The 93,182-nt window shown below is 59.2% G+C and carries 84 protein-coding genes (1 of these 84 cut by a window edge); 33 read left to right on the forward strand and 51 right to left on the reverse strand.

The features are described 5' to 3' along the window. Positions 1-62: the beginning of a DODA-type extradiol aromatic ring-opening family dioxygenase gene (locus KGB21_RS13690; protein ID WP_034151306.1), read on the reverse strand. Its footprint begins 706 nt before the window's first position; 62 of the gene's 768 nt are visible here — the first part of the coding sequence; it begins with the start codon at positions 60-62; its stop codon lies off the left edge, out of view. A 103-nt stretch (positions 63-165) separates the two neighbouring features. On the opposite strand from KGB21_RS13690, the gene KGB21_RS13695 reads away from it, so the two are divergent. Then, positions 166-822: a thiopurine S-methyltransferase gene (locus tag KGB21_RS13695; RefSeq protein WP_034151307.1), complete on the forward strand. Its 657-nt coding sequence runs from the start codon at positions 166-168 to the stop codon at positions 820-822. Between the two features lie 105 nt (positions 823-927). Here the strand turns inward: KGB21_RS13695 and htpX are convergent, their stop codons facing one another. Both htpX and KGB21_RS13705 read right to left on the reverse strand, forming a co-directional pair. Beyond that, on the reverse strand, positions 928-1,818 hold the full coding sequence (htpX, locus tag KGB21_RS13700; protein WP_034151308.1) for a protease HtpX: 891 nt from the start codon (positions 1,816-1,818) through the stop codon (positions 928-930). Between the two features lie 317 nt (positions 1,819-2,135). After that, positions 2,136-3,347 (reverse strand): pyridoxal phosphate-dependent aminotransferase, encoded by a 1,212-nt coding sequence (locus tag KGB21_RS13705; RefSeq protein ID WP_008030363.1) that lies wholly within the window; start codon positions 3,345-3,347, stop codon positions 2,136-2,138. 226 nt (positions 3,348-3,573) lie between these two features. On the opposite strand from KGB21_RS13705, the gene msrB reads away from it, so the two are divergent. The 3 genes from msrB to KGB21_RS13720 all read left to right on the forward strand — a co-directional run bounded on the left by msrB (position 3,574) and on the right by KGB21_RS13720 (position 5,109). Further along, positions 3,574-3,969 (forward strand): peptide-methionine (R)-S-oxide reductase MsrB, encoded by a 396-nt coding sequence (gene msrB / locus KGB21_RS13710; protein ID WP_223505415.1) that lies wholly within the window; start codon positions 3,574-3,576, stop codon positions 3,967-3,969. A gap of 196 nt (positions 3,970-4,165) precedes the next feature. Further along, positions 4,166-4,651 carry a glutathione peroxidase gene (locus KGB21_RS13715; RefSeq protein ID WP_008009392.1) on the forward strand — a complete coding sequence of 162 codons (486 nt, stop codon included), beginning with the start codon at positions 4,166-4,168 and terminating at the stop codon, positions 4,649-4,651. After that, entirely contained in the window at positions 4,648-5,109 is a 462-nt protein-coding gene (locus KGB21_RS13720; protein WP_034151311.1) for a MarR family winged helix-turn-helix transcriptional regulator, read from the forward strand. Before KGB21_RS13715 ends, KGB21_RS13720 begins: the two co-directional genes overlap by 4 nt. Here the strand turns inward: KGB21_RS13720 and KGB21_RS13725 are convergent. Continuing rightward, positions 5,093-7,414: a response regulator gene (locus KGB21_RS13725; protein WP_223505447.1), complete on the reverse strand. Its 2,322-nt coding sequence runs from the start codon at positions 7,412-7,414 to the stop codon at positions 5,093-5,095. The two genes, KGB21_RS13720 and KGB21_RS13725, sit on opposite strands and share 17 nt — an antisense overlap. A 165-nt stretch (positions 7,415-7,579) precedes the next feature. Between KGB21_RS13725 and KGB21_RS13730 the strand changes: the two genes are divergently transcribed. After that, positions 7,580-8,470 (forward strand): ATP-binding protein, encoded by an 891-nt coding sequence (locus KGB21_RS13730; protein WP_034151313.1) that lies wholly within the window; start codon positions 7,580-7,582, stop codon positions 8,468-8,470. Then, positions 8,467-8,949, forward strand: coding sequence for a GAF domain-containing protein (locus tag KGB21_RS13735; RefSeq protein ID WP_034151314.1), 483 nt, complete (start codon positions 8,467-8,469; stop codon positions 8,947-8,949). Before KGB21_RS13730 ends, KGB21_RS13735 begins: the two co-directional genes overlap by 4 nt. On the opposite strand, the gene KGB21_RS13740 is transcribed toward KGB21_RS13735, so the two are convergent. The 9 genes from KGB21_RS13740 to KGB21_RS13780 form a co-directional block, all read right to left on the reverse strand. Further along, entirely contained in the window at positions 8,950-11,895 is a 2,946-nt protein-coding gene (locus KGB21_RS13740) for an HD domain-containing phosphohydrolase (RefSeq protein ID WP_223505416.1), read from the reverse strand. Positions 11,896-11,943: 48 nt separating this feature from the next. Next, complete coding sequence (locus KGB21_RS13745) at positions 11,944-15,585, reverse strand: transporter substrate-binding domain-containing protein (protein WP_223505417.1); 3,642 nt, start codon at positions 15,583-15,585, stop codon at positions 11,944-11,946. A gap of 8 nt (positions 15,586-15,593) precedes the next feature. Further along, positions 15,594-16,220: a response regulator transcription factor gene (locus KGB21_RS13750; RefSeq protein WP_223505418.1), complete on the reverse strand. Its 627-nt coding sequence runs from the start codon at positions 16,218-16,220 to the stop codon at positions 15,594-15,596. 200 nt (positions 16,221-16,420) lie between these two features. Next, positions 16,421-16,810, reverse strand: coding sequence for a response regulator (locus tag KGB21_RS13755; protein WP_034151318.1), 390 nt, complete (start codon positions 16,808-16,810; stop codon positions 16,421-16,423). A 179-nt stretch (positions 16,811-16,989) separates the two neighbouring features. After that, positions 16,990-18,318, reverse strand: coding sequence for a deoxyguanosinetriphosphate triphosphohydrolase (locus KGB21_RS13760; RefSeq protein ID WP_034151319.1), 1,329 nt, complete (start codon positions 18,316-18,318; stop codon positions 16,990-16,992). A gap of 68 nt (positions 18,319-18,386) precedes the next feature. Then, entirely contained in the window at positions 18,387-19,550 is a 1,164-nt protein-coding gene (locus tag KGB21_RS13765; RefSeq protein ID WP_034151320.1) for an EAL domain-containing protein, read from the reverse strand. A 126-nt stretch (positions 19,551-19,676) separates the two neighbouring features. Beyond that, positions 19,677-20,021 carry a hypothetical protein gene (locus KGB21_RS13770; protein ID WP_034151321.1) on the reverse strand — a complete coding sequence of 115 codons (345 nt, stop codon included), beginning with the start codon at positions 20,019-20,021 and terminating at the stop codon, positions 19,677-19,679. Further along, on the reverse strand, positions 20,018-20,407 hold the full coding sequence (locus KGB21_RS13775; protein ID WP_034151322.1) for a phage holin family protein: 390 nt from the start codon (positions 20,405-20,407) through the stop codon (positions 20,018-20,020). Before KGB21_RS13775 ends, KGB21_RS13770 begins: the two co-directional genes overlap by 4 nt. Before the next feature lie 2 nt (positions 20,408-20,409). Continuing rightward, a complete protein-coding gene (locus tag KGB21_RS13780; RefSeq protein ID WP_034151323.1) occupies positions 20,410-20,724 on the reverse strand; it encodes a YqjD family protein in 315 nt (104 codons plus the stop codon). Positions 20,725-21,050: 326 nt separating this feature from the next. Between KGB21_RS13780 and KGB21_RS13785 the strand changes: the two genes are divergently transcribed. The 5 genes from KGB21_RS13785 (at position 21,051) to KGB21_RS13805 (ending at position 24,459) form a co-directional block, all read left to right on the forward strand. Further along, positions 21,051-22,259: an ammonium transporter gene (locus KGB21_RS13785; protein ID WP_223505419.1), complete on the forward strand. Its 1,209-nt coding sequence runs from the start codon at positions 21,051-21,053 to the stop codon at positions 22,257-22,259. A gap of 75 nt (positions 22,260-22,334) precedes the next feature. Further along, entirely contained in the window at positions 22,335-22,571 is a 237-nt protein-coding gene (locus tag KGB21_RS13790) for a glutaredoxin family protein (RefSeq protein WP_034151325.1), read from the forward strand. Positions 22,572-22,739: 168 nt separating this feature from the next. Then, entirely contained in the window at positions 22,740-23,057 is a 318-nt protein-coding gene (locus tag KGB21_RS13795; protein ID WP_034151326.1) for a hypothetical protein, read from the forward strand. A gap of 71 nt (positions 23,058-23,128) precedes the next feature. Further along, positions 23,129-24,019, forward strand: coding sequence for a pseudouridine synthase (locus KGB21_RS13800; RefSeq protein WP_223505420.1), 891 nt, complete (start codon positions 23,129-23,131; stop codon positions 24,017-24,019). A 158-nt stretch (positions 24,020-24,177) separates the two neighbouring features. Beyond that, a complete protein-coding gene (locus KGB21_RS13805; protein WP_034151328.1) occupies positions 24,178-24,459 on the forward strand; it encodes a hypothetical protein in 282 nt (93 codons plus the stop codon). An 81-nt stretch (positions 24,460-24,540) separates the two neighbouring features. Here the strand turns inward: KGB21_RS13805 and KGB21_RS13810 are convergent, their stop codons facing one another. Together KGB21_RS13810 and mobA are read right to left on the reverse strand one after the other, a co-directional pair. Then, positions 24,541-24,762 (reverse strand): YgdI/YgdR family lipoprotein, encoded by a 222-nt coding sequence (locus KGB21_RS13810; RefSeq protein WP_034151329.1) that lies wholly within the window; start codon positions 24,760-24,762, stop codon positions 24,541-24,543. Between the two features lie 83 nt (positions 24,763-24,845). After that, positions 24,846-25,442, reverse strand: a complete 597-nt coding sequence (gene mobA, locus KGB21_RS13815) for a molybdenum cofactor guanylyltransferase MobA (RefSeq protein ID WP_223505421.1) — start codon at positions 25,440-25,442, stop codon at positions 24,846-24,848. Positions 25,443-25,523: 81 nt separating this feature from the next. On the opposite strand from mobA, the gene moaB reads away from it, so the two are divergent. Together moaB and glp are read left to right on the forward strand one after the other, a co-directional pair. Further along, on the forward strand, positions 25,524-26,063 hold the full coding sequence (moaB, locus tag KGB21_RS13820; RefSeq protein ID WP_034151331.1) for a molybdenum cofactor biosynthesis protein B: 540 nt from the start codon (positions 25,524-25,526) through the stop codon (positions 26,061-26,063). Then, a complete protein-coding gene (glp, locus tag KGB21_RS13825; RefSeq protein WP_223505422.1) occupies positions 26,047-27,273 on the forward strand; it encodes a gephyrin-like molybdotransferase Glp in 1,227 nt (408 codons plus the stop codon). The genes moaB and glp overlap by 17 nt, the downstream gene beginning before the upstream one ends. Positions 27,274-27,333: 60 nt before the next feature. Here glp and KGB21_RS13830 read toward each other — a convergent pair whose 3' ends face one another. Continuing rightward, positions 27,334-27,645: a hypothetical protein gene (locus KGB21_RS13830; protein ID WP_034151333.1), complete on the reverse strand. Its 312-nt coding sequence runs from the start codon at positions 27,643-27,645 to the stop codon at positions 27,334-27,336. A 227-nt stretch (positions 27,646-27,872) separates the two neighbouring features. Here KGB21_RS13830 and yegS point away from each other — a divergent pair, with 227 nt between their 5' ends. Then, positions 27,873-28,790, forward strand: a complete 918-nt coding sequence (gene yegS, locus KGB21_RS13835; protein WP_223505423.1) for a lipid kinase YegS — start codon at positions 27,873-27,875, stop codon at positions 28,788-28,790. Here the strand turns inward: yegS and KGB21_RS13840 are convergent. The 3 genes from KGB21_RS13840 to KGB21_RS13850 form a co-directional block, all read right to left on the reverse strand. Continuing rightward, complete coding sequence (locus KGB21_RS13840; protein ID WP_034151335.1) at positions 28,774-29,430, reverse strand: response regulator transcription factor; 657 nt, start codon at positions 29,428-29,430, stop codon at positions 28,774-28,776. The genes yegS and KGB21_RS13840 overlap by 17 nt on opposite strands. Continuing rightward, the gene (locus KGB21_RS13845; RefSeq protein ID WP_223505448.1) at positions 29,427-30,320 is read right to left on the reverse strand and encodes a sensor histidine kinase; all 894 of its coding nucleotides are present in this window, start codon (positions 30,318-30,320) and stop codon (positions 29,427-29,429) included. The genes KGB21_RS13840 and KGB21_RS13845 overlap by 4 nt, the downstream gene beginning before the upstream one ends. 508 nt (positions 30,321-30,828) lie before the next feature. Further along, the gene (locus KGB21_RS13850) at positions 30,829-31,299 is read right to left on the reverse strand and encodes a hypothetical protein (RefSeq protein ID WP_034151337.1); all 471 of its coding nucleotides are present in this window, start codon (positions 31,297-31,299) and stop codon (positions 30,829-30,831) included. Positions 31,300-31,761: 462 nt separating this feature from the next. Between KGB21_RS13850 and KGB21_RS13855 the strand changes: the two genes are divergently transcribed. Beyond that, positions 31,762-32,697, forward strand: a complete 936-nt coding sequence (locus KGB21_RS13855) for a chemotaxis protein CheV (protein ID WP_034151338.1) — start codon at positions 31,762-31,764, stop codon at positions 32,695-32,697. A 196-nt stretch (positions 32,698-32,893) separates the two neighbouring features. Then, entirely contained in the window at positions 32,894-33,700 is an 807-nt protein-coding gene (locus KGB21_RS13860; protein WP_223505424.1) for an MOSC domain-containing protein, read from the forward strand. Between the two features lie 72 nt (positions 33,701-33,772). Here KGB21_RS13860 and KGB21_RS13865 read toward each other — a convergent pair whose 3' ends face one another. The 8 genes from KGB21_RS13865 to KGB21_RS13900 form a co-directional block, all read right to left on the reverse strand. After that, entirely contained in the window at positions 33,773-34,057 is a 285-nt protein-coding gene (locus KGB21_RS13865; protein ID WP_034151340.1) for a pyrimidine/purine nucleoside phosphorylase, read from the reverse strand. 69 nt (positions 34,058-34,126) lie between these two features. Then, positions 34,127-34,669 (reverse strand): exonuclease domain-containing protein, encoded by a 543-nt coding sequence (locus tag KGB21_RS13870; protein WP_223505425.1) that lies wholly within the window; start codon positions 34,667-34,669, stop codon positions 34,127-34,129. Positions 34,670-34,740: 71 nt separating this feature from the next. Next, positions 34,741-36,702 (reverse strand): acetyl/propionyl/methylcrotonyl-CoA carboxylase subunit alpha, encoded by a 1,962-nt coding sequence (locus KGB21_RS13875; RefSeq protein WP_223505426.1) that lies wholly within the window; start codon positions 36,700-36,702, stop codon positions 34,741-34,743. Between the two features lie 109 nt (positions 36,703-36,811). Further along, positions 36,812-37,609, reverse strand: a complete 798-nt coding sequence (locus KGB21_RS13880; protein WP_223505427.1) for an enoyl-CoA hydratase/isomerase family protein — start codon at positions 37,607-37,609, stop codon at positions 36,812-36,814. Beyond that, the gene (atuD, locus tag KGB21_RS13885; RefSeq protein ID WP_223505428.1) at positions 37,606-38,763 is read right to left on the reverse strand and encodes a citronellyl-CoA dehydrogenase; all 1,158 of its coding nucleotides are present in this window, start codon (positions 38,761-38,763) and stop codon (positions 37,606-37,608) included. The genes KGB21_RS13880 and atuD overlap by 4 nt, the downstream gene beginning before the upstream one ends. Before the next feature lie 25 nt (positions 38,764-38,788). After that, entirely contained in the window at positions 38,789-40,405 is a 1,617-nt protein-coding gene (gene atuC / locus KGB21_RS13890) for a geranyl-CoA carboxylase subunit beta (RefSeq protein WP_034151345.1), read from the reverse strand. A gap of 3 nt (positions 40,406-40,408) precedes the next feature. Further along, the gene (locus KGB21_RS13895; protein ID WP_034151346.1) at positions 40,409-41,278 is read right to left on the reverse strand and encodes an SDR family oxidoreductase; all 870 of its coding nucleotides are present in this window, start codon (positions 41,276-41,278) and stop codon (positions 40,409-40,411) included. 12 nt (positions 41,279-41,290) lie between these two features. Next, positions 41,291-43,093 carry an acyclic terpene utilization AtuA family protein gene (locus tag KGB21_RS13900; protein ID WP_034151347.1) on the reverse strand — a complete coding sequence of 601 codons (1,803 nt, stop codon included), beginning with the start codon at positions 43,091-43,093 and terminating at the stop codon, positions 41,291-41,293. Positions 43,094-43,271: 178 nt separating this feature from the next. On the opposite strand from KGB21_RS13900, the gene KGB21_RS13905 reads away from it, so the two are divergent. The 3 genes from KGB21_RS13905 (at position 43,272) to KGB21_RS13915 (ending at position 45,897) form a co-directional block, all read left to right on the forward strand. Beyond that, entirely contained in the window at positions 43,272-43,895 is a 624-nt protein-coding gene (locus tag KGB21_RS13905; protein WP_034151348.1) for a TetR/AcrR family transcriptional regulator, read from the forward strand. A 95-nt stretch (positions 43,896-43,990) separates the two neighbouring features. Continuing rightward, complete coding sequence (locus KGB21_RS13910; RefSeq protein WP_223505429.1) at positions 43,991-44,809, forward strand: substrate-binding periplasmic protein; 819 nt, start codon at positions 43,991-43,993, stop codon at positions 44,807-44,809. A gap of 74 nt (positions 44,810-44,883) precedes the next feature. Next, complete coding sequence (locus KGB21_RS13915) at positions 44,884-45,897, forward strand: GNAT family N-acetyltransferase (protein ID WP_223505430.1); 1,014 nt, start codon at positions 44,884-44,886, stop codon at positions 45,895-45,897. Between the two features lie 97 nt (positions 45,898-45,994). Here KGB21_RS13915 and KGB21_RS13920 read toward each other — a convergent pair whose 3' ends face one another. Beyond that, positions 45,995-46,543: an RNA polymerase factor sigma-70 gene (locus KGB21_RS13920; protein ID WP_034151351.1), complete on the reverse strand. Its 549-nt coding sequence runs from the start codon at positions 46,541-46,543 to the stop codon at positions 45,995-45,997. Positions 46,544-46,915: 372 nt separating this feature from the next. Here KGB21_RS13920 and KGB21_RS13925 point away from each other — a divergent pair, with 372 nt between their 5' ends. Together KGB21_RS13925 and KGB21_RS13930 are read left to right on the forward strand one after the other, a co-directional pair. Next, a complete protein-coding gene (locus KGB21_RS13925) occupies positions 46,916-59,896 on the forward strand; it encodes a non-ribosomal peptide synthetase (RefSeq protein WP_223505431.1) in 12,981 nt (4,326 codons plus the stop codon). Positions 59,897-60,175: 279 nt separating this feature from the next. Next, positions 60,176-60,994, forward strand: a complete 819-nt coding sequence (locus KGB21_RS13930; RefSeq protein ID WP_223505432.1) for an alpha/beta fold hydrolase — start codon at positions 60,176-60,178, stop codon at positions 60,992-60,994. Positions 60,995-61,085: 91 nt separating this feature from the next. Here KGB21_RS13930 and dsbG read toward each other — a convergent pair whose 3' ends face one another. From dsbG to KGB21_RS13950, 4 genes are all read right to left on the reverse strand, one after another. Next, the gene (dsbG, locus tag KGB21_RS13935; RefSeq protein ID WP_034151354.1) at positions 61,086-61,853 is read right to left on the reverse strand and encodes a thiol:disulfide interchange protein DsbG; all 768 of its coding nucleotides are present in this window, start codon (positions 61,851-61,853) and stop codon (positions 61,086-61,088) included. Then, positions 61,829-62,683: a TlpA disulfide reductase family protein gene (locus tag KGB21_RS13940; protein ID WP_223505433.1), complete on the reverse strand. Its 855-nt coding sequence runs from the start codon at positions 62,681-62,683 to the stop codon at positions 61,829-61,831. Before KGB21_RS13940 ends, dsbG begins: the two co-directional genes overlap by 25 nt. Continuing rightward, positions 62,683-64,419 (reverse strand): protein-disulfide reductase DsbD, encoded by a 1,737-nt coding sequence (dsbD, locus tag KGB21_RS13945; RefSeq protein WP_223505434.1) that lies wholly within the window; start codon positions 64,417-64,419, stop codon positions 62,683-62,685. The genes KGB21_RS13940 and dsbD overlap by 1 nt, the downstream gene beginning before the upstream one ends. Before the next feature lie 87 nt (positions 64,420-64,506). Next, positions 64,507-65,202 (reverse strand): hypothetical protein, encoded by a 696-nt coding sequence (locus KGB21_RS13950; protein WP_223505435.1) that lies wholly within the window; start codon positions 65,200-65,202, stop codon positions 64,507-64,509. Between the two features lie 287 nt (positions 65,203-65,489). Between KGB21_RS13950 and KGB21_RS13955 the strand changes: the two genes are divergently transcribed. From KGB21_RS13955 to KGB21_RS13975, 5 genes are all read left to right on the forward strand, one after another. Beyond that, positions 65,490-66,170, forward strand: a complete 681-nt coding sequence (locus tag KGB21_RS13955) for a response regulator (protein ID WP_034151358.1) — start codon at positions 65,490-65,492, stop codon at positions 66,168-66,170. Further along, positions 66,167-67,492 carry an ATP-binding protein gene (locus tag KGB21_RS13960; RefSeq protein ID WP_034151359.1) on the forward strand — a complete coding sequence of 442 codons (1,326 nt, stop codon included), beginning with the start codon at positions 66,167-66,169 and terminating at the stop codon, positions 67,490-67,492. Before KGB21_RS13955 ends, KGB21_RS13960 begins: the two co-directional genes overlap by 4 nt. 204 nt (positions 67,493-67,696) lie before the next feature. Beyond that, entirely contained in the window at positions 67,697-68,182 is a 486-nt protein-coding gene (locus KGB21_RS13965; RefSeq protein ID WP_034151360.1) for a GNAT family N-acetyltransferase, read from the forward strand. A 77-nt stretch (positions 68,183-68,259) separates the two neighbouring features. Next, the gene (locus KGB21_RS13970) at positions 68,260-69,672 is read left to right on the forward strand and encodes an aspartate aminotransferase family protein (RefSeq protein ID WP_223505436.1); all 1,413 of its coding nucleotides are present in this window, start codon (positions 68,260-68,262) and stop codon (positions 69,670-69,672) included. Between the two features lie 81 nt (positions 69,673-69,753). Beyond that, complete coding sequence (locus tag KGB21_RS13975; RefSeq protein ID WP_034151362.1) at positions 69,754-69,978, forward strand: MbtH family protein; 225 nt, start codon at positions 69,754-69,756, stop codon at positions 69,976-69,978. Positions 69,979-70,281: 303 nt separating this feature from the next. Here KGB21_RS13975 and KGB21_RS13980 read toward each other — a convergent pair whose 3' ends face one another. The 10 genes from KGB21_RS13980 to soxR form a co-directional block, all read right to left on the reverse strand. Beyond that, on the reverse strand, positions 70,282-71,181 hold the full coding sequence (locus KGB21_RS13980) for a metal ABC transporter substrate-binding protein (protein WP_223505437.1): 900 nt from the start codon (positions 71,179-71,181) through the stop codon (positions 70,282-70,284). After that, positions 71,182-72,081, reverse strand: a complete 900-nt coding sequence (locus tag KGB21_RS13985; protein WP_003226663.1) for a metal ABC transporter permease — start codon at positions 72,079-72,081, stop codon at positions 71,182-71,184. Next, positions 72,081-72,917: a metal ABC transporter ATP-binding protein gene (locus KGB21_RS13990; protein ID WP_223505438.1), complete on the reverse strand. Its 837-nt coding sequence runs from the start codon at positions 72,915-72,917 to the stop codon at positions 72,081-72,083. The genes KGB21_RS13985 and KGB21_RS13990 overlap by 1 nt, the downstream gene beginning before the upstream one ends. Continuing rightward, complete coding sequence (locus KGB21_RS13995; RefSeq protein ID WP_034151365.1) at positions 72,914-73,840, reverse strand: metal ABC transporter substrate-binding protein; 927 nt, start codon at positions 73,838-73,840, stop codon at positions 72,914-72,916. Before KGB21_RS13995 ends, KGB21_RS13990 begins: the two co-directional genes overlap by 4 nt. A gap of 35 nt (positions 73,841-73,875) precedes the next feature. Continuing rightward, positions 73,876-74,448, reverse strand: coding sequence for a DUF6162 family protein (locus KGB21_RS14000; protein ID WP_034151366.1), 573 nt, complete (start codon positions 74,446-74,448; stop codon positions 73,876-73,878). Continuing rightward, complete coding sequence (locus tag KGB21_RS14005) at positions 74,445-74,774, reverse strand: hypothetical protein (RefSeq protein WP_223505439.1); 330 nt, start codon at positions 74,772-74,774, stop codon at positions 74,445-74,447. The genes KGB21_RS14000 and KGB21_RS14005 overlap by 4 nt, the downstream gene beginning before the upstream one ends. Next, positions 74,771-75,313 carry a thiamine pyrophosphate-binding protein gene (locus tag KGB21_RS14010; protein ID WP_223505440.1) on the reverse strand — a complete coding sequence of 181 codons (543 nt, stop codon included), beginning with the start codon at positions 75,311-75,313 and terminating at the stop codon, positions 74,771-74,773. The genes KGB21_RS14005 and KGB21_RS14010 overlap by 4 nt, the downstream gene beginning before the upstream one ends. Continuing rightward, entirely contained in the window at positions 75,310-76,509 is a 1,200-nt protein-coding gene (locus KGB21_RS14015) for a PepSY-associated TM helix domain-containing protein (RefSeq protein ID WP_223505441.1), read from the reverse strand. Before KGB21_RS14015 ends, KGB21_RS14010 begins: the two co-directional genes overlap by 4 nt. Before the next feature lie 387 nt (positions 76,510-76,896). Continuing rightward, positions 76,897-77,355 (reverse strand): VOC family protein, encoded by a 459-nt coding sequence (locus KGB21_RS14020; RefSeq protein ID WP_034151370.1) that lies wholly within the window; start codon positions 77,353-77,355, stop codon positions 76,897-76,899. A gap of 329 nt (positions 77,356-77,684) precedes the next feature. Then, positions 77,685-78,146: a redox-sensitive transcriptional activator SoxR gene (gene soxR / locus KGB21_RS14025; RefSeq protein WP_034151371.1), complete on the reverse strand. Its 462-nt coding sequence runs from the start codon at positions 78,144-78,146 to the stop codon at positions 77,685-77,687. 95 nt (positions 78,147-78,241) lie between these two features. Here soxR and KGB21_RS14030 point away from each other — a divergent pair, with 95 nt between their 5' ends. Continuing rightward, positions 78,242-78,607, forward strand: a complete 366-nt coding sequence (locus KGB21_RS14030; RefSeq protein ID WP_223505442.1) for an antibiotic biosynthesis monooxygenase — start codon at positions 78,242-78,244, stop codon at positions 78,605-78,607. Here KGB21_RS14030 and KGB21_RS14035 read toward each other — a convergent pair. From KGB21_RS14035 to msuE, 4 genes are all read right to left on the reverse strand, one after another. Then, positions 78,604-79,707 (reverse strand): sigma-54 interaction domain-containing protein, encoded by a 1,104-nt coding sequence (locus KGB21_RS14035; protein ID WP_034151373.1) that lies wholly within the window; start codon positions 79,705-79,707, stop codon positions 78,604-78,606. The genes KGB21_RS14030 and KGB21_RS14035 overlap by 4 nt on opposite strands. Before the next feature lie 24 nt (positions 79,708-79,731). Next, the gene (locus KGB21_RS14040) at positions 79,732-80,919 is read right to left on the reverse strand and encodes an acyl-CoA dehydrogenase family protein (protein WP_223505443.1); all 1,188 of its coding nucleotides are present in this window, start codon (positions 80,917-80,919) and stop codon (positions 79,732-79,734) included. 207 nt (positions 80,920-81,126) lie between these two features. Further along, complete coding sequence (gene ssuD, locus KGB21_RS14045) at positions 81,127-82,272, reverse strand: FMNH2-dependent alkanesulfonate monooxygenase (RefSeq protein ID WP_103406282.1); 1,146 nt, start codon at positions 82,270-82,272, stop codon at positions 81,127-81,129. A gap of 10 nt (positions 82,273-82,282) precedes the next feature. Then, on the reverse strand, positions 82,283-82,846 hold the full coding sequence (gene msuE / locus KGB21_RS14050; RefSeq protein WP_223505444.1) for an FMN reductase: 564 nt from the start codon (positions 82,844-82,846) through the stop codon (positions 82,283-82,285). 488 nt (positions 82,847-83,334) lie between these two features. Between msuE and KGB21_RS14055 the strand changes: the two genes are divergently transcribed. The 4 genes from KGB21_RS14055 (at position 83,335) to KGB21_RS14070 (ending at position 87,553) form a co-directional block, all read left to right on the forward strand. Beyond that, positions 83,335-83,604 carry a lipoprotein gene (locus tag KGB21_RS14055; protein WP_034151377.1) on the forward strand — a complete coding sequence of 90 codons (270 nt, stop codon included), beginning with the start codon at positions 83,335-83,337 and terminating at the stop codon, positions 83,602-83,604. 100 nt (positions 83,605-83,704) lie between these two features. Beyond that, positions 83,705-84,316: a LysE family translocator gene (locus KGB21_RS14060; protein ID WP_034151378.1), complete on the forward strand. Its 612-nt coding sequence runs from the start codon at positions 83,705-83,707 to the stop codon at positions 84,314-84,316. 206 nt (positions 84,317-84,522) lie between these two features. Continuing rightward, positions 84,523-85,680 (forward strand): cysteine desulfurase family protein, encoded by a 1,158-nt coding sequence (locus KGB21_RS14065; protein ID WP_034151379.1) that lies wholly within the window; start codon positions 84,523-84,525, stop codon positions 85,678-85,680. Between the two features lie 64 nt (positions 85,681-85,744). Next, complete coding sequence (locus KGB21_RS14070) at positions 85,745-87,553, forward strand: aminopeptidase P family protein (protein WP_223505445.1); 1,809 nt, start codon at positions 85,745-85,747, stop codon at positions 87,551-87,553. Here KGB21_RS14070 and KGB21_RS14075 read toward each other — a convergent pair. Then, complete coding sequence (locus KGB21_RS14075; RefSeq protein ID WP_223505449.1) at positions 87,546-88,466, reverse strand: LysR family transcriptional regulator; 921 nt, start codon at positions 88,464-88,466, stop codon at positions 87,546-87,548. The two genes, KGB21_RS14070 and KGB21_RS14075, sit on opposite strands and share 8 nt — an antisense overlap. Positions 88,467-88,570: 104 nt before the next feature. On the opposite strand from KGB21_RS14075, the gene KGB21_RS14080 reads away from it, so the two are divergent. Further along, positions 88,571-89,566 (forward strand): zinc-dependent alcohol dehydrogenase family protein, encoded by a 996-nt coding sequence (locus KGB21_RS14080; protein ID WP_034151382.1) that lies wholly within the window; start codon positions 88,571-88,573, stop codon positions 89,564-89,566. Here KGB21_RS14080 and KGB21_RS14085 read toward each other — a convergent pair. Both KGB21_RS14085 and KGB21_RS14090 read right to left on the reverse strand, forming a co-directional pair. Then, on the reverse strand, positions 89,563-90,153 hold the full coding sequence (locus KGB21_RS14085) for a 2-hydroxychromene-2-carboxylate isomerase (protein WP_223505446.1): 591 nt from the start codon (positions 90,151-90,153) through the stop codon (positions 89,563-89,565). The genes KGB21_RS14080 and KGB21_RS14085 overlap by 4 nt on opposite strands. Before the next feature lie 36 nt (positions 90,154-90,189). Next, positions 90,190-90,918 (reverse strand): SDR family oxidoreductase, encoded by a 729-nt coding sequence (locus tag KGB21_RS14090; RefSeq protein ID WP_034151384.1) that lies wholly within the window; start codon positions 90,916-90,918, stop codon positions 90,190-90,192. A gap of 91 nt (positions 90,919-91,009) precedes the next feature. Here KGB21_RS14090 and KGB21_RS14095 point away from each other — a divergent pair, with 91 nt between their 5' ends. Further along, positions 91,010-91,570, forward strand: coding sequence for a TetR/AcrR family transcriptional regulator (locus KGB21_RS14095; RefSeq protein WP_034151385.1), 561 nt, complete (start codon positions 91,010-91,012; stop codon positions 91,568-91,570). A 15-nt stretch (positions 91,571-91,585) separates the two neighbouring features. On the opposite strand, the gene KGB21_RS14100 is transcribed toward KGB21_RS14095, so the two are convergent. Further along, on the reverse strand, positions 91,586-91,867 hold the full coding sequence (locus KGB21_RS14100) for a hypothetical protein (protein WP_034151386.1): 282 nt from the start codon (positions 91,865-91,867) through the stop codon (positions 91,586-91,588). A 168-nt stretch (positions 91,868-92,035) separates the two neighbouring features. Then, positions 92,036-92,923 carry a threonine/homoserine exporter RhtA gene (rhtA, locus tag KGB21_RS14105; RefSeq protein WP_034151387.1) on the reverse strand — a complete coding sequence of 296 codons (888 nt, stop codon included), beginning with the start codon at positions 92,921-92,923 and terminating at the stop codon, positions 92,036-92,038. Positions 92,924-93,182 lie beyond the last annotated feature (259 nt).

A 93,182-nucleotide genomic window follows, 5' to 3' on the forward strand; every position in this document is an offset into this window, starting at 1 on the left:
CTGGCACCCGGTTCCAGAGCCAGCATGGGGGAACCATGGGATATGTACAGACTGGGGAACATGGATGAGCTCCTGAGCGTTAAGATGGCACCATCTTCAGTCAGATCATTGATCTAAATCTAATATAAGTTTTAGGGTGTTTTGATCGAATTTTTGGGGTTACTTATGCAGCCGGAGTTTTGGCACAAGAAGTGGGCGTCGAATCAGATCGGCTTTCACTTGCCGCAAGTGAATCCTTATCTGCAGCGATTTTGGCCGGCACTGGGCCTGGAAGAGGGCACTCGTGTGCTGGTGCCCCTGTGTGGGAAGAGTCTGGATTTGTTGTGGCTTGCTCGTGAAGGCCATGAAGTATTGGGAATCGAGCTGTCGGAAAAGGCCATTGAGGACTTTTTCAATGAGCACCAATTCGATCCTGACGTCACTGAGCAAGGGCCTTTCAAGGTCTATCGGGCAGGCTCGATCGAACTTTGGTGCGGTGATTTTTTTGACCTGACTGCCGGCGATGTTGCTGACTGCGCCGCACTTTACGACCGCGCCTCGCTGATTGCTCTACCGCCAGCCATGCGTGAGCAATACGCCGCGCATCTGACTCGGATTCTGCCCAAAGATGCGCTGGGGTTGTTGATTACGCTGGATTACGACCAGGCTCAAATGTCCGGTCCGCCGTTTGCCGTGCTGGATGACGAAGTGCAGCGGTTGTTCGGGGCGTCGTGGGCGCTGAAGATCCTGGAAGACCAGGATGTGCTGAGCGAGAGCGGGAAGTTTCTGGAGGCGGGTGTTACGCGGCTTGAGGAGCGGGTTTATCGGTTGTCGGGGCGTTAAAAGCAAAAGATCGCAGCCTGCGGCAGCTCCTACAGGGGAAATGCGATCACAAGGTAAAAAAAACGGGGCGATCAGATCGCCCCGTTTTTTGTTACCGCAGAACTATCAGCCCCGGCGACGAGCCAGTGCGTCGATACGCTCTTCCAGCGGTGGGTGGCTCATGAACATGCGGGCGAACCCTTGTTTGATGCCACCGTTGATGCCGAACGCGTTCAGGGTGTCAGGCATGTGCACCGGCAGCCCTTGTTCGGCACGCAGGCGTTGCAGGGCACCGATCATGGCGGCGGTACCGGCCAGGTTTGCACCGGCTTCGTCGGCACGGAATTCGCGTTTGCGCGAGAACCACATGACGATGGCGCTTGCCAGGATGCCCAGCACCAGTTCGGCGAAGATCGTCGCAATGTAGTAGGCAATGCCTTGGCCTTCTTCGTTCTTGAAGATCACCTTGTCGACAAAGTTGCCGATGATCCGTGCAAAGAACATCACGAAGGTGTTCACCACGCCCTGAATCAACGCCAGGGTGACCATGTCGCCATTGGCAACGTGGCCGATTTCGTGGGCCAGAACGGCTTTCACTTCATCTGGCGAGAAACGCTCGAGCAAACCCTGGCTGACCGCGACCAACGCGTCGTTCTTGTTCCAGCCGGTGGCGAAGGCGTTCGCCTCGTAAGCCGGGAAAATCCCGACTTCGGGCATCTTGATCCCGGCTTCTCGGGACAGTTGCTCGACGGTTTGCAGCAGCCATTGCTCGTGACGAGTGCGTGGCTGGGTGATGATCTGGGTGCTGGTGCTCATCTTCGCCATCCACTTGGAGATGAACAGCGAGAACAGGGAACCGGCGAAACCAAAGACCGCACAGAAAATCAGCAGCTGATTGAGGTTGAGATCAACCCCGTTGGCCGCCATGAACCCGTTGAAGCCGAAAAGGCTCAGGGTGATGCTGGCAATCAGCACGACCGCCAGGTTAGTGGCCAAAAACAGCAGGATGCGCATCATGGTTGTAGAAATCTCCTTATGCTAAAGATGTAGCGTACTGCGGGGTATATAAGGTGCTGCTTCGGGGTATTCAACCGGGTGACTATTTCAAACTGTGTCCTACAGCAAGAGCTTAGCTGTTCGAAGGGCATTTCCGATATTGAATAAGGAAGCTTTTGTAAGCCAATGGACGTCCCGAGCCCTGTCTTTGTTGGACGCAGGCAAACAGGGTGTTGTCCGTCAGGGATTCAGGTGCCAGTGATTGGCTGGGTGCAAACATGTGTTGCTGAATGAATCACCGTGCGACGGGATACGGGCGTCGCACGGTGAACAGCCACTTACTGGCGATAGGACTTGAGGAAATTGCCGATGCGGCCGATGGCCATGTCCAGGTCATCCACGCGCGGCAGGGTCACGACGCGGAAGTGGTCCGGCCATGGCCAGTTGAAGGCAGTGCCTTGCACCACCAGCAGCTTCTCGGAGAGCAGCAGGTCGAGGACGAATTTTTCGTCGTTGTGGATCGGGCAGACTTTCGGGTCGATGCGCGGGAACGCGTACAGCGCGCCCATTGGCTTGACGCAGCTCACGCCCGGAATGTCATTGAGCAATTCCCAGGTGCGGTTGCGCTGTTCCAGCAGGCGCCCTTGCGGCAGCACCAGGTCGTTGATGCTCTGATAGCCACCCAGCGCGGTCTGGATCGCGTGTTGGCTCGGCACGTTGGCACACAGGCGCATGTTGGCCAGCATGTCGATGCCTTCGATGTAGCTCTGGGCGTGGTGTTTCGGCCCGGAAATGGCGATCCAGCCGGAGCGGAAGCCGGCCACGCGATAAGACTTGGACAAACCATTGAAGGTCAGGCACAGCAAGTCTGGCGCCAGGGATGCGGTGCAGATGTGCACGGCATCGTCGTACAGGATCTTGTCGTAGATCTCGTCGGAGAACACCACCAGATTATGTTGGCGGGCCAGTTCCAGCATGCCCAGCAGGACTTCTTTGGAATATACCGCGCCGGTCGGGTTGTTCGGGTTGATGATGACCAGTGCCTTGGTGTTCGGGGTGATCTTGGCCTTGATGTCGGCCAGGTCCGGCCACCAGTTGGCTTGCTCGTCGCACAGATAGTGCACCGGATTGCCGCCCGACAGGCTCACAGCAGCGGTCCACAATGGGTAGTCCGGAGCCGGCACCAGCACTTCGTCGCCGTTGTTGAGCAAGGCCTGCATCGACATCACGATCAGTTCGGAAACGCCGTTGCCCAGGTAGATGTCTTCAATGCCGACACCTTCCACCTGTTTTTGCTGGTAATACTGCATGACGGCCTTGCGCGCGCTGAACAGGCCTTTGGAGTCGCTGTAGCCCTGGGCGGTCGGCAGGTTGCGGATCACGTCCTGGAGAATTTCGTCCGGCGCTTCGAAACCAAAGGGCGCCGGGTTGCCGATGTTCAGCTTGAGGATGCGATGACCTTCCTCTTCCAGGCGTTTGGCGTGCTTGAGCACTGGGCCGCGAATGTCGTAGCAGACGTTGGCGAGCTTGTTCGATTTGCTGACCTGCATGGCGATGTGTTCCCGAAAATGAACGATCCAGGCGGCGTATGAACAACCGTACTGGGAATCCTGCGTAATCACACAGGCCTGACGCCCTGAAATGCTGCACCCATAAATCCGTTTGAATGCGCGTAGTCTGGCTGCCAGACTGGCGTTTGACGAGGCGCAATCATACGTGCCGCCCGATCCGTGGAAAAGGTACAGATCGGGCTTTTTCAGCTGCTGAGGTGTGACGATGGAAAAGTTGGAAAAAACCCTGGAAGAATGGAAAGCCATGCTCGATCCGGAGCAGTACAACGTTTGCCGGCTCAAGGGCACTGAACGCCCGTTCTCCGGCAAGTACAACGGCACCAAGACCGACGGTATTTACCACTGCATCTGCTGCAACGAGCCGTTGTTCGACTCCAAGACCAAGTTCGATTCCGGCTGCGGCTGGCCGAGCTTCTATGCGCCGATCGGCGACAGTGCCATGACCGAGATTCGCGATGTCAGCCACGGCATGATCCGCACCGAAGTGGTCTGTGCCAAGTGCGATGCGCATTTGGGCCACGTGTTCCCTGATGGTCCTCCGCCGACCGGGCTGCGCTATTGCATCAACTCGGTGTGCCTGGACCTGGTGCCACGCGAATGATCCGGGCTTGATGATCCCTTGTAGGAGCCGGCTTGCTGGCGATAGCGGTGGATTGACACACTGCAGCGCGCTGATCGCCAGCAAGCCGGCTCTTACGGGTTCGAATTTCACGCCGGACAAATTTGATTAATTGAATTGCACACAATTCAATTGCTCGCTATGTTTGGCCCACCTTCTTGAATCCGGAGCCTTGATCATGAGCGACAACCTGCTGAGCATCCCTTGCACCACCATCAAGGGCGAGCAAAAGACCCTGGCGGATTTCGCTGGTAAAGCCGTGCTGGTGGTCAACACCGCCAGCAAATGCGGTTTCACCCCGCAATACAAAGGTCTCGAAGAACTGTGGCAGACCTACAAGGATCAAGGCTTGGTGGTGCTGGGCTTTCCCTGCAATCAGTTCGGCAAGCAGGAACCGGGCAACGAAGGAGCGATCAGCGAGTTCTGCGAGCTGAATTACGGGGTCAGTTTCCCGCTGTTCAAAAAAATCGAAGTCAACGGCGCCGACGCCCATCCGCTGTTCGTGCAACTGAAAAAGCGTGCACCGGGTGTACTGGGCTCCCAGGGCATCAAGTGGAACTTCACTAAATTCCTGATCGGCAAGGACGGTCAGTTGGTCAAGCGCTTTGCTCCGGCGACCAAGCCGCAGGACTTGAGCCGCGAGATTGAAGCTCTGCTCAAATGAATACTTTGTCCGTCGACTCGCTGAACCTCGACAGCCAGCTCTGCTTCAAGCTCTATGCTGCTTCCCGGGCGGTGATCCGGGCTTATAAGCCGATGCTTGATCAGTTGGGCCTGACGTACCCGCAATACCTCGCGATGCTGGTGTTGTGGGAATGGCAGGAGAACGCCCCCGAGCAGCCGACCGTCAAGGCCTTGGGCGAACGTCTGGCGCTGGATTCCGGCACGCTGACGCCGTTGCTCAAGCGTCTCGAGCAGCTGCAACTGGTTCAGCGCCAGCGTTCGGCGCGGGATGAGCGGGAGGTGCATTTAAGCCTGTCGCCAGCCGGGCGGGCGTTGCGCGATCAGGTCGGGCCGTTGAAGGCTCGCCTGTTGTGTGACAGCGGCGTGGATCTGAATCGCTTGAATGACCTGCGCGATGGCCTCGATCACCTGTTGGGGCAAATCAAGGCACTGACGTAACGGGTATCCACACGTCCAGTAGCGCCGCGAGTTCTTCCCGGCGAAAGGGTTTGGCCAGATAGTCGCTCATGCCTGCCGCACGGCAGCGTTCGCGTTCTTCGGACATGGCGTTGGCGGTCAGGGCCACGATCGGCAACTGCGGCCAGCGTCCACTGCGGCGGATTTGTCGACTGGCTTCATAGCCATCCATCACCGGCATATTGCAGTCCATCAATACCAGGTCGAATTCACGATTCTCCAGCTGATCCAGTGCTTCGACGCCGTGAGCGGCAACAATCACCTCGCAGCCGAGTTTGCCGAGCATGCCTTTGGCCACCAGTTGATTGACCGGGTTGTCCTCGACCAACAGCACGCGGCCGCGTCGTTGTGGGGAGTGACTGTCGACCTGGATATTGTCGATGGTGCCGGTTTCCGGCAGCAGAATTCTTCGCAAGGTCTGATATAGCGCGTTGCGGGCCAATGGACGGGCCTGTTGTTGCAAAGGCGCAAGGGCGTTGATTTCCTCACTGGGCATGAAACTGCCGTAAGCGGTCACCAGCAGTATCGGTGCGGTGAAAGTCGGGCGCAGATTAAACAGGCATTCAGGGCAATCAGTGATCAGGACATCGGGGGCGAGGCCGATCATCGGGTCCTCAATAGAGCGCTGCTGATAGTCCAGCCCCCAACCGGGTAACAGACTGTTCAGCAGTTCCGCCAGGCCGCTACCGGCAGCGGTAATGGCGATGACTTTGCCCTGCAAGGGAGATGGGCAAAGCGCCCGAGTGTGGCGGGGCAGGGGGAGTTGCGCGCAGAACTGGCTGCCGAAACCCGCTTCCGAGCTGATGGTGAGGCGCCCTTGCATGGCTTCGCAGAGGTTGTAGGTCAGGGCCAGGCCCAACCCGGTGCCACCAAACTGCCGGGTAATACCGGCGCCGGCCTGGGTAAAGGGCTGGAAGATTTTGACCTGGGCGTCCTGGGGAATGCCGATGCCGGTATCACAGACTTCGATTCTGACGCCGTCGCCGAATGTCGACAGGCGTACATCGACGCGACCGAAACGGGTGAACTTGAGCGCATTGGACAGCAGGTTGCTGACGATCTGCCGGACCCGGGTCGGGTCACCGAGTACCAATGCCGGGAAGTCCGGAGCGATCAGGCAAGTCAGCTCGACACTCGGCGCGGCGTTCTGCGACAGCAGGTTGGCGGTGTCTTCCACCAGTGAGCCGAGGTCGAACGGGATGTGTTCGAGTTCGAGTTGACCGGCATCGAACTTCGACAGATCGAGAATATCGTTGAGCAATTCCACCAGTACCTTGCCCGAGTCATGGGCAATGGACAGTTGTTGCTGTTGCTCGGCAGTCAGCGGGCTGTCGAGGGACAGGGCGATCATCCCCAGCAAGCCATTGAGGGGCGTGCGAATTTCGTGGCTCATATTGGCGAGGAACGTCGAGCGCGCTTCAGCCATGTCCAGCGCGGTGCTGCGCGCGACTTCCAGTTCCTGATTGGATTGGCTGAGCCGGGCGTTGATCGCCTTGAGTTCCGCGGTGCGCGCCGAGACGATGTTTTCCAGTTGGCTGAGGTAGTCGGTCAGGCGGTTTTCGGCGTTGCGGCGCTGCTGAATTTCGGTCGCGACGTTTTCGAATTGCTGGTTCGCTACTTTCACCAGCACGCCGATTTCATCATTGGCATGTCCCGCTGGGCATTCCAGAGACGTCGGTTCCATGTTGCGCGTATCACGGCTGCTGAGTTCGCGGATGAGCCGCACCAGGGGCTTGGTCAACATCACATAAAACAGTGCGAGCAAAATCCCGGTCAGGATCAGGCTACGGGCGAAGCCATTGAGCAGGGTCACTTCGGCCCGACGCAGGAACCGGTAACCAAATGAGTAAGTGTCAACGTCCAGTTGCAGCGTGCCGAGGGATTCGTTCGGCAAGTGGCCCAGATAGAGTCGATCTTCGAACTGTCGGTGGGCGCCGAACAGGAAGTCGCTTAGCACCCGATAGCCGCTTTGCAGGCCCGGACGCTTGACGTTGGCCAGCACGTTGCCGTTGTTGTCGGTGAGTTTCGCGCCGATGATCGCCGGTGAGCGCAGCAGGCCCAGGGTCAGTTCCTGGGCGAGTTCGGCGTCGATGTTGTAGGCGATCCGTGACGCAGGGTTGTGACTGATTTCCAGCAAAGACAGTATTTCGCGGTTGATGGAGGCGTCTTCACTGGCATAATCGATGCCTATTTGCAGCAGGCTGAGCAGCAGGCCCAGAACGAAACCGACCAGCACGGTAAGCCGTGCTTGTTTGTAGGACAGCCGGTTGGTGAACTTGATGTCCATGGGGTGTTGAACCACTTCCTTTTCCCTTCACTGCTCAAGCATAGTCGATCATGCATCGAAGCCGATGTTCTCGCGAGCCCCGGTGTAAGGGGTCAACCGTTCATCGAACGGTGTTTTTCGTCGCTGTAGCGCCATCATTACTGTGAACGTGTCCGAGGAGAAGACGTGGATTCCCGATTGAATGCTTTTCTTGAACGCGCCGATGCGGTCCTGGCCCGTATCGAGCCGCTGTTGCCCACCCCTCGGCAAGCCATCGACTGGACCCACAGCCTGGCTGCGCGCTGGCAGCGCGAGGGCCGCAGTGGTTTTCTGCTGCCGTTGGAAGTCAGCCTGGATATGCGCCTGTCCGATCTGATCGGCGTTGATCGGCAAGTGGAGCAACTGGGGCGCAATACGCAACAGTTCCTCGATGGCATGCCGGCCAACCACGCCTTGCTCTGGGGGTCGCGCGGCACCGGCAAATCATCGCTGGTGCGGGCCTTGCTGGCTGAGCACGCGAATGCCGGTTTGCGTCTGATCGAGATCGAACGCGATCATTTGGCAGACCTGCCGCGCGTGGTCGAACAGATCGCCAAGCTGCCCCAGCGATTCGTGTTGTTTTGCGATGACCTGTCGTTCGAATCCGGCGAGGGCGACTATCGCGTGCTCAAGAGCGTGCTCGACGGTTCGCTGGAACAGGCGCCGGATAACGTTTTGCTGTACGCCACCTCCAACCGTCGCCACCTGGTGCCGGAGAAGGAAAGCGATAACGAAAACTGGAAACGCGTCGACGGCGAACTGCACCCCAGCGAAGCGGTGGAAGACAAGATCGCCCTGTCGGACCGTTTCGGCCTGTGGCTGTCGTTCTATCCGTTTACCCAGGAACACTTCCTCAACGTGGTCGAGCACTGGATCGGTCAACTGGCCGACAAGGCTGGCCTTGCGTGGCAGCGCGACGAGGAACTGGACATCCTGGCGGTGCGCTGGGCCACGGGCCGGGGCAATCGCAACGGGCGTTGCGCGTATCAATTTGCCCGCTATTGGGTGGGGCTGAAACTGTTGGAGCACAAGGCATGATCGATTTACAAAAGAGCGGCCAGGGTCTCGAAGGCTACGGCATGCTGCACGCGCAGCTTGAGTCTCTGTTGGCGGACGAGCGGGATTTCATCGCTAACGCTGCGCAGTTTTCCGCGTTCCTGTTCAATCAACTCGATGACCTGAACTGGGCTGGTTTTTACCTCAATCGCAATGAAGAACTGGTGCTTGGCCCGTTCCAGGGGCAAATCGCCTGCGTGCGGATTCCGTTCGGCCGGGGCGTGTGTGGTGCGGCGGCGGCAACCTTGCAGACTCAACGGGTCGAAGATGTGCACGCGTTCCCTGGCCATATCGCTTGTGACAGTGCGTCGAACAGTGAACTGGTCGTGCCGTTGGTCAAGGAGGGCCGGTTGATCGGCGTGCTTGACCTCGATAGCCCGAAGCTCGCGCGTTTCACCGCGCAGGATCAGGCCGGTATCGAGCAACTGGCGGCGATTTTCCTGCGCCTGACCGATTGCTGATCAAACCTTCAGGCCGGCCTTCATCAGCAGGCCTGTATGGTCCACCGCATCGATCTGCTGCGGGTCGAGGAAACGTTCGGCGTACTTCAAATAGATGTGCGCGTTGATGAACAGCCCGAACAGTTCGGGGTCAATGTGGGCGTCCCGGCACATGAAAGCCATGATGCCCAGCGCTTCGCTCAACGACTTGGCTTTCTTGTAAGGTCGGTCAGCGGCGGTCAGCGCTTCGAAAATATCGGCAATCGCCATCATTCGTGCCGGCAGGCTCATCTCTTCGCGCTGCAAGCGTTTGGGGTAACCGCTGCCGTCCATTTTTTCGTGATGGCCGCCGGCGATTTCCGGGACGTTGCGCAAGTGACCGGGAAAGGGCAGGTGGCTGAGCATCAGAATCGTTTGCACCATGTGGTGATTGATGATGTAGCGCTCTTCGCTCGTCAGGGTGCCTCGGGTGATGCTCAGGTTGTAGAGTTCGCCGCGGTTGTACTTGTAACGCGGCACATCGAGTTTGAATCCCCAGGGATTATCCGGCGCAATCAATTCGGCTTCATCCCGTTCGAACAGATGCTCGGGTTTGTCCGCCAGCAGCGGTTCAGTGACCGGCAGTGTAGGTGCCGGGGTGCGGGCCTGACGGCGGTTCTCTTCCCAGGAAACCCCAAGCCGGTCATCCAGCGTTCGAGTCCAGCTGCGCTGGGCGATGCTGCGCAGGCGTTGCAGGTCGGCTTCGGCCATGGCTTCGCCGCCAAGATTGCAGCGGGCAATGAAGGCGAAATCATCGTCCAGTTCCGCTAACGTGCCATCGCGCAGTTGCGCAAGGTGCTGCTCGTCGCCGCCGAGTGAGATGGCCTGCCAATAACTGATCCAGGCGTCGCGCTTGAGGACTTCGAAGCGGGTGCGGATTTCGTGGATGCGGTCATTGAGGGTTTCCAGCTTCGTGGCTTTGTCGACGACGTATTCCGGCGTGGTGACCTTGCCACAGTCGTGCAACCAGGCCGCGATATGCAGCGCCTCCCAATCATCCTCGGTGGGCTGATAGCTGCGGAAGGCCGGCTCCTGGCTGGCCGCGGCGGCTTGTGCCAGCATCAACGTCAACTCCGGAACGCGCTGACAATGCCCGCCGGTGTAGGGGCTTTTGGCGTCAATCGCGCCTGCCAGCAGTTTGATAAAGGCGTCCAACAATTGTTTTTGCCGGGCTTGCAGACGCTGGCTTTCGATACTCACGGCGGCTGCACCGGAAATGGCCTGCAGAAATGCAATGCGGTCCGGGCGGAGTTTTTCCAGGTCACTCTGATTGCCGCTATCGGCCAACAGAAATATCAGCAGGCCCACGGTTTCGTTGTGCCGATTGTGCAAGCGGATGCCAATCAGATGAACGCGAGGGCAGGTCAGTTCGAGCAACACTTTCTGCAAGTCCCCCGCCTGTTCGAAACCCAGATGGGTTACCACACTGTCGGCGGACGATAGTCGCTGTAGCCACGCCGGGCTCTGTGGGTCATGAAGCTCATGCCCGCGGACACCGAATGCAGACAGGTCTTGAGCCGCTTCGTTGATCACCAGCCCCTGGGGCTCCATGCGATCACCGTCACCTTCGCGAAGGTAAATAAGGCCGGCCTGGGCCTGGCCGATCTTCACCGTTTCAAACAGCACACGTTCCAGTAACGGGGCAAAACGGGTCTCAGCGCTCAGGCTTTCGGTGATCTGGAAAAAACTCGCGAGCGTATCTTTCATGCGCGCCATCGACAGGCTCAATTGGTCGATTTCAAGCACCGGAGAGCGACGGGAGACCGGAAAATTGAAGTCGAAACTGCGAATCGCATCCGCTTCCTTCACCAGAGCGCGCAAGGGTTTGACCAGCACTCGCGACGTCAACCAGCCCAGTGGCACACATAACAGCAAAATTGCCAGGGTAATCAGGGCACCTTGCCAGCGCATGCGATAGGCGTCGGCGAGCAGTTCATCTTCCGGCACCAGCAGCGCCAGTTGCAGCCCTTGGGGGCCGCCTTCCTGCATGCTGCTACGCGCCACGATCCATTGACGTCCGGCAGCATCCAGGCGATTGCCTTCCGGGGGATTGTCGAGCAAAGCACCCAGGCTGGGGTTCAGGTCGGCGGCTTTTATCAGACGGGCCGTTTGATCATCGACGATCAGTCGGGTGCTGTCGGGGTAAGCGATGGCATTGCCCTTGGCATCGAACAACACGATCTCGGTAGCGGGTGTCACCACATGTTTGGCCAGGGTGGCGCTGAGTTCTTCCAGGGTCAGGTCGGCACCCATGACGGCGCTATCGCCACTGCGCCGTGCCAGGGTGGTGCCGACGTTGTGGGTGGAGAAAAAGACGTAGGGTTCGGTGGTGATCTGATCGTTGTCGCGCTTGGCGCTGGAAAACCACGCGCGGCTTCGTGGATCGTAGGTGTCGCCGGGGTTGTCCTGACGACTGATGAGCGCCAGGTCCTGATCGAAAAACAAGGATTGGGAATGAGCCTGGCCGGTGTCGTTGCGCTCAATGCTCCACACCTGATAAGCCGCTGATTCCGGAGCTTTGAGCTGCGTTTTCAGATTGGAAGTTCGCAGCGGGCGAACCATGAAAAAATCACCGGTGGCGTAGCCGATGTACAGCGACGCCAGATCGGGATTGTCCTTGAGCGATTGGCTGAAGGGTTGGAGCAGTGCCAGACGTTGCACGAGATCCGGTGCCTGCATCGCTGGGTTGTGCACCAACAAACTGAGCAGGTGACGAATCGGCTCGTAGGTCGCGTGCAGGTCCAGGCGGACATCCTGCTCAATGCGGTTAAACAGCTTTTCACTGCTGGACAGAATGATCTGCGTGGTTTGCCGATAGTTGAAAATGCCCAGTACCACTCCGGTCAACAACAGCAGGAAGGTGAACATCACGCTGATATGAACGTGCAGGGGAAGCCGCCGTTGTTCCGGGCGCAGTGGGCTGGGCATGCAGGTCACTCCATGATGGTTAACACACTGCTCAGCGTCCAAGCATAGTTAAGGCTCTATCATTCTGCTTTCGTCGTTTTGCGCGATTTGTTTCAGCAATGCCTGGTCCAGCTCAAGCAGGGCGCGCTCCATGATTTTGCAGGAATCGGCCACTTTGTCGGGTTGGAATTCATCACGACAGGCGGCTTCGAGCGTTTCGCAGGAATCGATCAGTCGCGCGGCCTGAACGATTCGGGCGGCACCTTTGATTTTGTGGGCAATGTCGAGAAATAACTGGCGATTCGTGGAACCGGACAGCGCCAACAATTCTTCTCGGTCCAGATGGTTGCTGTTCAATAGTTCGGTCAACAATCGCCGGTTCAATACCGGATTACCCCCGGTCATCAGCTCAAATCCTTCCAGGCTGAAGGCCGGGCCGAGGGCGGTGGGCTCTATGCCCTCAACCCACTGGCTCAAAGCGGTCAGGGTCAAGGGTTTGAACAGACAGTCATCCATCCCGGCTTGCTTGCACCGTAGAATTTCCTCCGGCTGCGCATTGGCGGTAAAGCCCAGCACCGTGCAAGGAGGTTGTTGCGTCTGTTGTTCCTGTCGGCGAATGGCTTTTGCAAGTTCGTAGCCATTCATGACCGGCATGTTGCAGTCGGCGATCACCAGATCGTACGTGCCGCTTTTCCACACCTCGAATCCGGCCTGACCATCGGCCGCCGTGCTGAATCGATGACCCAGAAACTCCAGTTGCTGACACATCAGCAGGCGATTGGCGGCGTGATCATCGACCACCAGCACGTTCAAAGGCGCGGTTATGGCAGGGATTTGTGCTTCAGCCATTTTGACTCCGGTTTCAGGTGGGAGAGTGGGCAGTTGCAGTGACATTTCGACTTGCGTACCGACCCCCGGCTGGCTGCTCAACTGCAAGCTGCCACCCATCCTTTCGCACAAGCTGCGGCTGATCACCAGGCCCAGCCCGGTACCCCGCCTCGCTGACGGTCCGGCGCTATCAGCCTGAGCGAAAGGCTCGAACAGGCGCTGCTGATCCCGTTCGCTGATCCCAATACCGCTGTCCTGAACCTGCAACAGCATGTGAACCTGTTCGAGATCGGCGCCAGGATTCAGGGTGACGATAATCCTGATCTGGCCCTGCTCGGTGAACTTGATGGCGTTGCTAACCAGATTCGACAGCACTTGCTTGAAGCGCAGCGGGTCCAGCAGGACATCGAACGCTGGATCGACCGGATTGAATTCCAGCACCAGGTCGAGATTTTTCTGCCGGGCCAGGCCGTCGAAGATTCGCACCACCGAGGCGACGGTTTCCCACAGGTTGGCACGTTGCGGGCTCAGGCTCAGGTGTCCAGATTCGATTCGCGCAATGTCGAGAATATCTCCGATCAGTTCCAGCAAATCCTTGGCCGAGTGATACGCGACGTCGATGGCGGGACGATCCGGGTGATCCTGTTCGATACGCTTGAGCTTCAATTCGAGCATACCGATGACCGCATTCATCGGCGTGCGGATTTCATGGCTCATGGTCGCGAGAAAGGTGCTTTTCGCACGATTGGCTTCATCGGCTCGTTCTTTGGCGCAACGCAAGTCGTCCAACAGTTGCCGCCGCTCGCTGATGTCAACCCAGCCACCGATGATGCCTTGCACTTCACCGCTTGAGTCGCGGTAGGGAAGGATCCAGTGATAGATCGTCAACCGACGACTGCCAATGTGCAGCGGGCGATCAAGTATCAGCGGTTTTCCCTCGGCGACGACACGTTGGTAGTCAGCGTGATACTCCCGCGCTTCGAAGGCATTGCTCAGGACGCCCTGGATGCAGTTTTTGCCGATGACGTCTTCGCGCTGGGTGCCAAAGGCCAGCAGATAACTGTCATTGCAGCTTTGCAGCAAACCCTGACGATCACGCACGTATATCGGGTGAGGGGTGCCATTGACCAGCGAACGCATAAATTCAAATTGATCGTTCAAAGCGCGCTCGGCCGTCTTGCGCTGGTTGATCTGGCGCCGCATGTACGCGTTCCAGGCCACGGAAATCAATAACAGTACGCTGGCGCCGATGACGATTTGATAGAACAGCCGTTGGTAGTTGCGCCACGTGTTTTGTGTGGATGCCGAATAACCACGCCAGCGGCTGTTGATGATGCCCAATTCTTCCGGCGCGATGCTCAGCAGCGCCTTGTTGAGAATGTCATTGAGCTCCTTGGCGTCCCGCCCCGTCGCCAGGGAGAAAGCGGCCTGCTCCGTGCCGATCGTGGTGCTGATCTGGAGGGTGTGTTCGAAGAGTCGCGATGAAATGAAATAGTTGGCGATCACCAATGAATTGACCGTACCTTCGGCCCGTCCCTCGGCCAACATTTCTACGGCGCTGAATGTGTCCGGGGTTTCGATGAGGTGTATCTGCGGGAACTCGTTACGCAGGTAATCCATCAGCGGATTGCCTTGGGCGATGGCCAGGCGCTTGCCCTCAAGCTGCGCAAGGTTGGTCGGGCTGTCGGTTCCCTTGCGTGTCAGCAGGACATAGGAGTTTTGTAGATACGGACGGCTGAAGTTCAGCAACGTGTCTCGATGCGCGCTGGGGAGCAGTGCGGCTATCAAGTCAGCCTGGTTGTCGTTGATGCGCTGGATCATTTCGCTGTCGTTGCGGCTGCGCTGGATGTCGAAACGCAAGCCTGTGCGTAGTCTGATCAGTTCAAGCAGGTCCGCGGCAACGCCCCGAAAGTTGCCGTCATTATCAAAAAACGTCAGTGGTGCGAGCGCCTCATTGGCCACCACGCGAACCACTGGATGCTGTGCCAGCCAACGTTCTTCGCTGTAACTGAGCTCCAGTTTGTGATCGGTGAGCAGGATGTCACTTCCGGCACTCCATCGCTTGGCGATGTTTTCTCGTTCGCTGGTGGGGATGGCCATGAGCATCGTATTGATGATGCCGAGCAGTTCCGGATTGTTCTTGCGTACGGCAAAGCTGAAACCATGCGCTTCGTGTTTGCCAAAATTGGCCATGCGGATGTTGTTCAGGTACCCCTTGTTGATCATGTAGTGGGTAGAAATGGTATCGCCGAGAAACACGTCAGCCTGGTCAAAAGCTACGGCATTGATCGCATTCTGGTACGACGGATAGGACGTGATGATCGCCTTCGGGTACAGGGCCTTCACTTCCTCCAGCGGCAAATAGTGATACACCATGCTCAGCCGCAGGCCTGCGAGGCCATCGGTCAGCGACCGGGTTTCCCCTTCACGCGTGACCAGCACCGGTTGATCCACGGCATAGGGTGTGGAGAGCACGATTTCAGCATTGTGCGCCTCGAAGCCATTGGCGGTGCCGAGCAGATCGACTTCGCCCCTTTCGAGCGCCTCGATTGCAGCGCCCCGGGACGCAAAGCGCTGAACCTTGATAGGCAAACCGGTGACTTTTCCAAGAATACCTGCGTAGTCGGCAGTGAAGCCTTCATAGTCGCGGCCGCTGATGGTCAGGTCGAAGGGGGGATAATCCGGTGCTGATGTTCCAAGGAGCAGTTCTGTTCTGTTATCGACCCACTGTCGTTGTGATTGATCCAGTTGGACTTCCACGTGCCCGGCCGTCGAGCGACTGAGCAAGGTGTAGCGTTCACTGCCCTGGGCTGCAAACAAGGCGGTACTCAGGCATAAGCCAGCGGTCATCAGAATCAGGTAATCCTTTAAACGACGGGGCATGCTGTTTCTCACACCAATGCGTTGCGTTTAGCCATTTCGATGAGTTCAACAAGGGATTTTGCCTTGAGTTTCTGCATTAGCCGTTTTTTATAAGTGCTGACTGTTTTGTTACTCAGGAACATGCCTTTGGCAATTTCCTTGTTGGTGCGACCTTGGGCAAAAAGTTGTAATACCATTAGTTCCCGATCGTTGACTGACTTGAAAAGTTCCAGTTCTGCCCAGCGTGCGTCGTCGCAACGAACCGGGTTGAGTGCTTCACTTGGAAAGTAGTTGTAACCTGACAATACCGCCTTGATTGCACTGACCAGTTCGCTGAGATCTTCTTGCTTGCAAACATATCCAGAAGCACCGGACTGCATGGAGCGAATACCAAAAAGTGTCGGTGATTGCGCAGTTAATACCAATGTTTTGAGGGGGGTGTTCATAGCGTTGAAACGGGCAAGTACTTCCAGGCCATCCAGTTTTGGAATGCTGATGTCGAGAATGACCAGATCGGGCATGCATTCACGAACCATCTGCATGGCGTCGACCCCATTATCAGTCTCGCCGACGACTTTATAGCCTTCGTGTTCCAGCAACATGCGAACGGCAAGTCGAATGACAGGGTGATCGTCGACAATAAAAACGGAGTTCATAATAAAATCCCATGCGAGCTCAAATAAAGCGCGCACCTTATCTCAGATAGTTGATGTGACGTATGAACTGACCTACCTGTAGCAGCAATATAGGAATGTTCCTACATGAGAAAAAGAAAGGGCTTACGTGCTAATTGGATTTCTGATGAGGATGTATGAAGTTTTTCATGTCTGTTTCTATATTGGTTGAATCTTTTTTACTACTGAATCAAGGTCAATAGTTTTCTGAATTCGGATTGTTTCAAGGGCTTGCTCAAGTAACCCAGCAGGGGCAGCCCATTGATGTTGGCGGTGTTTTCAAGCCTGTCCAGCTCGGCGGGTGTCAGGCTACTTAGAAGTATCGCCTGTTTGATCATCCCTCGATGACTGGCAAATTTCACCAGGTCCAGCCCGCAGAGATCGGGTAGGCATTGGTCGCATAGAAGAATATCGAAGGGTTGCACCGAGGTGAGCATTTGTTGCAATGCCCCTTCGGCACTGTCCGTGGTGGTGAGTTGAGTGAAGCCGTAGCTCTCGAGCAGACATTGAGTCGCCATGAGCTGAAACGGATGATCTTCCACCAGCAAAATACGCAGATTGTCTTTGATCATGTTATTTACGCTTCTTGTGTCGAACAAAGTAAGCGTGATTGTTTCGCGAGGATACCGGGCAATCGATCAGTTCACTCGGCATGAGTTGTAGGGGAATTCAGCGCGAGTTGAATGCCTTTCGTTTTTAGGTGGCTAATCAGCCATTACGGGAGACGTAATGGCTGAGCAGACGATTCGCATCAGTGCCGGGAGCGACCGGTCATTTCCAGCGCCATGTCGCTAGCATAGCTATCGGTCATGCCGGCGATGAAGTCGATCATCCGCAGGAATGAAGCGTGCAGAGGGCCGTGTGGATCGGGCGCGTTGTTGCCCAGCAGGTCGAGAACCCGACGGCTCTTGAAGGACGGGGTTCGACCGTTGTGTTGTTCCAGCGCCGCGCCACAGAAGGCGTTGAGCAGGATTTCCAGCGTCGTATATGCGCCGATTTCGTGCAGCGTCTTGCGCTTGTCCTGGAAGATTTTTTTGCGCGCCATGTCCTTGGCATTCAGGACGCAACGCTTGGCAGGACCGTGCATATGCTCCACCAGGTCGCCGGGCAGTGTACCGGCCAGCAGCGTGTCTTGTTGCTCGACGAACGCTCGGGCGGCGGCATTGGTCAGGTGTTCGATGGCTTTGCCCCGCAGGATTGCCAATTTGCGCCGACGCGAATCATCAGGACCGAGCATACGATAGGTTTCCGGCAGATCGTCGCCCACCAGGTCAAGCAACAGCGACTCGACTTCGGCGTACTCCAGCAACTCCATTTCGAGGCCGTCTTCCAGGTCGATCAAGGCGTAGCAAATGTCATCGGCGGCCTCCATCAGGTACACCAACGGATGACGTGCCCAGCGCTGGTCTTCAAGCTGAGGCAAACCGAGTTTATGGGCGATCTGCTCCAGCAGCGGCAACTCGCTCTGGTAGCAACCGAACTTATGCTTTTTGTAGCCCAGGGAGTCGGCGTGTTTTGCCGTCCATGGATATTTCAGGTAGGTACCAAGGGTGGCGTAGGTCAGGCGCGTGCCGCCGTCGAACTGGTGATACTCAAGTTGCGTCAGAACCCGAAAGCCTTGGGCGTTACCTTCGAAATTGAGGAAGTCATTGCGTTCGGCTTCGCTCATTGCATCCAGCCAGCCACGACCGGCAGCCTGCTGGAACCAGTGCCGAATCGCATCTTCGCCGGAGTGGCCGAAAGGGGGATTGCCGATGTCATGGGCCAGGCAAGCCGATTGCACCACCATTCCCAGGTCACTCGGATCGCACCAGTCGGGCAGGGCGCTACGGATGGTTTCGCCCACGCGCATACCCAGGGAGCGGCCGACGCAACTGACCTCCAGCGAGTGGGTCAGGCGCGTGTGGATATGGTCGTTACTGGTGACTGGATGAACCTGGGTCTTGCGCCCCAGGCGGCGAAACGCCCCGGAGAAAATGATACGGTCATGGTCTTTGTGAAAAGGGCTGCGACCGAGCTCTTCCGGACTGTGCAGCGGTTTTCCAAGGCGTTCGCGGGTAAGCAGGGTTTGCCAATCCAAGGCTGGTTCTCTCCGTCAGGTGACTGAGCCCTTAGCTTCCCGGTTCGCAACATGACCTGCAAGCGGAACTACAGCCCGACGGCATCGATATCGATGAGCAGCAGGCGTTCGCCATTGTCGAAAAATTGCCCGGCGGTAAGGCAATACTGATTGCTGGTGGCGTCGCGGTAGGTGTTGGAGAGGGTCAGCCGACGCTCATCGCCACCTTCAGCCAGCAGGTGATAAAAGTAGGGACGCCAGGACCAGTTATGCCCCAGGTAGCGGTTGTCGGCGAACCAGCCGCTGTTGCGCCATTCAAGGTTCGGCGTCAACTGTGTTCCGAGGCGATCGCATTGATAGAAGCGCAACAGCCAGGGAAATGCATCCAGTCGTGGCAGGGCGCTCAACGGAGCGCGGGCCTGAGCCCAGGCTTGCAGGATCGCCATCAATTCGCTCAGCTGCTGACGCATGATCATCAGGCGACTGCGCTCGGCCAGTTTCTGTTGAACATAGCGTTGACGCAGTTGCGCGAAACGCTCGACGAAAGCATCGCTGGCAAAGAAGTTTTCTTGCGCCCCGGCGAACAGAAAGCCCTGCACGTAGCGTGAACCGCACTCCAGGGCGAAATTGAGTTGAGCTTCGGTTTCCACCCCTTCGGCGATGATCCAGCAACCGGTTTTCTCGGCCATTTGCGCCAGTGCCATGACCACCTCGCTGCTCGGTCCACCCAACGCCGCCGCCTGGAACAGGCGCATGTCCAGCTTGAGAATGTCCGGTTGCAATGCCAATACGCGATCGAGTTGCGAGTAGCCGGCACCGAAGTCGTCGATGGCGATGCGTGCACCGGCCTGGCGGTAACGTGCCACCACGTGTGCCAGTCGCTGGATGTCGCCACCCAGTTCGGTGATCTCGAAGACGATTCGCCGTGGATCGACGCCATGCCGGCTCAGTTGCTTGAGGCTTGGCAGCGGCTGGTCCGGACGCAAGCGGCTGATCCAGCGTGGGGAAATGTTCAGGCTGAGAAACCAGTCGGAAGGCGCCTCATGCAAACGACTCAAGGCGTTATCGCGCAGTTGGCGATCCAGGCGACGCAGGGCGATAGCATTGGTTCGCGGGTCAGCGAACAGGGGCCCAACCGACGTCAGTTGACCATTGTGCTGGCGCAGTCGACCCAGTGCCTCGACACCGGCGATACGGCCGGTGGCGGTATCGATGAACGGCTGAAAGCAGGCGAGCGGTTGCCCGTCGATCACAAGGCCTCCTTAGTAGATCTTGTTTTTGGATGGAGCCTGCTTTCCGGGTAGGCACGCAGGATTGAACCCCTCGATAAAGAGGTTCATCCCACAGGTATTGCAAGAATGCAGCCAGATCGTGATGGCTCAGTGTTTGTTCGAAGAGCCCTGCATGACCAGTTTGATCAGAGGCCCCAACGTGGTGCCGAGGCGAACCAAACGGGTCAGGCTACTCATCCCGCCGCCGGTTTTCGCACCCTTGCCAGTCAGAAAACCCAGTAGAGTCACCGCGGCCACGCCCCAGAGCGGTGCGTGCTTAATGCCGAAGCCATCCTGCAGGTTTTGTGACATTCCGCGCACACGCTGCAAGGGCTGCAACAGTTGAGCGGATTCGTGGCGGATTTCCTGGCGATGCATTTCCATGCGCAAGCGAATCAACGCCTTGCGCATTTCCGTACGCGAGCTGTTGCGAGGCAGTTCAGGCAGGTTCATGGCAGCAGGCGCTCCCGATCATTGGCCAATTCTTCCAAAGTGCCATGGAAGGGCGAGGACTCATCGAAGATGGCCGCCCTCAAACGCATCCCGCAGAACACGCATGCAAGGGTGTAGAACACGCAGAGTGCGATGATGGCGGGCAGGCGATAGGTGTCCCAGAACACGATCAACACCAGCGTCGACAATCCCACCAACAGCAACAACGCGAACACCAGCGCCAGGCCTGCAAACAGCAACAGGCTGACGGTGCGGGCTTTTTGCTCCTGCAATTCGATGCCGAACAGTTCGACGTGGCTGTGCAGCAACCCTAAAACGGCGGCGCCCAGGCGTCGCGATGAGGAACTTGCGCCCGTCTCGGACGAGCCGATTTCATCGATTGCCATAATCAGCGCCGGGTTGCCAGCAGGCCAATGAGGAAACCCACGCCGGCGGCAATGCCCACCGATTGCCATGGGTTGGCCTGGACATAGTCTTCGGTGGCGGTCACGGCAGCCTGACCGCGTTCGCGCAAGGAGTCTTCGGTCAGTTTCAAGGTTTCGCGTGCACGCAACAGACTGTCGTGAATTTGTTCGCGCAACTCATCGGCCTGATCACCAGCCAGGGAAGCGGTGTGTTCCAGCAATCGTTCAGTGTCGCTGACCAGGGTTTGAAAGTCGGTCATCAGAATTTCTTGAGCAGTCTTTGCCTTGATGCTGGCCATTGGTGATCTCCGTAAGTGGCTTCTGTTGCGTTCGAGTATGAGCCTTGCGCGAAGGTTCAGTACAAATGACTGGTACAACTTTTGCTGTGTCGTGGTGCGTTAGCCCGCGCCCATGCGCTGTTGCTGGGCAAGATTCCAGTAAAACCTTAACTCAAACAATCGAAACCCGCGCATATGTCCCGGTCGTGATTGGCCTTGACGAACCCTGTGCTCCAAAGCGGTTCGTCGGGAGAGACTTGCTCGATCTGACAAGTCTCAACTTGGTGCATGGATTGCCCGCGCGAACTGCTTTGGTGCTTTTTTCAGCCTTAAGGTCTGCCAAATCCATGGAAAATCTGCAAAGCGCTGTGGACACTCTGGTCCATAGCTCCAATACGTTGTTCATCCTCATCGGTGCGGTGATGGTGCTGGCCATGCACGCCGGCTTCGCCTTTCTTGAAGTCGGGACGGTCCGGCAAAAAAACCAGGTCAATGCATTATCGAAGATTCTCAGTGACTTCGCTGTTTCGACCCTTGCCTACTTCTTTATAGGCTATTGGATTTCCTACGGCGTCACTTTCATGCAACCGGCGGCTGTGATTAATGCTGATCACGGCTACGGGCTGGTGAAGTTTTTCTTTCTGCTGACCTTCGCTGCGGCGATCCCGGCCATCATTTCCGGCGGCATCGCCGAGCGCGCCCGGTTCGTCCCGCAACTGTGTGCGACAGCACTGATCGTGGCATTCATCTATCCCTTTTTCGAGGGCATGATCTGGAACGGCAACCTGGGTCTGCAAGCCTGGTTACTCGCGCATTTTGGCGCCAGCTTCCATGATTTCGCCGGTTCCGTAGTGGTCCACTCCATGGGCGGCTGGCTGGCGCTGGCGGCGGTGTTGTTGCTGGGGCCGCGCAATGGTCGTTATCGCGAGGGGCGGCTGGTGGCGTTCGCGCCGTCGAGCATTCCTTTTCTGGCGTTGGGCTCGTGGATCCTGATCGTCGGCTGGTTCGGTTTCAACGTGATGAGCGCGCAAACCCTGCAAGGGGTAAGCGGGCTGGTAGCGGTGAACTCGTTGATGGCCATGGTCGGCGGAACGGTGTCGGCATTGATCGTCGGGCGCAACGACCCGGGTTTTCTGCATAACGGCCCACTGGCCGGGTTGGTGGCGATCTGCGCCGGTTCCGACCTGATGCACCCCGTGGGCGCATTGGCCACCGGTGCCATCGCGGGAGCGCTGTTTGTCTGGTGCTTTACTGCCGCTCAAGGCAAGTGGCATATCGACGATGTGCTGGGTGTCTGGCCGCTGCATGGTCTGTGTGGCGCATGGGGCGGAATTGCCTGTGGCATTTTCGGTCAGAGCGCGTTGGGTGGATTGGGCGGAGTGAGTCTGATCAGTCAGGTGATCGGTACCGCATTGGGCGTGGTCGTGGCGCTGGCCGGTGGCTTCGCGGTTTACGGCGTGATCAAGGCGTTTCATGGTCTGCGCCTGAGTCAGGAAGAAGAGTATTACGGCGCAGACTTGTCGGTGCACAAGATCGGCGCCGTCAGTCAGGATTAGCAGCGTGTCTCATTGGCTCGACGGCATTTCGGGGCAGGCCTAGAATAGGCACACAATTTTTTTGGAAGAGCGCTCATGCTTCCTGAATGTCAGCTGTTCGGCACGCTTGGGTGCCATCTCTGCGAAGTAGCCGAAGCCATGTTGATGGAGTTTGTCGAGCGCGGCTTGCTGGTGGAGTTGGTGGACATTGCCGAGGACGAAACATGGTTCGAAGCCTACAGCCTGCGAATTCCGGTCTTGCGCCGGGTTGATACGGGGGCTGAGCTGGGCTGGCCCTTCAGCGCCGACGAAGTGGTTGCGTTCCTGCGCTAACAGTTTTTGCAATGAGCGCGATCCGCCCGTCGCACTTTACGATTGATCCCCTTGGCTTAAGTGATGCGATTCGGATACTGTATGCGCATACAGTTATTCGGATTGCTGCCTTGCCGCCGCTGGTTTTTGGGTTTGAGCGGGCAAGTCCGGGCGTCAGAGGGATGAATCGTGGTCAATGTCGAACAATTGAAAAGCAGCGTGAACCGGATGTCTGTGGACGTGGTACGCGAGGCTGTCGCCGAATTGCGCCTGGATGGCTTGGTGACGGAAGGAAAAACGCCCTTCAATAAACTGCATTTCAATACCTGCTTTGCTGAAATCGAAGCCTTGTTTCAGCGCGCAGGCTATCACCGACAGCTGGATGTCGTGGGTTATCAGGGTTTGTTGTATGCGCTTTATGACCCGGGGCGCTGGGAAGCGGTCGATGTGCTGCGCTGGCTCAAGGAGTACACGGAAGCGGCAGCGCGCGCACAGATACCCGCTTGAGGATTCTCCGCTAGGTTCGTTTCCGCCGCTGTTGGATAATGCCGCTCTGCACTCAGGGTAAGAGCTTTTGTATGTCCACTTCATCGTTTTCTGCCGCACACAGCCAAGCCAGCACGCTTTACTTGCCACCTGGCCCGTGGCAGACCGTTTTCGATTGCCTGTGCGAGCACTTTAGCGCCATCGGTCGTGAACAATGGCTGGACAGAATTGCTCGCGGTCGGGTTCTCGACGCACAGGGCGCGCCGATTGCCCTTGATCTGCCCTACAAGGAAGGTCTGCGGATACATTATTTTCGTGAAGTGCCGGATGAAAAGCCGATCCCGGTAATTGAGTCGATTCTGTACGCGGACGAACATCTAGTCGTGGCAGACAAACCACATTTTTTACCCGTGACCCCGGCAGGTGAATACGTCGAACAGACCTTGTTGCGCCGCCTTATCCATCGACTCGATAACCCGCACTTGGTGCCGCTGCATCGCATTGACCGGCATACGGCAGGCCTTGTGCTGTTTTCGGCCAACCCTCAGAGCCGTTCGGCCTATCAGTCGTTGTTTCCTACGCGACAAATCGAAAAGCGCTACGAGGCGATTGCGCGGGCTTTGCCTGAACTGACTTTTCCACTGGTTCACAAGAGCCGGCTTGTCGATGGCGAGCCTTTCTTCCGCATGCAGGAAGGACCGGGTGCGAGCAACACCGAGACGGCTGTCGAGGTCAGGGAAAAGAACGGTGACCTTTGGCGTTACGGGCTTTATCCGGTGACGGGCAAGAAGCATCAGTTGCGTGTGCACATGACAGCCTTGGGTGCCAGCATCTGCAACGACCCGTTTTATCCACAGGTGCTCAAGGATGTGGAGGATGACTACGCCAATCCGTTGAAACTGTTGGCGCAAGGCTTGAAGTTTGTTGATCCGGTCACGGGGCAGGAAAGAGAGTTCGAGAGCGCGATAACCCTGCAGTGGTGATGATCAAACGGCGTTTTGTTTAGTTGGCCTGGCAAAAAAGTTCGAATTTATGGACTGTTTTAGAGTCACTTGAACAGGCCTCGCGAACGTGGCTTTCAACCTCGGGACGGCTTCATTTCGTTCGGCAGTTCCGAGACCTTCCGTTCAAGGAGACATCCATGAAACGTATCGCTTTCGCTGGAATGTTCATTTGCGCTGCCATGTTGGCTTCTCCTGTATTCGCCTCGCAACAACACGACCTCTGCACCATCAAGCTGCAGGAGCTCAAGGACAAAGTCACCAGCCTGCCAGCTACTTCCGCAGACGCCACCGCAGAAATCAAACGGTTACAGGCCAGCGCTGAAGCCTCTCGGGCGGGCAATGATGATGAAAAATGCATTACTGAAGCCACGCAAGGACTGACACGCGTGGATAAACTGGCCAAAGAACCGAACCCATAAGCTCAGCGTTTACAGACTCCAGATACAAAAATGCCCCGACATGTCGGGGCATTTTTATGTATCTGGTGTAAACCGCGAAGATTACAACTCTTTGACGGTACGAACCTGATCCTTGTTGATGCGGGTCTGTTTGCCATCCAGTTGTTCGAATTCGTAGAAGCCTGAATCCTGATCGTAGCTTGGCGTGTCGACGGCCTGGATTTCGCGACCGTCATTCAAGGTGATCACCGTTGGCGATGCGCAACCGGCGAGGGTAGCAAGGCCCAGTGCGAGCATGAAAGTGGCCAGGGTCCGTTGTGTCATGGGTGTGTCTCCGAAATTAATTCTTTTGGTTACGGAGCTTGAGACGTAAACCGCGCGTGCAAGTTCCTTGGGTTCTTTCAGTCTTATATAGTGTAGTGCGTGCTCAACAATTCCGGAGTATTAAGGTTCGCCAGACGGGGGTCGTTGTCGGGGCATTGCAGGGCAGTCGCACCCAGTTTGCGCATGAGTCGACCCGGGCTTCGCTCGCCATCGTTCCAGGCAGTTTCGAATTCAGCGCTAAGTGCCACGGGAATGACGCACAGCAACGGTTCCCAGTGATCGTCGTGGCGCAGCATCAATGGTGTGTCGGGATGCTGGCTGGCGGCTTCGCGCATGCTGCTGAGCAAGGCGGCATCGATGCGCGGCACATCACAGGGCAAGACCAGCAGGTGCGTATGACGAGCAGCTTTCAGGCCGGCACGAATACCGGCCAGCGGCCCCGGAAAGTCACCTTCGTCGTCGTGAACCAATTGATCGGCGTACGGCGCGTACTTTTCCAAATTTCGGTTACACGAGATGATCAGGTCATCGCTCAGTGGCCGCGTCTTGCGATGCAGATGGGCAATCAACGGCTCGCCGTGCCATTCCAGCAAACCTTTGTCCTGACCACCCATTCGTTGGCCGCGACCGCCTGCCAGGAGCAGAATGGAGCAGGGTGGCAAGTCTGTATTTGAGGTCATGGCAAGTCTCCATGGGGGCGGCGAAAAAACGGGGCGCTGTGATATAACACCGGGCTGTTTCTCATACAACTGGACGAGCCTATGAAAGCCAAGGCTGATGTACCTTTTGCACCGCTCAATATCGCGGTGTTGACGGTCAGCGACACCCGTACCCTGGAAACCGATACCTCAGGCCAGGTCTTCGTCGACCGCCTGACCGCTGCCGGCCATAACTTGGCTGCCCGGGTGTTGCTTAAAGATGATCTCTACAAAATCCGCGCGCAAGTTGCCAACTGGATTGCCGACGAAGTCGTGCAGGTGGTGCTGATCACTGGCGGTACCGGTTTTACCGGGCGCGACAGCACTCCGGAAGCGGTGACCTGCCTGCTCGACAAGCAAGTCGATGGTTTTGGTGAACTGTTCCGGCAGATCTCGGTGGCAGACATCGGCACCTCGACGGTTCAATCCCGCGCTCTGGCCGGTCTGGCCAATGGCACGCTGGTCTGCTGCTTGCCGGGTTCGACCAATGCTGTGCGCACCGGTTGGGACGGAATTCTTTCCGAGCAACTGGATTCGCGCCATCGGCCATGCAATTTCGTAACTCATCTGAAACAGGCGGCACCCTGTGAATCCCGCGGGTAAGCCGGGCAAGACCGGCAGCCTGATGCCGGTCGAAGTGGCGCTGGCACGTCTGCTGGAAATGGCAGATACCTCACGGATTGTTGAGCGTGAGCGCTTGCCGTTGGCGCAGGTCCAGGGCCGTGTGCTGGCCGAAGACCTGGTATCGACGCTGGATCTGCCGCCGTGGCCCAACAGCGCCATGGACGGGTATGCCTTGCGTTTGGCTGACTGGACTGGAGAGCCTTTGGTCGTCAGTCAGAAGATCTTCGCCGGCCAGGCGCCTGAACCCTTGAAGCCGGGCACTTGTGCACGAATCTTCACCGGGGCGCCGGTGCCTGCCGGTGCCGATTGCGTTGAGATGCAGGAAAACGCCGAAGTCCAACCGGATGAGCGAGTGCGTTTCACCGAAACCATGGTCCTTGGGCAAAACATCAGACCACAAGGCCAGGAGACCACTGTCGGTGAAGTGATTCTGCCTGCTGGTACGCGTTTGGGCCCGATCGAACAAGGTCTGGCGGCCTCACTGGGTTGCGCCGAGCTGGACGTGATCCGCAAGGTTCGCGTTGCGGTTCTGTCGACCGGGGATGAATTGATTGAACCGGGACAAACCCTTGGGCCGGGGCAAATCTACAACAGCAACCGCGTTTTGCTGTGCAGTTGGTTACAGCGTTTGGGCTGTGAAGTGGTCGATGCCGGAATTCTTCCGGATGATTTGGGTACTACTCGCTCGCGCCTCGGCGAACTGAAGGATGTCGACCTGATCCTTTCGACCGGTGGTGTGTCGGTCGGAGAGGCCGACTTTCTCGGCATAGCCTTGCGGGAAGAGGGTGAGCTGGCCTTGTGGAAACTCGCCATCAAACCTGGGAAACCGCTGACATTCGGACACTTTCGCGGTGTTCCGGTGATTGGCTTGCCTGGCAATCCGGCATCGACTCTGGTGACTTTTGCCTTGTTGACTCGGCCTTATCTCTTGCGTCGTCAGGGTGTCAGAGAGGTCGAACCGCTGAAAGTACAAGTACCGGCAGGGTTTGACTGGCAGAAAGCCGGGAATCGACGCGAGTACTTGCGCGGTCGTCTGGAAAATGGCCGGGCCATCATCTACAAAAATCAAAGTTCCGGTGTGCTGCGTAGCGCTGCTTGGGCTGATGGATTGGTTGAAGTGTTGGAGGATCGCACGCTGGTCGCGGGTGACAGTGTTTACTTCATTCCGCTGAGCGAAGTCCTGGGTTGAAACGGGTAGCCGTCATGTCACGCAAGCCCGGCGTGAACCGGGTTTTGCGTTCATGACTGATCAGTGAGCCAGGAGCAGTGTCACGAGCTGGTCGAAGCGACTATTGGCGATCCAGCCCAGTAGCCCAAGAACGACGGCCGTTCCCCCTGCGGAATAGGCAAGTCGGTGTTTGATGGTTTTGACGTCGCTGCGAACTTCTTCCATGTCACGGCGGATGTACTTGAGGTGTGTTTCCAACTCTACGACGCGAGGTTCCATATCAACTTCTCCATTGGGTTTTGCACTGTTTTTGAGTTCGGCCGGTTGGGTGGCCCGTTTCTCTGCGAGCGGTACGACCGGAAACACCGGTAGCCTGAGGTCATGGCTTTGCATGGCACGTCCTTGTGTTGTCCTGCTGATGACTGAAAACCGTGGGCACCAAAGTGTACCAATCACACTTTTTGGTCAATTGAGCCGATTCCTCACGTTTTGTAAGAAAAATCCTGCCGTGTAGGACGCAACAGCGTCCAGCTGGAAATAATTCAAATTTCCAGCGACTTTTATCGGGTGCAACGAGGTCAACATCTCCCGTAGGCCATTCAAATCCGGGAGCGACAATAATGAGCGAACGCAAGGCGCTATTGATTTTGCATGGCAAGCAGGCGCTAAACGAGGAGGTTCGTGCTGCTGTTGAAAGCAAGCGCGAAAAAGGTTGGGAGCTGGCCGTTCGCGTGACTTGGGAGGCCGGCGACGCACAGCGGTTGGTGGATGAGGCGTTGGCAGCAGGATACAGTCGGATCATCGCTGGCGGTGGCGATGGCACCGTGCGTGATATCGCCGAAGCCATCGCTGCGCAATCGAAGCAGGCCAGCCTGGTGTTGATGCCACTGGGAACCGCCAACGATTTTGCGCGCGCTGCCGGTGTTCCGCTGGAGCCTGCCGAGGCACTGAATTTATTGGACGTAGCGCCTAGCGCCATCGACCTGGGAGAGGTTGGCGGGCAGATATTCCTGAACATGGCCACCGGCGGATTTGGCAGTCAAGTCACGGCTAACACTTCCGAGGACTTGAAAAAGGTGCTCGGTGGCGCGGCTTATCTGTTTACCGGCCTCACACGCTTCAGCGAGTTGCACGCAGCGTATGGCGAGTTACACGGTCCGGACTTTCAGTGGAGTGGCGAGTTGCTGGCCTTGGGTATCGGCAATGGCCGGCAGGCGGGTGGCGGTCATGTGTTGTGTCCGCAGGCACTGGCTGACGACGGTTTGCTCGATATCAGTATTTTGCCGGCCCCGCAGGAGGTAGTGGGTACCTTGAAAAACCTGCTGGCTGATGGCTTTGGCATCGACAATATGTTCGTGCGGGCGCGGTTGCCATGGGTTGAAATCAAGGTGGCCGAAGGTCTTTACATCAATCTCGATGGCGAACCGCTGGAAGGTGACAGCCTGCGTTTCTCGGCGCGACCGGCAGCATTGCTGGTGCATCTGCCTGAGCAATCGCCGCTGTTAAGCACGACTCAACCTGTCAGTCGTCCAGACTGATGATCTGCTCACGAACCGCGAACAGCACCAGGCCAGCCACATCGAAAATCTGCAAGCGTTTCATGATCTGCGAGCGGTGGGTTTCGACAGTCTTGACGCTCAGGCCCAGGCCGTTGGCGATTTCCCGGGTGGATTTGCCGCGAACGATCAGTCGAAGGATTTCCAGCTGACGAGCAGTGAGGTTATGCGAGTCAGCAGACTCCGGCTGGTTTTTTTGCCGGGTGAGCGCTTGGGTAATAACGGTATGGGCGATGGCCGGGCTCAGGTAGCGTTCATTGTTACGCAAGGCTTCCAGTGCATGTTCCAGTTCGGTGGCCGTGGTGTCCTTGAGCAGATAGCCATGGGCCCCGGATTCCAGCGCCTGCATGATGAGTGCGGGGTCGGTGTGCATCGACAGGATCAGCACCTTGCTCTGCGGGCGAATTCGCTTGAGTTGCGTCAAGGCCTCGAGGCCACCGGTTTGCTTCATGGAAATATCCAGCAGCACAATGTCCGGGGACAAATGCTCAACCATCGCGAGTAATTGCGAGCCGTCATTGGCCTCGCCAATAACCGCGTACCCAGGAAGGTCCATCACCAGGGCGCGCACGCCAGCCCTGATCAGCGAGTGGTCATCCACCAGAAGTAAGTTACAAGTCAATGCATAACCTTATTCGTACTGGCCCGCTCGAACGCGCGAGGCGCCCAGGGGAAGAGGGCTTCGATTTGTGTGCCTTTGCCAGGTTCGCTGGTGACGGTCAGGGTGCCACCCAGTTGATTGATGCGTTCCGACATCCCGGCCATTCCGCGTTGCCCCTCGCGGCCGGGGTCGGTGGCGGGCGAAAACCCCTGGCCGTCGTCACTGATCAGCAGTGACAGGCCTTTTGGTAAACGCTGCAGGCAAACCAGCAGGTTTTTCGCTTCGGCATGCCGCAGCATGTTGGTGACGGCTTCCTGAGTAATTCGAAAGGCCGCCACTGCCATTTCTTCGGGAATACCGGTCAGACGCTGATGGCATTCCAGGCTCCAGTGCACGGGGGTATTGGCGAGTGTCTTGAGCAAATGCGCACGCAGGCTCGCCTCCAGCCCAAGACTGGCCAGCTGCCTGGGATTGAGGATGGCCGAAACGTCACGAACTTTGGTGAGGGTTTCTTCCAGCGTGTCGCAAAGCACCGTGCATTGTTCCTTGAGCTCTTCCGGCATTCGGCGTTTGAGCCAATCACTTTGCAGTTTGGCAGCGGTCAGCAATTGACCGATGTCGTCATGGAGTTCTCGACTGAGTCGATGGCGTTCGTTTTCCTGGACTTGCAGCAAGCGATCGGCCAGTTCCTGGGGCTGAAATTTGATTGACTTGCGTGACAGGCAGTACTGCACCCATACACAGCTCAAAGCCGCGATGTCGAGTATCAACAGACTCAGAGGCAGGGTGGTGGACAGGCTGTAGACCAGCACGCTGCCAAGCGTTGCACAGGCGCACAGCAATAGGGTGAACCGTCGGGCGTTTTCTCGGGAGGGTGGCCACTTGGCGATGGACTTGAGACTGGCGTACATAGCGGATGGAGCCAATGGATGTTCGCTGCGGGCAGACCGGTCATTCTGGCTGACAGGCCTATGTTTTGTAGTGTTGGGCATCGACTTCAACGGGACGCACTTCTGTATGAGAAATCCAGCCTGGAACTTGATCGGGTCGCAGCCCTGACAATCACATTGCCATTAATTGACGTCAACTAATGGGCGGCATGATAGCACCTAAGATACCGTTGGTCGCGCTTGTGATAGATGTCCATTAAGTCAGGAATCAAGACGTTTTGGACGTTAGTTCCATAAAAGGAAAACTGGCGTTGTTGTCGCGGGGAAGAGTCGGATGTGCGTAGGTATATTGGCTGTTAATACCAGGCAACACCCTAGGCAAGGCGGGTAGTCCAGCTATCGAGGGGAATAGTTATTTGTTTAGAGTTGTCGTGAATAGGTATGAAATATTCAATCACGACATACGTGGACTCAAATTTTCAAGCAGTCATCGCAGTAAAATTATGCGCTACGACTCCGCTCTGCCGATTTAAGCCTGCCGCTCTGCGTAGGAAACAAGTGTGAATGGTCTGGAATTAACCGGTGGCTGAAACTGGCTTTGTCCGACCTGGAAGGCAAAGGCTTCGATCAGTGTGGTCTGTTCACTTTCGTCGAGGCTCAGCTGGCCGGTTTCCTGATCGATAAGCTCAAGTTGCCATGCAATCAATGTCAGGCAATCTTTCAGCGCATTCAGGGCTTCATCGTGCAGGTCCATGTGATTCTGCGCGTGGTTCAACAGGCCATGAATGTGCAGGGAAAACTCGGAAACCGCCGCCAGCGCGAGAGCGTCTGCCTTGTTGGCGAGCTTGAGCAGGGTGCTGAGCATGCAATCGATGGCGTCCTTGTCATTGCTGATCAGTTGCAAATGACTCAGGCATTCCTCGGTTTTGGCCAGGAGTGTTTCGGCCTCGACGAGAAACTCGGGGACCCGCTTTGCCCATTCATTACGATTGTTCGGCATGCTTATCTCCACAACGTCATGACTAATGAGGGAATGTCGTGTGTGTCGACGAGGACGATCTGCGTCCCGACGTAACCGTTTCGTCGCGAGACCGCGCTCCGGCCTGCATGAATGCGGGCTGAGGAGTTTGAGAAGGTGGATGGCCACTTACCTGCGATCGCACACAAAAGCCTGACTCCATTCATGCAATGAGAATGGCGTCACATTAATGGCTATTGGATATTGCGAATATCAGGTTGGGCCTGATTGTGGGTAAGGGAAACCCTTATGCAGCGGAACTTAACGCGAAGACTGTGGTCGCGCCACAGAGAATGTAGCAGATGAAATTACATCGCCAGTAAAGCATGATGTTAATGTGACATCAATGCTGGAGCATCGCATTTTGCTTGGGGTCAAGCTCCGGCAAAAACAGCCGATATCCCTCTATTAGCGAATTCATCAGAACAAGAGCAGGAGTCATTAATGGCCGGCATTCTCGATACGGTAGACCAACGTACGCAATTGGTGGGTGAGAATCGCCTGGAAATTCTCATGTTCAGGCTGGCCGGGCGGCAATTGTTCGCGATCAACGTGTTTAAAGTTCAGGAAGTTTTGCAACTGCCGAAGTTGACCCTGATGCCTCAGCGCCATCCGTTCGTCTGCGGCGTCGTCAACCTGCGTGGGCAGACCTTGCCGGTAATCGACCTGTCCCAGGCCATCGGCATGCGTCCGCTGATACCCGGTCCCAACAGCACGATTATCGTCACTGAGTACAACCGTTCGGTGCAGGCGTTCCTGGTCGGTGGCGTGGACCGCATCGTCAACATGAACTGGGAAGCGATTCTGCCGCCACCGACCAGCGCCGGTCGCCAGCATTACCTGACGGCCATCAGCAAGGTCGACGATCAGTTGGTGGAAATCATCGACGTCGAAAAAGTCCTGGCTGAAATCGTCCCGTACAACGCCAAGGTTTCCCGCGACAAACTCGACGATCCGGTGCTGGAGCGTGCCCGTGGTCGCGAGGTGCTACTGGTGGATGACTCCAATGTGGCCCTCGCGCAATTGCGCGACACCCTCGGACAGCTGGGCGTGAAAATGCACATCGCCAGTGATGGCTTGAAGGCATTGAACATGCTCAAGGCCTGGGCCGATACCGGCGTGAACATGACCGACAAGTTGCTGATGGTGTTCACCGACGCCGAAATGCCGGAAATGGACGGCTACCGCCTGACCACCGAAATCCGAAACGATCCGCGTCTGCGCGGCCTGTATGTGGTGTTGCACACGTCATTGTCCGGCAGCTTCAACGACTCGATGGTGAAGAAGGTCGGCTGCGACAATTTCCTCTCCAAGTTCCAGCCGGACAAACTCGTCGACGTGGTGCGCCAGCGCCTGATGCTCGACGCCGTGCCGGCCTGATCATGACCAGAAACCACCTGTAGGAGCCGGCTTGCCGGCGATGGCGTCCGTAAGATCGCTATCGCCAGCGAGCCGGCTCCTACAGGTTGAGTCCGTGAGGACGCTTTCCCCGGCGAGCAAGCGCTTCTGTCTTCAGCCTTTGATTCAGCAATCAAGCTCGTATAGGGTGGCGTTTTTGCCTCCCAGGGAGCTGGCCATGCTGCGTCTGAGCGCGCTTTATCGTTATCCGTTGAAATCCGGCAAGGGCGAGACACTTCAGCAGGTCAGCCTCGACAAGCTCGGGCTGGACGGGGATCGACGCTGGATGCTGGTGGACGAGGCCAGCGGGCGTTTCCTGACTCAGCGCGCGGTGGCAGAAATGAGTCAACTCTCGGCGCTGTGGAATGCCGCCGGTGGCTTGACCCTCAGCGCCCCCGGCCACTCGCCGCTCGATATCGCCTTGCCTGCCAGCGATGCCGAATTGCGTGGTGTCACTATTTGGCGCGATACGTTACGTGTCCCCGATGCCGGTGACGCGGCGGCTGCCTGGGTCAGTGCGTTCATTGGCAAGCCGACGAGGCTGGTGCAAGTGCCGCTTGATCGTGCGCGGACTACACAGGCCGGATATGGCAAGGACGATGATCAGGTCGCGTTCGCGGATGGTTTTCCGTTGCTGCTGATCGGGCAGGCGTCCCTGGAGGATCTGTCGCAAAAGGTCGGACGACCATTGGAAATGCTGCGCTTCCGGCCGAACCTGGTGATCGAAGGCGGCGAGGCGTTTGCCGAGGATGACTGGAAGCGCATTCGCATTGGCGATGTCGAGTTCCGCGTAGTCAAACCGTGCTCACGTTGCATTCTGACCACCATCGACCCGCAGACCGGTGAACGCAGCGTGGATCGTGAACCGTTCGCCACCTTGCAGAAATATCGGTCCGAGGCTGATGGTGCGATGTTTGGGCAAAATCTGGTCAATGACAGTAATGGCTGGCTGGAAGTAGGCATGCCGGTCACCATTCTTGAGTAAAAACCGCTGAACAAAAAAAATGCCCGTGTTTTTGCACACGGGCATTTTTTTGTCGCTGTGAAACCCAGGGTTTTAGCCGCGGTATTCGCACAGGTAAGCGGTGTCGACGGCCACTTTCAGCTGGAACTTGCTGTTGGCTGGCACATTGAACTGGCTGCCGGCGGCGAAGGTTTCCCAGTCGTTGCCGTCTGGCAGTTTGACAGTCAGGGCGCCGGACACCACATGCATGATTTCACGCTGGCTGGTGCCGAATTCGTATTCGCCCGGAGCCATGACGCCGATGGTCGCAGGACCTTCAGCGGTGCCAAAGGCGATCGACTTGACGGTGCCGTCGAAGTACTCGTTGACTTTAAACATGGGCGATTCCTCGAAAAGGGCTTAAAAGGGCCGGCCAGTATGCACAAGGCCTCCCGCGTCGTCACCTGTCTAAAGCGGCAGAACCAGAGGCAACAGCCGTGCGGTATTGCGCGCATCTTCCAGCGCCCGATGTTGCTGGCCGGTGAACTGCAAGCCGGCCAGTTGCAGGGCGCCGTTGAGCCCCAGCGGACGCTCCAGCCTCCGAACCTTGGCAAAGCGCTGTTTCAGGTTCATGTGCGGCACATGGCTCAAGACGCTGTCGAGTTGCAGGCGTTGCCATTCCTGAAGCAATTGTTTGCGATCGTAATCGCCCCAGCTGACCCAACCTTCAAGGCCTGTGTGATGTTGGCCAAGCCAACGCTCAAACGAGGCCCAGACCTCGCTCAATGGCTGCGCGGCATCGATATTGGCTTGGGTAATGTGCGTCAGTTCCCGGCAAAAAGGCGTGAGCAAGGGCCGACGCAGTGGTCGGACGAAGCGTTGGAAATGATCCACCTCTCGCCCTTTACGATCCACCAGGGTGGCGCCAATTTCGATGATTTCCATTTCAGTTACTGGCCAGCCACCCTCATCGGTGGTGGCTTCCAGATCTATGACCAGCCAGTGAGGCATCGCCGGGTTCCTGGTATCCGCGTGCTGATAGGGTTTGAGCGTAGCCAAACCCGGCGGTTCCGCCTAGCGGCTTATTCGACCTCCAACAGAATCTGACGGTTTTTCACCTGATCGCCGACCTGTACCTGCAAGCGCTTGAGCACACCGTCGATGCCTGACTTGAGCGGATGTTCCATTTTCATCGCTTCCAGCACCACCAGCAGTTGGCCTTTGCTGACCTGGCTGCCTTCACTGACCAATACATCGACGATCGCCCCATCCATCGGCGCCTTGAGGGTGCCGGAGCTGACGCTGGCCTGGCTGCTGACCAACATCTGGGTCCGATCCGTCAGTCGCAGGCTGCCCGGACGGGTGAATAGCCAGAGTTGCCCGTCCTCCTGGCGATAGTCATGACACTGCCGAATGCCGTCGATTTCGATAGTTGCCAAGCGTCCGTCGCACTCGATGATCTTCAGTTCCAGGCTTCGGGTGGCGACTTCAATCCGGTACGGCTCACCCGGTGCAGCATTCAATTCCACCAACCACTCCTCATCATCCAGGCCGAGTCGATACCGTAGCGGCACGCTGGCGTTGTTGCGCCAACCGCTCAGCGGACCTTGGTGAGCCTGCGCGGAAGATTGGTAGAACAGGGCCGCAGCAATCGCCAGTTCCTCGGCACCGGGCACATGCGGGTGCAGGCTCGGATGGTCGGCGAAATACTGCTGGATGAAGCCGGTGCTGAATTCGCCACGGATGAACTGTGGGTGTTGCAGCAGGCCGGCGAGCAGGCGCTGATTGCTCTGAACCCCCAGCAGCACGCTGTCTTGCACCGCTCGCAGCAGCTTGCGTCGGGCTTCTACGCGGGTGGCACCATGGGCGATGATCTTGCCCAGCATCGGGTCGTAGAAAGGGCTGACGTGCCGTCCCTCGATCAGTCCATGGTCGATCCGCACGCCGCTTTGGATGGCAGGTTCCCAGGCATCGATGCGCCCGGTTTGCGGCAGAAATCCCTGAGTCGGGTCTTCTGCATACAAGCGCACTTCGATGGCATGCCCGTTGAGTTGCACCTGATCCTGACGCAACGGTAGCGGTTGTCCTTCGGCAATGTTCAGTTGCCAGGCCACCAGATCCAGCCCGGTAATCAGTTCGGTAACCGGGTGTTCCACTTGCAGGCGCGTATTCATTTCCAGAAAGTAAAACTGCCCGCGCGCATCCAGCAAAAACTCAACGGTTCCCGCGCCGACGTAATTCACCGTGCGCCCGGCCTTGAGCGCGGCTTCACCCATGGCTTGGCGCAGTTCTACGGTCATCACCGGGCACGGGGCTTCTTCGATGACTTTCTGGTGACGGCGCTGGATCGAACAATCACGCTCGCCGAGGTAGATCAAGTTGCCATGTTGATCGCCGAACAACTGCACCTCGACATGCCGAGGTTCGATCAACGCCTGTTCGAGGATCAACTCAGCGCTGCCAAAACCGTTCAGGGCTTCGGAGCGTGCGGTGCGAATCTGCTCCAGCAGATCACTGGCGCTGTGTACCAGCCGCATGCCGCGCCCACCACCGCCGGCACTGGCCTTGATCATCAGCGGGTAGCCGATGCGTTCGGCTTCGCGGCTGAGGGTCGCGTCATCCTGTTCGGCGCCTTGATAGCCTTTGATGCAGGGCACACCGGCGTCGAGCATGGCAATTTTCGACAGGCGTTTGCTGCCCATCAGTTTGATGGCTTCGGGGCTGGGGCCGATGAAGGTGATGCCGGCGTGTTGGCAGGCGAGGGCGAATTCGGCGTTTTCCGAAAGGAAGCCGTAGCCGGGATGGATCGCGTCCGCGCCAGTGCGGCGGGCGGCTTCGATGATTGCCGGGATGTTCAGATAAGACTGTTGCACCGGGGCCGGGCCAATGTTCACGGCTTCGTCGGCCATTTGCACATGCAAGGCATCGGCGTCGGCATCGCTGAACACGGCGACGGTGCGATAGCCGAGGGCCTGGGCGGTGCGCTGGATGCGGCAGGCGATTTCACCGCGGTTGGCGATCAGGATCTTGCTGAATCCGGGCATGTTCTGTTCCCTGGGTTATTGCGCTGAATTTGATGGCCTCATCGCGAGCAGGCTCGCTCCTACATTTGAAACGCATTCCAATGTAGGAGTGAGCCTGCTCGCGAAGCTTTTAAGAAGCCCACCCCGGTTTGCGTTTTTGCACAAACGCCATCGTGCCCTCGACGCCCTCGGCGCCGGTCACCGCGTCACTGAACCACTCGGCGGCTTGATCCAGTAAGTCGCTCGACGGCTGCACGGCACTCGCCAGCAGCAACTTCTTAGTCGCCGCATTCGCCCCCGGTGCGCAACACAAGACATGAGCCAACACTTCATCCAGGCGTTCGGCCAATGCTTGCGCGTCGTGCTCGACAAAATGCACCAACCCCATCCGCCGCGCCTGTGTGCCGTCGAACCGGGCCGCGGTCAGGGCCAGTCGCCGGGCGTGGGTCAGGCCGATGCGTTGCACCACGAACGGCGCGATCTGCGCCGGCAGCAGGCCAAGACTGGTTTCCGGCATGCCGAATTGCGCCTGATGGTCGGCCATGGCGATGTCGCTGACGCACGCCAAGCCAAAACCACCACCGAGCACCGCGCCTTGCAGCACGGTGATCACCACTTGCGGTGCGTGTTGCGTTTCTTCCAGCAAGGCACCGAAGGCTCGGTTCAATTCGCGGTACGCGGTCGGGCCTTGGGCGCGGGCGTTGGCCATGTCCTTGATGTCGCCGCCGGCACAGAAATGCCCACCGGCACCACCGATCACCAAAGCCCGAATCGCCCGGTCATCGCGCACGGCCGCCAGCACCGCACGCAGTTCGGCGACCATCTGCAAGCTCATGGCGTTGCGGCTTTCCGGGCGATTGAGGGTGATGTGCAGCACGCCGTTATGCGGTTCGAGCAACAAGGTCTGGCAAACCGGCAAGGCGCTCATTTCTTTTTCCCCGGCAGGATGCCCATGAGTTTGCAGATGATCCCCAGCATGATTTCATCGGCGCCGCCGCCAATCGACACCAACCGCACATCGCGGTAGGCGCGGGCCACCGGGTTGTCCCACATAAAGCCCATGCCGCCCCAATATTGCAGGCAACTGTCGCTGACCTCGCGACCCAACCGGCCGGCCTTCAGTTTGGCCATGGAGGCCAGGCGGGTGACGTCCTGGCCTTTGATGTATTGCTCGGTCGCTTGATAGACCAACGCCCGCAGGCATTCGATTTCGGTTTGCAGTTCAGCCAGGCGGAAGTGAATGACCTGGTTGTCGATCAGCGCGCTACCGAAGGTTTTGCGCTCCTTGCAATATTCGATCGTGCTGTCGACGCAATACTCCAGCCCTTTGATCATGTTCGCCGCACCGAACAGGCGTTCCTCCTGGAACTGCAGCATCTGCATCATGAACCCCGCGCCTTCATGGCCAATGCGATTGCGCTGCGGCACGCGCACGTTGTCGAAAAACACCTGGGCGGTTTCCGAACTGCGCATGCCGAGTTTGTCCAGGTGCGAGCTGAGGCTGATGCCCGGCGTGTTCATCGGCACCATGATCAGTGACTTGTTGATGTGCGGTTTGTCGTCCGACGTGTTGGCCAGCAGGCAAATAAAGTCGGCGCTCGGCGAGTTGGTGATCCACATCTTGCTGCCGTTGATTACGTAGTCATCACCGTCCTTGCGTGCGGTGGTTTTCAAACCGGCCACGTCGGAACCGGCGCCGACTTCGGAGACGCCGATGCAGCCGACCTGCTCGCCGCTGATGGCCGGGCGCAGGAATTCCTCACGCAATTCATCGGAGCCGAAACGGGCGAGGGCCGGGGTGCACATGTCGGTCTGCACGCCGATGGACATCGGAATGCCGCCGCAATGAATGGTGCCGAACTCTTCGGCGGCGACGATCGAGTAGCTGTAGTCCAGTCCCATGCCGCCAAATTTTTCCGGTTTGGAAATCCCCAACAGGCCAAGGTCGCCAGCCTTGCGGAAGATCTCGTGAATGGGAAAACGCCCGGCCTTTTCCCATTCCTCGACGTGCGGGTTGATCTCGTGCTCGACGAATTGGCGGACAGTGCGGCGCAGTGCTTCGTGTTCCTGGGTGAAGATCATTCTTATTGTTCTCCTCTGATCGCCCTTAGAAGCGGGCTACACCAAAACTGTTGGCTTGCAGCGGCCGCACCTCGGCCTCGTGGCAGATGTCCAGCAAGTAACCGAGCAAGGTCCGGGTATCGCGCGGGTCGATCAAGCCGTCGTCCCACAGATTGGCACTGCCATACAGCGCCGTGGACTGGCTGTCGAGTTTCTGCGCGGTGACCTGCTCCAGCATGTCGAGCATTTTCGGGTCGGGCACCAGGCCATCCTTGGCCTGTTTGGCCTCGGTGACAATGCGCAGCACTTTGCCCGCTTGCGCGCCGCCCATCACGGCGGTACGGCTGTTGGGCCAGGCGAAGATGAAGCGCGGGTCGAGGCCACGGCCGCACATCGCGTAGTTGCCGGCGCCATAGGAACCACCGACGACGATGGTCAACTTCGGCACCCGAGCATTGGCCACCGCCTGGATCATCTTGGCGCCGTGCTTGATCACGCCTTGCTGTTCCGATTCGGTGCCGACCATGAATCCGGTGGTGTTGTGGAAAAACAGCAAGGGCGTCTGGCTCTGGTCGCAGAGCTGAATGAACTGCGCCGCCTTGCTCGCACCTTTTGGCGTGATCGGGCCGTTGTTGCCTATGAAGCCGCAAGCACGGCCCTGGATTTTCAGTTGACCGCAAATGGTCTGTTGATCGAACTCGCCTTTGAATTCGAGAAAGTTTGAGCCGTCGGCAATGCGAGCGATGATTTCGCGCACGTCGTAAGGTTTTTTCGGATCGTCCGGGACCAGCCCCAGCAATTCATCGATGGGGTAGAGCGGCTCTTCATATTGCCGCTCGGGCAGCCACTGCAATTGGTCGTTCCACGGCAGCATGCTGACGATCTCTCGCGCCTGGCGCACGCCGTCGGCGTCGTTTTCGGCCAGGTATTCGGCGGTGCCGGCCGTTTGCGCGTGCATCTCGGCGCCGCCCAGTTCTTCGTCGGTGGCGACTTCACCGGTGGCTGCTTTTAGTAACGGCGGGCCGGCGAGAAACAGCTTGGCCTTGCCGCGCACCACCACGACGTAATCCGACAATCCCGGCTGATAAGCACCGCCCGCCGTGGCCGAACCATGAACCACAGTGATCTGCGGCAAGCCCATGGCCGACATCCGCGCCTGATTGGCAAAGCTGCGCGCACCTTCGACGAAAATCTCGGCGGCGTAATTGAGATTGGCGCCACCGCTTTCAGCAAGGGTAATCACCGGCAGTTTGTTTTCCATGGCGATCTGTTGCAGGCGCAGGGATTTTTTCAAACCGCTGGGGGAAATGGTGCCGCCCTTGATCGCGCTGTTGTTCGCCACCACCAGCAATCGCACGCCGGACACATAACCGATCCCGGCGATCAGGCCGCCACCGGCCGAGCTACCGTCCTTGTCGTCGTGCAGTTTATAGCCAGCCAGACTGGCCAGTTCGAGGAACGGAGCGCCCGGGTCCAACAGCAGATTGAGGCGCTCACGGGGCAGCAGTTGCCCGCGTTTGTCAAATTTCGCTTTGGCTTCGGCCGCCTTGTTCAGCAGGTTCTGTTCGAGCGCTCGGACTTGCTCGATACCCACCAGCATCGCCGCGCGATTGCGGGCGAACTGTTCGCTGTGCGGATCGAGTTGCGACTGAATCACCGGCATGGGTTATTCCTTGTCCTTGAGCACGTCCGGAAGGTACGCACGGTGAAAGCCGTTGTACGACTCACTGTTTTTCGCCTTGTGAATCGGCCAGGCGCGTCCGCCGAGACTGGCGGCGCCATCAATGCGCAGGGTGCTGCCGCTGATGAACGCTGCTGCCGGGCTCAACAAAAAAACAATCGCCGCGCTGACCTCTGATTCGGTGCCGATGCGCTTGAGCGGCACATGCTCACGCAAGGTCGGAATCACCGCCTTGAACGCACCTTCGTAGGTGTCCATGCCGCTGGACGCAACCCAGCCCGGCGCCACGGCGTTGACTCGCACCCCGGCATGACCCCACTCGAAAGCCGCGGTCTTGGTCAGGTTGTCCATGCCCGAACGCGCCGCGCCGGAGTGGCCCATGCCGGGCATGCCGCCCCACATGTCGGCAAGCATGTTGACGATGGCGCCGCCGTGCTTGCTCATGGACTGGTTGAACACTTCACGGGCCATCAGGAAACCGCCCACCAGATTGGTGCGCATCACGGTTTCGAAACCTTTCTGATTGATCGAGGCCAGAGGCGAGGGGTACTGCCCGCCAGCGTTGTTGACCAGGCCATGGATCGGGCCGTGCTTGCGGATCAGTTCGCTGACCAGATGCGTCACCGCTTCTTCCTCACGGATATCGCAGGTGCTCCAGTCCGCCTTGCCGCCATCTTCGGCGATTTCGGCAGCGACGGATTTCAGCTTGTCGGCCTTGCGTCCGACCAGCAAAACATGAGCGCCGAGGGCCGCCAGTTCATGCGCGGTGCAACGGCCAATGCCGCTGCCGCCGCCGGTGACGATGATGTTTTGGCCGGCAAACAGGTTGGCTTTGAAAATCGAATCGTAGGCCATGGCGGCAGTCCTCTAGTTGACCTGGTCGGCGATGCGTTGCGGCACCGGAATCTGAATCTCCAGCAGTTGCTGGGCGAACGCCTTGCCTTGTGGATCAATGCGCAGGCTGGCGACACCGCCGCCGCCGAGGGCGTTTTCCAGCAGGAAATTCAGGCTGTGGGTGGCGGGCAAATACCAGCGCTCGACACGTCCGTGGATCGGATCGAGGACATGGCTCATCCAGTCGACGATCACTTCCGGGGTCAAGGCTTCGGCGATCCACGGCAGGTATTCGGGGTCGCGGGCCATGACGCCGATGTTGCTGTGGTTGCCCTTGTCGCCCGAGCGCGCCACCGCCAGTTTCACCAGTGCCACGCTGGCGTCGGCCAGGCCTGCGGGTTTGGGTGGCTCGAACGGCACCGGCAGGTCGGCGCTGTCGAGCACATCGACGGCGGGCAGGGCGCACGGTTGGCGCTGGCCCATGAGGTCAATTTCCAGCGTGCAGGCGCTTTTGTCGATCAGGAACGAGAACAAGCGGATCAGCGGATACACCGTCGGCCGGCCCCCGACAATCCCGGTCAACCCCGGTGCCATGCCGGTGGCGGCCTGGGCGATCTCTCGGGAAAACACGATCAGTGCCTGTTTGCTCGGATGACGCACGGCGAGTTTGATCACCACTTCGCGGCTGTCCTGGCGTTGGCCGTGGGGACCGTAAGTGGCTTCGCTGCCAAGCAGTTCGATGTTCACGTCGCTGTAAGGGGGCCAGCCACGTTGAGTGAAGATCTCTGAGGTCTTGTTGATGATGGCTTCACTGACGCGGCGGGCCTTGTCCACCGCATCAATGCCGGCGATCAGGCAACTGGCGGTGCAACGGAAACCATCCGGGTAGGTGGCGCTGACCTTGTATTGATCCGTCGGCGGCAAACCTTTTGCGCCATGCACCTGAACCGCATTCTTGCCTTGTTGCACGAGTTTGACCTGGGTGAAATCGCAGACCACATCAGGCAATAGATAGGCCCGTGGATCGCCGATTTCATAGAGCATCTGTTCGCCCACCGTCAGCGGTGTGACCAGCCCGCCGGAACCTTCGGGTTTGCTCACGACAAACTGGCTGTCGGCGCTGACTTCGACGATGGGAAAACCGATGTGTTCGTAGTCGGGCACATCGCGCCAGTCGGTGAAGTTGCCGCCGGTGCACTGGGCGCCACATTCGATGATGTGCCCGGCCAGCGCCGCCTGGGCCAGTTTGTCGTAGTCGTGCCACGACCAGCCGAACTCATGCACCAGTGCGGCGCTGACCACGGCGCTGTCGACCACGCGCCCGGTGATGACGATATCCGCCCCGAGGCGCAGGGCTTCGACGATGCCCGGTGCACCGAGGTAGGCGTTGGTTGAAACGCACATCGGCGGCAGAGGAACGCCGCTGAACATTTCATGAATGCCGCGGGTGCTCAGTTGTTTGAATTGCGGTTGCAGGTCGTCGCCCAATAGCACGGCGATCTTCAGTGCGACGCCGGCCTTGTCGCAAGCCGCTTGCAGGGCGGCGGCGCAGGCTTGCGGGTTGACGCCACCGGCATTGCTGATGACACGGATTTTTTGTTCGGCGAGTGGGCTGAGCAGGGGGGTTAGGACTTCAATGAAGTCGCTGGCGTAGCCGGCCTGGGGATCTTTCATCCGTGCGCCGGCCATGATCGACAGGGTGATTTCGGCCAGGTAATCGAAGACCAGATAGTCCAGGCGTCCGCCTTCCACCAGCTGCGCAGCGGCGGTCGAGGTATCGCCCCAGAAGGCGCTGGCGCATCCGATGCGAATTGTTTTTGGCGCAGTCAATTCCATAACCACCTCCGACAGATGTGCATCGAGACTACCAAGCAAGCGCTTGGTTTGTAAACGGCTGAAATATCTTCTGCCCGAGCGCTTGCTTGGTTGCCATTGCCAGCTTAAATTGCCCGCGAAACCCCGCTGTTTTAGCGGTGATCGGCGTATTGGATTGATCGACTGTAGGAGAGAACGGGTGGACGAGCAAAAAGCCCTGAGGGTCATGCGCGAATTGGTCGACAACGGCCAGTTGACCGATCCGGACAGCGCCCGCGGCAAGCTGCTGCAAGTGGCGGCTCACCTGTTTCGCAATAAAGGCTTCGAGCGCACCACCGTGCGCGATCTGGCGGGTGCCGTGGGCATTCAGTCGGGGAGCATTTTCCATCACTTCAAAAGCAAGGACGAAATCCTGCGGGCGGTGATGGAGGAAACCATTCGCTACAACACCGCGTTGATGCGCGCAGCCATTGCCGATGCCAACAACGTACGTGAGCGGGTGCTGGCGCTGATCCGCTGTGAATTGCAGTCGATCATGGGCGGCAGTGGCGAGGCCATGGCGGTGCTGGTCTACGAATGGCGTTCGCTGTCCGAGGACGGCCAGGCCAAGGTTCTGGCGCTGCGTGACATCTATGAAGACATCTGGCTGCAGGTGTTGGGCGAAGCCAAGACCGCCGGTTTCATCCGTGGTGATGTGTTCGTCACCCGGCGTTTTCTCACCGGGGCGCTGTCCTGGACCACCACCTGGTTTCGCGCCGGTGGCAGCATGAGCCTCGATCAATTGGCCGATGAGGCGCTGATCCTGGTACTGGAGGAAAAATAATTAGATTGTGTTGGTCGGCAGGAAACTGGCTAACTGGGCGAAACCGCCTAGCTTGATTGCATTGATGCAGTATTTTTGGGGAGTGGGTTGTTTTGATGTCTTCGCCAATTCGGACGGCTTCACGGCTTTTGCTGGCGATGCTCGCGGCGTTGTGGATCGTGCCTTCATCGGCGGCACAACTGGTGCGCATCGGTGCCGCGCATTTTCCGCCGTACACCGTGCGCCCGGAGACCGGTGCCGATACGGGCTTGCTGCCGCAACTGGTCGACGCCCTCAACACCCTGCAAAACGACTATCAATTCGTGCTGGTGCCCACCTCCATTCCCCGGCGTTTTGGTGACTTCAAGCAGGGCCGGATCGACATGGCAATCTTCGAAAACCCCGCCTGGGGTTGGGAAGCCATTCCTCACACCGACGTTGATATGGGGCTGGAAGACGCCGAGATTTTTGTCGCACAACGCCAGCCCGAACGAAAGCAAGGCTACTTTTCCGACCTCGCAGGCAAGCGCCTGGCGCTCTTCAGTGGTTACCACTACGAATTCGCCAACTTCAACGCCGAGCCCAAATACCTCGCGCAAAACTACAACGCCACGCTGACCTATTCCCATGACAGCAACCTGCTGATGGTGCTGCGTGGCCGCGCCGACATCGCCCTGGTTACGCGCTCTTACCTGAGCGATTACTTTTTGCGTAACGAAAAAGTCGCCAGCGAGTTGCTGGCGTCCGAGCGCATCGATCAGGTTTATCACCACTACGCGATCCTGCGCCCGACGGCGCCGATCAGCGGCGAGGCGTTCGGCAAGTTGCTGCAAGGGCTGCGGGACAACGGTCAGATGCTGAAGATTTTCGAACCGTACAAAATTGCGGTGGTACCGGTTCCGCACGAAGAGATTTCGCCACAGGTCGCGAATTGACCGGCGCCGCTTAAATTTTCCGCCTCGGCTCACGTCACATCGTTGAACTGTTGACGATTATCGTGAGCCCGACCATGCCCAATCCGAATGACCCGACTGCCCTGGCGCTACCGACAGGCAACAGTCTCACCGCTGATGAAACCGAGGGCGCGTTGAGCCTCAACCTGGACGGTCAGTTGCTGATTCAGCTGCGGCTGACCCGCGACCCCGAGTTGCAGGTGCAGCTGGAGGACCGCCTCGTCTGTCCTGACGGCAAGGCACTCTGGGCCGCCTGTTACTGGCTGTTTGCCCGTAACCCGGCCTGCCAGCGCCTGACCTGGAAACTCGATCAAGCGCCGACTGAAGCTTTGCTCAGTGGATTGCTGATCCCCACGCCAACCGTTGGCGAATACCGTTGCGAGCGCACCTTGTTCTGGCAGTTGCCACAACCATGGTTGGTGCAGCCGCTGACTGGCAGTTATCCACAGCAAATGGTCATCAGCGGCGGCAAGCGTCATCCGCTGCGGCCGATCAAGCCACGGGGCGAGGTGTATCGGCGTTTCGATGCGCAGCTGGGGGCCTGGATTTCCCTGCGCACCGTGGACATCGACCTGGACCTGGCGCGTTTCAATCGTTGGCAAAACAGCCCGCGAGTTGCCAGTTTCTGGCAGGAAGAGGGCAGCCTCGAACAGCATCGCGAGTACCTGAGCAAGCTCGAAGCCGATCCGCACACCCTGAAGCTGATCGGTTGTTTCGACGATCAGCCGTTTGCCTATTTCGAAGCCTACTGGGCCAAGGAAGATCGCATCGCACCGTTCTACGAGGCCGGCGATTACGACCGTGGCATTCACATGCTGGTGGGCGAGGAAAACCACCGTGGCCCGCACAAGGTGGCGAGCTGGTTATCGGCGCTGGTGCATTACCTGTTTCTGGATGACGCGCGCACCCAGCGTGTGGTGGCCGAGCCTCGCGCCGACAACGGCAAGATGATCGGGCACATGCAGAGTCAGCGATTCCACTGTGAGAAAGAATTCGATTTCCCGCATAAACGCGCCGCGTTGATGGTGTTGGGGCGTGAGCGGTTTTTTGATCGATGTGGGTTGGTCTGAAAGCAAAGATCGCAGCCTTCGGCAGCTCCTGCATGGGATTGCGTCACCCTGTAGGAGCTGCCGAAGGCTGCGATCTTTTCAAACGGACAACGCGCAATCAGCGATTGGCAAAAGTATCCGCACGACGCCCCGACACCTTGCGGCAATGCACCAGCGCATCACGAATCATGAAGTTCACCAAGGTCGGCGAGACGCCAAGTTCCTTGGCGATGTCCTTCTGCGGCACGCCGTGCAGTCGGTACATCTCGAAGGCATAACGGGTGCGGCTCGGCAGCTCCGTCAGCGCGTCGGCAATGTTTTCCAGGGTGGAAAAATTGATGTGCGACGTTTCCGGCGAAGCACCCTGGATCACCACGTTCAGACCTTCCTCTTCAGGCCCGGAATACTTCTGTTCCAGTGCCTGCTTGCGGTAGTGATCGATCGCCAGGTTGCGCACGATCTGGAACAGATAACTGAGCTGAGCCTTGAATGAAGAGGTGATCTGCGGCGCCGATTGCAACCGGAAGAACGCGTCCTGCACCACATCTTCAGCACGCGAGCGACAGCCGGTGATGCGGGCTGCAATCTTGACCAGAATCAGTCGATTGTCGACGAATGCCTGAAGTAACGGCGAATCGCACCTGCTTGTGGAGACTTGTTCCGTCATGGAAATCACCCTGCTGCCAAAAGGTTAGTGGGGCGGCAAGAGACCATGGCTGCCCTACACATCGAGCGACAAATTAGGTTGAATGATAATGATTGTCAATTGAGAAAGAGAACTAATGCGCCGTAAAGGTGCAGAGTGAGAACTGCGACACGCTGTCGCGGCCCGGCCCGGTTGGCGCTCAAGCCGGGCGACTAATTATTTGCAGACGTCATCCGTTCTCATTGGTGAATGGCTCCGGGCTCAAGCCCCGGATACCAGTGCATTGCCAATGCCTCGCGTGGTCGGCGAAGACCGCGTCCTGCGCGCCCTCGAATGGGGCGCGACGTAACAAAACCGATTCCAATTGCAAGCCGAATTCAGGCAGGAAACCTCATGACCGACGCGTTCGAACTCCCCAGCACACTGGTCCAAGCCCTCCAGCGCCGCGCGGCCCTGACGCCGGCTCGAGTGGCCTTGCGTTTTCTCGCCGAAACCCGGGAACAGGCTGTGGTGCTCAGCTATCGCGAGCTGGATCAGCGAGCGCGGACGATTGCTGGCGCGTTGCAGGCCGAGGCTGATTTCGGCGATCGCGCAGTGCTGCTGTTTCCCAGCGGTGCGGATTACGTCGCGGCGTTCTTTGGTTGCTTGTATGCCGGTGTGATCGCGGTGCCGGCCTATCCGCCGGAGTCGACGCGCCGTCATCACCAGGAGCGCCTGCTGTCGATCATCAGCGATGCCGAACCGCGCCTGTTGCTGACCAGCGCCGGTCTGCGCGATTCGTTGCTGCAAATCGAAGGCGCGCCGCCGCTGCTGTGTGTCGATACCCTCGACAGCGCGCTGGCCGACTGCTGGGTTGCGCCGGACCTGCAAGATGATCACATCGCCTTCCTGCAATACACCTCCGGTTCCACCGCGTTGCCCAAAGGCGTGCAAGTCAGCCACGGCAACCTGGTTGCCAATGAGTTGCTGATCCGCCACGGTTTCGGCATCGATGTGAACCCCGACGACGTGATCGTCAGCTGGCTGCCGCTGTACCACGACATGGGTTTGATCGGTGGCTTGTTGCAGCCGATTTTCAGCGGCGTGCCTTGCGTGTTGATGTCGCCGGCGTACTTCCTCGGCCGGCCATTGCGCTGGCTGGAAGCGATCAGCGAATACGGCGGCACCATCAGTGGCGGACCGGATTTTGCCTACCGGTTGTGCAGCGAACGGGTCAGCGAATCGGCCCTGGAGCGCCTCGACCTGAGCGGCTGGCGTGTGGCGTATTCCGGCTCTGAACCGATTCGTCTCGACACTCTGGAACGCTTCGCCGAGAAGTTCGCCGGTTGCGGTTTCAGAGAAGACAGTTTCATGGCTTCTTACGGTCTGGCCGAAGCCACGCTGTTCGTGGCCGGCACTCCGCGCGGTCAAGGGATTGGCAACCTGCGCGTCGACGATCAAGCCTTGGCGCAAAACCGTGCCGAAGCGGGCGAGGGCAGCGCGATCATGAGCTGCGGCGTCAGCCAGCCGGATCACGCGGTGTTGATCTTCGACCCGGTTTCGCTCATCGAACTCAATGACAACGCAGTCGGCGAAGTCTGGGCCAGCGGCCCGAGCATCGCACTCGGCTACTGGCGCAATCCCGAGGCGACCGCCAAGACCTTCGTCCAGCACGCCGGGCAAACCTGGCTGCGTACCGGTGACCTGGGTTTCATGCGCAACGGCGAGCTGTTCATCACGGGACGACTGAAGGACATGCTGATCGTGCGCGGTCACAACCTTTATCCACAGGACATCGAGCAGACGGTCGAACGTGAAGTGGAGGTGGTGCGCAAAGGTCGCGTCGCCGCATTCGCGGTCAACATTGACGGTCAGGAAGGCATCGGTCTCGCCGCGGAGATCAGCCGCAGCGTGCAAAAAATCCTCCCGCCCGAAACCTTGATCAAAACTATTCGTCAGGCCGTGGCCGAGGCGTATCAGGAAGCGCCGAGAGTGGTGGTGTTGCTCAATCCGGGTGCGTTACCCAAGACCTCCAGCGGTAAATTGCAACGCTCGGCATGCCGTAATCGGATGGCCGACGGAAGCCTCGACAGCTATGCGGTGTTCCCTTCAACGGTTACCGAAAGCACTGCAAACACTGAATCGGGCACTGAACTGCAAACCTTGATCGGCCAGATCTGGTGCGAACAGCTGAACGTCAAACACATCAGCGCCGACGATCACTTCTTTCTGCTTGGCGGCAACTCCATCGCCGCAACGCAGGTGGTGGCGCGTTTGCGTGAAACGATCGGCCTGGAGCTGAACCTGCGCCTGTTGTTCGAAGCGCCAACCCTCGGCGCATTCGTCGAAGTTGTGGCCCGGCAACAAAAGGACGGCGGACTGGCGCAAGGCTCAATCACCATTCTGTCGCGTGCAGAAGCGATGCCACAATCCATGGCGCAAAACCGTCTGTGGATCACTTGGCAACTGGACCCGCAAAGCAGCGCCTACAACATTCCCGGTGCCTTGCGCCTGCGCGGCGAGCTGGATGAAGACGCCTTGCGCGGCAGCTTCCAGCAGTTGATCGAGCGCCACGAATCCTTGCGCACGCGGTTCTTCGAGCGTGACGGCGTGGCGTTGCAACAGGTCGATGCCGTTGCTGAATTCAACCTGCAACGCATCGACATCAGCGACCTGCCGGTGACCGAACGCGAAGCCCGCGCACAGCAAATCCGCGAAGACGAAGCGCGCACCCAGTTTGATCTGGAGAAAGGTCCGTTGCTGTGGGTGACGCTGGTGCGCCTCGACGACGAAGACCATCAACTGCTGGTGACGATGCATCACATCATCGCTGACGGCTGGTCGCTGAATGTGCTGATCGACGAGTTTTCCCGGCTGTACGCGGCGGCTTCTCAAGGGCAGCAAACGACGCTTGCGCCATTGCCGACCCAGTACGCCGACTACGGCAGCTGGCAGCGTCAATGGCTGGCGCAGGGGGAGGGCGAGCGTCAACTGGCCTACTGGAAAGCGCAGTTGGGCGATGAGCATCCGACCCTGAGCCTGGCCACCGACCATCCGCGCTCAGCACAGCAACTGCACCGCGCTGCACGCCACACGGTGCGGCTGGACGCGAGTCTGAGCGATGCCATTCGCCAGACTGCCCAGACCCATGAATCGACCTCTTTCATGCTGCTGCTCGCTGCATTCCAGACCCTGTTGCATCACTACAGCGGTCAACGCGACATCCGCATCGGGGTGCCGAACGCCAACCGTCCACGCCTGGAAACCCAAGGCCTGATCGGCTTCTTTATCAACACCCAGGTGATGCGCGCGCAGGTGGATTCGCGATTGCCATTTGCCGAGTTACTGGAGCAAACCCGTCAGGCCGCATTGGGCGCACAAACCCATCAGGATCTGCCGTTCGAACAACTGCTCGAAGCCTTCCCGCAGGCGCGTGAACAGGGCCTGTTCCAGGTCATGTTCAACCACCAGCAACGTGACTTCAGCGCCTTGAAACGCCTGCCGGGGCTGCTGGCCGAAGAGTTGCCGTGGCACAGTCGCGAAGCCAAGTTCGACCTGCAATTGCACAGTGAAGAAGATCGCAACGGTCGCTTGAGTCTGTCTTTCGACTACGCCAGCGAGTTGTTCGACGGGGCGACCATCGAGCGTCTGGCCGGGCATTACAGCAACCTGTTGCGCGAAGTCTGCGAGCGTCCGCAAACCGCCCTCGGCGATCTGCAATTGCTGACCGAAGCGGAGTTCAACCAGCAAGCTGACTGGGCCGTTGCACCGTGCACACCCGCCAGCCAATGGCTGCCCGAACTGCTCAACGAGCAAGCGCGCCAGACCCCGGAACGCACTGCGCTGATGTGGGACGGCGGCAGCCTCGATTTCGCCGAACTGCACACCCAGGCCAATCGCCTGGCCCATTACCTGCGCGACAAAGGCGTTGGTCCGGACGTGTGCGTGGCCATTGCTGCCGAGCGTTCGCCGCAATTGCTCATCGGCCTGCTGGCGATCATCAAGGCTGGCGGCGCTTATGTGCCTCTCGATCCGGACTACCCGGCCGAGCGCCTGGCCTACATGCTCAAGGACAGCGGCGTCGATTTGCTGCTGACCCAAACCCAATTGCTCGATCGCCTGCCGGCCACCGACGGCGTCAGCGTGATCGCCATGGACGCCCTGCATCTGGAGAGCTGGCCGAGCCAAACGCCGGGCCTGCATCTGCACGGCGATAACCTGGCGTACGTGATCTACACCTCCGGTTCCACCGGCCAGCCCAAAGGCGTCGGCAACACCCACGCCGCCCTCGCCGAGCGCCTGCAATGGATGCAAAACACTTACTGTCTGAACGAAACCGACGTGCTGATGCAAAAGGCACCGATCAGTTTCGACGTGTCGGTGTGGGAGTGTTTCTGGCCGCTGATCACCGGTGCTCGCTTGTTGATCGCCGGCCCCGGTGAACACCGCGATCCACACCGCATCGCGCAGTTGGTTCAGCAATACGGCGTGACCACGTTGCACTTCGTGCCGCCGCTGCTTTCGTTGTTCATCGACGAACCGCTCAGCGCCGAATGTACCAGCCTGCGCCGCGTGTTCTGCGGCGGCGAAGCCTTGCCCGCCGCACTGCGCAACCGCGTGCTGGAACAACTGCCGGCCGTGCAACTGCACAATCGTTACGGCCCGACCGAAACCGCGATCAACGTCACCCATTGGCACTGCACGACCGCCGACGGCGAGCGTTCGCCGATTGGCCGTCCGCTGGGTAACGTCGTCTGCCGTGTACTCGATAGCGAACTCAATCCTGTTCCGGCCGGGGTGCCGGGTGAACTGTGCATCAGTGGCATCGGCTTGGCGCGAGGCTATCTGGGACGTCCGGGCCTGACCGCCGAACGCTTTGTGGTAGATCCTTTGGGCGAACAGGGCGCGCGTCTGTACCGCACCGGCGACCGTGCGCGTTGGACCGACGACGGCGTGATCGAATACCTCGGCCGTCTCGATCAGCAGGTCAAACTGCGTGGCTTCCGTGTCGAACCGGAAGAAATTGAAGCGCGGCTGTTGGCGCAGGACGGCGTGGCGCAAGCGGTGGTGCTGGTGCGCGAAACCTCTGCGGGTGGTCAGTTGATCGGTTACTACAGCGCCGACTCCTGCGAATCCGAAGAAGCCCAGACCACACGCCTGAAAACCGCGTTGGCAGACGAACTGCCGGAATACATGGTCCCGGCACAGCTGATGCGCCTCGACGAAATGCCCCTCAGCCCGAGCGGCAAACTCGACCGCCGGGCCTTGCCGGAACCGCAGTGGCAAGTTCGCGAACACGTCGAACCGGTGACCAAACTGGAGCAACAAATCGCCGGCATCTGGCGTGAAGTGCTGGGCCTCGAGCAAGTCGGCCTGCGTGATGATTTCTTCGCCCTCGGCGGCCATTCGTTGCTGGCCACGCAAATCATCTCCCGCACGCGCCAGGCCTGCAACGTCGAGTTGCCATTGCGTGCGCTGTTCGAGAACAGCGAACTGGACGCCTTCGCCGAACAAGTGCGCCTGATCCAGGTCAGCGGCAGCACCAACAAGCAACCACCTATTGAAAAGGTCGACCGCAGCCAACCAGTGCCGCTGTCTTATTCCCAGCAGCGCATGTGGTTCCTCTGGCAGATGGAGCCGGGCAGCCCGGCCTACAACGTTGGCGGCATGGCGCGGCTGCGCGGGGTGCTGGATGTCGGGCGTTTCGAAGCGGCGCTGCAAGCGTTGATCCTGCGCCATGAAACCCTGCGCACCACGTTCCCGAGCGTCAACGGCGTGGCCCGTCAGCAGGTGCATGCAGAAACCGGCGTGCGCATGGAGTGGCAGGATTTCTCGGCGCTGGACGCCGCCGCCCGCGAACAACGGGTGCAGCAACTGGCGGATGATGAAGCGCACCAGCCGTTCGATCTGGAAACCGGGCCGCTGTTGCGCGCCTGTCTGGTCAAGACTGCCGAGCTCGAACATTACCTGGTGCTGACCCTGCACCACATCGTCACCGAAGGCTGGGCGATGGACATTTTCGCCCGGGAACTCAGCGCGCTTTACGAAGCGTTTGTCGATGAGCGCGAATCGCCGTTGCAGCCGCTGCCGGTGCAGTACCTCGATTACAGCGTCTGGCAGCGGCAGTGGCTGGAGTCCGGCGAGCGCCAGCGCCAACTCGACTACTGGACCGCGCAACTGGGCCGCGAACATCCGTTGCTGGAATTGCCCGGCGACCGTCCGCGTCCGCCGGTGCAAAGTCATCAGGGCGAATTGTTCCGTTTCGACCTGAGCGATGACCTCGCGGCACGGGTCCGCGCCTTCAATGCGCAAAACGGTCTGACCCTGTTCATGACCATGACCGCCGCGCTCGCGGTGCTGCTTTACCGCTACAGCGGCCAGACCGACCTGCGCATCGGCGCCCCGGTGGCCAACCGCATTCGCCCGGAAAGCGAAGGGCTGATCGGCGCGTTCCTCAACACCCAAGTGCTGCGCTGCCAGCTCGACGGGCAGATGAGCGTCGGTGAATTGCTGGAGCAGGTACGCCACACGGTCATCGAAGGCCAGTCCCATCAGGACCTGCCGTTCGATCATCTGGTGGAAGCCTTGCAGCCACCGCGCAGCGCCGCCTACAACCCGCTGTTCCAGGTGATGTGCAACGTGCAGCGCTGGGAATTCCAGCAGAGCCGAAAACTCGCCGGCATGACCGTCGAATACCTGGCCAACGACGCCCGCGCGACCAAGTTCGACCTCAACCTGGAAGTCACCGACCTCGACCATCGCCTCGGTTGCTGCCTGACTTACAGCACCGATCTGTTCGACGAACCGCGCATCGCACGCATGGCCGGGCACTGGCGCAACCTGCTGGAAGCGCTGCTTGCCGATCCGCATCAGCGCCTCAGTGAGTTGCCGTTGCTCGAAGCCACGGAACAGCAAAACCTGCTCGACAGCCTCGGCGTCGAACCGGGTGAACATCGCCTCGACCAGTGCATTCATCACCTGTTCAGCGAACAGGCGCTGGCGCGTCCCGATGCGCCGGCACTGACGTTCGCCGGGCAAACCCTGAGCTATGCCGAACTCGACAGCCGTGCCAATCGCCTGGCGTGGATGCTGCGCGAGCGTGGCGTGGGTCCGCAGGTTCGCGTTGGCCTGGCGCTGGAGCGTTCGCTGGAAATGGTCGTCGGCCTGCTGGCGATCCTCAAGGCTGGCGGCGCGTACGTGCCACTGGACCCGGAATACCCGCTTGATCGGCTGCATTACATGATCGAAGACAGCGGCATTGGTCTGCTGCTGAGCGATACGGCGATGTTCGAGGCGTTGGGTGAATTGCCGGCAAGCGTGGTCCGCTGGTGCCTTGAAGAAGACGCCGCCGAACTGGCCAACTACCCGGCGACCGAACTGCCATTTATCAGCCTGCCGCAGCATCAGGCGTACCTGATCTACACCTCGGGTTCCACTGGAAAACCGAAAGGTGTGGTGGTGTCACACGGCGAAATCGCCATGCATTGCCGCGCGGTGATCAAGCGTTTCGGCATGCGCCCCGACGACTGCGAACTGCACTTTTATTCGATCAACTTCGACGCCGCCACCGAGCGCCTGTTGGTGCCGCTGTTGAGCGGTGCCCAAGTGGTTCTGCGTGCTCAAGGACAATGGGACGCCGAAGAAATCTGCGGCCTGATCCGTCGCCACCACATCAACATCCTCGGCTTCACCCCAAGCTACGGCAGCCAGTTGGCGCAGTGGCTGGCCACGCAAAGCGAAATCCTGCCGGTGCGCATGATCATCACCGGCGGCGAAGCGCTGACCGGCGAGCACTTGCAACGGATTCGCGCAGTGTTCACACCGAGCCTGTTCTTCAACGCCTACGGCCCGACCGAAACCGTGGTCATGCCATTGGCCAGCCTGGCGCCTGAAGTGCTGGAAGAAGGCGCCGGCAGCGTGCCGATCGGCAGCGTCATCGGTGATCGCGTGGCGTACATTCTCGACGCCGATCTGGCGTTGGTGCCGCAAGGCGCTACGGGTGAGTTGTACGTCGGCGGCGCGGGTCTGGCCCAGGGTTATCACCAGCGTCCCGGCATGACTGCCGAGCGTTTTGTGGCTGACCCGTTCGCCAGCAACGGTGGTCGTCTGTATCGCACCGGCGACCTGGTGCGCCAGTGTGCCGATGGCCTGGTGGAATACCTCGGGCGCATCGACCATCAAGTGAAGATTCGCGGTTTCCGTATCGAGTTGGGCGAGATCGAAACCCGTTTGCTTGAGCATGAATCGGTGCGTGAGGCCGTCGTGTTGGCGCTCGATGCACCGAGCGGCAAACAACTGGTGAGCTATCTGGTTTGCGACGTCACCGAACAGGACGAGTCGCAACAAGCCGCATTGCGAGAATCCCTCAAGACGCACCTCAAATCCCAGTTGCCGGATTACATGGTGCCATCCCACCTGATTCTGCTGGCGAGCATGCCGTTGACCGCCAACGGTAAACTCGACCGCCGCGCTTTGCCGGCGCCGGACCCGGAGCTGAACCGTCAACACTACGTGGCGCCGAGCAACGAGCTGGAACTGACGTTGGCGCAGATCTGGTGCGAGGTGCTGAACGTCGAACAGGTCGGCCTCAACGACAACTTCTTCGAACTCGGCGGCGACTCGATCCTGTCGATTCAAGTGGTCAGCCGTGCGCGGCAGCAGGGCATTCACTTCAGCCCCCGCGACTTGTTCCAGCACCAGACCGTGCAAACCCTCGCCGCCATCGCGACTCGCACCGAACAGGTCACGGCCGAGCAAGGTTTGCTCAGCGGCGAGTCGCGCCTGACACCGATCCAGCACTGGTTTTTCGACACCGACATCCCGCAGCGCCAGCACTGGAACCAGGCGTTGCTGCTGGAACCGACCGTGGCGCTGGAGCCCCATCGTCTGGAGCAAGCGCTGCTGGCGGTGCTTGAACAGCACGACGCCTTGCGTCTGCGCTTCAGCGAAGTTGATGGCCAATGGCGCGCCGAGTATCAGGCAATTTCCGATGCGACGGTGCTGTGGCAAGTACAGGTTCCGTCCATGGACCAATGCGCTTCACTGTTCGCCGATGCCCAACGCAACCTCGACCTACAAGCAGGGCCGCTGATGCGCGCGTTGTTGGTTGATGGCCCGGAAGGGCGGCAACGGTTGTTCATCGCTATTCACCACTTGGTGGTGGACGGCGTTTCCTGGCGCGTGCTGTTGGACGACTTGCAAACGGTGTATCGCCAACTCAACGAGCAGCAGTCGGTAAAACTGCCGGCGAAAACCAGCGCCTTCAAGGATTGGGCCGCGCGCTTGCAGGCCTATGCCGGTAGCGAATCGCTGCGCGAAGAACTGAGCTGGTGGCAGACACAAGTGGCCGGGCCGAGCGCGGAATTGCCGTGTGATCGTCCCGAGGGCGGTCGGCAGAATCGCCATGCACAAACCGTCAGCGTGCGTCTCGACAGCGAGCGCACCCGCCAATTGCTGCAACAGGCGCCGAGTGCCTATCGCACCCAAGTCAACGACCTGCTGCTGACCGCATTGGCCCGCGTGCTGTGCCGCTGGAGCGGGCACGAATCGGCGCTGATTCAACTGGAAGGCCATGGCCGCGAGGCGCTGTTCGACGAGATCGACCTGACCCGCACCGTCGGCTGGTTCACTAGCGCCTATCCACTGCGATTGACGCCAGAGAACGAGCAGGGTGCTTCGATCAAGGCAATCAAGGAACAGCTGCGCGCCGTGCCGCACAAAGGACTCGGTTATGGCGTGCTGCGCTACCTCGCCGATGATCAGTGCCGCCAGTCCATGGCCGCGTTGCCGGTCGCGCCAATTACCTTCAACTACCTCGGCCAGCTCGACCAGAACTTCGGCAATGAGGCGCTGTTCCGTCCACTGGATGAGCCGGTCGGTGCCGCACACGATCCGAAAGCGCCACTGCCCAACGAGCTGAGCGTCGATAGCCAGGTTTATGGCGGTGAACTGGTGCTGCGCTGGACCTTCAGCGCCGAACGCTACGAGCCGCAGACTATCAACGAATTGGCCGAAGCTTACGTGGGCGAGCTGACCAGCCTGATCGAGCATTGCTTGCGCGACGATGCCGGTGGCCTGACCCCGTCGGACTTCCCGCTGGCCCAGCTGAACCAGACTCAACTGGATGCGCTGCCTGTTGCGGCCAGCGTCATCGAAGACGTCTACCCGCTGACGCCGATGCAGGAAGGCATGCTGCTGCATACGCTTCTGGAACCGGGCACTGGCCTCTATTACATGCAGGACCGTTACCGCATCAACAGCGAGCTCGACCCGCAGCGTTTCGCCCAGGCCTGGCAAGCGGTGATCGCCCGTCACGAAGCCTTGCGCGCCTCGTTCTGCTGGAACGTCGGCGAAGACATGCTGCAAGTTATCCACAAGCCGGGCAGTACGCCGATCGAGTACCTCGACTGGAGCGAAATCGCTGAAGATGAGCAAGAGCCGAAGCTGCAAATGCTGCTGAAAAGCGAGCGTGAGGCCGGGTTCGATCTGCTCAATCAGGCACCGTTCCACCTGCGTTTGATCCGGGTTGGCGCGGCGCGTTACTGGTTCATGATGAGCAACCACCACATCCTCATCGATGCCTGGTGCCGGTCGCTGCTCATGAACGATTTCTTCGAAATCTACACCGCTCTTGGCGAAGGCCGGGAGGCGCAACTGGCCGTGCCGCCGCGTTATCGCGACTACATCGGCTGGCTGCAACGCCAGAGCCTGGCCGAAGCGCGGCAGTGGTGGAAAACCAATCTGCAAGGCTTCGAACGCACGACGCCAATCCCGAGTGATCGGCCGTTCCTGCGCGAGCACGCTGGCGAAAGCGGCGGCATGCTCGTCGGCGACCGCTACACCCGACTGGATGCCCGTGACGGTGCGCAACTGCGTGAACTGGCTCAGGCTCATCAACTGACCATCAATACTTTCGCCCAGGCCGCGTGGGCCTTGGTCCTGCGGCGCTTGAGCGGTGATCGCGACGTACTGTTCGGCGTCACGGTGGCCGGGCGTCCGGTGGACATGCCGGAAATGCAGCGCACCGTCGGCCTGTTCATCAACAGCATCGCGCTGCGGGTGAAAATGCCTGAAGACCATCAGCGTTGCAGCGTGCGCCAGTGGCTGACGGATTTGCTCGACAGCAACATGCAACTGCGTGAGTACGAATACTTGCCGTTGGTGAGCATTCAGGAGCACAGCGAATTGCCGAAGGGCCAGCCGTTGTTCGACAGCCTGTTCGTGTTCGAAAACGCCCCGGTGGAAGTGTCGGTGCTGGACCGTGCGCAGAGCCTCAACGCGACGTCGGACTCGGGCCGCACCCACACCAACTTCCCGCTGACGGCGGTGTGCTATCCCGGCGATGACCTGGGCTTGCACCTGTCCTATGACCAGCGTTATTTCGACGAGTCCACGGTCGAGCGCATGCTCGCTGAGTTCAAGCGCTTGCTGTTGGCGCTGGTCGAAGGTTTCCATGGCGACATGGCGGACTTGCCACTGCTGGGTGCCGATGAGCAGGATTTCCTGATTCACGGCTGCAACCAGAGCGAACAGGCTTACCCGCTGGAACAGAGCTACGTTTCATTGTTTGAATCTCAGGTGGCCGAGCATCCACAGCGAATCGCCGCCAGTTGCCTGGATCAGCAACACAGCTACCTTGAGCTGAACCAGCGCAGTAACCGTCTCGGTCATGCGCTGATTGCGGCGGGTGTCGGACTGGATCAACCGGTGGCGTTGCTGGCCGAACGCAGTCTTGATTTGCTCGGCATGATCATCGGCAGCTTCAAGGCGGGTGCGGGATATCTGCCTCTGGATCCGGGGCTGCCGAGCCAACGCCTGAGTCGCATCATCGACTTGAGCCGCACGCCGCTGCTGGTCTGCACCCGAGCCTGTCACGAGCAAGCGCTGGGGTTGCTGGATGAGTTCGCTTGCGCTAATCGACCTCGGTTGCTGGTCTGGGAAGAGGTGCAGGCGAGCGAGGTCTCGGTGGTCAATCCCGGCGTCTACAGCGGTCCGGACAATCTGGCCTACGTGATCTATACGTCCGGTTCCACCGGTTTGCCGAAGGGTGTGATGGTCGAACAGCGCGGCATGCTCAATAACCAGTTGAGCAAGGTGCCGTACCTGAACCTGAGCGAAGCCGACGTGATCGCCCAGACCGCTTCGCAAAGCTTCGATATTTCGGTCTGGCAATTCCTCGCCGCACCGTTGTTCGGTGCGCGAGTGGACATCGTGCCGAACAGCATTGCCCACGATCCGCACGGCCTGCTGACCCATGTTCAGAACAAGGGCATTACCGTGCTGGAAAGCGTGCCGTCGCTGATCCAGGGCATGCTCGCCCAGGAACGCATGAGCCTCGACGGCCTGCGCTGGATGTTGCCGACCGGTGAAGCGATGCCACCGGAACTGGCGCATCAGTGGTTGCAGCGTTACCCGGACATCGGCTTGGTGAATGCCTACGGCCCGGCGGAATGCTCGGATGACGTGGCGTTCTTCCGCGTCGACATGGCCTCCACGCGCGGCAGCTATTTGCCGATTGGCACGCCGACCGACAACAACCGTTTGTACCTGCTCGATGGCGCGCTGGAACTGGTGCCGTTGGGCGCCGTAGGGGAGTTGTGTGTTGCGGGCACTGGCGTCGGGCGTGGTTATGTCAGCGATCCGCTACGCACGGCGCAGGTGTTTGTACCGAACCCGTTCGGCGCGCCGGGGGATCGTCTGTATCGTACCGGCGACCTGGCCCGGCGTCGCAGTGACGGCGTGCTGGAATACGTCGGGCGCATCGACCATCAGGTGAAGATTCGCGGCTACCGCATCGAACTGGGGGAAATCGAAGCACGCCTGCATGAACAACCGGAAGTCCGCGAGGCGGCGGTCGGCGTGCAGGAGGGCATCAACGGCAAGCATCTGGTCGGCTATCTGGTGGCGGCGGGTTGCGCGCCGAGTTCGGCTGAACGGCTGGAGCGGATCAAGCAACGTTTGCGCGCTGAACTGCCGGAATACATGGTGCCGCTGCACTGGCTGTGGCTCGACAAGCTGCCGCTCAACACCAACGGAAAATTGGACCGCAAGGCGCTGCCAGCGCTGGAAATCGGGCAATTGCAAAGCCAGGATTATCAGGCGCCGCGTAATGAACTGGAGCAGACGTTGGCCTCGATTTGGGTTGAGGTCCTGAAGGTGGAGAGGGTGGGCGTGCGCGACAACTTCTTCGAACTGGGCGGGCATTCGCTGTTGGCTACGCAAATCGCCTCGCGGGTGCAGAAAACCCTGCAACGGGATGTGCCGCTGCGGGCGATGTTCGAATGCAGCACGGTGGAGGAATTGGCCGGGTACATCGATGGGTTGGCGGCCAGTGAGATCACCGAGGAGAAGGTGGATCGGTTGAATGATTTGATGGCGGAGCTGGAAGGGCTTTGATTCTCTAGTGTTTGTATCGGCCTCATCGCTGGCAAGCCAGCTCCCACAAGGTGCAGTGGTGGACACATGATGCGTAAACATCCTTGATCCCTGTGGGAGCTGGCAATCCAGCTCCCACAAGGTGCAGTGGTGGACACATGATGTGTAAACATCCTTGATCCTTGTGGGAACTGGCTTGCCAGCGATGGCGGTTGTACAGACGCATACAATCGTGTGATTGACTACGCACCGTCAGCCACTCAGTCTTCCTGCTCCATTTTTCACCGGCGGAGACACTCGATGCCCTTCGTAACGATAGACGGCCAACCCCTTCACTACATCGATCAAGGCAGCGGCCCTGCAGTTCTGCTGGCCGGCAGTTACCTGTGGGACCAGACCATGTGGGCGCCGCAGATAACCGCGTTGTCGCAACGGTATCGGGTGATTGCATTGGACCTGTGGGGCCACGGTGAATCCGGGGCGCTGCCCGAAGGAACAACCTCGCTGGACGATGTGGCGCGTCAGGCATTGGCGCTGCTCGATCATCTGGATATCGATCGAGTGACCCTGGTCGGCCTGTCGGTCGGTGGCATGTGGGGCGTGCGTCTGGCGCTGTCGGCGCCGCAACGGCTCAACGGGTTGGTGTTGATGGACACCTACGTGGGAGTCGAACCGGAAGCGACTCGGCAGTACTACTTTTCGCTGTTCAAGATGATTGAAGAGAGCGGCGTGATTGCACCGCAACTGCTGGATATCGTGGTGCCGATCTTCTTCCGCCCGGGCATTGATCCGCAGTCGGCGCTGTATCAGGACTTCCGCGCAAAACTGGCTGCACTGCCAGCGGAAAGATTGCGCGAAAGCATCGTGCCGATGGGGCGGATTACCTTTGGCCGGGATGATCTGTTGCTGCGCCTGGGTGAGTTGAATGGCGCGACGACGCTGGTGATGTGCGGCGATCAGGACAAGCCACGGCCGCCTTCGGAAGCCCATGAAATGGCGGAGCTGATCGGTTGTCCGTGTGTGCTGGTGCCAGAGGCGGGGCATATTTCCAATCTGGAAAATCCGGAGTTTGTGACTGAAGCGCTGCTGTCATTTTTGTCGGCGCGTAATCCGGCGTAGCGCTTACGATAAAGATCGCAGCCTGCGGCAGCTCCTACAGAACCGGTGACCCTTGTAGGAGCTGCCGCAGGCTGCGATCTTTTGATCTTGCTTATTTAGGCCCGAGAATCTTCGCCAACTTGTCCGGCGACGGCGCCCCTTGCTGTTGCTGCAACTCGCCCTTGTCATCCATATAGAAAATCGCCGGAGTGGCTTGCAGCTCCAGGTCTTCCATCAACTGCATATTGGCTGCGAGTTTGGCCTGAATTGCCGGTGGTACTTCTTTCAAGGCCTTGAGCGAACTGCCTTTGCCGGCCGATTCGTGATCCGCCAGGGCTTTTTGCGGGTCCTTGGCAGCCAGCAGCGCCGCGGATTTGCCGGGGCTGTCTTCACGGATGATGCCGACCATGATGTGCCGCAATTGCACCTTGCCGGACTTGACCCAGGGCCGCGCCTGTTCCCAGAACATGTTGCAGTAAGGGCAGTTCGGGTCGCTGAACATGTAGACGACTCGCGGCGCATCCTTCTTGCCGTCGGCGATCCAGTTGCTCGCTTCCATCTTGCCCCAGACTTCCTTGGCCATCGGCGCGTACACCAGCTTCTGCAACGGCGCGCTGCTCAGGTCATTACCGTCGGCGTCGTACAGATTGCCCAGCAGCACGTGCTTGCCATCCGGCGTCAGATACAGCGCCATGCCGCGGTTCTGGTATTGCGCCGCGTAGCCGCGCAAGCCATCGGGAGCGTCAAACTGGCCGACGATTTTTGCACCCTTGGCTTCGATCTTCTTGATCGCCTCGGGCAGCTCTTCGGCCTGAACCGACGGCAGGTGCAGCAGGGCGGCACCCAGGGTCAGGGTCAGCAGGTGGCGGAGGCGGGGCATGGCAGTTTCCTTGAAGAAGTGGCAGGTGCGGTGTCGAAATTTTCCAGTGCGCGAGCCAGGCTGGCTTGCGACAGTTCGCCCAAATGGCTGCCTAGCAGGCGACCGTCGGGGTTGTAGAACAGCGTAGTCGGCAAGGCCATCGAACCGACGGCCTGGCCCAAACGGCCGCTGCCGTCGAACAGCACGTTGGACAGGCTCAAGCCCTGGGTTTCCAGAAAGGTAGCGACGCTTTGCATGCTTTCGGCCTGATTGACGAACAGGAAGGTCAGGTCCGGGCGCTGCATCTGGGCGTTTTCCAGCACCGGCATTTCCCGGCGACATGGCGGACACCAGGTCGCCCATAGATTGATCACCAACGGGCCGCCCTTGTAGTCCGCCAGTTGCACAGTTTGCCCGGCGGCATTGCGCAGGGTGATTTCCGGCAGGCGCGTGCCTTGTTCATAAATCGTCAGTGAGAAGGTCGCCAGCAACCAGAACGCCAGGCCGCTGACCACGCCAAAGCCCAGCGGGCGGCGCAAACCCGGACGACGCCAGCCCCGGTACAGCGTCGCGAGCACCAGCGCGATCACCCCCGGCCAGGCGAGGAAACCACCGTCGCGCAGATCGATGACCTGCCACGGATCGTTGCGATAGTGCGTCCAGTACATCGCGACGAAACTGATTCGTGCCGCGAGCATGCCGATCAGAAACAGACTGAACAGCGCCGACTCGGGGTTCTCGCCACCGCGCTTGGCCACCCGCCAACCCACGAACGTCGCCAGCGCCAAGGCACTGATCAGCAGCAGATGGTTAAGCGCGATGGCAAAGGTGCCGAGGGTGAAGGTCAGCATTAACGGGCATCTCGGGTGGTGGTCCAGCGTTGCAGGAAAGTGTCGGCATCGACCTCGCCGGTGATGCGCTGGCTGCGACGCTCGTTGCCGTCGGCGCCGATCCACAGCAGGCTCGGTGGCCCCGGCACTTTATAACGGCCGAGCAGTTCGCGGCTGGCGGCATTGTCGGTGGTGACGTCGAGTCGGAGCAAGCGCACGTCGCTGAGGGCTTCGTGCACTTTGGCTTTGCCGAAGACCTGTTTTTCCATGACCTTGCACGACACGCACCAGTCCGCGTAATAGTCCAGCAGCACCCACTGGCCCTGCGCTTGCGCCGCGTCGAGTTCCCGCTGCAGCACGGCGGGGTCCTTAATGGTGGTGAAGGCGTCGTGGCCCGCTGGTTCGGCGGCGACGGCCGAACTGGAAGCGCGGAACACCTGCAACGGCTTGAACGGATCATCACTGCCACCCGCCGCGCCAATCATCAACAGGCTGCCCCACAAACCCAGCAGCAGCGAGGTGGCGCCGAACAGATGCGCGATGCGTCCGAAACCTTCCGACTGTTTCCAGGCGCTGTAGGCCGCGATCAACAGCAACGCACCACACAAGCCGACCCACAGCGATTCATCCAGTACCGGGCGCAACATCAGCAGCGCCGTGGCGAGAAACAGGAAACCGAAAATGCCTTTGACCAGGTTCATCCAGGCACCTGGCTTGGGCATGAAGCGATTGCCGACGGTCACCAGCAGCAACAACGGCACACCGATGCCGATGCCCATGGCAAACAGAATCAACCCACCGTGCAGTGCGTTGCCGCTCTGCGCAATGTAGAGCAGCGCGCCGGCCAGTGGCGCGGTCATGCACGGGCCGACCAGCAGACCGGACAAGGCGCCCAGTACGCCAGCGCCGATCAGGCTGCCCCCGCGTTGATTGCGCGAGACGTTTTCCAGACGATCACGCACCGCCACTGGCAGTTGCAGTTCGAAGAAGCCAAACATCGGCAACGCCAGCAACACGAAAATCGCCGCGAAACTGCCGAGCAGCCAAGGGTTCTGCAACAGTGCCTGCAGGTTCGCCCCGAGCAACGCCGCCAGCACACCCATCGCCGCATACACCAACGCCATGCTCACCACATAGCTGCTGGCCAGGGCAAAACCGCGCTTGGGCGTGGCGCCGCTGCCGACGATCAGCCCGGCCAGAATCGGCAGCATGGGCAGCGAGCACGGGGTAAAGGCCAGCAGCAGGCCGAGGCCGAAGAACACCATAAGGCTCCAACCCAATGCCCGCTGTTGCAAGTCGCTGGCCAACGCCTGGTCCGGCGCTTCATTGCTCGCAGCGGTGGCCGCTTTACCACCCAGATCCACGACTTGCGTCTGCGGCGGATAACACAAACCGGCATCGGCACAGCCCTGGAACCCCACCTTGATCTGGCCGCTGGCACCGGCCGGGATTTTCAGTTCAAGGCCCTGGCGATAGACCTGCTGTTCACCGAAAAACTCGTCGCTGTGGGCTTCACCTTCCGGCAGCACGGGATGCTGGTCGGCAGGCAAGTCATCGAATTTCAACCGTTTCTGATAAAGGTAATAGCCATCGGAAATCTGCCAGAACAGCTGGGTTTCACCTGATTCGAGGCGCTCGGAGGTGAAAACAAAGGCTTTTTCCACCGGCAAAAAATCAGGTTTGGTTTCGAAAGGATTCGCTCCAGCCTGGGCCACCCCAGAGATCAAGAAAATAAAAAACAAAAACAGTCGACGCATGGGTAGGCCTTATCCCTGTGCAAGTGAAGTGCACAATGGCGGGCGGCGATTAACCAATGATTAACCGCGCCTGACCTCGTTGCGTCATCAACTCCTCAGGAGTCCGGGCCAGCTTTCATCATCGATTTTTATGGGGCCAGACTCTGCTTTGTAGTTTTTGAGGTTGTATCTGATGTATTCGTTATTGGTAAGAAAAATGTAGTAGTACGTGCTAAGAAGGGGGGCGTCGTTTTGGACCGCCGTTATAATTCGATCTTTGTATTGGGATACGCCTGGCCAGGAGTTAGAAGTTATCGGTAGCCGTTTTATTGTGTTATCTGTAAAGCTGTAAATGAGGTAGTGTCCGTCATTCATCAAGAAATGAAATCTGTTCTTCGGCGCAAAAGTATCCCACCACGTACCGGTAATGATTTTATCAAAGTACGGAACTAACGAGCGCCAAATGGATTTTTCAAGACGATAAAACCCCGCAGTAGTATCACGATCCTGATCATACTTGCAGACCATGGGCGTATCGCCGTCGTAATAAAACAGCCACAAAATATCGTCCCCTCCACCCCAGGAGCCTCCCAGCGCCGGAGCTGCAAAGCCGAAGCGCAGATTTTTTAGTGCAACATGCGCTGCTCCCCAATTATCAAATGTGATGTCGGTGGGGTAACCGTCTTCAACCGTGTTGGAGGCGATATCAAATCGTGAGTACCGATTGGTGTCTTTGAAGAAGAAGTAAATTTTATCCTTGCCTGAGCGCCAGTCGACGGCTACGAAGTTTTGAAGTCCTGACATTGGTTAATTCCTTTTGGTTTTTATGAGTGTTGCGCGGGGCTTTGTTTTTCTTGTTTTAAAGGTATCGCTACATGAGGTTTATTAGGAAGCGGATTGGAGGGGTTATTTGTTTCAATATCTATGTTTCTGTTTTGGAAATGGAAGTTTGTTTTTTTGCAGTAAGCAGTTTGTCTGGCGATCAGCGCTTCAGCCTGGAAACGAGTCCTTTGCGGCTACCTGTCGACTTGCCATAATTAAGCCTTAATCCTGGATTGCTTGACTGACGTTTTCCTGCCGCGGAGCTCCCTATGCATGTACTCGTTTGCGAAGACGATGAGCTGATCGCCAGTGGCATCGTCGCCGGCCTGACCGCCCAGGGCCTGACCGTGGAGCACGTCGCCACGGCGTCCGCTGCCCGGGCGATGCTCAAGGTCGCGGAGTTCGACGTCATGGTGCTCGACCTCGGCCTTCCCGATGAAGACGGTTTGAAGCTGTTGCAGCAGTTGCGCCACAACGGCCTTGAGCTGCCGGTGCTGATCCTCACCGCCCGGGATTCGGTCACTGACCGCGTCGACGGCTTGCAGGCCGGCGCGGACGATTACCTGCTCAAGCCGTTCGATCTGCGCGAACTGGCTGCGCGCCTGCACACCCTGTTGCGTCGGGTGGCGGGGCGCAGCGTCAACCTGATCGAACACGGCGCTCTGACTTACGACCCAAGCAGCCGCGAAACCACCCTGGCCGGGCAACCGGTGGACCTGTCGCGTCGCGAGCAATCGCTATTGCAGGCCTTGCTGCATAACCGTGGCCGGGTGTTGTCCACCGAGCAGCTCAAGGACAGCGTCTACGGTTTCAACGACGAACTGGAAAGCAACGCCCTCAACGTCCACATCCATCACCTGCGACGCAAACTCGGCAACGGCATTGTCGAGACCGTGCGCGGTCTGGGCTATCGCCTGGGGCCGGCTGACGGCGGAGATCAATCGAAGTGATGAGTTTGCGTTTGCGCCTGAGCCTGACGCTCGGCACCGCGTTTGCGCTGATCTGGGCGCTGGCGGCGGCCTGGATGCTCAGCGACCTGCGCAATCAAATGATGTTTTCTCTCGACCAGCGCCTGGTGGCGTCGGCGCGGATGGTCGCCGGGTTGATGGAGCAATTGCCGCCGTTGCCGAGCAAGGGTGAGGGCACTCATTTCAGTGCCGAACAGCTGAACATCCCCGGCGGCATGGCCTGTCAGGTCAGTTCGTTGCGCGGGGAAATCCTCGCCCGTAGCCACAGTGATCCGGGCCAGACTTTGGAAGCCGAGAAAATGGGCTTTCACGACCAGATGATCGACGGCGCGCCGTGGCGCAGTTTCACCCTGGCGAGGGGCGATCTGCGGATCACCACTGCCGATCGACAAATCGAGCGCGAGGCCTTGAACATGTCGATCCTGCTGGCAGCCTCGGTGCCGGTGGGTGTGGCGTTGCTCGGTTGCCTGTGCCTGCTGTGGCTGGGCATCGGCCAGGGATTGGCGCCGCTCAACCGCATGCGCGATGCCTTGATGCGTCGCAGCCCCGATTCGCTGGAACCCTTGCAGGTCCAGCCATTACCCAGCGAATTGCAACCGTTGCTGGAGACGCAGAATCAGCTGTTCCAGCGCATCGGCAAGACCATTGAACGCGAGCGTCGCCTGACCGGAGACGCCGCCCATGAGTTGCGCAGCCCGCTGACCGCGATCAAGACTCACCTGCAAGTGGCGCGCATGACCGACGGCGCAGCGCGGGATCAATCCCTGGCCCGGGCCGAGGAGGGCGCCGACCGATTGCATCGGACTCTTGAGCAATTGCTGTTGCTGGCGCGGGTCGAGGGCAGTCTGTCGTTCGATGACGGCGTGCAATGCAGTGCCGAGCAAGTGGCCAGACTGGCGATCCAGGATACGGCCGGTGGCGATCGCCAGCGTATCAAGTTTGCGGTGCCGGACAGGTTCTCCCACGCACCGGTGAAAATGCCCGCTGTCCTTTCGATTGCTGCGCTGCGCAACTTGCTGGACAACGCCCTGCGCCATACACCCGGCGACGGAACGGTGGAACTGAGCCTGCAAACTACCGGCAACCGTGCGCACTTTGTGGTGCGCGATCATGGCCCGGGCATTGCCGAGGACGACCTGCAACACCTGACCCAACGTTTCTGGCGCAACGGCCAGAGCACCGGGTGTGGCTTGGGCCTGGCGATTGTTCAGGCCATCGTCCAGCGCTGCGGCTGCACCCTGCATTTCGACAGCCGCCCGGATGGCTTGCGCGTCGAACTGACCCTGCCGCTGCAATCGGTCTGAAAAACACAACAAGATCCTGTGGGAGCGGGCTTGCCCGCGATGAGGCCGTCACATTCAATATTGATGTTGACTGTTACACCGCCATCGCGGGCAAGCCCGCTTCCACAGGTTTTGGTGTACATCAAAAGTAACGTCTCTCCATTGGCCGTCCAGAGCTCGCGCGACTATCGTTCCTCACACTCAATGGATTGAGGTAACAGCGCCATGGACGAACCCATACACACCTGCAAGGCAACCCCGGCCGACGCCGGCATCATCAGCCGCATCATCGAACGCTCCATTCGCGTCGGCTGCGCGCTCGACCATCGCAACGATCCGCACATCGTCGCCACCTGGACCCACAACAAAACCATCGAACACATCCAGCCGTGGCTGACCGACCCGCGGTTGTACCTGAACATCGCCCTGCTGCAGGACAAACCAATTGGCGTCGCCATGGCCGCGACCAACGGCGCGCTGGCGTTCTGTTACGTGCAACCGGAGTGGTTTCGCCGAGGCGCCGGGCAGGCGCTGGTGCACGACCTCGAAGGGTGGTTGATCGCACGGGGCCTGTGCCGGGCGCGACTCAACAGCACCAAAACCAGCGAAGCCTTTTATCGGCATCTGGGCTATGAGCCGTGTGCACGAACCTTCATGGTCGCGGGGCTGCATGCCATCCCTATGCACAAGGGCTTGGTGCCGCCTTCATAGAAAGCCGATCGAGGGTCTAAATCCCCGGTGCCCTGATGCGTTTCCAGAACAGGAAAACCTTATTGAGGGGTCGAGAGATGTCAGTCGCTACCAGCCTTATGGAAGATCAGTCGGTCCGGAACACTCCGGCACCGGCCGAGACGCTTTATCAATTCAACGAATCGCCGTTGCTCGCCCGTCAGAGCCAGCAGGAATCCAACGCCCGCAGCTACCCGCGACACATCCCCCTGGCGCTCAAGCGTGCCAAGGGGCTGTATGTCGAAGACGTCGAAGGCCGCACGTTTATTGATTGCCTGGCGGGCGCCGGGACCTTGGCCCTGGGGCATAACCATCCGGTGGTGATTGAAGCGATCCAGCAAGTGCTGAGCGATGAACTGCCGCTGCATACCCTGGACCTGACCACGCCGGTCAAGGATCAATTCGTTCAAGACCTGTTCGGCCTGCTGCCACCGGCACTGGCCGCTGAAGCGAAAATCCAGTTCTGCGGCCCCACCGGCACCGACGCCGTGGAAGCGGCGCTGAAACTTGTGCGCACCGCCACTGGCCGCAGCACCGTGCTGTCGTTCCAGGGCGGTTACCACGGCATGAGCCAGGGCGCGTTGAGCCTGATGGGGAGCCTGGGGCCGAAAAAGCCTTTGGGTGCCTTGCTCAGCAGCGGCGTGCAGTTCATGCCATATCCCTACGATTACCGTTGCCCGTTCGGACTGGGCGGTGCGCAAGGGGTGAAGGCCAATCTGAATTACCTGGAAAACCTGCTCAACGACCCCGAGGCCGGCGTGCAATTGCCAGCGGCGGTGATTGTTGAAGTGGTGCAGGGCGAGGGCGGGGTCATACCTGCTGATCTGGATTGGTTGCGCGGTTTGCGCCGAATCACCGAAAAGGCCGGCGTGGCGCTGATCGTCGACGAGATCCAGAGCGGTTTTGCCCGCACCGGCAAGATGTTCGCCTTCGAGCATGCCGGGATCATTCCGGATGTGGTGGTGATGTCCAAAGCTATCGGCGGCAGCCTGCCGCTGGCGGTGGTGGTGTATCGCGACTGGCTCGACACCTGGTTGCCGGGCGCCCATGCCGGGACGTTCCGCGGCAATCAGATGGCCATGGCTGCCGGTTCTGCGGTGATGCGCTACCTGATCGAACACAAGATTTGCGATCACGCGGCGGCCATGGGCGAGCGCCTGAGCGAGCATCTGCGCATCTTGCAGCGGGACTTCCCGCAACTGGGTGACATTCGCGGTCGCGGGCTGATGCTCGGCGTTGAGCTGGTTGATCCAAACGGTGCTGCGGATGCCTTGGGCCATCCACCGGTGTTTGCACGCCTGGCGCCGTTGGTACAGCGCGAATGCCTCAAGCGCGGCTTGATCCTCGAACTGGGCGGCCGCCATGGCGCCGTGGTGCGCTTCCTGCCGCCGCTGGTGATTACCGCCGCGGAAATCGACCGGGTCGCGGAGATTTTCGGCCGGGCCATGGCCGCTGCTACTGCCAATCTGTAAATTTCCCGGCCCTCGAAACGTTCCTTCTACATAGCGGCTGTACGCAGCGTGCGGCCCACCCTACAACGATGGAGAGACAGCATGACGTCAGTATTCGACCGCGAGGACATCCGATTTCAGGTCGTGGTCAACCACGAAGAGCAATACTCGATCTGGCCCGACTACAAAGCCGTGCCTGAAGGCTGGCGCACCGTGGGCAAGAGCGGGCTGAAGAAAGAGTGCCTGGCTTACATCGAAGAAACCTGGACGGATATGCGGCCATTGAGTTTGCGGCGCAAGATGGATGAGCAGGCTGTCGCTCACTAATCATCGACGCAAAAAAAGCCCGCTGGACTGGTGACGGTCAGCGGGTTTTTTCATGGCCAGCGGTAAACTTTGTAGGAGCCGGCTTGCTGGCGATAGCGGCGAGTCAGGCGCGGCGATGTCGACTGAACGGCCGCCATCGCCAGCCGACTCCTACAAGGGAATGCGTGGCCTGATCGCTGGTTCGTACGAATTTCCCCTGTAGGAGCTGACGAGTGAAACGAGGCTGCGATCTTTTGATTTGTTTTTTAGAGCAAGATCAAAAGATCGCAGCCTTCGGCAGCTCCTACAGGGGGGAAGTGATGATCAGCCACTCAAGCCTCTGATCACCAAATCCACATTCCCCTCCAGCTCAGCCACCGGATCAGCGGTGTCGACGCTCAACACCACCAAGCGACTTCCGGCTTCGGCGATTACCGCTTTCAGCGCATCCGACGGCTGGCGATGGTGCAACACCACCGCGACGTCATTGTCCTTGAGCGTTGCCCCCAATCCCTTCAACGCCTCAGGCGTCCACTCGGCATCCGGTCTTGCATCCAGGCCAACCAGCTCAAGATTGAGACCGCCGATCAGGTAGCCGAAATGATCGCTCAGGCTCATCACACTCAAATTGTCGGCAGCCGCCAGACGCGCCTCGCTGTCGGCGCTGAGTTTGAGCAGGCGCTGTTTCAGTGCCGCCAGATTGGCCTCGATCGCTGGCTTGGCCTTGGGCGCCAGACGCACCAGGTCTGCCGCCATTACGTCCGCCATGCGCCCCATGTTGTTACTGGCCAGCCACGGCTGGCTGTTCAAGCCATCGACCTTGCTGCCCGGTTGCACGGCAATGCCGGGCAGGGCGCCGTCCACCGGGCGGGCGGCATCGACTTCGACGATGCGGATGTTGCTGCGTCGGGAGATCGGGTACAGCGGGTCATCCGCCCACAGCGAGCGCAGGCCGATCACTGCATCAGCGTCGGTCGCGAGTTTGGCCAGCGCCGGCGCACCACGGCCGGTGAAGTAAGCGGTCTGCCGACTGCCGGGCAAGTTCGCCGGTGCCGCACGTTCCAGGCTGACATCGGTGCCCTTGAGCAGCACTTCGCCCAACCCGTAAGTGATCGGCAAGGACGCCAGTACGCGCAGCGGTTTGGCGGTGTCTGCCGCGAAAGCAGTGTGGGCCAGACCACACAGGGCCACAGCCAGGGTCAGTTGACGCAGAGAAAATGACATTTATCCAAGGTTCCCTTTCAGGCTGGGGACGACGCCGCGCGCAATGGCGGCCAGGGCGAAGGCGATACCGGCCACCAGAATGATCGCGGCACCGGACGGAATCGGCAGGTCGAAGACGATCGGCGCGAGAATCCCGCACAAGGTGCTCACCGTGGCGATCAACACCGAACACCAGAAGAAACCCTTCAGCGATTGACTGAGCAAACGCGCGGCCGCTGCCGGGATCACCAACAGGGCGCCGACCAGAATCGCACCGATGACTTTCACGGCGGCGACGGTGATTAGCGTCACCAGAATCACGAACAAATAATCCAGCGTCTTCACCGCCACACCGCGCACCGCCGCCAGTTGCGGATTGAAACTGGCGAGCATGATGCGGTTGTACAACGGCAGGGCCAGGGCCATCACCAGCGAACCGACGATGGCCAGCACCAGCAAATCATTGCCGTTGACCGTCAACACCGAACCGAACAGTACGTTTTCCAAAATATGCACGTTGATCTTGCCCGCCAGAATCAGCAACAGGCTCGCACCCAGCGCCAGGGACACCGAGAGGAACACGCCGATCAAGGTGTCCGGCGCCAGACCGGTACGGTTGCGCAGGTAATTGAGCAAGATGCCGAACAGCAGGCAGTAGCCGAACAAACTGCCGTAAGGCCCGGTATAGGGTTCACCCAGCAGAATGCCGATGGCCACACCGGTCAAGGCTGCGTGACCCACCGCTTCGGAGAAAAACGCGAAGCGCTTGACCACCACGAGCGTGCCCAATCCACCGAGCACCGGGCCGATCAGCAGTCCGGCGAGCAACGCATTGACGACGAATCCATAAGCCAGCGCCTCGGGCAGGTAACCCGACGAGGCCCAGCCCTGAACCATCAAACGAAAGGCTTCGTAACTCATCAGGCAAGGCTCCGTGGATGGGTCGAAAACAGCGTCAGCAGACGATCGGGGGTCAGCGCCTGTTGCGGTGTGGCGTCGAACAGCACCCGACGATTGAGCCCGGTTACGTGATCGGCCAGCCGTCCAACGGCTTCCAGATCGTGCTCGATCCACAGCACCGTGATGCCCGCCGCGCGCCAATCGCCGAGCAAGCGCTCGAACACCTGAATACCGGCCTCATCAAGGGCCGACATTGGCTCATCGAGTACCAGCAATTGCGGCGTCGGGATCAGCCCTTGCGCCAGTAATACGCGCTGACGCTCACCGCCCGACAACGCACCCATGCGCCGCTTGCGCTTGTCCTGCATGCCGACTCGCTCCAGCGCTTCGCCGATCGCCGCCGCGTAATGCTTGCTCAAGCCGAGGAAGGCCGGGCGCCGTTGGCACATGGCGGCCATGAAATCGTCGACGGTCATCGGCAGGCCACGGTCGAATTCCAGTGCCTGCGGCACGTAGCCGATGGTTCCCGGTTCGCCCGGCCATTGCAGGCTCAAACGGCCCTGATGGGGCATCTGCCCGAGCAGGGTCTTGATCAAGGAGCTCTTGCCGCCACCATTCGGGCCGACCAGCGCATGCACGCTGCCTGGCTGGACCTGAAAGGTGACCTTGTCGAGGATTGTCGTGCGACCCAGCGTCAGGCTGACCTGCGCAAAATCCAGCGTCGGCCCCGAACCCTGTAGGAGCGAGCCTGCTCGCGATTGCGGTGTGTCATTCAATGAAGATGTCGCCGGACCGGACGCCTTCGCGAGCAGGCTCGCTCCAACAGGGGATTCGCTGATGATTTCTTTTGCGGTCATGCACCGGACTCCTGAATCGCCCGCACCACGGTGTTGAGGTTGCCGGTCATTTCCTTTTCGTATTTGTCGGCGGTGTATTCGCCGTAGGAAATGTGCGACAGCGGGTACAGCTTCACCCCGGATTCACGCTGGATGGTGTCAACGTAGGTGGACGGGAAATCCATCTCCGAGAAGATCACCTTCACGTCCAGTTCACGCAGTTGGTCGATGGTTTTTTTCAGCTGGCTCGGGCTCGGCTCGATGCCGTGGGCCGGTTCGACCACCGCCGTCACCTCCAGGCCGAATTCGCGCAGCAGGTAGTCGTAGGCCGCGTGCACTGTGGCCACGCGCAGTTCGGCGTTCGGCGCCTGGGTCAGTTTGGCCAGGGCATCGGCGCGCATCTTGCGCAGGCGTTTGCCGTAGGCGCGGGCGTTTTCGGTGTAGGTCTTGGCGTTCGCCGGGTCGAGTTTGCCCAGTTCCCGGGCGATGTTGTTGACCTGGGCAATCGAGGCGCTGATCGACAGGAAGGTGTGCGGGTTCACTACTTTACCGGCGCCGCGCGCGGCCACCCCGGTGGCGGCCAGCAGTGGTACGTTTTCGTTGGCTTCGATCACCGGCACGTTTGGCGTTTCGCTGGCGGCGATCATGCGGTCGGCGAAGTCGTCATGACCGACGCCGTTGAGCACGATCACGTCGAGGCCGCTGATGCGCTTGATGTCTTCGGCGCGGGGCTCGTAGGCGTGGGGGTTGAAGCCGGCCGGAATCAGCGGCACCACCTCGGCCTTGTCGCCGACGATGTTGGCCACGTAGCTGTAATAAGGGTGCAGGGTGATGCCGATGCGCAGGCGCTTGGCCTCGTCGGCGCTGGCCAGGGGAGTCAGCAGGCAGGCCAGCAAGCCGACCAGCGTCAGGCGCAGAACAGAACGTAGAGATGAAATGGGCATGGGAAAGCGGTCTTCTCTCGGGTGAAGGCGAGGGTTCAGTGCCGGTGCTGACGGGTCACGCCGGCATCGAATTGCGCGACGATCTGCTGCCAGCCAGCGCTTTCGAGCGCGGCGTCAGTGAGGTCGGCCGGGGCTTTGAGGTCAGTGCTGCGGTTGAGCCAGACGTCCGGCGCGTCATCGTCGGCGGTCAAACGCATCAGAAACGAACCCGCTACGACTGGCGTCTCGCTATGGCCGAAATACGCCTTGGCGTCGAGCAATTGCCAGGCATGATTACCTCGGCTGACGGAACTGGCGTCCTGGGCGAACGGCGCAAAGCCTTCCTCGGCGAGGGCTTGAGGTGTCGGCAGGGTTTGCTGTTCCTGGCGCAGCAAGTGAATCTCGTCCAGCGTCACCCGCAGATCGGCGTAGATGCCTTGCTCGGAAGCGCTGAGGTCGCGGCGGGCATCCAGTTGATGGCTGTTGACGCTGCTCACCTCCTGAGACTCGCCGCGCCAGGCGACCACCGAACCGGCCACCGCCAGAATCATCAGGCACAACAGCAGCACATAGAGGGTTTCATGACCGGCTCCGGCCGGGCGCACAACTTGTGTGGTTGGCGTACTCATGGCGCTTCGATGTCCGCTTGGTCGATCTCGACCACGTGGCCTGGGCCGGCATCGAACAACACATAAAATTCGGCGCCGGGCTTTTTGAAGGTCAGGGTTGAATCGCTGCCGAGCTTGCCCGGAACCAGAATGGTTTCGTCGTAGCCGATCACATCGAGGGTCACGCCCGGTGCGCCGCTGCCGTCGGAGAAACCGCCGGTGCATTTGATCTGCTCGGCGTCGATCGCCTTGCATTCGCACATCGGATTGTGGGCCAGGGCGCTGGCGCTGAAACCGGTGCAGAGCACCAGCAGCACGGCGCTTAAAGGACGAGTAACGTTGATCATGGTTTGCCTCCTTGAGTGCTCAGCCAGGCAAGGGTGGCGGGGGAGGCCTGGCTCAGAGGAATGGATGCCTGATGCATGGAGCCGTCCCAGCCTTCCATGGTGATCCACACTTCGGCGTCGGCCTTGGTCTTTTCCGGGATCGGCAACATGGCGCCCATGCGGTACGGCGTTCCGAAGAAAATCACCCCGGCGGCACGCAGACTGCGCGGTTTGCCGATGCGCAGGTAAGTCGCCTTGACCTGATCGCGGCAGATGTCGCACAGCGCGGCGTTGAAGTTTTTCATGTAGCCGGCCGGGCCATCGGGGCGTGGTGCTTCGTTGCGCAGTTCAGCAAGACGCACGCTCCACGGGCCGACCTGCACTTCACCGATCTCCCGTTCACCCAACCCGGTATCGCCACGGAACAGCGCGGCGTCGGCGAAGTATTTGGGCATGAAACCCAGCGGCACCAGCAACAGTAGAACGTTGATGTGGAAGCGCCATTTGTGCCAGAAACGACTCAGTTTCGAACCCGGTTTTTCCGCAGCGAACAGGCTCATTGGCTGACCTCCGTGATTTCACCGCTAGTGGCCGGAACCGTCTCGTTGCGTGGGCGTTTGTTGCTGCGCTTGAGGGCGTTGGCCGTAGCGAGGGCGGTGCGCTTGGTCCAGATCAACAGGCCGCTGAGCACCATCATGCTCAGCAGCAGGCCGAAGAAGAACCAGATCAGCTTGATCCAGAGCCCGCCAAAATCACCGGTGTGCAGCGGGCGCATGGATTCGGTGACGAACTCCAGGCCCGAGCGGTCCGACAGCAGGCGCGTGGCGGCAACATCGCCGGTGTACGGGTTGATTTCGGCGGTCTGGAACATCAATGGATACCAGCTGCGACCACCCACCGACAGATAGCTGTAGGCGTTGGCCGGCATGCTGACAAAGCTTTCGTCCAGACCAGGAATGCGCTCCTTGGCTTCGCGGATCGCCGCTTCCAGGCTGATCATCGGTGCCGCCGAACCATCGGCGGTGAGCGGTACGTTTTCACGGGGCACCACAAGCGCCACCGGAGCGGTGGAGATGGAGATCTGGTTGTCGAACATGAACGCTTCGATCAGGAACCAGGTACTGGTGACGGAAATCACCGCGATGAACCAGATCGACCAGATGCCGCTGAGACGGTGGAAATCACCCCAGAAAATCCGTGCGCCGTGGCGAATGCGCAGGGTCGGGCGCAAGAAACCTTTCCAGAAGCGCTTGTAAACCACCAGCCCGGTGATCAACGAGGCCAGCAGCGGCAGGCTGAGGAACGACACCAGGTACCAGCCCCAGCTGTAGCCATTGGTGAACGGCACCAGCCACCAGCCGTGCAGTGCGCGGGTGAACGCCTTGAAGTTGAATTGCGGAGCGGGGCCTTGAATGGCGCCGGTGTAAGGGTTGACGTAGACCGTCAGCTCACGCCCGTCGGGGTAGTTGACCCTGACGTCCAGGGCAAAGTGCGACTCGTCGGGACGACTGATGCTGTCGATGATGATGTCGGGCTCGGCCTTTTTGATCGCGCTGACGATCTGGTCGTAGTTGAGCCGTGGCGTATCGTCCGAAGGCTGGCTGGCACGCATTTGCGGGTTGGCCAGCCAGACGATTTCCTGGCTCACCACGGCCAGGGTGCCGGTCACACAGACGATAAGCACGAAAAACCAGATCGGCAGTGCCAGCCAGCTATGGACCAGAAACCAGAGTTTTGAACGGGATTTCTTCGACATGATTAAGGGTCTTGTTTCGATGGGAAGGCCTCTGCTACGGGCTTCGCAGCGATGAGGTCGACGAAAGTCCGGTCGTGGCTTTTGCCTACGCGACAGGACTGCATCTATATAAGACGGATGAGCACGCGAAATCCCGAAGGGGGATATGAAAGAAAATGTTTCGTGTTCCGTAAATTCCGGGAAGCCACAGATAACGCAACCCTGTAGGAGCCGGCTTGCTGGCGATGGGACCCCCGCGTTTGATCAATCCTCACGCGTTATCGTTTACGAACATCGCCAGCAAGCCCGCTCCCACAGGGACTATTGGCGTACACATCATCTATGAACAATCGGATACCTGTGGGAGCTGGCTTGCCAGCGATGGCGTCAGATCAGGCACTGATTACCTCAACCCTGCTGAAACATTTCCTTGGCCCGTTGCTCAATCTGCTCCTGAGTCAGATCCTCCTTGCGCGTGGCCAAAAACCACAGATGGCCGTAGGGATCCTTCAAGGTCCCGGAACGGTCACCGTAAAACTGGTCCTTGACCTCCGACACCAGGGTGCCCCCGGCGTCGATCGCCTGTTTATAGGACTTGTCCACATCGGTCACATACAGATGCAGACCCACGGACGGCGACTGGTCCGGGTTGCTCAACGGCCCTTGATCGCACGGCGTGCCGAGCATGATCGGGCAATCGCCGATGCGCAGTTCAGCGTGGCCGATACCGCCGTCGGGCATGGACAGGCGCATGACTTCGATGGCGCCGAAGGCTTTTTTATAGAACTCGATGGCTTCAGCAGCTTTTGCAATGCCCAGGTACGGGGTAATGCTGTGATAACCCTCGGGAATGGGTTTGACGCTCATGATCGTTCTCCTTTTATTGTTGTGAGACGAAGATCGCTCTCCAGCCGAACAAGTGTAGGAGTTGCCGCAGGCTGCGATCTTTTGATTTTGACTTTCGGCACTCGCCAAGTTCACCAAAAGATCCCTGCAAAAACTGGCCAAGGCGTTGAATTCCGATGACGTGCGTCAATTCATCCTGACCCGCTATAAAGGGCAGGTTGCACCGGGGTTTCTGATGTTGGGGTGACATAAGTCGCCATCGCTGGCAAGCCAGCTCCTACAGGTTTTGTGTGGGTTTCGAAAATCACGCAATCCTGTAGGAGCTGGCTTGCCAGCGATAGCCACACCACCTATTTCAGATCAGGCTCTAAAAGCCGCGCCCCCGGCCCACGCTCCCCAAGCACATCGCCAAAATTGCGCAACGGACACGCCTCCATCGACAAACACCCGCAACCAATGCAGCCATTGAGTTTGTCCCGCAACTGGGTCAACTGATTGATCCGCTCATCCAGATCCCGGCTCCATTGCGCCGACAACACCTTCCAGTCCGCCGCCGTCGGTGCACGATTATCCGGCAACGATTTCAGTGCTTCGCCAATCTCCGCCAATGGAATGCCCAAACGCTGAGCCACCTTGATCAGCGCCACACGTCGCAGCACTTCCCGTGGATAACGCCGCTGGTTGCCCTGATTGCGGTTGCTTTTGATCAAACCCTTGGATTCATAAAAGTGCAGCGCGGTTACCGCAACGCCGCTGCGTTCGGCCAATTGGCCGACGCTGAGTTCTCGATGCAGATTTTCCGAGGTGATCATTTGAAAAATGCCTCTTGACCTCTAGTTAGCTCGAGGTTTTACCCTGCACGCCTTCGGATCGCAAGATTCGGCTTACAGGTAAGTGGGGGTAATTCATGCAAGCTTCAGAGAAAAATCGCAGCTTCACCCAACTGATCGAATTCGAAATCGAGCCTCATCAGCAACCGGCGCTGGTGTCGGCGCTGTCCCGGCAGACTGAGCGTCTGGCCCAGCACTACAGCGGTTTCCTCAGTGCGAGCATCCAGGCCAGTGACGATGGCCGGCGGGTGCTCAATTACTTGCAATGGCAAACCCGCGAGGCCGGGGAAGCCGCGCTTCAGAGCTTTGAAAGCGGCGAGGAGGATTTTTGGCAGTTGATTCGTGCCCATCAGGCGAAAGCCGTGACCTTCGGCTCGTTCCAGGTGCTACACAGCCTGGAACGCAGCCACGATCGCGCGCTGCACTGCAATCTGGTGGCTTAAATCGACAACTGCATCAAGCGGTCGCCCTGGACGTTTTCCGTAGGTCGGCGCTTGTTCACCGCCAGTTCGCCGATCTTGATCAGGCGTGTGCGGGTGACGTTGCGGCTCAAACCCAGCAGTGCAGCGGTGTGCACCTGGTTGTAGTGGCTGAAACGATAGGCCGCGCGCAGCAGCGCGTCTTCGACTTTTTCATGCAGCGCGCCGGCCTGTTCCTCGAAGAGCTTTTTAAAGGCTCGATCGAGCAGCGCCTCGGCGGAGTCGTCGACCTGAGCGTGGTAGTCGTCCTGACGCTCGATGCGCATGTTTGACAGGCGCAGGTCGTCGCGTTCGATCACGCCATTGCGGCAAATCAGCAAGGTGTGGTGAATGACGTTTTCCAGCTCGCGGATGTTGCCCGGCCAACTGTAGCTGCGCAGCTTCAGCTCGGCCTCTTTGCTGATGGTGATGGTGCCGTAGCCCAGGCGCTGACTGTAGGCGTCGATGAAGTGGCGGGTCAGCGGCAGGATGTCGCCGGGGCGATCGCGCAACGGGCTCAGCTCCAGGCTGACCACGTCGAGTCGGTAGTACAGGTCTTCGCGGAAATGCCCGGCGTTGATGGCTTTTTCCAGCTGCACGTTGGTCGCGGCCAACACCCGCACATCAATCGGAATGCTCTTGCGCGAACCCAACCGCACCACTTCGCGCTCCTGCAAGACCCGCAGCAATTTGACCTGAATCGCCATCGGCAGATCGCCGATTTCATCGAGGAACAACGTGCCGCCATCGGCCTCTTCGAACCAGCCGGCCTTGGCGCTCAGGGCACCGGTGAAGGCGCCTTTTTCATGGCCGAACAGCTCGGCCTCGACCAGGGATTCGGAGAATGCACCGCAGTTCACCGCCACGAACGGCCGGTTGCGCCGAGCGCTGAGGTTGTGGATATGCCGCGCCACCAACTCTTTGCCGGTGCCGGTCTCGCCAATGATCAGCACGCTGGCTTCGCTGGGGGCGACTTGCTGCAAATGCGCGAGCAAGGCCTGGGACTTCGGGTCTTCGAACACCTGGGCCGTGGCGCGGATCGACGTGGCCAGAGCGGGCGAGGGCGGTAAGGTCAGTAGCTGCATGGGGCACGCTCCTTGTAGAGAAAACTATGAATAAAAAGTCGGAATCGGCAGGGCCTGGTTCAGCGCCCAGTCACCCAGTTCATGGAGTTTGTAATCCACCGGGTCGTGCAGGGTTTGCGTGCGCAAATTGCGCCAGTGGCGATCCAGCCGCAGCGAGGCATGGGTCGAGCGCGCGCCGGTCACTTCGAATAAGCGGCTACACAATTCCAGGCCATTACGCGTGGCCGCGACCTTCGCCGTGGCGATGGCGGTGGCCAGATGTCCGCGTTCCTCGGCGCTGAGGTTCGGGCCTTTCGCCCAAGCCTTGTCGAGCAAATCAGCCGCACGTTCCACCAGCAACCGCACACCCTCGAGCGCTACCCAGAACTCGCCGTAGTGGCCGAGCACGTAAGGGTCCTGACGCACATCCTGAGCGCTGGATTTGTGCCAAGGCCGCGTCTCGGTCTGCGTGTATTGCCGCGCTTCTTCGAACGCCCCTTCGGCGATGCCGAGGAACATGTGGGTGAGCGTGAGTTGGGCGATCAATGGGCGCAGGCAGGCGAACGGCGTGCTCAACGGACCGGGATCGAGCAGCAGTTCCGACTCCTCGACCCGCACCCGTTCGAAGGTGGCGCTGCCACTGTCGGTCTGGCGCTGGCCCATGTTGTTCCAGTCGTTGTGCAAGGTAATACCGCTACGGCCGCTGGGGATCGCCGCGATCAACAGTTTGCCACCGGCGCTTTCATCGACCGCCGAGGCAATCAACATTTCCGAATCGCTGGCGCCGGAGCAGAAGCTTTTTTTCCCGGAAAACTCGCGCCAGCCGCCGAGGTTTTTCACCACGGTGCGGGTGTCCAGCGGGTTGAGGGCGTTGCCCCAGAACCAGTTCTTGCGCGCGGTTTGCTCGAACCATGGCTGCCATTGTTCAGGCCGCGCAAACAGGCGCACGGTGGCGAGCATCAGGTGATGGAAGCCGAAAACATGGGCAATCGAACTGTCGACCTTGGCGAACTCACGCACGATGGTCAGGGTTTCACTCCAGTGCGCGCCTAGGCCGCCGAACTGGGTGGGAATGCTTAGCGCGAGCAGGCCGCTGTGGCGCAGGGCATCGCGCTCGGCCTTGGGCGTACCACCTCGTTCGTCGCGCTCGACGGCGGTCAAGGCAAACTCGGCGGCCAATTGGCGGGCGGTCTGCAACGGGGATATCAGGGCGCTTTGCGGCTTGGCGGTCACGCGGTTTTCCTTATAAAAATCGACGCAAATCCCCTATGGAATGGGCTTTTGTGGCGAGGGAGCTTGCTCCCGTTCGGCTGCGAAGCAGTCGTAAAACGGTTGATGCGGGCTATCAGAAGACCCGCATTGTCCTGTTTAGGGACTGCTACGCAGTCCAGCGGGAGCAAGCTCCCTCGCCACGAAATTTCCTGCCCCCAGAGAGATTTTTCAGGCCGTGGCTTTGGCGGGAAGCACATCATTGGCAATCATTTCGCCAAACGGTCCGGTCAGGTTGGTGACGCCACGCCCGGCGAGGCTGGCGTACGGCTCGGGCAGCAGCGGGAACACCAGTTCGGCAAAGCGGTACGCTTCTTCGAGGTGTGGATAACCGGAGAAGATGAAGCTCTCGATCCCAAGGTCCGCGTACTCCTTGATCCGCGCCGCGACTTGCTGCGGATCGCCCACCAGCGCGGTGCCGGCACCGCCACGCACCAGACCGACACCGGCCCACAGGTTTGGCGAAATCTCCAGGTTGTCGCGACGTCCATCGTGCAACGCCGCCATGCGCCGTTGTCCTTCGGAGTCGAAGCGCGAGAACGACTTCTGCGCGGCGGCGATGGTTTCGTCGCTGATGTGTTCGATCAGTTTGTCAGCGGCTTTCCACGCCTCTTCGGCGGTTTCGCGAACGATCACATGCAAGCGGATCCCGAACTTCACCGTGCGCCCGTGACGCGCGGCCCGCTCGCGGACATCGGCGAGTTTTTGCGCCACGGCGGCCGGCGGTTCGCCCCAGGTCAGGTAGACATCGACCTGCTCGGCGGCCAGGTCATGGGCAGCGTCGGACGAACCGCCGAAGTACAGCGGCGGATAGGGCTTTTGCACTGGCGGATACAGCGCCTTGGCGTTCTGCACCCGCAGGTGTTTACCTTCGAAATCCACCGATTCGCCTTGCAGCACCCTTCGCCAGATCTTGAGGAATTCGTCGGTGACTTCGTAGCGTTCGCTGTGATCGAGGAAGCTGCCGTCGCCACGGTTTTCATCCGGGTCACCGCCCGTCACGACGTTAATCAGCAAACGCCCGCCGGACAGCCGATCCAGGGTCGCGGCCATGCGTGCCGACACGGTCGGCGAAATAATCCCGGGACGGATTGCCACCAGATAACGCAAGCGTTCGGTCAGCGGCACCAGCGCCGAAGCGATCACCCACGAGTCTTCGCAAGAGCGCCCGGTGGGAATCAACACGCCGTGGTAACCGAGGCTGTCCGCGGCCTGGGCCACTTGTTTCAGATAGTTGAGCGTGACCGGGCGTGCGCCTTGCGTGGTACCCAAGTAATGACCATCGCCGTGGGTCGGCAGAAACCAGAAAACATCCATGAACAAATCCTTAAGCGATTTTCAGCAGATTGTTGGGGTGCACGCCGAACAACGGCGCGGCGCGTTCTGCAGCAAGGCGTATGCGGGCCTTCAAGGGCTCACTGGTTATTTGGTAATTGGAGAAATCGGCTTCGGTGGCATACACGCCAATCGGCAAGGTCAACGCCTGGAAGAAACTGAACAGCGGTCGCAACTGGTGATCGAGCACCAGCGCGTGACGTTCGCTGCCACCGGTGGCGGCCAGCAGCACCGGCGTATTGATCAGCGCATTCAGGTCGATCAGGTCGAACAGGTGCTTGAGCAGGCCAGGGTAAGAACCGCGATAGATCGGCGCGGCGACGATCAACAAGTCGGCATTTTCGATGGCTTGCAGTTCGGCTTCGATGTCCGCACTCAATTCTTGACGGGACAACGCCGCGCCCAATGGTCGGGCGATGTCGCCCAGTTCGATCAGCTTGCTCTCGATCGGCAGTTGTTCGGCCAGTTGTGCCAACAGCGCTTGGGTCAGCACCAAAGTGCGGGAGGGACGCCAGGTGCCGCCGGAGAGGGCAACGACTTTCAATGGACGCGACATGATCAGTTCCTTTTTAAACAGTTGCTGGGGGAGCAGTGAGTCATCACTGGGCTTTCCCCTATTGAGCAAGAGCTGTACCAATCCCTATAAGCCTCGATTTACGGGGCTTTCAGCGCGTTGATCAGACGACGCTGTTGATATTCAAGGGCTGTTTGCTGAATGACTGTTGCCTGGCAAACAGTTGCGTGAGCAACAGTGCGTCAGGCCATGCAGTTGTTATAAAGGCTGTTTGTTATTCCTCAAAAGATCATTGATTGATATTTATAGATCATTAGGAAATATATGAGGCCGTTGTAGGAGCCGGCTTGCTGGCGAGGAGGTTTCGAAACCTGAGGTGTTCTGCGGGGCGTCATCGCCAGTAACCCGGCTCCTACACGTAATAGCGTTCCAATCTCGATACCCACTATCGAGAGCGATGATTTCTGCCCATCCAAAGGCGCGAGTAGCCTGTGTTCATTGCCCCGAACCCAGTTGCCAGGACGCCGAACATGAAAACTCTACTGACCACTATGTTGTTGCTTGCAGTCTCCGTTCTTGCCGGATGTGCCAGCCATGTTTCCCCGGAACTGCGGCCCTACACCGCTGAAGAAACCCGAGAACTGGCGCTTGAGGCGTTGAACCGCCGCGGCTTGTCCTTCGACGAATACCACGCGAAAAAAGCTGAATTGCTCGGTCAGCCGCAGAAGACTTTCGGTTTCGACAAACAGGGTGAGATGAACGCCGAGCGAGCTGTACAGCTGCACGGTCGTCCAAGCTGAGGGAAAACTGTACGGCTGGAAGTTTTACCCAACTGTCCGTGGGTTTCCTCCGGGGTGTGCGATAGGGTCACTACCTGACTGACCCTGATGGATTGCCACCATGCTCTCGCTCGATCTGCTGCTGGGCTTCGCCCTGTTTGCCCTCGTCACCTCGATCACACCCGGCCCGAACAACACGATGTTGCTGGCATCGGGCGTGAATTTCGGCTTTAACCGCACCATTCCTCACATGCTCGGCATCACTTGCGGCTTCTTCGTGCTCGTCGTGGCGGTCGGTTTTGGCTTGGGCGCGGTGTTCCAGACTTATCCGTTGCTCTACACCGTGCTGCGATACGTCGGAGCGGCGTATTTACTGTATCTGGCGTGGAAAATTGCCCATTCTGGACCTGTCTCAGACAGTGAAAAACCTGAGGCCAAGCCGATCAGCTACCTCGGTGCCGCCGCGTTTCAGTGGGTCAATCCCAAGGCGTGGATCATGGCAATCGGCGCGATCAGCACTTACACGCCGATGCAGGGTTACTTCACCAATGTCATCGTGATTGCGGCGGTGTTTGCCTTGATCAACCTGCCGAGCGTCGGTGTCTGGGCCGCGTGCGGCACGTTGTTGCGCAACGTGCTGAAGGACCGCCGCTGGTTGCGTCTGTTCAACTGGGGCATGGCCGCGCTGCTGGTCGCTTCGCTGTATCCGATCCTGCTCGAAAGCTTTAACTGACGCATTGCTTCAACCGGTCGGCCGATGCCTGTTAAGCTCGCTTTTCAGGAGCGTTCCTACGCACTTTTAAATGAAGTGGTACTTCTTTAACGGCATCCGATCAGGTATTGGTAACGTTCTGAAAACCGGGCGCGGCTCACAAGGCTGCGTCTTGCCGTTTGCAGTCACGAGCCTCCTGATCCCGGAACACGCTCTGCGAGTCATTTATGAATAAACGTCCGTTGTATTTCGACTACGCCGCCACCACGCCGGTGGATGAGCGGGTCATCAAGGTCATGGTCGAGTGTCTGGGTTTCAGCGGTAATTTCGGCAATCCTGCGTCCAGCTCCCACGTGTTTGGCCAACAGGCCCGGCATTCGGTCGAGCAGGCGCGGCGCCAGGTCGCTGAACTGGTGGGCGCGCAGCCCGAGCAGATCGTCTGGACCTCCGGCGCCACCGAATCCAACAACCTGGCCCTCAAGGGCGTCGCCCAGGCGCGCGGCGTTGCCGGCGGCCACATCATCACCAGCCAGATCGAACACAAGGCCATCCTCGATACCGCAAGGCAATTGCAGGACGCGGGCGTGGCGGTAACGTATCTGGTGCCGGACACCGATGGCCTGATCACCGCGCAAGCGGTCAGCGATGCCATGCGCGAGGACACCTTCCTGGTGTCACTGATGCTGGTGAACAACGAACTCGGTACGGTCAACGACATCCCGGCCATCGGCCAGGTTGTGCGTGAGCGCAATGCGTTGCTGCATGTTGACGCCGCGCAAGGCGCGGGCAAGGTGTCGATTGATTTGGCGCAGTGGCCGGTGGATCTGATGTCATTCTCGGCGCACAAACTCTACGGACCCAAAGGCATCGGCGCGCTGTATGTCGGTCCGCGCGCGCAACAGCGTGTGCTGGCGCAGATTCACGGCGGTGGTCACGAGGGTGGTTTACGTTCCGGCACACTGGCCACACACCAGATCGCCGCGATGGGTGCAGCCTTCGCCTTGGCGGCAGCCGCGTTCGATGAAGAAAAAGCCTTGATCGTGCGTCTGCGTGAGCGCTTGCTCGATCAACTGCTGAGCATTCCCGGCGTTCGGCTCAATGGCAGCCCAAGCCAACGCATCCCGCATACCCTGAGCCTGACCTTCAACGAAGGCGAGTTCAATTCGGCGGCGTTGCTGGCGTCGATCGCCTTTTCCGCGACCTCGGCGTGCAATTCCGCGAGTAATGCACCGTCCCACGTGTTGTTGGCCCTGGGGCATGACGCTCGCTCGGCGAGTCGCACCATTCGCTTGAGCCTAGGGCGTTTCACCACCGAGCAGGATATCGATCAAGCGGTAGAACTGATTAAAGCGGCCTGCGCCAGTGCTCCGGCATTCTGGCAGTAAGGGTATAAAGCGCCGACCTTGATCGGCACTGAACAATAATGATGAGTGGTTAGCAGGAGTCATGATGAATACGCAGTTTTCGATCACCGGATCGGTGCCCCAGCGCCTGGCACAAACCCGCGAGCTGATGAGCCGGGAGGGCATCCATGCCCTGCTGGTGCCGTCGGCCGACCCGCACCTGTCCGAATACCTGCCGGGCTACTGGCAAGGGCGGCAGTGGTTGTCGGGCTTCCACGGTTCGGTCGGTACGCTGATCGTCACGCCGGATTTTGCCGGCGTGTGGGCCGATAGCCGTTATTGGGAGCAAGCGACCAAGGAACTCAAGGGCAGCGGCATCGAGCTGGTCAAGCTGCAACCGGGTCAACCGGGGCCGCTGGACTGGCTGGCCGAGCAAACCCCTGAGGGCGGCGTGGTCGCGGTGGATGGTGCGGTGATGGCCGTGGCCTCGGCGCGCACCCTGGGCAGCAAACTCGAAGAGCGCGGCGCACGCCTGCGCACCGATATCGATCTGTTGAGCGAAGTCTGGAGCGATCGCCCGACGCTGCCGAACGAGCCGATCTATCAGCACTTGCCACCCCAGGCGACCGTCAGCCGTGGCGAGAAGCTCGCCAAGTTGCGGGAAACCTTGCAGGCGAAAGGTGCCGACTGGCACTTCATTGCCACACTCGATGACATCGCCTGGCTGTTCAACCTGCGCGGCGGCGATGTGTCGTTCAACCCGGTGTTTGTTTCCTTCGCCTTGATCAGCCAGCAACAGGCGACCCTGTTTGTGGCGTTGAGCAAGGTCGACGCCGAGTTGCGTGCGGTCCTCGAACAGGACGGCGTGACCCTGCGCGATTACAGCGAAGTGGCCGATGCCCTGCGTCAGGTGCCGAGTGGGGCGAGTCTGCTGGTCGACCCTGCACGGGTAACGGCGGGTTTACTGGATAACCTCGACAGCGGCGTGAAGTTAGTCGAAGGCTTGAACCCGACCACGTTGGCCAAGTCGCAAAAAAGCCAGGCCGATGCCGAGCACATCCGTCAGGCCATGGAGCAGGACGGCGCGGCGCTGTGCGAATTCTTCACCTGGCTGGACTCGGCGCTGGGCCAGGAGCGCATCACCGAACTGACCATCGACGAGAAGCTGACCGCCGCCCGTGAACGCCGTCCGGGGTATGTGTCGCTGAGCTTCAACACCATTGCCGCGTTCAACGCCAACGGCGCCATGCCGCATTACCACGCCACTGAAGAAGAACACGCGGTGATCGAAGGCGACGGTCTATTGCTGATCGATTCCGGCGGCCAGTACCTGGGCGGCACGACTGACATTACGCGGATGGTGCCGGTCGGTACGCCGACAGCCGAGCAGAAACGCGATTGCACCCGCGTGCTCAAAGGCGTGATTGCCTTGTCCCGTGCGCAATTCCCCAAAGGCATCCTGTCGCCGTTGCTGGACGCTATCGCCCGTGCGCCGATCTGGGCGGAAAGCGTCGATTACGGTCACGGCACCGGTCACGGCGTCGGCTACTTCCTCAACGTTCACGAAGGCCCGCAAGTCATCGCCTATCAAGCCGCACCGGCACCGCAAACCGCGATGCAACCGGGCATGATCACCTCCATCGAGCCGGGCACCTACCGCCCGGGCCGGTGGGGTGTGCGAATCGAGAACCTGGCGATGAACCGCGAAGCGGGTTGCAGTGAATTCGGCGAGTTCCTCAAGTTCGAAACCCTGACCCTGTGCCCGATCGATACCCGCTGCCTCGAGCCGTCGCTGCTGACTGAAGAAGAGAAACAGTGGTTCAACGCTTACCACGCCGAAGTGCGTGAGCGTTTGAGCCCGTTGCTCGACGGTGCCGCCCTTGAGTGGTTGCACACTCGCACTGCGGCTATTTGATCGGATCTAGCTCAGGCGCTTGTTCGAGCGCCTGGGCCATGTAATCGACAAAGGCTTTGACCCTGGCGGATTGGCGACGATTCGCCGGGGACACCGCATGTATCGGCAGCGACTGCGCAGTGTAATCCTGCAAAATCGCCGTCACTCTCCCAGCCTTCAGATCCTCGCTGAAAAGCCACACCGGCGACAGCGCAATTCCTAAACCCCCCAACACCATCTCGCGGATCGCCTCGGAATTGTTACTTTGGGCATTGCCCTTGACCCGCACATCGTGGCGTTGTCCTTCTCGTTCGAAACACCACAGGTTCTGGTTGCTTAGCAGGTTGAACAGCAGGCAGTTGTGCTCGCCGAGTTCCCGCGGTGTTTGCGGTTGTCCGTTTTTTTTGAGATAGGCAGGCGATGCGACGGTCACTCGATGGGTGGTGCCGACGTGGTGGGCGATGAGGCCGCTGTCGTTCAACTCGCCAATCCTCAATGTCACATCCAACCCTTCGCTGACTAAATCCTGGTTCTGATCATTCAGTTGCAGATCGATTTCTAATTCGGGGTGGCGTTTTAGAAAATCCGGTAGACGCGGGGCAATTTGCAAGCGTCCGAAGCTGACCGAGGAGCCAACACGCAGATGCCCGGCGATGTTTTCCCGGCCGGACTTGAAGCTGTGTTCGGCGGCATCCACTGCTTCGAGAATTCGTCGGCATTCGTTGTAGTAGCGCTGCCCCTCATCGGTTAGGGACAACTTGCGTGTGCTACGGGAGATCAGCTTTCCACCCAGCCCGGTTTCCAGCGCTCGCAGTATTTTGCTGATGGTCGGTTGACTGGTGTGCATCTCCCGGGCGACGGCGGTAAAGCTGCCGCGTTCGACCACCCGGACGAAAATGGCCATTGCATTGAGTTTGTCCACAGTGTCTCTCATTGATGCCAGATAGGCATGTTCACTATAGCTATTTGGCGTCTTATCGGAATGAGTGAAGTGGCGGAGGATTTGTCCTACAAACACCTCTTACGGGAATAGATGAAATGACTGACTCAATGCACATGCGCGCGCTGATTGTTGACTCGATTAACGGACCGCTACGCTTGGCCTGCATTAAACGACCAGTGCCTGAAGCCGGGCAAGTATTGGTGCGGATTGCGGCCAGTGGGGTGAACCCTTTGGACATAAAAATTCGTTCGGGGCAGGCCGTCCATGCCCGTCAGCCTCTGCCAGCAGTGTTGGGGATGGATCTGGCGGGAACGGTTGAGGCTTTGGGAGAGGGTGTCAGAGGATGGCAGCCGGGTGACGAGGTCTATGCGATGGCGACCGGAATTGGCGGTGCGCAGGGCTCCCTTGCGGAGTTCGCGGTGGTCGATGCTCGGCTACTGGCGCGCAAACCTGCCAACCTGAGCATGCGCGAAGCGGCGGGGTTGCCGTTGATACTGATTACCGCGTGGGAAGGTTTGGTTGATCGGGCTCAGGTGCGAACGGGGCACAAGGTGCTGATTCACGGTGGGGCGGGAGGTGTTGGACACATCGCGGTGCAGATTGCCCGCGCATTTGGTGCTGACGTGTTTGCCAAAGGTTCGACAAAGCAGCAGGAAATTATCGAAGGCTTGGGCGCGACCTTTATTGATCGCAAGACTTCGGTAGAGACCTACATGGCTGAGCATACGGGCGGGGAGGGTTTCGATATTGTTTACGACACGGTGGGCGGTAAAGTTCTGGATGAGTCGTTCCAGGCCGCACGGGTTTACCACGGCCATGTAGTGAGTTGCCTCGGGTGGGGACAGCACAGCTTGGCACCGCTTTCGTTTCGCGGGGCGACCTATTCCGGAGTATTTACCTTATTGCCTTTACTGACGGGGAGGGGGCGTGAGCATCATGGGGATATTCTCCGCGACGCAGCGCGCTTGATCGAAGCGGGTGATGTGATGCCGATTCTTGATCCACGCCAGTTCAGTATGGAAACAGCCGAGGCCTCCCATGAGCTTCTCCAATCTGGAGATGGGCAGGGGAGGCTGATCATCGAGATTTAACGAAGGGCTTCGACGACGAAGTCCAGTCGGTCCTGGCCGAAGAACAGCTGATTATCGACAAACATACTCGGTGCACCGAACACACCACGCTGCACGGCTTTTTCGGTGTTGTCCTTGAGTACGGCTTTGACTTCCTCATCGGCGGTCAGGGCCAGCACCTCGTTGGGGTCGAAACCGTGCTGGGTCAATACTTCGACCACGGTTGCCGATTCATCGAGGTTGCGGCCGTCAACCCACAGGGCCTTGAACAGGCAGTCGATGAAGGCCGCAAAACGCTCGGGATGGCGCATCTGCATACCGGTGACGGCGCGCATGAGCATCAAGGTATTGATCGGGAAGTGCGGGTTGAATTTCAGCGGCACGCCGTAGCGTTTGGCATAACGGTCGAGGTCCTGAAACATGTAACGGCCCTTGGCCGGAATGGTTGCCGGCGAAGCGTTGCCGGTGGCTTTGAACACGCCGCCGAGCAGGATCGGGATGTAGATCAGATGGCTGTCGGTTTGCTCACAGATATTCGGCAACTGGGTGTACGCCAGGTAGGTGGCTGGGCTGCCCAGGTCGAAGAAGAATTCCACGGTTTTACTCATGATCGATACGCTCTGCTTATTGTTATGGGGGAGGGCTTACCAGCGTTCACTCCAGGGACGCAGGTCCAGCTCGAAGGTCCAGGCGTCGCGTGGCTGGCTGTGCAAGTACCAATAGTTCTCGGCAATGTGCTCGGGATTGAGGATCCCATCCTGATCCTTGGTCGCGTACTTTTCGGGGAAGCTGTCGCGTATGAAATCGGTATCGATGGCACCGTCAACGACAACGTGGGCGACGTGGATGTTCATCGGTCCAAGTTCACGGGCCATGCTCTGCGCCAGCGCGCGAATCCCGTGTTTGGCACCGGCGAAAGCGGCAAACCCCGCCGCTCCGCGCATCCCGGCGGTAGCTCCGGTGAACAGGATGGTGCCCCGTTGCCGCTTGGCCATGCGCTTGGCCACCTCACGGGCATTGAGAAATCCGGAGAAACAGGCCATTTCCCAGATCTTGAAATATTTGCGCGCGGTTTCTTCGAGAATGCTGCAGGGCACGTTGGCGCCGATGTTGAACACGAATGCTTCGATAGGTCCAATCTCGCTTTCGATCTGTTCGACCAGTGCGACCACGTCTTCTTCCTTGCGTGCATCGCAAGCAAATCCGTGAGCTTCACCTCCCGTGGCCTTGATGGCATCTACAAGTGGCTGGAGTTTATCCGCGCTGCGGCGGGTGACGCAGGCTACAAATCCTTCTTGGGCAAAACGTTTGGCGATGGCGCCCCCCGTGGCATCCCCAGCGCCGACAACCAGTACGACCTTCTTGTTATTCATGGGCAGATCCCTTTGGTAAACGATCGTTAACTAAACGAACGTTATGCTACGATTCGATCAGCGTCAAGGCGATCAACTCTGAGGAAAGGCAATGCGCTACTCGGCCAATCACAAGCTGGAAACCAAAGAAAAGCTGCTGCAAAGCAGTTCGGTCTCGGCCAAAAAATCCGGTTTTTCTACTGTGGGTGTCGACGGTCTGATGAAGGCGATCGGCTTGAGTGGCGGCGCTTTCTACAGCCACTTCTCATCGAAGGACGAGCTGTTCGCGTCCATCGTCGAGCGTGAGTTGAGCCAGAGCCTGGAACGGCTGGGAGCTGATCAGGATCGCGACAAACTTGAGCGCTGCTTGAAGCATTACCTGAGCATGTCCCACGTCGATCATCCGGAAACCGGATGTGCATTACCGGTATTGGGCGCCGAGATTGCCCGTTCCGATGTATTGATTCGGCAGCAGGCGGAACACTGGATTTGTCAGCTTCAGGAAAGTTGGGCGCAGGTGCTGGAAAGCGACAGTCTGGCTTGGGCCATTCTGTCGCAATGCATCGGGGCGTTGGTAGTGGCGCGGATGCTCGCCACTCCGGAGCTGCAGCGCAAAGTGCTGAAGTCCAGTTACGATGAGATCGGCCGCCAGATCGAAGGCTCGAGAGCCTGACAGGTTGGCTTCAACTTATTTGCAAATTACGATCATGCTGCGGCTGGTATAACCGGCAGGGTTAAGCCCAAATGGATAATCCCCCGGTTCCTCTACGGCATCCCCGGACTTGGCGATAACCTTGTATCCCTTGGGTGCGCACGAGTTGGCCGCGCTGGCGTAGCACTTGTCCCAAGAGGACGACAGCCCTGAACAGTTGATATGCAGACCCTTCCTGCCGTGTTTGGTTTGGGTCTTCGATGTCGCCGCGCAGCCCGCAATTGCAAGTACGGCGATCAGGATCAAAATTCGTTTCATTGCTTTCCTTGTAGCGTTCCCGAATCTGGTGCCCGGGTCTGGCTTTATTCGCTTTCGTTTGAAGCGTTCTGAGATCCCTGTCCTGAAAAATCCTTGTCTGACTCTAGGTTGCGGGCCTAAACATGGCCTAAATGAGCGGTAAATACCAGAGTCTCGTCAAACCCTGTATCAATCCGCCGCAACGACAGGCTTGGCGGCGCTACCCATTGTCATGGTGGCGCCGACGGATGCCAGAATGATGCACAAGATAGCCATCCACTGTGACAGCGATAGGTACTCTTGGAGAAATAACAAGCCTGACAGCGCTCCTATTGCTGGTTCAATGCTCATCAAGGTACCAAAGGTCCTGGCAGGCATGCGTGTCAGGGCGACCATCTCCAGCGTGTAGGGAAGGGCAGTGGATAAGAGGGCGACACCGATGGCGATCGGAATCAGTGATGGCGTCAACAACGCTGCGCCTGCATGCACGATGCCGATAGGCGCTACGAAAAGCGCTGCAATCATTACGCCCAGCGCAGCGGTCTGGACTCCATTGTCAGCGCCGGCCTTTTGCCCAAAAAGAATGTACAGCGCCCAGCACACGCCTGCGCCTAATGCGTAACCGGCACCTGCGAGATCAATTCCCGCCGAGGTTGCTCCTGTAGGTATCAAAAGCAGCAAGCCGACAGCCGCCAGTGCTATCCACAAAAAGTCGATGGCACGGCGTGAAGCATAAATGGCAACGGCCAAGGGCCCAGTGAACTCCAGTGCTACCGCAATCCCCAGGGGAACCGTGCGCAGGGACATATAGAAGAGGAAGTTCATGCCACCCAGTGCCATGCCGTAGACGATGACGGTGCGCAGCGACTTTGCGGTGAGCTGCGCCCGCCACGGGCGTAAAAGCAGCAGCATGATCACGCTGGCAAAGACCAGGCGCAGGGTGGTCGTTCCCTGGGCGCCAACAATGGGGAACATGCTTTTGGCCAAAGAGGCTCCGGACTGAATCGATGCCATGGCTATTATTAGCAGGCCGACCGAAAACAGGGTCGAGGCAAGACTGCGAGGCTGATCATTCATCGAGTGGCGTTGTCCGAGTGAGGGGCTTGGGCTTTTTACTTAGTATTGGGCAATATACTGCGCAATCGCTGCCGGCGCGTCTATATATAAGCAGCGATATTGTGCTTGCTGATAGAAAAACCAAATCAGTGCTTGACGGCAGATCTCAGGTGTCTATAATTCGCCCCACTTCCGGCGCAGTCGAAACGGAAAACTCCTTGGTAAACAACGAGTTACGCAGTTTTCGGCAGCAGGTTGCTTCAGGTCATCGAAGTCGAAA

Origin of the sequence: Pseudomonas sp. GL-RE-29 (assembly GCF_019947275.1) — a bacterium.
GTDB classification, from domain to species: Bacteria; Pseudomonadota; Gammaproteobacteria; order Pseudomonadales; family Pseudomonadaceae; genus Aquipseudomonas; species Aquipseudomonas fluorescens_A.

What these genes read in the sequence shown, in the direction of transcription:
- KGB21_RS13845 (WP_223505448.1), bottom strand. Translation starts at nt 30,320, where the DNA reads ATGTACGCCAGTCTCAAGTCCATCGCCAAGTGGCCACCCTCCCGAGAA.
- dsbG (WP_034151354.1), bottom strand. Translation starts at nt 61,853, where the DNA reads ATGCCCCGCCTCCGCCACCTGCTGACCCTGACCCTGGGTGCCGCCCTG.
- KGB21_RS13985 (WP_003226663.1), bottom strand. Translation starts at nt 72,081, where the DNA reads ATGAGTTACGAAGCCTTTCGTTTGATGGTTCAGGGCTGGGCCTCGTCG.
- KGB21_RS13855 (WP_034151338.1), top strand. Translation starts at nt 31,762, where the DNA reads ATGGCCGGCATTCTCGATACGGTAGACCAACGTACGCAATTGGTGGGT.
- KGB21_RS13705 (WP_008030363.1), bottom strand. Translation starts at nt 3,347, where the DNA reads ATGCAGGTCAGCAAATCGAACAAGCTCGCCAACGTCTGCTACGACATT.
- KGB21_RS13875 (WP_223505426.1), bottom strand. Translation starts at nt 36,702, where the DNA reads ATGCCCGGATTCAGCAAGATCCTGATCGCCAACCGCGGTGAAATCGCC.
- KGB21_RS13750 (WP_223505418.1), bottom strand. Translation starts at nt 16,220, where the DNA reads ATGAACTCCGTTTTTATTGTCGACGATCACCCTGTCATTCGACTTGCC.
- KGB21_RS13930 (WP_223505432.1), top strand. Translation starts at nt 60,176, where the DNA reads ATGCCCTTCGTAACGATAGACGGCCAACCCCTTCACTACATCGATCAA.
- KGB21_RS14020 (WP_034151370.1), bottom strand. Translation starts at nt 77,355, where the DNA reads ATGAGCGTCAAACCCATTCCCGAGGGTTATCACAGCATTACCCCGTAC.
- KGB21_RS13880 (WP_223505427.1), bottom strand. Translation starts at nt 37,609, where the DNA reads ATGAGCGCCTTGCCGGTTTGCCAGACCTTGTTGCTCGAACCGCATAAC.
- KGB21_RS13695 (WP_034151307.1), top strand. Translation starts at nt 166, where the DNA reads ATGCAGCCGGAGTTTTGGCACAAGAAGTGGGCGTCGAATCAGATCGGC.
- KGB21_RS13830 (WP_034151333.1), bottom strand. Translation starts at nt 27,645, where the DNA reads ATGCAAAGCCATGACCTCAGGCTACCGGTGTTTCCGGTCGTACCGCTC.
- KGB21_RS14075 (WP_223505449.1), bottom strand. Translation starts at nt 88,466, where the DNA reads ATGAGAGACACTGTGGACAAACTCAATGCAATGGCCATTTTCGTCCGG.
- KGB21_RS13805 (WP_034151328.1), top strand. Translation starts at nt 24,178, where the DNA reads ATGAAACGTATCGCTTTCGCTGGAATGTTCATTTGCGCTGCCATGTTG.
- KGB21_RS13955 (WP_034151358.1), top strand. Translation starts at nt 65,490, where the DNA reads ATGCATGTACTCGTTTGCGAAGACGATGAGCTGATCGCCAGTGGCATC.
- soxR (WP_034151371.1), bottom strand. Translation starts at nt 78,146, where the DNA reads ATGATCACCTCGGAAAATCTGCATCGAGAACTCAGCGTCGGCCAATTG.
- KGB21_RS13810 (WP_034151329.1), bottom strand. Translation starts at nt 24,762, where the DNA reads ATGACACAACGGACCCTGGCCACTTTCATGCTCGCACTGGGCCTTGCT.
- KGB21_RS13755 (WP_034151318.1), bottom strand. Translation starts at nt 16,810, where the DNA reads ATGATCAAAGACAATCTGCGTATTTTGCTGGTGGAAGATCATCCGTTT.
- KGB21_RS14065 (WP_034151379.1), top strand. Translation starts at nt 84,523, where the DNA reads ATGAATAAACGTCCGTTGTATTTCGACTACGCCGCCACCACGCCGGTG.
- KGB21_RS14095 (WP_034151385.1), top strand. Translation starts at nt 91,010, where the DNA reads ATGCGCTACTCGGCCAATCACAAGCTGGAAACCAAAGAAAAGCTGCTG.
- KGB21_RS13790 (WP_034151325.1), top strand. Translation starts at nt 22,335, where the DNA reads ATGCTTCCTGAATGTCAGCTGTTCGGCACGCTTGGGTGCCATCTCTGC.
- KGB21_RS13975 (WP_034151362.1), top strand. Translation starts at nt 69,754, where the DNA reads ATGACGTCAGTATTCGACCGCGAGGACATCCGATTTCAGGTCGTGGTC.
- KGB21_RS13940 (WP_223505433.1), bottom strand. Translation starts at nt 62,683, where the DNA reads ATGCTGACCTTCACCCTCGGCACCTTTGCCATCGCGCTTAACCATCTG.
- rhtA (WP_034151387.1), bottom strand. Translation starts at nt 92,923, where the DNA reads ATGAATGATCAGCCTCGCAGTCTTGCCTCGACCCTGTTTTCGGTCGGC.
- msuE (WP_223505444.1), bottom strand. Translation starts at nt 82,846, where the DNA reads ATGTCGCGTCCATTGAAAGTCGTTGCCCTCTCCGGCGGCACCTGGCGT.
- KGB21_RS14030 (WP_223505442.1), top strand. Translation starts at nt 78,242, where the DNA reads ATGCAAGCTTCAGAGAAAAATCGCAGCTTCACCCAACTGATCGAATTC.
- KGB21_RS13745 (WP_223505417.1), bottom strand. Translation starts at nt 15,585, where the DNA reads ATGCCCCGTCGTTTAAAGGATTACCTGATTCTGATGACCGCTGGCTTA.
- ssuD (WP_103406282.1), bottom strand. Translation starts at nt 82,272, where the DNA reads ATGGATGTTTTCTGGTTTCTGCCGACCCACGGCGATGGTCATTACTTG.
- KGB21_RS13870 (WP_223505425.1), bottom strand. Translation starts at nt 34,669, where the DNA reads ATGCCTCACTGGCTGGTCATAGATCTGGAAGCCACCACCGATGAGGGT.
- KGB21_RS13720 (WP_034151311.1), top strand. Translation starts at nt 4,648, where the DNA reads ATGAATACTTTGTCCGTCGACTCGCTGAACCTCGACAGCCAGCTCTGC.
- KGB21_RS13990 (WP_223505438.1), bottom strand. Translation starts at nt 72,917, where the DNA reads ATGACCGCAAAAGAAATCATCAGCGAATCCCCTGTTGGAGCGAGCCTG.
- KGB21_RS13860 (WP_223505424.1), top strand. Translation starts at nt 32,894, where the DNA reads ATGCTGCGTCTGAGCGCGCTTTATCGTTATCCGTTGAAATCCGGCAAG.
- KGB21_RS13920 (WP_034151351.1), bottom strand. Translation starts at nt 46,543, where the DNA reads ATGACGGAACAAGTCTCCACAAGCAGGTGCGATTCGCCGTTACTTCAG.
- KGB21_RS14000 (WP_034151366.1), bottom strand. Translation starts at nt 74,448, where the DNA reads ATGAGTACGCCAACCACACAAGTTGTGCGCCCGGCCGGAGCCGGTCAT.
- KGB21_RS13780 (WP_034151323.1), bottom strand. Translation starts at nt 20,724, where the DNA reads ATGGCCAGCATCAAGGCAAAGACTGCTCAAGAAATTCTGATGACCGAC.
- moaB (WP_034151331.1), top strand. Translation starts at nt 25,524, where the DNA reads ATGAAAGCCAAGGCTGATGTACCTTTTGCACCGCTCAATATCGCGGTG.
- KGB21_RS14080 (WP_034151382.1), top strand. Translation starts at nt 88,571, where the DNA reads ATGACTGACTCAATGCACATGCGCGCGCTGATTGTTGACTCGATTAAC.
- KGB21_RS13915 (WP_223505430.1), top strand. Translation starts at nt 44,884, where the DNA reads ATGCCCAATCCGAATGACCCGACTGCCCTGGCGCTACCGACAGGCAAC.
- atuD (WP_223505428.1), bottom strand. Translation starts at nt 38,763, where the DNA reads ATGATCTTCACCCAGGAACACGAAGCACTGCGCCGCACTGTCCGCCAA.
- KGB21_RS14055 (WP_034151377.1), top strand. Translation starts at nt 83,335, where the DNA reads ATGAAAACTCTACTGACCACTATGTTGTTGCTTGCAGTCTCCGTTCTT.
- KGB21_RS13995 (WP_034151365.1), bottom strand. Translation starts at nt 73,840, where the DNA reads ATGCCCATTTCATCTCTACGTTCTGTTCTGCGCCTGACGCTGGTCGGC.
- KGB21_RS13970 (WP_223505436.1), top strand. Translation starts at nt 68,260, where the DNA reads ATGTCAGTCGCTACCAGCCTTATGGAAGATCAGTCGGTCCGGAACACT.
- KGB21_RS13965 (WP_034151360.1), top strand. Translation starts at nt 67,697, where the DNA reads ATGGACGAACCCATACACACCTGCAAGGCAACCCCGGCCGACGCCGGC.
- KGB21_RS13895 (WP_034151346.1), bottom strand. Translation starts at nt 41,278, where the DNA reads ATGGCCTACGATTCGATTTTCAAAGCCAACCTGTTTGCCGGCCAAAAC.
- KGB21_RS14035 (WP_034151373.1), bottom strand. Translation starts at nt 79,707, where the DNA reads ATGCAGCTACTGACCTTACCGCCCTCGCCCGCTCTGGCCACGTCGATC.
- yegS (WP_223505423.1), top strand. Translation starts at nt 27,873, where the DNA reads ATGAGCGAACGCAAGGCGCTATTGATTTTGCATGGCAAGCAGGCGCTA.
- KGB21_RS13785 (WP_223505419.1), top strand. Translation starts at nt 21,051, where the DNA reads ATGGAAAATCTGCAAAGCGCTGTGGACACTCTGGTCCATAGCTCCAAT.
- KGB21_RS13925 (WP_223505431.1), top strand. Translation starts at nt 46,916, where the DNA reads ATGACCGACGCGTTCGAACTCCCCAGCACACTGGTCCAAGCCCTCCAG.
- KGB21_RS14090 (WP_034151384.1), bottom strand. Translation starts at nt 90,918, where the DNA reads ATGAATAACAAGAAGGTCGTACTGGTTGTCGGCGCTGGGGATGCCACG.
- htpX (WP_034151308.1), bottom strand. Translation starts at nt 1,818, where the DNA reads ATGATGCGCATCCTGCTGTTTTTGGCCACTAACCTGGCGGTCGTGCTG.
- mobA (WP_223505421.1), bottom strand. Translation starts at nt 25,442, where the DNA reads ATGACCTCAAATACAGACTTGCCACCCTGCTCCATTCTGCTCCTGGCA.
- KGB21_RS14070 (WP_223505445.1), top strand. Translation starts at nt 85,745, where the DNA reads ATGAATACGCAGTTTTCGATCACCGGATCGGTGCCCCAGCGCCTGGCA.
- KGB21_RS14100 (WP_034151386.1), bottom strand. Translation starts at nt 91,867, where the DNA reads ATGAAACGAATTTTGATCCTGATCGCCGTACTTGCAATTGCGGGCTGC.
- KGB21_RS13850 (WP_034151337.1), bottom strand. Translation starts at nt 31,299, where the DNA reads ATGCCGAACAATCGTAATGAATGGGCAAAGCGGGTCCCCGAGTTTCTC.
- KGB21_RS13725 (WP_223505447.1), bottom strand. Translation starts at nt 7,414, where the DNA reads ATGGACATCAAGTTCACCAACCGGCTGTCCTACAAACAAGCACGGCTT.
- dsbD (WP_223505434.1), bottom strand. Translation starts at nt 64,419, where the DNA reads ATGCGTCGACTGTTTTTGTTTTTTATTTTCTTGATCTCTGGGGTGGCC.
- KGB21_RS13950 (WP_223505435.1), bottom strand. Translation starts at nt 65,202, where the DNA reads ATGTCAGGACTTCAAAACTTCGTAGCCGTCGACTGGCGCTCAGGCAAG.
- msrB (WP_223505415.1), top strand. Translation starts at nt 3,574, where the DNA reads ATGGAAAAGTTGGAAAAAACCCTGGAAGAATGGAAAGCCATGCTCGAT.
- KGB21_RS13900 (WP_034151347.1), bottom strand. Translation starts at nt 43,093, where the DNA reads ATGGAATTGACTGCGCCAAAAACAATTCGCATCGGATGCGCCAGCGCC.
- KGB21_RS13740 (WP_223505416.1), bottom strand. Translation starts at nt 11,895, where the DNA reads ATGCCCAGCCCACTGCGCCCGGAACAACGGCGGCTTCCCCTGCACGTT.
- KGB21_RS13910 (WP_223505429.1), top strand. Translation starts at nt 43,991, where the DNA reads ATGTCTTCGCCAATTCGGACGGCTTCACGGCTTTTGCTGGCGATGCTC.
- KGB21_RS13715 (WP_008009392.1), top strand. Translation starts at nt 4,166, where the DNA reads ATGAGCGACAACCTGCTGAGCATCCCTTGCACCACCATCAAGGGCGAG.
- KGB21_RS14060 (WP_034151378.1), top strand. Translation starts at nt 83,705, where the DNA reads ATGCTCTCGCTCGATCTGCTGCTGGGCTTCGCCCTGTTTGCCCTCGTC.
- atuC (WP_034151345.1), bottom strand. Translation starts at nt 40,405, where the DNA reads ATGCCGGTGATTCAGTCGCAACTCGATCCGCACAGCGAACAGTTCGCC.
- KGB21_RS13800 (WP_223505420.1), top strand. Translation starts at nt 23,129, where the DNA reads ATGTCCACTTCATCGTTTTCTGCCGCACACAGCCAAGCCAGCACGCTT.
- KGB21_RS14010 (WP_223505440.1), bottom strand. Translation starts at nt 75,313, where the DNA reads ATGAGCCTGTTCGCTGCGGAAAAACCGGGTTCGAAACTGAGTCGTTTC.
- KGB21_RS14015 (WP_223505441.1), bottom strand. Translation starts at nt 76,509, where the DNA reads ATGTCGAAGAAATCCCGTTCAAAACTCTGGTTTCTGGTCCATAGCTGG.
- KGB21_RS13775 (WP_034151322.1), bottom strand. Translation starts at nt 20,407, where the DNA reads ATGGCAATCGATGAAATCGGCTCGTCCGAGACGGGCGCAAGTTCCTCA.
- KGB21_RS13865 (WP_034151340.1), bottom strand. Translation starts at nt 34,057, where the DNA reads ATGTTTAAAGTCAACGAGTACTTCGACGGCACCGTCAAGTCGATCGCC.
- KGB21_RS14085 (WP_223505446.1), bottom strand. Translation starts at nt 90,153, where the DNA reads ATGAGTAAAACCGTGGAATTCTTCTTCGACCTGGGCAGCCCAGCCACC.
- KGB21_RS14005 (WP_223505439.1), bottom strand. Translation starts at nt 74,774, where the DNA reads ATGATCAACGTTACTCGTCCTTTAAGCGCCGTGCTGCTGGTGCTCTGC.
- KGB21_RS13735 (WP_034151314.1), top strand. Translation starts at nt 8,467, where the DNA reads ATGATCGATTTACAAAAGAGCGGCCAGGGTCTCGAAGGCTACGGCATG.
- KGB21_RS13770 (WP_034151321.1), bottom strand. Translation starts at nt 20,021, where the DNA reads ATGAACCTGCCTGAACTGCCTCGCAACAGCTCGCGTACGGAAATGCGC.
- KGB21_RS13980 (WP_223505437.1), bottom strand. Translation starts at nt 71,181, where the DNA reads ATGTCATTTTCTCTGCGTCAACTGACCCTGGCTGTGGCCCTGTGTGGT.